The organism is Niastella caeni (assembly GCF_004834005.1).
GTDB lineage: Bacteria > Bacteroidota > Bacteroidia > Chitinophagales > Chitinophagaceae > Niastella > Niastella caeni.
The window spans coordinates 115,343-230,685 of record NZ_STFF01000005.1; the positions used below are offsets into that span (position 1 = coordinate 115,343).

At 43.3% G+C, this 115,343-nt stretch carries 100 protein-coding genes and 2 tRNA genes (1 of these 102 cut by a window edge); 74 read left to right on the forward strand and 28 right to left on the reverse strand.

What is annotated here, in order from left to right:
* Positions 1-117: the 5' end (the start) of an XRE family transcriptional regulator gene (locus FAM09_RS18205; protein ID WP_136578572.1), read on the reverse strand. It extends 783 nt beyond the left edge of the window; 117 of the gene's 900 nt are visible here — the first part of the coding sequence; its start codon is at positions 115-117; the stop codon falls past the left edge of the window.
* Between the two features lie 40 nt (positions 118-157).
* On the opposite strand from FAM09_RS18205, the gene FAM09_RS18210 reads away from it, so the two are divergent.
* The 8 genes from FAM09_RS18210 (at position 158) to FAM09_RS18245 (ending at position 6,275) form a co-directional block, all read left to right on the forward strand.
* Positions 158-439 carry a hypothetical protein gene (locus tag FAM09_RS18210; protein ID WP_136578573.1) on the forward strand — a complete coding sequence of 94 codons (282 nt, stop codon included), beginning with the start codon at positions 158-160 and terminating at the stop codon, positions 437-439.
* 113 nt (positions 440-552) lie between these two features.
* On the forward strand, positions 553-2,592 hold the full coding sequence (locus tag FAM09_RS18215; protein WP_136578574.1) for a Mu transposase C-terminal domain-containing protein: 2,040 nt from the start codon (positions 553-555) through the stop codon (positions 2,590-2,592).
* 44 nt (positions 2,593-2,636) lie between these two features.
* Positions 2,637-3,320, forward strand: a complete 684-nt coding sequence (locus FAM09_RS18220) for an ATP-binding protein (protein ID WP_136578575.1) — start codon at positions 2,637-2,639, stop codon at positions 3,318-3,320.
* A 2-nt stretch (positions 3,321-3,322) separates the two neighbouring features.
* On the forward strand, positions 3,323-3,817 hold the full coding sequence (locus FAM09_RS18225) for a hypothetical protein (RefSeq protein ID WP_136578576.1): 495 nt from the start codon (positions 3,323-3,325) through the stop codon (positions 3,815-3,817).
* A 229-nt stretch (positions 3,818-4,046) separates the two neighbouring features.
* Positions 4,047-4,241 carry a hypothetical protein gene (locus FAM09_RS18230; RefSeq protein ID WP_136578577.1) on the forward strand — a complete coding sequence of 65 codons (195 nt, stop codon included), beginning with the start codon at positions 4,047-4,049 and terminating at the stop codon, positions 4,239-4,241.
* A 39-nt stretch (positions 4,242-4,280) separates the two neighbouring features.
* A complete protein-coding gene (locus tag FAM09_RS18235; RefSeq protein ID WP_136578578.1) occupies positions 4,281-4,799 on the forward strand; it encodes a host-nuclease inhibitor Gam family protein in 519 nt (172 codons plus the stop codon).
* A 318-nt stretch (positions 4,800-5,117) separates the two neighbouring features.
* A complete protein-coding gene (locus tag FAM09_RS18240) occupies positions 5,118-5,837 on the forward strand; it encodes a hypothetical protein (protein ID WP_136578579.1) in 720 nt (239 codons plus the stop codon).
* Positions 5,838-5,954: 117 nt separating this feature from the next.
* Positions 5,955-6,275: a hypothetical protein gene (locus FAM09_RS18245; protein ID WP_136578580.1), complete on the forward strand. Its 321-nt coding sequence runs from the start codon at positions 5,955-5,957 to the stop codon at positions 6,273-6,275.
* A gap of 9 nt (positions 6,276-6,284) precedes the next feature.
* Here the strand turns inward: FAM09_RS18245 and FAM09_RS18250 are convergent, their stop codons facing one another.
* Complete coding sequence (locus tag FAM09_RS18250) at positions 6,285-6,794, reverse strand: hypothetical protein (RefSeq protein ID WP_136578581.1); 510 nt, start codon at positions 6,792-6,794, stop codon at positions 6,285-6,287.
* A gap of 365 nt (positions 6,795-7,159) precedes the next feature.
* Between FAM09_RS18250 and FAM09_RS18255 the strand changes: the two genes are divergently transcribed.
* The 25 genes from FAM09_RS18255 to FAM09_RS18370 all read left to right on the forward strand — a co-directional run bounded on the left by FAM09_RS18255 (position 7,160) and on the right by FAM09_RS18370 (position 22,527).
* Positions 7,160-7,465 (forward strand): hypothetical protein, encoded by a 306-nt coding sequence (locus FAM09_RS18255; RefSeq protein ID WP_136578582.1) that lies wholly within the window; start codon positions 7,160-7,162, stop codon positions 7,463-7,465.
* Positions 7,452-7,964, forward strand: a complete 513-nt coding sequence (locus FAM09_RS18260; protein ID WP_136578583.1) for a hypothetical protein — start codon at positions 7,452-7,454, stop codon at positions 7,962-7,964. The genes FAM09_RS18255 and FAM09_RS18260 overlap by 14 nt, the downstream gene beginning before the upstream one ends.
* Entirely contained in the window at positions 7,961-8,437 is a 477-nt protein-coding gene (locus FAM09_RS18265; protein WP_136578584.1) for a CHAP domain-containing protein, read from the forward strand. Before FAM09_RS18260 ends, FAM09_RS18265 begins: the two co-directional genes overlap by 4 nt.
* Positions 8,438-8,446: 9 nt before the next feature.
* Positions 8,447-8,806: a hypothetical protein gene (locus FAM09_RS18270; protein ID WP_136578585.1), complete on the forward strand. Its 360-nt coding sequence runs from the start codon at positions 8,447-8,449 to the stop codon at positions 8,804-8,806.
* 18 nt (positions 8,807-8,824) lie between these two features.
* Positions 8,825-9,970 carry a DUF2586 family protein gene (locus tag FAM09_RS18275; protein WP_136578586.1) on the forward strand — a complete coding sequence of 382 codons (1,146 nt, stop codon included), beginning with the start codon at positions 8,825-8,827 and terminating at the stop codon, positions 9,968-9,970.
* Between the two features lie 10 nt (positions 9,971-9,980).
* The gene (locus FAM09_RS18280; RefSeq protein WP_136578587.1) at positions 9,981-10,415 is read left to right on the forward strand and encodes a hypothetical protein; all 435 of its coding nucleotides are present in this window, start codon (positions 9,981-9,983) and stop codon (positions 10,413-10,415) included.
* Positions 10,416-10,443: 28 nt separating this feature from the next.
* On the forward strand, positions 10,444-10,866 hold the full coding sequence (locus FAM09_RS18285; protein ID WP_136578588.1) for a hypothetical protein: 423 nt from the start codon (positions 10,444-10,446) through the stop codon (positions 10,864-10,866).
* Between the two features lie 53 nt (positions 10,867-10,919).
* The gene (locus FAM09_RS31435) at positions 10,920-11,051 is read left to right on the forward strand and encodes a hypothetical protein (RefSeq protein ID WP_262711665.1); all 132 of its coding nucleotides are present in this window, start codon (positions 10,920-10,922) and stop codon (positions 11,049-11,051) included.
* A gap of 76 nt (positions 11,052-11,127) precedes the next feature.
* Entirely contained in the window at positions 11,128-12,489 is a 1,362-nt protein-coding gene (locus FAM09_RS18290) for a hypothetical protein (RefSeq protein WP_136578589.1), read from the forward strand.
* Entirely contained in the window at positions 12,486-13,079 is a 594-nt protein-coding gene (locus tag FAM09_RS18295; protein WP_136578590.1) for a DUF6046 domain-containing protein, read from the forward strand. Before FAM09_RS18290 ends, FAM09_RS18295 begins: the two co-directional genes overlap by 4 nt.
* A gap of 3 nt (positions 13,080-13,082) precedes the next feature.
* On the forward strand, positions 13,083-14,072 hold the full coding sequence (locus FAM09_RS18300) for a hypothetical protein (RefSeq protein WP_136578591.1): 990 nt from the start codon (positions 13,083-13,085) through the stop codon (positions 14,070-14,072).
* A 1-nt stretch (position 14,073) separates the two neighbouring features.
* Complete coding sequence (locus FAM09_RS18305) at positions 14,074-14,556, forward strand: hypothetical protein (protein ID WP_136578592.1); 483 nt, start codon at positions 14,074-14,076, stop codon at positions 14,554-14,556.
* A complete protein-coding gene (locus tag FAM09_RS18310) occupies positions 14,556-14,792 on the forward strand; it encodes a hypothetical protein (protein WP_136578593.1) in 237 nt (78 codons plus the stop codon). Before FAM09_RS18305 ends, FAM09_RS18310 begins: the two co-directional genes overlap by 1 nt.
* Positions 14,789-15,082: an oxidase gene (locus FAM09_RS18315; RefSeq protein ID WP_136578594.1), complete on the forward strand. Its 294-nt coding sequence runs from the start codon at positions 14,789-14,791 to the stop codon at positions 15,080-15,082. The genes FAM09_RS18310 and FAM09_RS18315 overlap by 4 nt, the downstream gene beginning before the upstream one ends.
* Positions 15,075-15,380, forward strand: a complete 306-nt coding sequence (locus FAM09_RS18320; RefSeq protein WP_136578595.1) for a hypothetical protein — start codon at positions 15,075-15,077, stop codon at positions 15,378-15,380. The genes FAM09_RS18315 and FAM09_RS18320 overlap by 8 nt, the downstream gene beginning before the upstream one ends.
* A gap of 10 nt (positions 15,381-15,390) precedes the next feature.
* Positions 15,391-15,621 (forward strand): hypothetical protein, encoded by a 231-nt coding sequence (locus tag FAM09_RS18325; RefSeq protein WP_136578596.1) that lies wholly within the window; start codon positions 15,391-15,393, stop codon positions 15,619-15,621.
* A gap of 5 nt (positions 15,622-15,626) precedes the next feature.
* Positions 15,627-15,899 (forward strand): hypothetical protein, encoded by a 273-nt coding sequence (locus FAM09_RS18330; RefSeq protein ID WP_136578597.1) that lies wholly within the window; start codon positions 15,627-15,629, stop codon positions 15,897-15,899.
* Position 15,900: 1 nt separating this feature from the next.
* Positions 15,901-16,257, forward strand: a complete 357-nt coding sequence (locus tag FAM09_RS18335) for a hypothetical protein (RefSeq protein ID WP_136578598.1) — start codon at positions 15,901-15,903, stop codon at positions 16,255-16,257.
* Positions 16,257-17,120 (forward strand): nucleotidyltransferase, encoded by an 864-nt coding sequence (locus tag FAM09_RS18340; protein WP_136578599.1) that lies wholly within the window; start codon positions 16,257-16,259, stop codon positions 17,118-17,120. Before FAM09_RS18335 ends, FAM09_RS18340 begins: the two co-directional genes overlap by 1 nt.
* 47 nt (positions 17,121-17,167) lie before the next feature.
* Positions 17,168-17,662: a hypothetical protein gene (locus FAM09_RS18345; RefSeq protein WP_136578600.1), complete on the forward strand. Its 495-nt coding sequence runs from the start codon at positions 17,168-17,170 to the stop codon at positions 17,660-17,662.
* A gap of 2 nt (positions 17,663-17,664) precedes the next feature.
* On the forward strand, positions 17,665-18,462 hold the full coding sequence (locus tag FAM09_RS18350; protein WP_136578601.1) for a hypothetical protein: 798 nt from the start codon (positions 17,665-17,667) through the stop codon (positions 18,460-18,462).
* A 1-nt stretch (position 18,463) separates the two neighbouring features.
* A complete protein-coding gene (locus FAM09_RS18355) occupies positions 18,464-18,925 on the forward strand; it encodes a hypothetical protein (RefSeq protein ID WP_136578602.1) in 462 nt (153 codons plus the stop codon).
* A 9-nt stretch (positions 18,926-18,934) separates the two neighbouring features.
* Positions 18,935-20,110 (forward strand): hypothetical protein, encoded by a 1,176-nt coding sequence (locus tag FAM09_RS18360; RefSeq protein ID WP_136578603.1) that lies wholly within the window; start codon positions 18,935-18,937, stop codon positions 20,108-20,110.
* 23 nt (positions 20,111-20,133) lie between these two features.
* Positions 20,134-21,318, forward strand: coding sequence for a hypothetical protein (locus FAM09_RS18365; protein WP_136578604.1), 1,185 nt, complete (start codon positions 20,134-20,136; stop codon positions 21,316-21,318).
* 24 nt (positions 21,319-21,342) lie between these two features.
* Positions 21,343-22,527: a hypothetical protein gene (locus FAM09_RS18370; RefSeq protein WP_136578605.1), complete on the forward strand. Its 1,185-nt coding sequence runs from the start codon at positions 21,343-21,345 to the stop codon at positions 22,525-22,527.
* A 186-nt stretch (positions 22,528-22,713) separates the two neighbouring features.
* On the opposite strand, the gene FAM09_RS18375 is transcribed toward FAM09_RS18370, so the two are convergent.
* The 3 genes from FAM09_RS18375 to FAM09_RS18385 all read right to left on the reverse strand — a co-directional run bounded on the left by FAM09_RS18375 (position 22,714) and on the right by FAM09_RS18385 (position 26,683).
* Positions 22,714-23,766 carry a class 1 isoprenoid biosynthesis enzyme gene (locus FAM09_RS18375; protein ID WP_136578606.1) on the reverse strand — a complete coding sequence of 351 codons (1,053 nt, stop codon included), beginning with the start codon at positions 23,764-23,766 and terminating at the stop codon, positions 22,714-22,716.
* Between the two features lie 49 nt (positions 23,767-23,815).
* A complete protein-coding gene (locus FAM09_RS18380; protein ID WP_136578607.1) occupies positions 23,816-24,655 on the reverse strand; it encodes an NAD(P)-dependent oxidoreductase in 840 nt (279 codons plus the stop codon).
* A 351-nt stretch (positions 24,656-25,006) separates the two neighbouring features.
* On the reverse strand, positions 25,007-26,683 hold the full coding sequence (locus tag FAM09_RS18385) for a glycoside hydrolase family 28 protein (RefSeq protein WP_136578608.1): 1,677 nt from the start codon (positions 26,681-26,683) through the stop codon (positions 25,007-25,009).
* 373 nt (positions 26,684-27,056) lie between these two features.
* On the opposite strand from FAM09_RS18385, the gene FAM09_RS18390 reads away from it, so the two are divergent.
* Positions 27,057-29,507 carry a TonB-dependent receptor gene (locus FAM09_RS18390; RefSeq protein WP_243751712.1) on the forward strand — a complete coding sequence of 817 codons (2,451 nt, stop codon included), beginning with the start codon at positions 27,057-27,059 and terminating at the stop codon, positions 29,505-29,507.
* Positions 29,508-29,640: 133 nt separating this feature from the next.
* On the opposite strand, the gene FAM09_RS18395 is transcribed toward FAM09_RS18390, so the two are convergent.
* From FAM09_RS18395 to FAM09_RS18405, 3 genes are all read right to left on the reverse strand, one after another.
* Positions 29,641-31,689: a polysaccharide lyase 6 family protein gene (locus tag FAM09_RS18395; RefSeq protein WP_136578610.1), complete on the reverse strand. Its 2,049-nt coding sequence runs from the start codon at positions 31,687-31,689 to the stop codon at positions 29,641-29,643.
* Positions 31,690-32,027: 338 nt separating this feature from the next.
* The gene (locus FAM09_RS18400) at positions 32,028-33,164 is read right to left on the reverse strand and encodes a TlpA disulfide reductase family protein (protein WP_136578611.1); all 1,137 of its coding nucleotides are present in this window, start codon (positions 33,162-33,164) and stop codon (positions 32,028-32,030) included.
* A gap of 197 nt (positions 33,165-33,361) precedes the next feature.
* Positions 33,362-34,162, reverse strand: a complete 801-nt coding sequence (locus tag FAM09_RS18405) for a GNAT family N-acetyltransferase (RefSeq protein WP_136578612.1) — start codon at positions 34,160-34,162, stop codon at positions 33,362-33,364.
* Positions 34,163-34,386: 224 nt separating this feature from the next.
* On the opposite strand from FAM09_RS18405, the gene FAM09_RS18410 reads away from it, so the two are divergent.
* Positions 34,387-34,785 carry a hypothetical protein gene (locus FAM09_RS18410; protein ID WP_136578613.1) on the forward strand — a complete coding sequence of 133 codons (399 nt, stop codon included), beginning with the start codon at positions 34,387-34,389 and terminating at the stop codon, positions 34,783-34,785.
* A 159-nt stretch (positions 34,786-34,944) separates the two neighbouring features.
* Here the strand turns inward: FAM09_RS18410 and FAM09_RS18415 are convergent, their stop codons facing one another.
* The 6 genes from FAM09_RS18415 to FAM09_RS18440 form a co-directional block, all read right to left on the reverse strand.
* A complete protein-coding gene (locus tag FAM09_RS18415; RefSeq protein ID WP_136578614.1) occupies positions 34,945-35,451 on the reverse strand; it encodes a hypothetical protein in 507 nt (168 codons plus the stop codon).
* Between the two features lie 152 nt (positions 35,452-35,603).
* A tRNA-Asn gene (locus tag FAM09_RS18420) sits at positions 35,604-35,677 on the reverse strand.
* Positions 35,678-35,899: 222 nt separating this feature from the next.
* Entirely contained in the window at positions 35,900-36,256 is a 357-nt protein-coding gene (locus FAM09_RS18425; protein ID WP_136578615.1) for a Rieske (2Fe-2S) protein, read from the reverse strand.
* 81 nt (positions 36,257-36,337) lie between these two features.
* Positions 36,338-37,522 carry a GTPase HflX gene (hflX, locus tag FAM09_RS18430; RefSeq protein ID WP_136578616.1) on the reverse strand — a complete coding sequence of 395 codons (1,185 nt, stop codon included), beginning with the start codon at positions 37,520-37,522 and terminating at the stop codon, positions 36,338-36,340.
* Between the two features lie 200 nt (positions 37,523-37,722).
* Positions 37,723-38,475 carry an outer membrane beta-barrel protein gene (locus tag FAM09_RS18435; RefSeq protein ID WP_136578617.1) on the reverse strand — a complete coding sequence of 251 codons (753 nt, stop codon included), beginning with the start codon at positions 38,473-38,475 and terminating at the stop codon, positions 37,723-37,725.
* Between the two features lie 280 nt (positions 38,476-38,755).
* Positions 38,756-38,829: transfer RNA gene (locus FAM09_RS18440), tRNA-Ile, on the reverse strand.
* A gap of 272 nt (positions 38,830-39,101) precedes the next feature.
* Between FAM09_RS18440 and FAM09_RS18445 the strand changes: the two genes are divergently transcribed.
* From FAM09_RS18445 to FAM09_RS18480, 8 genes are all read left to right on the forward strand, one after another.
* Positions 39,102-39,671 carry an RNA polymerase sigma-70 factor gene (locus tag FAM09_RS18445; RefSeq protein WP_136578618.1) on the forward strand — a complete coding sequence of 190 codons (570 nt, stop codon included), beginning with the start codon at positions 39,102-39,104 and terminating at the stop codon, positions 39,669-39,671.
* A gap of 108 nt (positions 39,672-39,779) precedes the next feature.
* Positions 39,780-40,892 (forward strand): FecR family protein, encoded by a 1,113-nt coding sequence (locus FAM09_RS18450; protein ID WP_136578619.1) that lies wholly within the window; start codon positions 39,780-39,782, stop codon positions 40,890-40,892.
* A 234-nt stretch (positions 40,893-41,126) separates the two neighbouring features.
* On the forward strand, positions 41,127-44,459 hold the full coding sequence (locus FAM09_RS18455; protein ID WP_166437198.1) for a TonB-dependent receptor: 3,333 nt from the start codon (positions 41,127-41,129) through the stop codon (positions 44,457-44,459).
* Positions 44,460-44,476: 17 nt separating this feature from the next.
* Positions 44,477-45,994 carry a RagB/SusD family nutrient uptake outer membrane protein gene (locus tag FAM09_RS18460; protein ID WP_136578621.1) on the forward strand — a complete coding sequence of 506 codons (1,518 nt, stop codon included), beginning with the start codon at positions 44,477-44,479 and terminating at the stop codon, positions 45,992-45,994.
* Between the two features lie 38 nt (positions 45,995-46,032).
* Positions 46,033-47,391, forward strand: coding sequence for a glucoamylase family protein (locus FAM09_RS18465; RefSeq protein ID WP_136578622.1), 1,359 nt, complete (start codon positions 46,033-46,035; stop codon positions 47,389-47,391).
* A gap of 116 nt (positions 47,392-47,507) precedes the next feature.
* On the forward strand, positions 47,508-49,301 hold the full coding sequence (locus FAM09_RS18470; RefSeq protein ID WP_136578623.1) for a family 43 glycosylhydrolase: 1,794 nt from the start codon (positions 47,508-47,510) through the stop codon (positions 49,299-49,301).
* 17 nt (positions 49,302-49,318) lie between these two features.
* The gene (gene bglX, locus FAM09_RS18475) at positions 49,319-51,595 is read left to right on the forward strand and encodes a beta-glucosidase BglX (RefSeq protein WP_136578624.1); all 2,277 of its coding nucleotides are present in this window, start codon (positions 49,319-49,321) and stop codon (positions 51,593-51,595) included.
* 44 nt (positions 51,596-51,639) lie between these two features.
* Complete coding sequence (locus FAM09_RS18480) at positions 51,640-52,242, forward strand: HAD family hydrolase (protein ID WP_166437199.1); 603 nt, start codon at positions 51,640-51,642, stop codon at positions 52,240-52,242.
* An 83-nt stretch (positions 52,243-52,325) separates the two neighbouring features.
* On the opposite strand, the gene FAM09_RS18485 is transcribed toward FAM09_RS18480, so the two are convergent.
* Complete coding sequence (locus FAM09_RS18485; protein ID WP_136578626.1) at positions 52,326-52,583, reverse strand: DUF4834 family protein; 258 nt, start codon at positions 52,581-52,583, stop codon at positions 52,326-52,328.
* A 280-nt stretch (positions 52,584-52,863) separates the two neighbouring features.
* On the opposite strand from FAM09_RS18485, the gene FAM09_RS18490 reads away from it, so the two are divergent.
* The 9 genes from FAM09_RS18490 (at position 52,864) to FAM09_RS18530 (ending at position 68,553) form a co-directional block, all read left to right on the forward strand.
* Complete coding sequence (locus tag FAM09_RS18490; protein WP_243751713.1) at positions 52,864-53,379, forward strand: LSm family protein; 516 nt, start codon at positions 52,864-52,866, stop codon at positions 53,377-53,379.
* 45 nt (positions 53,380-53,424) lie between these two features.
* The gene (nusA, locus tag FAM09_RS18495) at positions 53,425-54,672 is read left to right on the forward strand and encodes a transcription termination factor NusA (protein WP_136578627.1); all 1,248 of its coding nucleotides are present in this window, start codon (positions 53,425-53,427) and stop codon (positions 54,670-54,672) included.
* A gap of 198 nt (positions 54,673-54,870) precedes the next feature.
* Positions 54,871-58,050 (forward strand): translation initiation factor IF-2, encoded by a 3,180-nt coding sequence (gene infB, locus FAM09_RS18500; protein ID WP_166437200.1) that lies wholly within the window; start codon positions 54,871-54,873, stop codon positions 58,048-58,050.
* A gap of 278 nt (positions 58,051-58,328) precedes the next feature.
* Entirely contained in the window at positions 58,329-59,702 is a 1,374-nt protein-coding gene (locus FAM09_RS18505; RefSeq protein WP_136578628.1) for a peptidylprolyl isomerase, read from the forward strand.
* Positions 59,703-60,001: 299 nt separating this feature from the next.
* Positions 60,002-63,973, forward strand: coding sequence for a PAS domain S-box protein (locus FAM09_RS18510; protein ID WP_136578629.1), 3,972 nt, complete (start codon positions 60,002-60,004; stop codon positions 63,971-63,973).
* A gap of 15 nt (positions 63,974-63,988) precedes the next feature.
* The gene (locus tag FAM09_RS18515; RefSeq protein WP_136578630.1) at positions 63,989-64,630 is read left to right on the forward strand and encodes a response regulator; all 642 of its coding nucleotides are present in this window, start codon (positions 63,989-63,991) and stop codon (positions 64,628-64,630) included.
* 484 nt (positions 64,631-65,114) lie between these two features.
* A complete protein-coding gene (locus tag FAM09_RS18520) occupies positions 65,115-66,962 on the forward strand; it encodes an amidophosphoribosyltransferase (protein ID WP_136578631.1) in 1,848 nt (615 codons plus the stop codon).
* Positions 66,963-67,212: 250 nt separating this feature from the next.
* Positions 67,213-67,848: a response regulator gene (locus tag FAM09_RS18525; protein ID WP_136578632.1), complete on the forward strand. Its 636-nt coding sequence runs from the start codon at positions 67,213-67,215 to the stop codon at positions 67,846-67,848.
* Positions 67,849-68,055: 207 nt separating this feature from the next.
* The gene (locus tag FAM09_RS18530; RefSeq protein WP_136578633.1) at positions 68,056-68,553 is read left to right on the forward strand and encodes a SixA phosphatase family protein; all 498 of its coding nucleotides are present in this window, start codon (positions 68,056-68,058) and stop codon (positions 68,551-68,553) included.
* A 36-nt stretch (positions 68,554-68,589) separates the two neighbouring features.
* Here FAM09_RS18530 and FAM09_RS18535 read toward each other — a convergent pair whose 3' ends face one another.
* Entirely contained in the window at positions 68,590-69,720 is a 1,131-nt protein-coding gene (locus tag FAM09_RS18535) for a glycosyltransferase (RefSeq protein WP_136578634.1), read from the reverse strand.
* A gap of 47 nt (positions 69,721-69,767) precedes the next feature.
* Here FAM09_RS18535 and FAM09_RS30745 point away from each other — a divergent pair, with 47 nt between their 5' ends.
* Positions 69,768-69,911, forward strand: a complete 144-nt coding sequence (locus FAM09_RS30745; protein WP_153825463.1) for a hypothetical protein — start codon at positions 69,768-69,770, stop codon at positions 69,909-69,911.
* 15 nt (positions 69,912-69,926) lie between these two features.
* Positions 69,927-70,175 (forward strand): hypothetical protein, encoded by a 249-nt coding sequence (locus FAM09_RS18540; protein WP_136578635.1) that lies wholly within the window; start codon positions 69,927-69,929, stop codon positions 70,173-70,175.
* A gap of 72 nt (positions 70,176-70,247) precedes the next feature.
* Here the strand turns inward: FAM09_RS18540 and FAM09_RS18545 are convergent, their stop codons facing one another.
* Positions 70,248-71,504, reverse strand: a complete 1,257-nt coding sequence (locus FAM09_RS18545; protein WP_136578636.1) for a pyridoxal phosphate-dependent aminotransferase — start codon at positions 71,502-71,504, stop codon at positions 70,248-70,250.
* A gap of 164 nt (positions 71,505-71,668) precedes the next feature.
* On the opposite strand from FAM09_RS18545, the gene FAM09_RS18550 reads away from it, so the two are divergent.
* From FAM09_RS18550 to FAM09_RS18560, 3 genes are all read left to right on the forward strand, one after another.
* Positions 71,669-73,108, forward strand: coding sequence for a DUF5106 domain-containing protein (locus FAM09_RS18550; protein WP_136578637.1), 1,440 nt, complete (start codon positions 71,669-71,671; stop codon positions 73,106-73,108).
* A 4-nt stretch (positions 73,109-73,112) separates the two neighbouring features.
* The gene (locus tag FAM09_RS18555) at positions 73,113-75,059 is read left to right on the forward strand and encodes a peptidylprolyl isomerase (RefSeq protein WP_136578638.1); all 1,947 of its coding nucleotides are present in this window, start codon (positions 73,113-73,115) and stop codon (positions 75,057-75,059) included.
* A gap of 70 nt (positions 75,060-75,129) precedes the next feature.
* Positions 75,130-75,828, forward strand: coding sequence for a porin family protein (locus tag FAM09_RS18560; RefSeq protein WP_136578639.1), 699 nt, complete (start codon positions 75,130-75,132; stop codon positions 75,826-75,828).
* Between the two features lie 69 nt (positions 75,829-75,897).
* Here FAM09_RS18560 and FAM09_RS18565 read toward each other — a convergent pair whose 3' ends face one another.
* Together FAM09_RS18565 and FAM09_RS18570 are read right to left on the reverse strand one after the other, a co-directional pair.
* On the reverse strand, positions 75,898-77,445 hold the full coding sequence (locus FAM09_RS18565) for a hypothetical protein (protein ID WP_136578640.1): 1,548 nt from the start codon (positions 77,443-77,445) through the stop codon (positions 75,898-75,900).
* 84 nt (positions 77,446-77,529) lie between these two features.
* Positions 77,530-78,483 (reverse strand): methylenetetrahydrofolate reductase, encoded by a 954-nt coding sequence (locus tag FAM09_RS18570; RefSeq protein WP_136578641.1) that lies wholly within the window; start codon positions 78,481-78,483, stop codon positions 77,530-77,532.
* Positions 78,484-78,761: 278 nt separating this feature from the next.
* Here FAM09_RS18570 and lptB point away from each other — a divergent pair, with 278 nt between their 5' ends.
* The 4 genes from lptB (at position 78,762) to nhaD (ending at position 83,512) form a co-directional block, all read left to right on the forward strand.
* On the forward strand, positions 78,762-79,550 hold the full coding sequence (gene lptB / locus FAM09_RS18575; protein ID WP_208025602.1) for an LPS export ABC transporter ATP-binding protein: 789 nt from the start codon (positions 78,762-78,764) through the stop codon (positions 79,548-79,550).
* A gap of 167 nt (positions 79,551-79,717) precedes the next feature.
* Entirely contained in the window at positions 79,718-81,220 is a 1,503-nt protein-coding gene (locus FAM09_RS18580; RefSeq protein ID WP_136578642.1) for a GH3 auxin-responsive promoter family protein, read from the forward strand.
* A gap of 159 nt (positions 81,221-81,379) precedes the next feature.
* Positions 81,380-82,135, forward strand: a complete 756-nt coding sequence (fabG, locus tag FAM09_RS18585) for a 3-oxoacyl-[acyl-carrier-protein] reductase (protein WP_136578643.1) — start codon at positions 81,380-81,382, stop codon at positions 82,133-82,135.
* A 99-nt stretch (positions 82,136-82,234) separates the two neighbouring features.
* Positions 82,235-83,512: a sodium:proton antiporter NhaD gene (gene nhaD, locus FAM09_RS18590; RefSeq protein ID WP_136578644.1), complete on the forward strand. Its 1,278-nt coding sequence runs from the start codon at positions 82,235-82,237 to the stop codon at positions 83,510-83,512.
* A gap of 91 nt (positions 83,513-83,603) precedes the next feature.
* Here the strand turns inward: nhaD and FAM09_RS18595 are convergent, their stop codons facing one another.
* The 3 genes from FAM09_RS18595 to FAM09_RS18605 form a co-directional block, all read right to left on the reverse strand.
* Positions 83,604-84,371, reverse strand: a complete 768-nt coding sequence (locus tag FAM09_RS18595) for an enoyl-CoA hydratase/isomerase family protein (RefSeq protein WP_136578645.1) — start codon at positions 84,369-84,371, stop codon at positions 83,604-83,606.
* Between the two features lie 123 nt (positions 84,372-84,494).
* Positions 84,495-86,540, reverse strand: coding sequence for a phenylacetic acid degradation bifunctional protein PaaZ (gene paaZ, locus FAM09_RS18600; protein ID WP_136578646.1), 2,046 nt, complete (start codon positions 86,538-86,540; stop codon positions 84,495-84,497).
* Positions 86,541-86,718: 178 nt separating this feature from the next.
* Complete coding sequence (locus FAM09_RS18605) at positions 86,719-87,240, reverse strand: hypothetical protein (protein ID WP_136578647.1); 522 nt, start codon at positions 87,238-87,240, stop codon at positions 86,719-86,721.
* 124 nt (positions 87,241-87,364) lie between these two features.
* Between FAM09_RS18605 and FAM09_RS18610 the strand changes: the two genes are divergently transcribed.
* A complete protein-coding gene (locus FAM09_RS18610) occupies positions 87,365-87,850 on the forward strand; it encodes a hypothetical protein (protein ID WP_136578648.1) in 486 nt (161 codons plus the stop codon).
* 237 nt (positions 87,851-88,087) lie between these two features.
* Positions 88,088-89,080, forward strand: coding sequence for a S1C family serine protease (locus FAM09_RS18615; protein ID WP_136578649.1), 993 nt, complete (start codon positions 88,088-88,090; stop codon positions 89,078-89,080).
* Positions 89,081-89,251: 171 nt separating this feature from the next.
* On the opposite strand, the gene FAM09_RS18620 is transcribed toward FAM09_RS18615, so the two are convergent.
* Positions 89,252-89,833 (reverse strand): adenylate kinase, encoded by a 582-nt coding sequence (locus FAM09_RS18620; protein WP_136578650.1) that lies wholly within the window; start codon positions 89,831-89,833, stop codon positions 89,252-89,254.
* 293 nt (positions 89,834-90,126) lie between these two features.
* On the opposite strand from FAM09_RS18620, the gene msrB reads away from it, so the two are divergent.
* The 6 genes from msrB to cysS all read left to right on the forward strand — a co-directional run bounded on the left by msrB (position 90,127) and on the right by cysS (position 97,530).
* Entirely contained in the window at positions 90,127-90,720 is a 594-nt protein-coding gene (gene msrB, locus FAM09_RS18625) for a peptide-methionine (R)-S-oxide reductase MsrB (protein ID WP_136578651.1), read from the forward strand.
* 554 nt (positions 90,721-91,274) lie between these two features.
* On the forward strand, positions 91,275-92,717 hold the full coding sequence (rlmD, locus tag FAM09_RS18630; RefSeq protein ID WP_136578652.1) for a 23S rRNA (uracil(1939)-C(5))-methyltransferase RlmD: 1,443 nt from the start codon (positions 91,275-91,277) through the stop codon (positions 92,715-92,717).
* 115 nt (positions 92,718-92,832) lie between these two features.
* Positions 92,833-93,525 (forward strand): rhomboid family intramembrane serine protease, encoded by a 693-nt coding sequence (locus FAM09_RS18635; protein ID WP_243751714.1) that lies wholly within the window; start codon positions 92,833-92,835, stop codon positions 93,523-93,525.
* Between the two features lie 104 nt (positions 93,526-93,629).
* The gene (locus FAM09_RS18640; RefSeq protein ID WP_136578653.1) at positions 93,630-94,556 is read left to right on the forward strand and encodes a rhomboid family intramembrane serine protease; all 927 of its coding nucleotides are present in this window, start codon (positions 93,630-93,632) and stop codon (positions 94,554-94,556) included.
* An 8-nt stretch (positions 94,557-94,564) separates the two neighbouring features.
* Positions 94,565-95,701, forward strand: coding sequence for an endonuclease/exonuclease/phosphatase family protein (locus FAM09_RS18645; RefSeq protein ID WP_136578654.1), 1,137 nt, complete (start codon positions 94,565-94,567; stop codon positions 95,699-95,701).
* 332 nt (positions 95,702-96,033) lie between these two features.
* Positions 96,034-97,530, forward strand: a complete 1,497-nt coding sequence (gene cysS / locus FAM09_RS18650) for a cysteine--tRNA ligase (protein ID WP_136578655.1) — start codon at positions 96,034-96,036, stop codon at positions 97,528-97,530.
* A gap of 169 nt (positions 97,531-97,699) precedes the next feature.
* Here cysS and mnmD read toward each other — a convergent pair whose 3' ends face one another.
* A complete protein-coding gene (mnmD, locus tag FAM09_RS18655) occupies positions 97,700-98,392 on the reverse strand; it encodes a tRNA (5-methylaminomethyl-2-thiouridine)(34)-methyltransferase MnmD (RefSeq protein WP_136578656.1) in 693 nt (230 codons plus the stop codon).
* 73 nt (positions 98,393-98,465) lie between these two features.
* On the opposite strand from mnmD, the gene FAM09_RS18660 reads away from it, so the two are divergent.
* Entirely contained in the window at positions 98,466-99,077 is a 612-nt protein-coding gene (locus FAM09_RS18660) for a DNA-3-methyladenine glycosylase family protein (protein WP_243751715.1), read from the forward strand.
* Between the two features lie 68 nt (positions 99,078-99,145).
* Here the strand turns inward: FAM09_RS18660 and FAM09_RS18665 are convergent, their stop codons facing one another.
* From FAM09_RS18665 to FAM09_RS18675, 3 genes are all read right to left on the reverse strand, one after another.
* Positions 99,146-102,553 (reverse strand): ATP-binding protein, encoded by a 3,408-nt coding sequence (locus FAM09_RS18665; protein ID WP_136578657.1) that lies wholly within the window; start codon positions 102,551-102,553, stop codon positions 99,146-99,148.
* Positions 102,554-102,615: 62 nt separating this feature from the next.
* Entirely contained in the window at positions 102,616-103,239 is a 624-nt protein-coding gene (locus FAM09_RS18670) for a DUF4194 domain-containing protein (RefSeq protein WP_136578658.1), read from the reverse strand.
* A gap of 5 nt (positions 103,240-103,244) precedes the next feature.
* Positions 103,245-104,708, reverse strand: coding sequence for a DUF3375 domain-containing protein (locus FAM09_RS18675; protein ID WP_136579024.1), 1,464 nt, complete (start codon positions 104,706-104,708; stop codon positions 103,245-103,247).
* Positions 104,709-105,007: 299 nt separating this feature from the next.
* Here FAM09_RS18675 and FAM09_RS18680 point away from each other — a divergent pair, with 299 nt between their 5' ends.
* The 3 genes from FAM09_RS18680 (at position 105,008) to FAM09_RS18690 (ending at position 111,951) form a co-directional block, all read left to right on the forward strand.
* Complete coding sequence (locus tag FAM09_RS18680) at positions 105,008-108,322, forward strand: hypothetical protein (protein ID WP_136578659.1); 3,315 nt, start codon at positions 105,008-105,010, stop codon at positions 108,320-108,322.
* A 95-nt stretch (positions 108,323-108,417) separates the two neighbouring features.
* The gene (locus FAM09_RS18685; RefSeq protein ID WP_136578660.1) at positions 108,418-110,079 is read left to right on the forward strand and encodes an SWIM zinc finger family protein; all 1,662 of its coding nucleotides are present in this window, start codon (positions 108,418-108,420) and stop codon (positions 110,077-110,079) included.
* A 366-nt stretch (positions 110,080-110,445) separates the two neighbouring features.
* The gene (locus tag FAM09_RS18690; RefSeq protein WP_136578661.1) at positions 110,446-111,951 is read left to right on the forward strand and encodes a reverse transcriptase family protein; all 1,506 of its coding nucleotides are present in this window, start codon (positions 110,446-110,448) and stop codon (positions 111,949-111,951) included.
* Positions 111,952-112,034: 83 nt separating this feature from the next.
* Here FAM09_RS18690 and FAM09_RS18695 read toward each other — a convergent pair whose 3' ends face one another.
* Positions 112,035-114,692 (reverse strand): family 10 glycosylhydrolase, encoded by a 2,658-nt coding sequence (locus FAM09_RS18695; RefSeq protein WP_136578662.1) that lies wholly within the window; start codon positions 114,690-114,692, stop codon positions 112,035-112,037.
* Positions 114,693-114,909: 217 nt separating this feature from the next.
* On the opposite strand from FAM09_RS18695, the gene FAM09_RS18700 reads away from it, so the two are divergent.
* A complete protein-coding gene (locus FAM09_RS18700) occupies positions 114,910-115,335 on the forward strand; it encodes a hypothetical protein (RefSeq protein WP_136578663.1) in 426 nt (141 codons plus the stop codon).
* Positions 115,336-115,343 lie beyond the last annotated feature (8 nt).

Sequence of the window (115,343 nt, forward strand, 5' to 3'; positions counted from 1 at the left end):
GGTTTCGTAGTTTGAAAAGGTGTTACGCTTCAAACCCAATGCTGTGGCCACTTCTATCTGTGTCATCCCCTTCTTTTTCCTTAGAAAGGAAAGGTTGGGTGCAAAAAAAGTTGACATAAAGTAAATTTTTTGCCTCAAAAATTGGATTTGTCAAAAAATGAGGCATATATTTGCTGTATCGAAAAGCGATACAAATATGCAGGGGGCTAAAAGTATGCAAAAAAACAAAGAAACAGTACTACGGAGGCGGGATGTGGCTGCCCTGGTGGCAGATATCCATGGGGTTACTGCCGACCATGTTAGAAAGGTAATCCGCGGCGACCGGGATAACGAAGAAATACTGGCTACCTATATGCACATTATTGAAAGTGACAACCAGTTGTTGAAAGCCGTAAAAAATGTAACTCCATTTAATTCAAACCCAAATCCTAAAACATGAAACAGCTAACCTGCCTGAATTCCTTCCTTACAGGCAATCAAGTTACAGCTTCCTGAGCTAACGAAATCCTTCCTTAAGAATTACATTTTTTGACCCTACTAAAACTGTTCACCTTGAAATTTTTAGATAACATATTATATCTCGGTTTTGCCGAAATGGTGCAGGCTATTGTGAATGCAACGGGTAAGGAAAAAGAAAAGGTGGAAGTATATCTGCGCAAAGCTAAAAGTACCGGCACAAAATGTTGGGCCTTCATGAACGACCCCGATGACCGTCGAAAGGTTTTGATCAAATATGAAAACCTGAAAGATGAATATAAAGAAATGGTGAAGGAGTTGTTCGGCAATCCATACGATTATATGGCTAAAGAACCCATTAAACGAATGGTTCAGCCCGATCAGAAAGCCGAAGCATTCTTTCTTTCATACGCCTATAACGACAATAAGTTCTTGCCAACAGAGCACATAACAAAATATGTAAAAGCTGCAAGCTGGTTGAATATGCTCAATGACATTAATCAGAATAAGAAGCTTATTAAAAAACAGTTGAACCTGAATCTTGATCAGTTCTGGTTTCATGTGTGCGATATTATTAAATCGGAAGGCATTGATCTGCCTGCCAGTTATCAACGCCTGCGTAATAAAATGAACGAATACCAGCAGAAAGGGTACGCTTGTTTAATTGACTGGCGATTTGGTAACTCGCTTGCCAAAAAAATTGACGATGATGTTTTGAAGAAGTTGTTAGAGCATCCCAATCAATACGATGATGTGATGTTGTGCTATTTGTATAACAGTTGGGCAAAACAAAATGGCAAAGAGGCTATTGGCGCGCGCATTGTTGGGTTGCGTAGAAAAGAATGGGAGCATGAAATTATTGCCGGTCGCGAAGGCTGGAATGCCTTTAACGAAAAATATGTACGCCAGGTAAAAGGATTGCCGGCCCGTACCATGCATCCGCTGGCATTGGTTGAAAGCGACGATTATAATTTCAACTATTATTTCACTGATCCTGATATGCAGGGCGGCAGCAAAGACCTGCAACGATATGTTGGTTATATAGTGGCAGATAGCAGTATTGGATTGGTATTAGGAGCAAGTTACCGCCATGCCAAAGCGCCTGTTTTTGATATGGTTCGAATTGCGTGGATCGATGCGATGTATTATATAAGGAGTATTACCGGTGGCGACCAATGGTACCTGCCTTTTGAAGTGAAAGCCGATCACTGGAACAGAAAGAATTCCTTTCCCTTCTTCAACAGCATTGCCCGGTTTGTAAAACCAGCCGTAGGCAATAAACACCGGGGATACATTGAACAGTTATTTGGAAGCGATCATGCAAAGCGCGCCGAAAAACTGGCAGCGCACAATGAGCTTAATTATAACGGCAACAACTTAACAGCCCGGCGTACGGGCGTGAATGTAGAAGCGCTGAAAGCAAATGCAAAAAGGCGTCCGTTAACAGGCGATCATGCGAGCGGGCAGATCAATAAGTTCCTTTATTATATGCGCAACATTCCATCCATTACTAAAAGTGATCTGGAAGCGCCCAGTCGCGAGGCAATGTTTAAGCATCGCTGGAACGGGTTAAATGAGGCACAAAAGCGTTCGATCACTGACCTGCAATTTCTGCACCTGTTTGGTTTTGCTCATTCACCGCAGGGAAGATCGGTAACCATTACGAACAGAGGAATTGAGCCCGTTATTAATGGCACAAAGTATAGCTATGATTTACCTGACTATGTAAGCATGCAGCATTTGATCGGCAGTAAGGTAACTGTAGTGTATGATCCGTACGATATGAGCCGTGTATTGATCACCGACCATGATAATATTCGCTTTGTTGCGAAAGAAGCTAACCTTCAGCCGCGGGCATTGGTATATCAATACGATGGCAGCAGACAAGCGCTGGACATGATCTTAAATGAAAAGAAAGCGCAGGTAAATAAAGTGGCGGCACTTTCTGCGGCACGTACCCATGAGATAGATTCAAAAGCGATTTTATTAGCTGGGTTGGCACCTAAAGAATTATTGGCAGCATCGGAACAGGCATATCGTGAAGAAAGCATACAAGCAGGAAATACGCATTTGCCTGAAATGACTGAGGTAGAGGAAGATGCCTTTAATGTTTATAAGAACATCTTTAACCGTTGATACATCACTATTCTCTAACCTTTAGTAATTAAAAAATATACATAATGAATAAAGAAACAAAGAAGAAAATAAGTGCCTGGGCCATTGCGCCCACCAGCGTATACAATAAGCTTGTTGCTTATTTCGGCGATGCGCAGCGACATCCCAAAGGTATACATGCACTGGTCATTAATGCCAGCATGGGAAAAAGCATCACCGTAAAAGCATTTGCTGAACAAAATAATTCGGTTTACTACGTCTGTTGCCACCGCCACATGCCAATTCGCCTTTTGCTGCGCGACATGCTGAGGTGCATGGGTAAAGATAGCAGCGGCACTATTGCAGAAATGCTCGATAACCTGGTGCGTAATCTTGAAAAAGACAACGATCCGCTGTTCATTATCGATGAAGTGGATAAGCTGAAAGACGAGGTGTTGGAAATGTTTGTTGACCTGGAAAACAAACTGCACAACAAATGCGGACTGGTATTTATTGCAACACCATATTTAAAAAAGCGCATTGAATTAGGCGTAAGCCGTAACAAAAGAGGTTTTGCCGAATTGTATAGCCGGATGAAAAAAATATTCTGGGACCTGACGCCGGCTAAACAGGAATTTAAAAAAGACGTATCGCTCATTTGCAAAGCCAATGGCGTAAGCAATGAGCAGGTAATAACAGAAATGTATAACAAATGCGAATTTGATTTGCGCGTACTAACCGATTTAATTAATGCTTTTAAAGCCGCCTGATCATGACACAGACACTATTGCAAAAAAAAGAAAAGACATACTATAAAAACGGAAGTATTATGAACGTGTTTACAAGAAAGGAAATATCTATAGTGAGCCACGTTATATCACGTGCACAAAATGAGATTCAACAACAGGCAGGTATTGAGGTAACATTGATCCCCCGCTATTCGAATAAAATGGTTGAGAATGATTTGAAAAAATTGTTTGAAGCAATGTGTGACTGCTGGAATGTACAGCTTGCCTGGGTAAGCGATAAAAGCAGGGCGAACGACAGGCCCAGCATGCGCAAGTTATTATGGATGGTAGGCAAGAAAAAATTTCCACACGTGCCCTATTGTTTATTAGCCAGTTTAACCGGAACAACTGATCATGCCGGGGTAATTAAAGGTATTCGAAGCGGGTATAACTGGCTGAATGTGCAGGATGAAAAGTTCCTGAAGTATTATGAACCAGTAAAAAGTTATTTCGATGAATATCAGGAAGAGCAAGTATAAGTTCGCGCCACCATTATTTTTACTCCTGCACAGGCTTTCGCATTGCGCATTCTGTACACCGACTATATCAACAACCCAACCAGTTACCTCGGCAATAAATTGCATGTGTTGGCGGTAGAAGTACATAAAGAGTTTCATTAAGATCCACTGAGTAAGATTTTCTATAAACGATCAGGTTTTTGAAAGGGCCTGTATAGGATACTTATTGTCTGGAATAAAAAAATTAAGTATGGCGAATCATTGTATAGAAGTAGGATGTGCGCATTGCGGAGCCTGGTATTGTATAAGAGGGTGTGAAAGCCAGCCGGTGCCAGGTAAGAACAGCACGCTGCTGATCAAAGAGAAAATCAAAACTGAAAATGCAGTACGATATGAAAATGCGACTTGCATTCATTGTAAAACCAATAACCTGTATTGGCTCTAAAACAGCTGCAATATTTTTTAACTAATAAATTTTAACAACATGTTACGCGAAAAAAAGAAAGTCATCAACAATGTAAATTATGAACAGGCACAGGAAGCTTCTGCCAAATATGCTGAACTGACTACCCGGCTTGGATCAATTGAAGCGCAAATGAACGAACGCATCAACAGCATTAAAGAAGAGTTCCAGGATGAGATCATCTACCTGAACATGGAAAAGGAAAAATTATTTGAAGTGCTGGAAGTGTATGCCAAAGAGCAGAAAGACAGTTGGGGTAAACGGAAGAGCGTTGAGTTGTTGCACAGTGTGATCGGTTTCCGTACGGGAACGCCTAAAGTTACCAAAGACAGGAAGTTTACCTGGGAGGATGTGCTGGAAATGGTTCAGGAAAAATTTCCTTCGCTGGTACGGGTTAAATGCGAGCTCGATAAAGAAGCGATTATCGCCATGCGTGAAGAGAAAGAGTTTCACGATCTGCAAAAAACATGTTTTGTAGATGTGGTACAGGATGAAACGTTTTTTGTAGAAGCCAAATTGCAACTATTACAACGCGCCTAGCGCTGATATAATTTTCAAGGCACTGATCAAAGATCTTGTTTCATAGCTAGTGAGTAAGTAAGCCGTTCTGTTTCTACAGAATGGCATTTTAACCGGACAAGGAGATGGTGATTTCAGACATGCTGTATTACCTGGCAGGTTCGATTCCTGCACCGGTTGCCGAGAATTACTGAACAACTTGAACTGTTAAATACCTGAAGTAAGCCGGTTTTTTCCGTTTTTGATGAGTAAAAAACATGCAACTGCTTGTAATACAGATTTGTAGCGAAAAATAGCCCCCGTAAAATCTAAGTATAAAAAGCAAAATATTAATCCACCATGGAATCGGTTGTAAAAGCGGAAAAGCTCCCTAAGAAGAAGAAAATCAAAGTATTGCGACCTTCTCAGATCGTTTCAAAAGAAAGGAATATTTACCCCCTTGAAGGCATCTTTCACGATTCGTTCGGTCGTCCTGAACGACACGCAAAATGGTTCATAACCGGGCCATCGTTTGCCGGTAAAAGCTCTTTAATTTTTACGCTGTGCAATTACCTAACGCACTTTGGGATTGTAGATTATAACAATCATGAAGAAGCGGGTGGCGACAGCGAAACCGTTGCGCATAAGATCATTCAATCGGGCATGCAGGATAAAGATGGAAAAGTGAGATTGTATAAAGCGCCTATTGAAAGCGATTATTATGAAACGTTTGGCGAACGATTGATGAAAAAGAAATCAGCCGATTTTGCCGTGCTGGATAGCATACAGCATGCGGAGTTGTCGAAGAAACAATATCTGCAGCTAACAGATTCACTGTGCCAGCCGAGAAAAGGAAAGTCGCTGATCTTTATCAGTCATTGGGTAAAGAATGATTTTACAAAATTCGTTAAGCACGACTGCGATATTAAAATAGAGGTAATGGGTTTCGTTGCTTATGTTGAAAGCCGTTATGGCGGTAGTAAACCATTTTTGATCTGGGAAGAAGGAGCAAAGAAATACTGGCGCAAAAAATACAAGGATGTATTGGAAGGCAAATATTGGCCAGGAAAGAAAAAATAATAGTTTAACAAATAGTAATGCCCCGCTAAGCCGTTGGTGTAGCGGGGCTTTTGTTTTTCGTGACAAAGTTGGCTTGTAAATATGCTATGCAAATACGATTATTGTATTGCAATACGTATGCGGGGAGTCAACACACTTTTTACTGATATTTTCGACCAATCAAAAGAGTCCACACCCAAAGCCGGCAAAGGCCGCAACAGCCAGTTGCATGAAGCCCGCAACGAAGCACTGGTAAGCCGCTATTTTTACTACGGAAATTTCTTCGATCGCAAATTCAGCTACGAATTCATTATCAAAAAAGTCGCCTCAGAATTTTATTTAAGTCCGGTCACTGTTCCCGAGATCATTGAAGCAAACTACAACCTCCTTGTTAAACTCAAGAAAGAACAGCCTGCCATAAAATACTTCAAGGAAAAATGGCCGCACCTGATATGGTAGCTTCCCAACCTATTCGTAATAGGTAGGGTCAAAATCAGGTGATTCAATTGTATATACCGGCGATGCGCTCGCATCCTCAAAGCCAGTTGTAAATAGTAATGTTCTCACTCTGATATCATCTTCCCGGCCCTGCTCGGTTGTAACCTGCAATCGCGTCAGTTCCTGGCCAATGGAATTGCCATCCTGGTCTTCAGGTTGCCATCCCTGTAATGCTTTATAAAGCTTTGCCTCTATTTCATAACACGCCAACGCCTGACCGCCAACGGTATCCGGAGCTGTAACCGGCGGAAAGGCAAGGCGAAGCTGAATGGTAACATTTCCCCACTGCACAAGCTCACTTTCACTACCAAAATCAGACGTTATAAAATCGATCAATACACACGGCCACGAAACGGCAGGTTGTGTATCATAATTCTCCAATTGACTCCAATCCTGTTCTACCAATAAAATTTCGGGAACAGATTGTTGGATGCGTGCTTTCAGCGCCAACAAAAGCAAAGAGTAATACGATTGAAACATAGTGTATGTGCTGTTTTATCAATTTGTTTTTATAGCCAGCAGAAGGCTTCTTTCATTTATATCGCAATTCTATTGGTGAATTGCCTGCCGGCATACCTCAAAATTCGCCTATTTAAGCGGCAGTTTAAAAACGCAAAAAGTATGATACCGCAGTTACTGCGGTATGTAACCGCAAATAATGATGAAGCCTGAATCCCTCATTTTGTAAGCCCTTTTAATCGTTGCAGTTTTGTGATGTCAACGGCACGGAAACCGATAGATGAAAGGTTAACAAGTGATCGAAACGTACCAGCAGCTACAACAGTGAAAAGCAAATAACCGGTCAGCCCCGTAAGGCTGTTCCCGGTTATTCTGAAAAGAAAACTATGCAGAGCAATGAAATGATCCTTAATGCGCTTACCGGTATAACAACAGCAACAATAACATGGTACGCAGCCCGAAGAAAGAACAAAGCAGAAACTTATATCAGTGAACTGGATGCAGTAGAAAGAGCCGTAAAAGTATGGCGTGAACTGGGAGAAGGAATGCAGAAGAAATATGAAGCACTGCATGATGAAGTAGAGATCCTTCGTAGCGAAGTAAAAGTATTGCGTGAAGATAACAGGCAGTTAAAAAAAGAGAACCAGCGATTAGTACAACAAATAAAAACACTTTCCGGTGAAAAAGGCTAATGCACTATTTATAACCATTGTAATCGTATACGCGCTATCAATGATCGCGTTGTTGTTTGGTTGTAAAACACCTAAGCCGGTAATAGCACAGGTAAATGACAGTACGGTTGTAAAATACTTTTACCGGGACTCTATTATAGCCTTACCTGGCGACACCGTGCAAATAAGAACAACCGTGCCCTGCCCTGAAGCTAAATGGCAGGGGCAGGCTAAAAGTGGAAGATCGTCGCTGGTAGCCAGTTTGAAAAATGGCGAGTTAAGCATTGATTGCAAACAGGACAGTCTTTTGTTACGCATTTCCCTGCTGGAAAAAGAACTCGAAAGGAAAACCAACACCATTGTGCATGTGCCGGTACCGCGGGAAGTGATCCGGTACCGCACTCCCTGGTGGGCAAAAATAACATTGGGTATAAGTATCTTTTTTATAACCCGCTTTTGTATTAAAAATTGGCGATTACTGATTGCAGGCGCAAAAGCAATTATACAATTCTTTATATGACGAATTCAGCAAAAGCCCTTGAAATAGCAATCAGTCAGTTGGGCGTTCGCGAAAAGGGTTCAAGTAATTCGGGTGTGGAGGTAGATCAATATTTGAAAAGCGTTGGGCTCAATCCCGGTTATCCCTGGTGTATGGCGTTTGTATACTGGTGTTATCAACAGGCTGCAAAGAGCACAGGCGTTTCAAATTTTCTTATCAGAACAGGTGGTGTTTTACATCAATGGAACGAGCAGCAACCAAAAAGAAAAATAGTGCTCGACAAAGTACTTAAAAATCCTGCCATTATTCAGCCTGGCGCCGTGTTCATTATGGATTACGGAAAAGGCACCGGTCATACCGGGTTGGTTGAACGAATACAGGGCGGATTGGTAGAAACGATCGAAGGCAATACCAACGATGAAGGAAGCCGGGAAGGTTATGAAGTTTGCCGCCGCACCCGAAAACTGGCATCCATCAAAGGATTCATTCAATAACATACCATTATGGATCACGTAAAAAATTACTTCAACGCTTATCCGGTAAGCAACCAGTGTTTTGAAACCAGCGACAGACTGCTGTTCCATAACATACAGGATGCCCTGGAACATGCCGAAGTGTTAAACGACAAAAAAGTAATTCCTTATAAACGGGTAACGCCGGTTAAAAAAGGAATTGAAAAGCAAAAAAGCACAAAACGGAAAGCCGGCAGTTTGATCATAAAAATGGAAGCAGCAAAAACGGAAGACGAATTAAAAAGTTTGCTGCCCAAAAACGAAAAACGCAAATCGGTCCTGGCTACCTATAATAAAAGACTTCAGTCGTTACAAGCGGCTGAACAATCAGTAGAGACTATAAAAATTTAAAATTCTCAAATTAAAATTATGTCATTACCCAAAGTAAGTGTACTCTACAGCAATGGCAACCTGTTACAGGACGTAGATGCTGTGGATGGGATAGCAGCACTCTGCGGCACCGGCTCAACAGCCGGTCTGCTGGGAGTGCCCACAACGGTGTTCAGCCTTGAAGATGCCGAAGGCAAGGGCTATACCGAAGCTGCTGAACCAACGATGTACCGTCACCTGAAAGAGTTTTACAGTGAAGTGGCCGGTAACCAGGAATTGCATATTATGATCGTTCCTGATACTATGACCATGCCACAGATGCTCGACAACACCAATGCAAGCGGCGCAAAGAAGCTGATTACAGCAGCACTGGGAAAAGTAAGATTGCTGGGTGTATTTCATAAACCGGCCGCCGGCTATAACGGAGGCACAGAGTTTATCGACAGCCAGGTGAGCGCTGCCGTTATCAATGCAAAGGTTTTTGCCGAAGCACGCCTGGCTGAACTGGTGCCTTTGCGTATCCTGATCGAAGGCCGGGTTCAAAACGAGGCATCATCCACAGTATTTCAGCCTAAGAACAGCAGCAACGGATATGCAGGTGTTGTGTTGGGTGGTTCTGATGATGATGGATCCGCTTCAGTAGGTCTGGCATTGGGCAGAGCTGTTAAGTTCGGCGCTCACATTAAAGTGGGTAAAGTAGCAAATGGCCCCCTCAGCATTAGTACAGCATATATCGGAACAAAGCAACTGAAAGATATTGCCGGATTGGCTGCCCTGCACAACGCTGGTTATATCAGCTTAATGCAGCATCCTCAAAAGGCAGGTTTCTATTTTGGCATCGATCGTATGAGCAGCACTGATGATTATCGGCTGTTGGCTTATGGTCGTGTAGTTGATAAAGCTGCTGTTATTGCTGCCGCTGTTTATGTAGAGGACCTCGAAGGCGAAGTAGCAGTTGGTGCAGACGGCAAGATCGCTACCAGTGTTCTTACACACCTGAAGGCAAAGATCATTCAACAGATCAATGTGGCCATGGCAGACCAGATCAGCGGAATTGATGTATACATTAACCCTTCTCAGAATGTTATCAACACCGGCAAATTAACCGTACAACTTCGTGTTCGTCCGTTCGGATATACTTCATTCATTGATGTTGACCTGGGTCTTGTTGCCCCGGCAATTTAAAAAATAAATTATGCCAACATTTAGCACAAAAGAATGCGCATGGGCGCATGTATCTATAACCGTATTAGGCCGCACCATCGTAGGCCTGCGCGGTTTTGAATTCAAAAAAACGATCGAAAAAGAGCACCTCTATGCAGCCGGCGATAAGCCGATCGATATTCAAAGCGGTAACCAAAAATTTGAAGGCAACCTGAAGCTGTTGAAGTTTGAGGTAGATATGTTGAACGATGCAGCGGTGAATTCCAACTATGCCGATATTCTGGAAGTACCACACGACCTGATCGTAATTACCTGCGACTATAAGAAAAAGGACAACGATCCTACCCGCACCATTACAGTTTCAGGCGTTGCCTTCACCGAATTGACCATGACGATGGAGCAAAATGCAAAAATGACCGAAGTAACGCTCCCTCTCCTGGCCATGAATATTGAATATAAAAACTAACAAAGTAAAAATTGCTTAATCCCATCACATGATACAAACAGACAATAACAACAAAGGAACAATTAAGGACATTAAAGAGCGCGAACGCAAGGAAGAGGAAATCAAACTGCGCGAACAATGCCAGGAACTGGCGTATGAGCGTTACGGCGAAGACCAGGTGATAAAATGGAGCAATCAACACAAAGGATTGTGGTATTTACCGGTAATGGACGAAAGCGGTGAAACCATTGAAGCAATTGCTTTGATGAAACCGATCAACCGGCATATCCTTTCTTACGCTTCTACCAAGATCTCCGACGAAGGTTTATATGCTTTCCTTGAGCAATGTATGCGCGAGTGTTTCATTGCAGGAGACGATTTTATTATCGAGGATGATGAATATTTCATACCTGCTGCCATGAAATTCAACGCCATTCTGGAAGGTAAAAAAGCGGCTCTTTTAAAAAGATAGGCGATGCATCGGAGAAAGCCGAACACGACGTATTCGGCTTTCTTGAAACAATAGTGGAATACTATACGGGGCGTGATGCATCGCTGCTTTCTGATGACGCCCTGGTTATGAAACTGGCACACATTAACCGCATTCGCAAAATGGAAGCGGAAAATGGATATGGTAAAACTTTAAACGGATTATAGCGTGGCGAATACAATAGCTGAACTTTTAGTACAATGGAAAAACTTCAAGGCGGATACCTTGCAAATAACCAAGGATATGGCGAAGGCAAGCCGGGATACTTTGAGAGAAGTATCGCTTGCCCCTTTAAAGAAGTTTGCCAAAGACATTAAGGACCAGAACGCTATTTTAAATGAAAGCTATTCCAAACTCGCCGGTAGGATCACAACACTCCAGAAAAGGATCAGCAAAAGTACCAACGCAGATGATATAGAGAGGTATGCCAAGAACCTTGAGTTAATGAAGAAAGCGGCCGCGAAGCATCCGGGTAATCCGGCAAATTTTGAAAAAGGAAAAAGCGGCGGCGGCGGTGGTAAGGACGGCAAAAGTGGTGGCGGTTTATTGGGCTCCGTAGCCGGATTGTTCAAAGCTGATGGTTTGCTTGGTAAAGAATCCGTTGGCTCATTTCTTAAAACCGGTGTAAAGCTACAAGAGGATTTAGTAAAGATACCGGTCAAAGACAGAACGGCTGCAGATAAGGCCAACCTGGAAAGGTCAGGCCTTAGTGCCACTGCAACAGAAACCGACACGGTTGGTAAGAAGTTTGAAAAGTTCAAAGAGAAACTTCAAATGGGCATAGGCGATGTGGCGCTTTCATTTATGCCGTTGCTCGACAAGCTACTCGGTTTTGGCAATACCTTAATAGATACGTTGCTGCCGCAGATCATGCAGTTTGCGCAACCGATCATGGATATTCTGAATTCATTACCCCTGGAAGACATTCTGGGTAATATAATGAAGGTTATAACTGCAATACTGGCGGCTGTAGGCCCGATCATAGAGGAACTGAAACCATTATTCGATGCGTTGTTCGAATCGTTCAATCCCCTGCTTCAAAGTGTAGGTGGCCTTATAATAGCGCTGGTAGAAGGGCTGGGGCCAATACTAAGCCTGATAGTACATATTGCCGTGGCCATACTCGGTCCTGTAGTAAAAGGATTGGCGAAAGCGTTTAGCTGGCTTGTAGACATAGTTACCGCAATTGTAAAATTTGTTTCTCCCATTATAGAGTTTATTACCCGTGCCATTAGTATGATAGTTGACGGGGTTATGAAGATGTTTGGTCTTGGTAATAAAAAGAACGGGACGACAGGATTTTACAGGGATGAGAAGAAGGATGTGAAGAGCAGCGTTACGGTAACGGAAGCAGTTGAACAAAAAAATAGCGGACTGTTAAAAGTTGCTAAATCCGAGTCCAAAACTGAAGTTAACACGCAGGCAAATAAAACAGCCGGATCTATTGCAAGCGGAGGCCCCCGGGTTATCAATATCAATGGCGTAAAGTTCGCCGACAAAATTGAAATGCATGTATTGAGTGCAAAAGAAGGTTTTCGCGACCTGGAAGTGCATATGCAGGAAATGTTTTTGCGAATCTTAAATAGCGGAGCAGCAATAAAATGAGTACTATATCATTCGACCTGGAAACACTATACGAACAAATATTTGGTGGTAAACTCTATCAAATACCTCCGAATAGTGCTAAAGATCCAAAAGAGGAACCAAAGATCATCCAAAGGACGGCATCCAAGCAATATGTATTGTTGGAGAAATATTTGAATCGTGAGATATGGCTGCCTACCCGCCTGGCTGAACTCAATATTGAAGATTACAAGCGAAGCGAATTTTATCTGCCTTATTGTGCAGTTAAGATCTCCGGCAAAAAAACCATTGTAAAAACGCCGTTGGCCGAGCGGCAGGGTACAGTAAAGGAATTATATAGCATAGATGACTACTCGATCAACCTGAAAGGATTTTTTATCGATCATAAGAACAGGTTGTTTCCTGAAGAGGATCTGGACGTGTTGAGGCAGGTGTTCGAAGTAAGAGGCTCCTTTGCTATTGATAATGCTTTGATCAATATTATGTTTGGCAAAGAGGTGAAAGTGGTTATGGAGAGCTTTGAACTTCCTGAAGTGGAAGGTGGCCGAAAACATGTACGGCCTTATAATATTCAACTTGAAACCGACAGCATATTTACATTGGAGGTATAGCACATGTTTACATTGACATCTGAAATAAAGATCGAGGGCATTAAAAATATAATTAAACCCACCGCTATCAAATGGAAGCGAAGTGTGACTGATTATTGTGATACGGCCACGATCACATTGCCTGCTATCGCCATGCTTATATCGAATGGGGAGGAAAATTACAAGCGGGTTGAAACCGGATTGCAATTCAGGGAAGGCATGAAAGTGCTTATCAAATGCGGATATGATAAAGACAATTCAGTCCGTTTCCAGGGATTCATCCGACGGATAAATCCAAAGGTGCCCCTGGAGCTTGAATGCGAAGGGTATACCTACCAGCTTCGTAAAAAACAGAATATTAATAAAAGTTACAAGGCCGGGAAAAAACTAAGGGCCATTCTTGAAGACCTTGTAGAAGGTACCGATATAACGCTAAGCAGGCTGATTCCCGATGTTACCATTGAGTCGTCCTTAACCTTTGAGAAAAAAAAGGCAACAGAGGTACTCGACTGGTTGAAAGAAAAATTGCTGCTAACTGTGTACTTCAATCTGAATGAACTGTATGTAGGTTTGAGGGAAGCGGAACTTAAAAAGAATATTACCCTTCGGCTTGGCTGGAATGTGGCTGAAAGCAATGAACTAAAGTTCAATAACAACCGCGAACTGGCGCAAGTAAGAATTTCCCTGGCGCAAAAGGCAAAGAATGGAAAAACAGAAACAGCGACACCAGTAGATCCTAAAGACAAAAATGTTAAACAAATAAGGTTGCCTGTTAGGATCGATAAAGCAAGCCTGAAGAAGATCGAGGAAGAGCAACGGAAAAAAATGCTGAACCGGGGTTATGAAGGCGCTGTTACGGCATTTCTTATTCCTTATGCCGAACCAGGTATGGCAGTTATCATAGAGGATAATAAATATCCTCAGCGAACAGGGAAGTATTTTATTGAATCGGTAGAAGGCGAGTATGGCTCCGGCGGAGGAAGGCAAAAAATTAATATATCATCCACTTTGTAATATGGGCAGAGAAGAACAAATACGGGAATTGCTCGACGAACGTGCAGCCAGGGTTGGGCCACATCCAACGATGCTGGCAACGGTTGAAAGCGTTGATCCGGGAGAAGCTACCTGCGTGTTGTACGACGAAGAAACCAACCTGGTGTACTACGACGTACGGCTTCGACCGGTGATCGATGGCAATGAAGGGCTTACTGTTTTTCCTAAAAAAGATAGCTGGTGCCTGGCTGCACGAATTGAAGGCACCGAAGAATGGATGGTAATAGCCTGTAGCCAGGTTGATAAATGGCGCCTTAAAATTGGTGATACATTGATTGAACAGGACGCAGCCGGCTTACAGATCAAAAAACAGAACGACACCTTGCTGCAGGCGCTTGAATTAATTATTCAGGCCGTGATGAAGGTAGTGGTTGTACAGGGGCAAAATCCTGATTATGCAAAGCTGCAGCAGGCATTAACTAAGATCCAAAACATACTCAGGTAATGGCTTTAAGTAAAGATATTTTAGGCACTGCATTGTATAACAGGGCGCAAGGCTTCAATGATCAGGATATTGAAAATATTGATCAGGCGCGCCGCGACTTCTGGAAAGCAGTGGCGGAAGAAATTATCAATCACATTAAAAGCAACGCAACGCTAACAGTTCCCGGAACCGGGTTGGCTGCCCCTCCGGGAGGCGGTCCTGTAACAGGCGTTAGCACAACAGGAACTATTTTATGATTGACTTATTATTAGATACTACCAGTAACGATCTGTTGATCGATGCATCAGGCAATTGCAAAATTGGCAACAGCGATCAGCAACACCAGGCGTTGCTGCTGTTAATTGATAAAGGAGGACTGAAAGAAAATCCCGATGCTGGTGTAGGTGCATTTAAATACCTGGAATCGGAGAACACAGATGCCTTCCTGCGCGAAGTACGCATTCAATATGCCGATGACGGAATGCAGATCAGGAAAATAGCTTTTGAAAACAATAAACTGTCGATAAACGCTCCATACAATGACTAAGGTAACAGTATCATATGGTCAAACCTGGCTCGACATTGCCATGCAGGAACTGGGCGATATTGAACGGGCAATTGAACTGGCCCGGCTTAACGGCCGGTCAGTTACCGATGCGCTGGAAGCAGGTGAAATATTAAATGTTCCCGACTTTGACACTTCCAAAAGAAGCATTGTTCAATTGTTTCGCAACAGTGCTAATAAGCCGGCCAGTGGCGAAGTATTAATTGCTGCGGATGGCGATACGGGCGGCAACGAAGGCATCGAATTCTGGGCGCTTGAAAATGACTTTGTAGTTTCTTAATTAAAAAAGTATGCTGAAAAATTATTTTAAACCAACACCGAAAAAATTATTAAAGATCTCTCTTGCCTTACGAGGCATGATAGCAACCATTAGTGGAGCAGCTTACTTTCAAAACGATCTCAAAGCAGCATTCTGGTTCCTGGTAGCAGGCGCGGGCATCGACTTTATTATTCAATGCCTCGATCCGGATACCGGCAAAAAAACCAGGTCAACGACTGAAGACATTACAAAACTCAATTAAAATCTATGGAGAATATTTCGTTTGCAACAGCATGGGCTTACTGCTTCCACACCACATCATATGTATTGTGGCTGATAGGGGCTGCCCTGGCATCGGTTGGCATCATTTACGCGCTGGTTCGAAATTATAAACGTAACCAGAACTGGAGTAACGGTAACAGCCTTTTGCTATTCATTGCCATTTGCATTTTTGTTGCTGCGCTATTGGCAAGGCCAGGTGAAATAGCAGCGAATACAACAAAGGAACAATTCAGTAAAGGCATTATAATAGGTTATTAATATGTGGATCCTGTTTGTGGCAATGGCTGCCATTTGTAATAGCATGATGGACACAGTAGAGAATGAAAATATCTATAACAGTATTTTTTCTCATAAAGATCCATTCTTCTGGTACAAGCGCGTAAGCTGGAAATATGGCCGTAAGATTTTTAGTTACAAACTGGATGCATGGCACCTGTTAAAATCGGCAATGATCATTCTCCTTTGCGCAGCAGCGATCACTTACCATTACTTTCCCTTGTTTCGATCTGAGATCATCTGGAAAAGTAAATGGGCCTGGACGGCAGACGCAATAATCTTTGGCATTGCCTGGAATTTACCATTCAATCTTTTTTACAATAAAATATTACGCAAATAATGGCACGCACTATAACTGAAATACATGCCGATATAACCAATATCCTGGTAACTGAATTCGCTGCTATTGATATTACGATCAATCCGGCTGGCTGGAGTAAGACCAACCTGTTAAGGCTGTTCACTTATATCATAGCAGTGTGTCAATGGACCATTGAGCAATTACAGGACGCTCATAAAGCAGAAGTAAATGAAATAATAGCAACAAAGAAACCACACTCATTACGCTGGTATGCCGAAAAAGCAAAAGCATTTCAGTTTGGTGACAACCTGGTGCCCGAGGAGGATTTTTATGATAATACCGGTGTTGCCGAAAGTGTTGTAGAAGCATCCAGGGTAGTAAAATATGCAGCGGTAGTTCGGCAAAAACGGGCTAACGGGCGTGTATTTCTTCGAATTAAAGCTGCAACAACAAGCGGTGCTGATCTTACCCGGCTCGAAGATGATCAACTGGATGCGCTACGGGAGTACTTTAGCCGAATAGCTGATGCAGGTGTAGATGTTGAAGTGGATAGTCAGAATGCAGATCGTCTACAGTTAAAACTGAAGATCTTTTATAATCCGCTTATTCTTGGCGCCAATGGCAGCAGGCTCGATGGAACAGACAGCGCTCCGGTTCCTAACGCGATCAGGGCTTATTTGAAAAACCTCCCTTTTAACGGCCTCTTTGTGTTAGCGCATCTTGTAGACGCATTACAGGTAGTGGAAGGTGTAGAGATCCCGCATTTGATCGAATGTCAAACCAGCTATGCTCAGTTCCCTCCCGCCAGTGTTGATGTTGAGTATGTGCCTGATAGTGGTTACTTACGCATAGACGATGCCGATTTAAATATAGAATACATACCCCATAGCCAGATAAAATAAGTTGAACGAATAAGTTTTGAACATAGCCATCAAAATTATACTTCTTCATGAACCAACGAATTTTCGATATAAGTTATAAAAAGCTCATTACCTGGCTGGTGCCTGCAGTATTGCGCAAATCCAAAACAATGGCATTGTTAAATGCCCTGGTAAGCCCTGTGGTGTATATATACAATCTGTTTTTGATCAACAGGCGCAATAATTTGTACAAGTTGAGGATCACACCCCAGGTATGTTATGTTGAAATGGCCCTTAACGACAAGTACGATAGCAGTAACCGGCAGATAAAAATAGTACAGCCCAAAAGATATGAGCCTTTGTATTTGTTTCGCCCGGTCGAAAACCAACCGGCTTTCTTTTTTAAAAAAATAGAAGCGGCAAAACCTAAGACATGGCTTTATCAGAAAGGGGAAGCCAGTGCTTTTCAATACGACTTTATTGTACAGGTTCCCGCTACGGTTGTCTTTGATATTAATGAAATGACGGCAGTAATAGACAGTTACATTCTGCCCGACAAAGTGTATAAAATTTCAATTGTGTAAACATGTATAAACGAATTGACTTTACAAAACTAGAAGGACTTGCGACTTACCAGGACACGCTTGACTTTCTGCAAACATCTTATCGCGAAGCAATAAGTGCCGTAGCAAAGGCATTTGGAAGCAAGGTGATTGTAACCGGTATAACCGACCAGGGCGCTACTTACAGCGACGGATGGGTAGTAATTGACGGTGAGCTGATGCCTTTTGCCGGCGGTTTAAAATCTGACCGGATTGTTGTAGAAGAATTGACCGATACCGAGGTATTCAGTGATGGTTCAATACAAACCGTTTATTATACCAAAAGAGCAAAATTGGGTATAACAGGTGGTTTTGCTTTGGCTGATTTTATAAGAGTAGACACCATGTCTGCAATCAGCGTAAGCTTAAAGAACCTGATCACCGCGCATAACAATTTACAGGCGGCATTTGGTTCGCACACGCATTCATGGAATCAGATTACCGATAAACCAGCCACTTTCACGCCTTCCTGGCATCAACATGACTGGAATGACGTTATCAACAAACCTTCTTTGCTTACCGTACTTTATAAAGGCTCATGGCATATAGGAGACTTTGGTGGTGGCAGCGATGGTAACTGGCTTATTCCGATTCCCAATGTAAATACCAATAATTACCTCGTAGCCGGCAGCTTATTGAGTATTGGCAGCAACTGGGATAATGATAACGATGTTATGTGGATGGTGCGTAATAAACAAAGCACTTTCTTCGAGCTGCTGTTGCGGCAAGTGAGTGGTAACCTGCAGAACCTTCGATTCGAATACGTTTTAATTCCTTTATAGCATGGCCATACAAAATATAAATACACTAAAAAACTGGTTTAAACGCGGATTTAAACCTTTACAGCAACAGTTTCACGACTGGATGGATAGTTACTGGCATAAAGATGAGCAATTGCCTATATCATCGGTGAACGGTTTGGAAAGCATTCTGAATACATTGCCTTCACAAACGGCAATAAATACTATACTGGCATTAGTGCTTCCTGAAGTGATTAACGCTACAGCCGATCATGTATATACGTTAAAAGCAGGCAACCGGTTACAGTCCGTCATTATCACCCCTTCGGCCGATTCTACTATTCGTATTGGTACTTCAAATGGTGGGGAGGAAGTGATGATAGAATCGTTCATCCAGGCAAGCGAAGCATTCATCCTGGATAGTGCCGTGTATGCAGTTGCCGACATGCCGGTTTATATAAACGGCATTACAAGTCCTACGCAGATTTTGATTTATAAAAGGTAATCACAAAACATGAAACGAATTCTTCTATTTGTTTTTATGCTGTCATGTATTAATGGGTTTGGTCAGGTTACCAGCCAGATACAGGCAAAGAGAGGTGTATTTATGGATCGCCTTTTTTTGAAAGACAGATGGATCGATCGCATTTCGACCAATCTGAATTCCGACGACAGTACAAATAACAATGTGCTGGCAACAGGTAACGCATTGAAATTGGCTACCGATAATTTAATACAAAACCAGTTCTCGGCTGCGCAATCGGCAAACTTCATGATACAGGGATCTGCGGTTTTCGGTTCGCACAACAGTTTTAAAAATACATTGGCCTCCGGTTATCCGGCGCAGGTATCTGTTACACATGGAGCTTCGCAATACGGGCTTAGTGTTCAGCGGTCATCTAATGACCTGGGCCCGGCAGACGTTGAGCTGTTCAAGAACAGGGCATCGGATTTCAATACATTGGGCCCCCTGCAATTTGGTGACCCTATTGGATCAATCAACTTCTCAGGCATTGCAGGTGATAATAGCACTGTGGCCAATACCATGAGCATATATGGCTTTGTTGAAAAAACGGCGCCTGCCTATTTGAGTAGTGGTTTTATTTTCAATACAACAGATTCTATTGGCGTAAATGCCAGGCGAATGGGTTTGAATGCGCTGGGCAATCTGATGATCGGCAATGCAACTACAAATCCTTATAAGCTTAACGTAGTTAGCGGTGATGTACGATTCAACAGTCTTGCCGGAGAAGGGTATGTACTAACAGGGTGCGATAACAATGGGGTGTTCAACAAAGTATATGTGGGAGAGAACCTATACATTGAAGAAGGCACGTTGAACGCTGTCTCGGCAAATCAGGATAAACCTTATGGAGAATACATTGCCATATTATCGCAGTCAGGGACAAATGATCCCGTTGTACGTGTGCTGGAAAACTCGGATCCTAACGATATTGTATGGACCCGGGATTCAACCGGTAGTTATACAGGCTATCGTGAATACGGATTCTCCGGCGGGTATAACTGGTTTCATTCCAATCCTTCTGATCCTACGGGCAATGTAGCTGCTACCCGTCTCTACAAGACCAGTGCACATACTGTAAGACTGGTCGTAAAAGACGGCACGCTTACAAATAAGGATGGTTGGTCGCATATCACAGTTGAAATACGGTATTACCCTGCCTTTTAAGTTAAAAGAAATAAAGTTTTACAATGAAACCAATATTGTTAGTATTACTCGTCTTTATTTCAATATACGCACATAGCCAGCAAATACCTTATCAGGTGCAGGCGAAGCGAGGTGTATTTACAGAACGTCTTTTTTTGAAAGACAGATGGATCGATCGGGTATCAACCGATCTGAACTCTTCTGACAGCGCAAGTGACAATGTGCTTGCTACAGGTAAAGCTATTGCCGATTTTATCAGATCTAAAAGTGGCAACTTTATACAAAATCAATTTTCTGTAGCGCAACCTGCCAGCTTATGGCTGCAGGGAACTGCTGTAATGGGTTCGTATAACAGTTTTATGAACACGCTTTCGTCCGGATTTCCGGCCCGGGTATATGTTACCCAGGGCAGCGCACAGCATGGCTATTCGGTTCAACGATCCTCTAATGATGAGGGGGCCGCAGGTCTTGTGTTTTTTAAAAATAATGCAGCCGGCTTCAATACATTAAATGCATTGCAACCCGGCGACGCTATCGGTAGTTTTGTTTTTTCCGGTATAACCGGTGACAACAATACGGTTGCGAATGTGATGAGTATGCATGGATCGGTTGAAAAAACAGCCTCTACCTACTTAAGCAGCGGCTTTATATTTAAAACTACCGATACGAGTGGGGTTTATGACCGGCGGATGTGGTTAAATGCTGAAGGCAATTTGTTGATTGGTAATGCAACCACTAACCCATACAAGCTGAATGTTGCCAGTGGCAATGTCAGATTTAATAGTCTTGCCGGAGCCGGCGATGCAATAGTGGTAAGTGATAATGATGGCGTATTGAATAAAATAAATTTGGGGCAAAACCTTTATATAGAAAACGGCACTTTGCATGCTGCAGTGGGATCATCTGGTCCTTCCTTAACATATCTGGCAAGGTTAAATCAATCTGGAACGAGTGCACCATCGGCGTTTGTATTTGAGAATACAATTGGAACAATCGTATGGACGCGTACATCAACAGGAGTGTATACCGGAACCGTTACGAATGGTGGTTTGGGTGAATTCAATGTGTTGCATGCAGAAGCATCTGATGAGGCCGGAAATGTATTGAGTGCACGCCTTTTACCTGGCAGCGGAAATACGGTTACGTTGATAATTAAAAACGATCTGCTAAATAATATGGATAACTGGACAGGTATTACCATTGAAATTCGTGGATATAATGCCGACTAAACCAATTGCAAAAAATTATTGAATATGAAACTGTTTGTTTTTATATTGTTTTTTCTCACGTCGATTTACGCATCGGGTCAGCAATTGACCAGTGAAATTCAGGCAAGAAACGGTGTATTCACCGAACGCCTGTATCTGAACGGCAAATGGATCGATCGCATTTCAACCAATCTCAATTCTTCTGACAGCGCAAATAATAATGTGCTGGCAACAGGTAAAGCCATAGCTGATTTTATGCGGCTTAGGCTGGGTGATCCAATAAAGAATCAATTTTCAGTAGCGCAACCTGCTAATTTATGGATCCAGGGATCATCGGTAATAGGTTCGCATAACAATTTTCAAAACACTTTATCATCGGAATTGCCGGCGCAACAGAATATAACCCAAAGTGGTTTGCAACATGGGCTTTCGGTTCAAAGGTCTTCAGTTGACCAGGGAGCAGCAAATCTTGTATTGTTTAAAAATGCTTCATCAGGTTTCAATACTTTACAAGCGTTGCAACCAGGCGACTCCATCGGAAACATTGAATTTTCAGGTGTTGCAGGTAATAACAGCACAATAGCCAGGGCAATGAGCATGCATGGTAAGGTAGAAAAAACAGGCAGCACTTATTTAAACAGTGGATTTGTTTTCAATACCACAGATAGCAATGGTATATATCAGCAACGGATGTGGTTGAATGGCCAGGGTAATTTGTTACTGGGCAATGCAACCGAAAATCCCTATAGTTTAAACGTAGCGAGCGGAAATGTAAGAATTAATAGTCTTTCAGGATCCGGTGATATTCTGGTTGGTTGTGATAACAATGGCGTATTGACCAAACTAGCGTTAGGCGATAATATTTATCTGGAAGAAGGCTCGTTGAATGTGGTTTCCCCACCTCAGGGGGGCGCCACCTGGGAGTATGTTGCAATAGCATCACAAACAGGACAAAATAGCCCAAGTATGCATACACTTGAAAACAATATGGGCAATATAGTATGGACTCGCAATTCAACCGGTAATTATACCGGAACACTTGTCGGTGGGTTCGGATATCAAATTTGGTTTAAAAGTGAAGCCTCAGATGAAAATGGAAACGCAGTATTCACCCGTTTGTTTCGAAGTAGTGGTAGTACCGTTACATTGATCGTAAAAGATGGTACGTTGGCGAATACTGATAACTGGCAAAACATTTCAATTGAGATCAAGCAGTGGATTGATTTTTAAAAAGAACAAATCGAAAATATTTATACAGGTTCATGGATTTATAAAGGTTAGCATCATAGTCAGTTGGTTTTGGTTTAGCCCTTCCTTGTTGGAAGGGTTTTTTATTTTCAAAACAACCCTGAAATCGAAAAGCCGTAAAATTTATACGTTTCGTTTTTCTTTTTTATGCGCGCCGTTTTGCCCTTCTTAACCATAATAATTAGTAAAGCGGCGGATATGTTGTAGCCATTTTATTTTTTGTGAAAGGCTGTCCATGTCGCAAACCAATGTTTTTCGACTCAATGAGCTCAAAGCTTTAAAGGTTGAAATACCCCCAGTGGCTTGTTTCAGTTGTTCTAACGCCAACCAGCCCATGGCAGGCAGGGAGTGAATGGTAATGGCATAAGCTTGCCGGGCTTTCACCGGGTATGGCAATTGAGAGATGATCTGGTTGATCTTAGCTGTTTCGGCCATAAACTGTTGTTGTAACTGTTCAAGGTTCAGGTACAGGTTAGGAAGTGTATAAACACCGTTCATTATATCTTTGAATACGTCGAAAGCGTCGTTGGTAAGCTGCATCAGGCCGGCCATCGGGTACAGCATTTCCAGTATTTTCTGGTTGGGATAATGGTCCAGCACAGCACAATATAACAATACTGCATAGTAGCTCTTGTTGTATGTGATCTTGTATAGTTCTTCTTCAGTAATATTTTCGTTTAACTGTTTTAACGATTCATTTTGCCAGTGGGCAACATCCTGCAAATGCCCGATAAACTGTTGGGGCCGGGGAGTTAACCGTAATAATTCGAGGTAAAGTTTTACAACAAGAAGATCGGTTTTGTTAACAGCAACATATTTTTCAGGGTTGGAAACCAGTGATGCGATCTGTTCATTGGTCAATAGTTGGTCATCGAACAGGTCGTCGAAAAGGGGTCCGAAAACGCTTAGCAGAATTATTCTTTTATACTCGTCGGCATGTAATTTTTTTCCGGTTAAATTATACAGGCTTTCACAGATTACGTTTAGTGCGAGTTGCCAGTATTTGGTTATTCTTTTTATGTGCGGGGGAGAAAATGTTTGGTGATGATCGGGCACCACATCAGCCAGCAATTTTGGAAGATGGCTTTGAATGTATCTTTCCTGTTTTTGAACCTGCCGGTATAAAGTGAACATCCTGCTAAGGATAGTTAAACTGTTGACAGGTTGATTGCGATGATGCAAGCTGTTTTTATCAATGGCGCCGGATCCGGGTGCTGACATGAATTATACCTGTTTATAAAAGTTAAAGGTCACCTTTTTTTTGACGGTATCATTTTCCGATCACCGTCCAGTCGTGGTTGCCAAATCCCTTGTTGATCCACTCGTCCATAAGGGCGGCAATGGCAGGCATTAATACCAGTTGGTTACTGGTTTGTTGTGTTGCATCAAGAAATAATTGTGTGTCTTTTCGAGCCATATTCAGTTCCCAGGAAGGTTGCGTATGATCGGCGGCGGTCATGCGTTGCAAACGGGCTTGAACATGGGCGCCGGGGTTCCACGAATTGAACAGCGTAAGCAGGTCTTCCACAGTAACATTAAGCGCTTTTGATAGCGTAAGCGTATCTTTTAGTCCGGCAGTTAAGCAAACCAGAAAAGCATTGCCAGCGAGTTTCAGGGCGGCGGCCTTACCAACTTCGTTACCGAAATAAAGCAGCTTGCCGGTCATTTTTGAGAGCGAGGGCGTCAGTGCATTGATAATAGTTTCATCACCCGATAACAGCATAAAACCGGTACCATCCAGCGCGTTGGTGGGGCCCATAAACACGGGTGCGTGTTGATAGGTGAATCCTTTTTCTTTCCAGGCCTGGGTTCTATTAATAGCGCCTTCTTTTGAAGTGGTAGTGTGGTCAATGATAATGGCGCCGGGAGTAAGGCCGGGTTCGGCGGCTTTCAGCACTTCATCAACAGAGGCGTCGTCTTTAAGGGTAAGATGAATTTCAGTAGCGCCCCGTACGGCGTCCTGCACTTGCGCAAACGCTTTGGCGCCCACTGTTTCCAGTTCCCGGGCTTTTGATGGGGTACGGTTCCAAACCTGAACAGCTTCTCCTCTTTTTATCATCGCCCGCACAAAATTCGACCCCAATAGACCCATTCCTAAAAATGCTTTCATGCTGAAGTTTTTGCAAAGATTAAGCCTTTCTTTCGGAAGATCAATTTCTGAAGTTAATACCCTGACAGAGTTTAGTGAATGGATCCGTTTCAGTTAATTCGGTGTAGTTTCTAACTGAAAGCAGGGTGGAAATAATTATTCTTGTATCGTTTTTACGTAAAAACATGCTGAAAATAATTGGGAACGCTCCACTTTTACGTAAAATCGGTATGTTTTTAATTATTTTGATACCATTTTTACGTAAAAACGTAGTGAAAATAATTATTTATGTATCGTTTTTACGTAAAAACATACTGAAAATAATTGGCGACGCATCACCTGATTCTGTTCAACAAACTGTGAACCAATCGCTTACTTTACCACAGCAGCCGTTGCTGTTGCGCCATCTGTAAAGTTCAATGCTTTTTTTGCTTTTCGTAAATCACCGCCATCTACAATGATACCTTCACTTGCAGCTCCTTCTATCTGTAGAAAAATGGCGGCTGGCGTTAACACCCTTGCAGCAGTAAGCAAAACATCCTTGGTATTGATAAACCTTAGCAGTTCCGTTCCTTCACTGCCTTTTGCACTAAGGCCATTGATGGATGCATCCTGTACGTTATCAAAAATTACAGCGGGTCTTGCATCTGCCTGGTCATATTCAAAGCGCACGTTGTGCAGTGTTAACCCTTTTACATTACGGGCGTACATACCATAAGCGGGCGGACCACCCGGTGCAGGATCCCATACGCCAAAATATTCTGCGGCTACTTCGGGAATAGTGCGTTTAGCAGCTTGCGCGGCAGTGCCGCCGCCTGCATACTGTACATGCACATCAGTAAAACTTATATTCTCCAGGTAATACGCGCCCATGGCATTCAAAGTAATACATGAGTTGGTTTCCCCCGGCCTTACACTTACACCAAAATGAATATCCGGGTGATCTACCGGTTTCGCCACCACGGTAGCGCGAATGGCATTGAATACAATATTCCTGATATACGGTTTTTGTGCATCCTGGTTATTGTTCTCAGAAGTTCCACTGAACCCAATTCCAATAGGGCCAGTAACGTTGCGCATTATGATGTTAGAGAAAGTGAAGTTTTCAATGCTTGCCCTTCCGGCGCTTACTTTAATGGGGCATCCGTAGGTGTCGTATATAAGACAATTGGTTACAGCTATGTTTTGCGACTGGCCACCACCAAAACGGAACACCGACCAGCGGGTACTGAACGTGCAATTGTTTATGGTCACGAATTTATTACTGCCGAAAAGCGCACAGGCATCGTCCTGGCATTGCACATCACTGTTTACCAGGTGAACATATTCGCTGTTGTTAAAGTGGAAACCGTCATTGTTCCGGTTTACCCTGTTATAGATCCTTACGCCATCGATATGTACCTGTTTGCAACCAAGGATCCGAAAGCAATGATAAGCGCTGGCAGTACAGTAAACATCTGACATGTTTAACCTCGTGCATTGATAAAAAATGCCCAGGTGCGGCCGGTCGAAGTTGCCGCCAATGCCGTGTTGACCGGGACCGGTATTGTCTCCTTTGCCATTATAAAATGCAAGCCCATTCCCGTCTATTGTTCCGTTCCCTTCAATAGAAATATTATTTGCTTTAACGGCATACAAAAAAACAATATTGCCGTTGCCCGACGGAACGCCTTTACCTGCCGTGTAATCTTCTCGTTTGGGACTGCCCAATAATTTTGCTGCGGCCGACAGGTGTAACGTAACATTTGATTTTAATTCAATTGTGCCGCAGAGAAAATCGCCTGCAGGGATCAACACCGTTCCGCCACTATCGCTGAAACATTTATCGATGGCAGATTGAATGGCTTTTGTATTCAATGTCTTCCCATCACCCTTTGCTCCATAATCACGAATATTATAAATGCGGGCGCCTGCAAGATTATCTTCTTTTCCTTTATCGCGCGGTGATCCTTTTGCTTCCAATCCAACCATAGTGCTGGCGCCGGCAAGTGCCGGTACAGCCATGCTGACCAACCATTGACGACGCGACAGCGGATTTGTTGCTGACATAGTAGTAAGATTTTATTCGTATCAGAAATCGGTTATTTGACCTCCAGACAAAGAAAACATGTTATAGCAAAACAGGTCACCCGCAGGTTGCCTGTTTATTCAATCATATTGGCAGCTAAAGGCATTTGCAGGCCGTTAGTTGTTACCCTCGTTAAGCCGCCGCCTGTATTCACAAGGCATGATAAAATATATTTAGCGGGTCCCATTGGTAATACAATTATTGAAGTGATAAGTGTGGCCCTTTAAAAGGGTGCATAAGAGATGGCAACATTTTTGCTTTTGGGGATAAGTTATTCCTTATTCCTATAACAGAAATGAACAACCAATGAAAGCCACGTCCCGGTTCCTTACATTAATTTTCTTACTAACATGTATGCACGTATTACTATATGCCCAGGAAGATGTAATCATACAAGGAAAGGTAACTACGGCAGATGGTAAACCTGCTGAAGGGATCACCGTAGAGTTGTTTAGTAAAAATAAGGCTGACACTACCAATCAATTAGGCGAATACAAAATTTCAGGAGTTAAACCGGGCAATTATATCGTTCGGGTATTTTATGCCGGGTTACAGCCGGTTGAAAAAGTAATTACCATCTATGAAGGCGAGATCATTGTATCCGATTTTACGCTTCCGGTTAGTGAAGAGATCCTGAATGAAGCGAAGAAAGTAAAAGTGGCAAAGGAAGTAAATGAGGCTAAAGAGGAAAGGGCAGTAAAAGAAGTAAAGGAGGAGAAAGCGCCGGATGAAAAAAAAGTAAAACCTGTTATAAAAGAAAATGGCCCGGGAGCCAAAATGCCACTGAACAACCTGGAGAACCCACAGGTATATACAATCATACCGAAAGATTTAATAAAAGAACAGGTAATTACCGATTTTAGTAATGCGCTTAGTAATACGCCGGGTCTGTACAAGATACAGGTAAACCGGGGTATTAATTCCGGGGGCGCTTCTATTTATACAATAAGAGGGTTTAGAACAGAAGCTTCGGCGATAGATGGCGTACCAGGAAAAACAAATGGCGAACTGGACCCAGCCAATGTAGAAAGAATTGAAGTGTTGAAGGGCCCGTCTGCTACTTTATTTGGTAGCCCTTTAACATCTTATGGAGGCATGATCAACATTGTTACAAAAAAGCCCATTGATTCTCTTCACGGAGAAATAAGCTATACCACAGGCAGCTTTAATTTACATCGTATTACAGCCGACGTATATGGCCCTGCCAATAAAGATAAAAGCGTACTGTTCAGGCTAAATGCTGCTTATCAAAATCAGCAAAGTTTCCTGGATGCCGGTTTCAGAAAATCACTGCTGATTGCTCCTGCTGTTGAATTTCGCGCCAGCGAAAGGTTCAGGATTAACCTGAATGCAGAATTTTACAGTGCAGAAGCTACCAATAATGCTGTTATTTTCCTGAACAATAGCAGGCAGTTGAAAGCCCGCATTCCAGATTCACTGAAGTTTGACTGGAAGCGTTCTTATACCAACAATGACCTGACCATGAAAACGCCAACGGTAAATGTTAGAGCAGTGGTTAACTATCAACTGTCAGATAACTGGACGTTACAGACCATTATTTCCAATAATATCCGCAAGTCAAATGGTTATTATCAATACCAGTCCATGAGCAAGCCTACCGAAGACTCACTCACACGCAATGTGGCCCTGTACAATACCACTAACAGTGCGCTGGATATACAACAGAATATTAACGGCTATTTTACCACCGGCGCCCTCAGGCACAGGGTATTGATTGGTGTGGACTATTTACTGGTAAAAGAAAACAACAACAATTCGCCTGCAATAGTTTTTGATTATATAAACGGGCAAATGAGTAACGACAAAAATTACCCAAAAATATCACGTTATTTAGTTGATCAGAAGCTGGTAGCCAGCACAGCATCTGCTATCAGAAACAACACGCAGGCCAGTGTATACAGCGCTTATGTTGCGGATGTATTGAATGTAACCGATAACCTGCTCGCTCTGCTGAGTGTACGGGTCGATCGCTTCAGCAGTAAAGGCACTATGAATCGTATCACCAATACAAAAGTGGCCAATAGTGAATATAACCAAACTGCCTTTTCGCCAAAATTCGGTCTGGTGTACCAGGTAATTAAAAGCAAAGTGTCTTTATTTACCAATTATTTAAATGGCTTTGCAAATGTGGCGCCTGTTACGCAACCGTTGCCAGATTACTCAGGCGCATTGAAACCGCAGCAGGCCAAACAATTGGAAGGAGGCGTTAAGCTGAGTCTTGTTGATAACAGGCTTCATATAACAGCCAGCTATTACAATAGTAAGGTGGAAAATATGAACAGGACAGAGGTTGTTGTACGCGACAGTGTTAACCATAATGTAATTGTTCAGGATGGTACCCAAACCAGTAAGGGATTTGAAGCAGAACTGGTTGCCAACTTAACCAACGGGTTACATATCACAGCCGGTTTTGGCCATAACAACAGCAAACTAACCAAGTCAGCAAAATCAATAGAAGGAAGACGACCTGTTTCAGCCGGTCCGGCTAACCTGGCGAACGTCTGGGTCAGCTATGCCTTGTCGAAAGGAAAATTAAAAGGACTGGGTTTGGGACTGGGTATGAATTATGCCGATGAGAACCTTACTGCCAATTCAACAACCACAGGAGTATTTACCCTTCCTTCCTATACATTATTGCATGCTACTTTGTTTTATGATGCCCGATGGTTTGGGCTGGGCATTAAAATCGACAATATAACCGACGAACAATATTTTATTGGCCAGGGTGTACTCAGCGCCCAAATGCCCAGGAGCTTTATGGCTAATGTTACTATAAAGTTGTAGATGATTGAATAGTATTTAAGGTAGTGAGCCTTGGTAATCATATGAAAAATCTGTTCCCACGGCACATCCGGGCACGAAAATTTAACCCGTAGATTGTGGGGCTATGGCAACAGAGATGCCATTTGTTTTCAGGTTACTCTTTTGGGGGCATCCTTGTTGGTTTTTTCAGGGATGTTTCCACTAAAAGAGGTTGTGTTTTGCGCTGATAAATTTCCCACTCTGCCAACTGGGTGCCGGTAGCGCCATTATTAGCTGTAATGTTAAGCCTGTAATACAGGTAGGGCGTTGTATTCTCAAAAGTAAAAGTTTTGATCAGGAACCTGGTTTCAAAAGTTTCATTAGTGCGCGAATCAAGGGAAACCCAGGTAACGCTGTCGTTGGAAGCCTGTAACGTCCAGTTTCTGGGATCGCGTGCAGGAACATCATTGGCGGAAGTGAGGGTATATTTGATTACTGTGGCAGCAACCGTGGATTGATATTGTATCCACAATGCTGTTTTGCCTGATATAAAATATTTGGTAGCGGTACTGTTATCAATAACAGCCGGATAGTTTTCGGCCGAATTCCCAGTGTTTGCGTATTGTGCGGTTATAATACCGCCGTTATCGGTAATGTCAAGGGACGTTTCACCTTCAATTACCTCATCGATCCATTGCGGGCCTACATCCTGAGGGGTAAGCGGTTTGCGCGTGATCGTAGTATTTGAATATTCATCGGCTCCTATGTCGGGGTTGCCATCGCGAATTTGTCCATCCATATCCGCTGCGACATAAGCGCCGGATGCGGCATTAATCAAAGGACTTCCATTTGAAGGCCTGTACACCCCATTTGTTAAAGAGATCAATGGGTTTTGGGTGATGATTCCGGAAGCGGGAGCAGGATTCATACTAAGTGTGGCGCCATAAATGACATTGCCTTCGTATATATTAGGTTGAAAATTAAAAATATTAAGCGGAGCATTTACATCCTGTACCGGGCTTTTAATAGCCGTTCCACCGTTTTTGACAATCACATTATTGGCGATCGTGTTATTTTCAGGGAGTAGCACCCGTTGCGCTGTTGGCCAGCTTGCTTTATAGGCTGCGCCTATTTCCATACCATCGCCGCCAGGGTTTACAATTGTATTGTGCGCAATGATCGTATGCTTTACTTGTCCATATGCGGGTACACGTCCAAGTGGGGTGCCTGCTCTGAGAATAGGTTGCCAGTTAGGCGTTAGAAAAGTATCGATATACTCGCCTGCATACACAACGATACCATCTTCTTTTACATTTTCGATATAGTTGTTGATGATTGAATGATACTGGCCGGTAAGGCGGATCCCTCTTGAACCCACTTTGTTGTTACCAAAAATGAAGTTTCCTTCAATTGTATTGAAATTGCCGCTTCTTAAGGTTATTTCACCTTTAGTATTCTTTATCGTGTTGTAGCGGACAATATTTCGGTTAGATTTCAGAGATATCATTTCCAGGCCTTCCCCATCCGCGGCATCAAATAAGTTGTATTCTATTGTAAAGAATGCGCCATCGGTTCCCAATTCTTCATTCCCTCCATATCCCCAGATACGGAATATCTCAGAGCCATTCCCCGATCCACCCATGTCCCTAAAGTAACAATGATCTGCTTTATTGTACCTGGAACCGGAAGCATCGTTTCCGATGGCTGGTTGATGGTGATTTTTGCCTTTAAAATAACAGTTGTCTATGCGATTATAAGACCCATCAAAATACACCCAGTAATAGCTGGTAGACGCCAAAGGCGGATTATAATTTACGATTGCAGTGTTGGTGAGCCTGCAGTTGGTTGAATTGAACCTGACAATAGAACCCGTTGTTAAAACCCCTCCTCTGAAATACAGGCCATTCACGATTAAGTAAGGTGCGGAAAATATAAGACCGGAGCTGCCATTCAAAATCACCTGGCCAGGCGTTTGCGCCCGAAGTACAACAGGTTGGGTGGCAGTTGCATTTGCATTAAAGTTAATGGTAACATTGGTCCATGTTCCATTGCTCATAATGATGGTATCACCGGGATTGGAAGCAGCTATAGCTGCATTTAGCTGTGTGGGGCTTGCTGCCGTACGCACTGTCTGGCCATCGGCCGTGTACAAATACAAAAGAACGAAAGCTGCCGCCAGCAGTTTTCGCCAGGATCTTCCTGATAGAGTTGAAAATTGTCTCATATGTCAAGCTGTTTTTAGAAGGGAATAAAATCCTTGTTGGGTAGAATGATCGCTTTCCAGGGAAAGATTTATAAACTCTAACGTGTAAACGAACTAACTGATTTTTTTAATAAAAGGGGTAAAGGACATTTACATGGTATTAACTCATTTTTGCAGAAAGATAAAAGGATTGAGGTGGGCGGGTTTCGGAGATCGTTTGAATATTCGCTAAAAAGGACAAAGCCATCCTTGGAGGTGGCTTTGTAAGTGTTTTTAGTGCTCTTTCTGCTGACTATTATTGAACGAATTAGCTGAAAGCTTACAATCTTTTACAAAATATGGAATGACATTTTAGATCTCTACTTTAGCACTTCTTCCAGCTTCTTTGCCAGTGCTTCCCCTCTCAAATCCTTCGCAATAATCACTCCATTAGGATCCAGCAAAAAATTCTGCGGAACAGCATTGATGCCATACAATACCGCCACGTCATTTTTCCAACCCTTCAGATCGCTTACATGCACCCAGGGTAATCCATCTTTTTTAATAGCATCCAGCCAGGCTTGCTTTTCTCCATCTAACGACACGCCAACGATCTCAAAATTTTTGTCTTTAAACAAATTGTATGCTTTTACCACATGAGGGTTCTCTGTACGACAGGGTCCGCACCAACTGGCCCAGAAATCTAACAATACATATTTACCTTTCAGAGATGATAAAGAGAATGGTTTTTCTTCGGTGGTTTGCTGGGTAAATTCTATAGCAGGCTTTCCTACGTTTATTTTTTTAGCGATGTCAAGTCTTTCCTGTACCTTTTTCCCTGTGGTGGAATTCTTCCTATCGGCCGACAAGGTATTGAACAGCGGTTCGAAGTTCTCCAATTCAATGATGTACGATCTTCCATGCAACAAGTCGAGCGACACGCATGAATTGCCGTGGTTGCGAATAAAATCGTCTTCGGCTTTTGTCTTGTCTTTTCTGATGGCCGTTAGTTGAAGGCGTAATGAATCAGCGCCTTTCTCATCTTTTTGTTTTACCAACTGCATGAGTTGTTTATTCAATGTAGCCATTGTATCTATAAAAGGTTTCAACGCTGCCTCTAATGACAGGAAGTCGGCTTGTGTTTTGCCACCCTTAATAGTTGCAGTTTTAACAGCGGTGTCGCCTTTTACAGTAATAACAGTATTATCCAGGAAAAACTCTTTAGTATCCCGGGCTGCAAATTTTTCATACGTCATTGGAGTGTTGTCGGGCTGCAATGATTTTACCTGTAAAGTGGCTCGGGTAGGCTCGGTAACGCTTCCCGAAAATGTGAATACGCCTTTTTGAACGATGGCAGAATCCTGCTTATAGGACCCATTATCGCTATAAGAGAGCATCACTTTGATATCTCCTTTGGGCTTAGCGAGGGTGCCTTTGATCGTAAATTTCTGTTGTGCAAATGCAGAACCGAAAGTAAGGAGCAACAGCATACCAATGATGAGTTTATTTTTCATCATAAATAATATTTTTATTATGTATTAATTGTTTTCCTTACGCGTGATCCCTGGTATATGCAATTTAAGCTTTAGAAGGCGAGAAATAGAATCAAGTTGAAAAGTTGGGGAAGGAAGTTATTATTTAACATTTTTGAAAAATGGATTGAAAGCTTTTTGCAACTATGGGTGCATGTAATATAGGAGCCGGGCAGAAAAACTTAACCTAGGTTCCCTCCGATTCGATTATAGATATTGTCAAATTTAACAGGCCTTATTTTTCCCAATCTCATTCGTTTTGCTGTTGATACTTTTTTATTTCCATTTTCAGACAAATAGTCTGTGGCAACTAAGTTTTCTTTAGGAAAAAAAGCCCTGTTTTGTGAAGCTAAATGAAGCTTTAACAATGCAAGACCCGCAGCCGGATCACCGGCAATGATCAACCCGTCGCCAAAAGAAGGTAAGTAAAAGCCTTTTAATGAGCCATTATCACTATAAACAAATCCTGTTTGAAGATGTTCTTCTAGATGAAATAGCCTCTCTTCACCTGAAGTAGATTTATCCAGTGCCGCAATTTGCTTTTTGTACTTTACCTCGTAAGGAGTAATAGGATCTGGCAGCGTTGGCTTTTCCTTCACCGTTATATCTTTAAATAACAAATACTCCGTTTCTGTTTCAAACCCTACTTTTTCATAAACCGGCGCACCCAGGTCGGTTGCCAGCAGATAAACGGTGGTACAATTTGTGGATTTCAAACTATTCACCAATGACTCAGTGATCAGTTTGCCAATACCCTGTTTTCGGTATTCTTTATGAACAATAATATGCGCCAGCCAGGCCACATCCTGGTGAATAATGGTGGTTCCCGTACCAATCATTTTATCATCATTCACTATTTTTATGGGAAAGCAAAAAGAGGATCGGGTATAATAGGTAAAATATGGCCTGATATCCGGCCATCCCTCGGGTTGTATATAGGGAAGTGAGTCAATATCTGCGGGTGTAAATGGGGTGGCTTTCATTTTTCAAATATAATCGTATGAAGCGGGATTGTCGTGAATAGGTCATCATGGGAAATTTCTCAAATGACCGAAATATCGGTCATTTGAGGCGTTTTTGACTGAAATATCGGTCATAACGACAAAAATTAAGGTTAAAAATTTGTCTAAAAATAACTCAACTGAATGTTGAAAATTGGTATTGCAAATGCAAGAATTATTAAGTTCGCTAATGTTAACGAAAGGCAATGCAAAATCAAAATTGTTATATAGTATTCGAAATTGAGAACGATAAAAACTTTATTGACTTAAATTATACATTTGAATTAGTTAAAGAAGCTAAGAATAACGGAAGACCTCAATCTGACGATTTTTGGGTAAATAATTTTCCTGATTATTCCTTAAAGCAATTTTATTATTTAGATGGTGATATGAAGCCCAATATTCCAACTACCCCGAATGGAGAATTTACGTTGCACTTTTATTCATTGACTTCTTTATTGCAGACTGATTATGATATTGAATATATAAGCTGTTATAAACTGTCTGAAGAGCGTGGGCGACTTGAATATAATCCTTATGGTAATCCTTACGGTGGAAAATTGATTGTTCGGATCAGACCAAGGAGTATATCGTTGAGTGGCTAGATAAACAAAGAGAAGGAAACGTGGAATTCTATTATGGTTGTTGGGGGGAAACGTTATTCCTTTATAAAGGAAGTATTGTTGATGACATAAACAATCCAGCAAAATTCGGATGTATGAAAACAAAGGAGAAATTAGCAAAATGGAAAATGTTACTAACCATTAATTTGTCTGTTCTAATAAAAACATTCTTACGTCTTGCATCATAGGATGTTCACCAATTTTCCTTTTTAAATATTTCTGACATCCTGACGAATGTCCCTTATTTACCGCATCATTGTTGTCCTTCTCAGTTGATTGTTCGTCCGAGGTACGCTTTGCTTTGAGTACACCGAGGATATTTAGTTGATCAGGTTCATAAAAAATCAAATAACTACCATTATTGTCCGTGTCCAACCAGGTTATACCTAATTCATTTGATTTGCTTTCTTGTAAATTCGAGACAGTTATTTCGTAGTCGTTAATGTAATCATCGTCAAATTTGCCGTGATCTTTAGCTATATTAAGTCTAAGCTTGTATAAGCTGGCTATGTGATCTTGCGGCATAACAATACCAGGTTGAAAATAGCAATCGGAATTTGTTATTATCTCAAAAAGTTCCTGGATATATTTCTTATCTAAATTGAGTTGACATAATTCATTAAAGGCTTTGAAGGAGAGTTTATCCATAGCGATAGATGCTTTTAGTGATAGGGTTGCTAAATGTATTTCAACAATAAAATAGTAATTTCTTTTATAACCACTTTACCGATTTGCTGGCAAATTACTGGCAAAAATGCAAAAAGGCCGCCTAAGCGACCTTTTAAGTGATTGATTTTCTGCTCCCCCTGCTGGACTTGAACCAGCGACCCTCTGATTAACAGTCAGATGCTCTAACCAACTGAGCTAAGGAGGAATCTATTTCCATTTCAATCTTCGGTGGGTACCTTCCGGTTTTCCACCCCTTCCCGAAATGGGCAGCAAAAATAAGGATTTTCCTTTTTTAAAAAACACGTACTCAAAGAAAAATCAAGGAATTAATTTGAAAAAATTGCCAAAATCAGATGCGAAATTCCTCAATGCCGACTTTTTAATTCCGCTGAACTCAATTCCTCAAAATTTTTCTGTAAAAATGCGCCTACAACCACCCCAATAGCCCGCCTTCCGGCATGCCCACATAAATCGCCTCCTCCCGCACCTCAACAGGATAGGTTTTTAAATAATATCCCTCCCCACTCGTATTGCGGCCGTTTTTCAAACTGAACTTATACCGGTGCACCGGGCAAACCACATTCCCAAGCGCGTCAACATACCCTTCTGACATAATCCCGCTCGCGTGCGGACATTTATACGCGAATGCAAACCATTCATCCCCATGCCGCGTAATACAGATCTTTTTTCCTTTCACCTCCACCACAGCAATGCCCTGCTGGTTGAAAGCAAGTACACCCGGATGCTCCGCTATTTGATGGAATGTGTATTTTTTTTCAGACATGTGTGGCGTTTGTGGAGGCAAATTCCGCGCGAAGTTGAAAGAAAGCCATGTTTCTAAACCGAAACATGGCCTAAATAATTTCTAAAAGCCCGTTTTATATGGGTACCGTATGGTATATAATTCCTTTACCTTATTTAATATGGTGCTTCGCAATTCCTCGATATTCTTTTTTTCTGTAGCCGAAATAAATACACAATTGCCCTGCAACTGGTTTTCCCACCGCTCTTTCAGGTCCTGCAGAATTTCTCCCCGGATCTCTTCTTCCAGCCACGGATCAAATGTATTTTTCTCGTATTGGTCCATTTTGTTGAAAATAGTGATCGTTGGCTTATCTATCACATTCAACTCCTGCAGGGTTTTATTTACTACCCCAATCTGATCTTCATACTGCGGATGTCCGGTATCTGCCACATGCAGCAATATATCTGCCTCGCGCACTTCATCCAGCGTGCTTTTAAAGCTCTCCACCAGGTGGTGCGGCAATTTGCGAATGAACCCAACCGTATCACTTAATAAAAACGGCGTGGTTTCAAAAACTACTTTTCGGGTAGTGGTGTCAAGCGTAGCGAATAATTTGTTCTCGGCAAACACCTCGCTCTTCGACAACAGGTTCATGATGGTGCTTTTGCCCACATTGGTATATCCAACCAGGGCTACCCGAATAAATTCGCCACGATCTTTCCGCTGGGTGGCCGACTGCTTATCAATTTCGCCCAACCGCTTACGCAACAACGCTATTTTTTCACGCACGATCCGGCGGTCAGTTTCAATTTCCGTTTCACCCGGCCCCCTGGTGCCAATACCACCTCCTAAACGTTCCAGGTGCTTCCACATACCCCGCAGGCGCGGCATCAGATATTGATACTGGGCCAGCTCAACCTGGGTTTTGGCCTGGGCCGTCTTGGCCCGGCGGGCAAAAATATCCAGGATCAGGTCGCTTCGGTCGATGGTCTTTACATCCAGTATCTTTTCAATATTGGTGATCTGCGACCCGCTGAGCTCATCATCGAAAATGATAATTTTAATATCGCGTCCGTCGATGTAGTTCTTTATTTCTTCCAGCTTGCCCTTGCCTACAAAAGTGCGGCTATCGGGATGCGGCAGTTTTTGAACGAATCGCTTCACAGCCTTGGCGCCGGCAGTTTCTGCCAGAAAAGCCAGCTCATCCAGGTATTCCGTTACCTGCATTTCGGTCTGCAATTTGTGTACTAGTCCTACCAGTACAGCCTTCTCTTCGTTTTGAATGATATTCTTCTTGTCTAACAAGTCCTTCGATTTTCGGTGCAAAAGTAAGTTGAAAAGTCGGAATGTCTGGCAGTACGGCCAGTTACTTGCCTTTTGTCCGGACCTTTATGTTACCAACTTTTATACAATAATTGGCTGTTCAAAAAGAAAAAGTCCGGAAGAAAACCCGCTTATGCGAAATCTCCTTCCGGACTATATGCTGAATAAGAGCGAATCTACAACTACAAACCGCTGATCGAGATACCTATCTGGAACGGTCGTATGTCGGGTAAGCCCGGAGCCGCTCCGTCTTTAATAAAGTTGTTGATCTGGTAGGTTCCATAAATACCAAAGATGCCTTTACTGATGCGACCGGTTACCGCCAGGCGCGTACTATTAAAGAACTTTTTCGATTTTATTTTTTCCGTATACGAGTTGATGGTCTGACCATTCCGGTTCTGCAGGTTTTTACCTTTTGTCATGGCGCTTAACATGGTCCCAACCTTTCCGCCAACAGCCACCTTCCAGCTTTTGTTGGTGTTTTCAGGATCAGCCGCAAACCGCAATTCAACGGGTAATTCCAGGTACGTGGTGGCGATTTTATATTTTTTGAAATAGTTAGCGCTGGTATCGCTTCTGAAAGTAAGGGTACCGTTATTTTGCCCGGCAATATCAACCGTTGTTTTATCGAGGTAGAAATTGTCGGTTCCCAAACCCACACCCACACCTACACTAAAACGTGGACTGGTTTTGAAGGGGAAATCGAACATAAAATACATATTAAAACTACGGGGAATGCCTTTCGTATTAATAGTATCTGGTATAGATGCCCATCCATTATACCCTACTTGCAACATAAAATGGTCGTTAGGACGGTTAGAGAGGTTAATCTTGCTCCAATCCTTTTTCTTAGGTTTTGCTGCTATGGTAGAATCCTGTGCAAATAAGGGAAGTACAAATGCCAATGCGAAGGAAAGCGTAATCAATTTTTTCATACTGTTCTCAAATGATTGTCAAAAGTATCTTTCACAGGGTTAATGAAAGGTTAAGGTTACAAAAAAGCCCATAGCACTGCCATGGGCATAATGAGGTGATGGTTGACTTTGTTGCGGATCGCCCCTTCCGATAGTTATCGGGACGATGCGTGAAACAAGGAAATAGCACTATAGAAACCCTGTTTTGATCGACCAATGAACTGGCGACTTGTGTAAGGGCTACTCTAACCCTCCCGATAATTTTTGGAGAGAAAGCCAACGATGAAATAAGAACTGTGTGTGGACCCTGCTGGGATCGAACCAGCGACCCTCTGATTATGAGTCAGATGCTCTAACCGTCTGAGCTAAGGGTCCCTCCGACCTTAGTCGGTAATATTTTTTTAAAAAGAACTTCTATTATAATCCAACAAACTGATTTGTTGTGATCGAACTTCGACCCTCCCGACTTTAGTCGGATTGCTCTAACCGTCTGAGCTAAGGGTCCTTTTCGTTTCAAAGAGCAGCAAAATTAGAAAAATTCATTCAGTACCCCGCCAAAATCTCATTTAATTTTTTAAATTACCTTGTGCAGCAGCTTTCGGGTAACCAGTTTGGTCTTTCTTCCTGACGATTAGCGGTTTTTTACTATGCCTGACAGTCTTCATATCCAGGAACTGCAACTGCGTATTGCGCTTTATGACGATCAGCCCGCCTACAAGGAGTTGTTTGCCCTGTTCTATAAATCCCTACAGCAATTTGCGGTTTCTTTTGTGCGTTCGCCCGAAGTTGCCGAAGAAGTGGTTTCCGACGTATTTATTAAGGTGTGGAAAAAAAGAGCCGGCCTCAACCGCATTCATAACCTTAAATTATACCTGTTCATCAGCACCAAGAACGGCGCCCTCAATTATCTCCGCTCCCAAAAGAAGGTTTTCCTGCAACACGAACAATACCTGGTACAACTGCAAAGCATCTATTTCAATCCTGAAAAATTGATGCTCACCGCCGAAATGATGAGCCGGGTTCAAAAAGCCATCAACGACCTGCCGCCCCGCTGCCAGCTTATTTTTAAACTGATCAAAGAAGATGGGTTGAAATACCGGGAAGTGGCGGAATTACTGCAAGTATCTATTAAAACCGTTGAAAATCAAATGGCTATTGCCATAAAAAAGATCGGGCAGGCCATTCATTTCGATATTCGTACCACGTTGTCTTCGTAAATAGTTCCAGACAGCAACCTGGGGATGCCGATAAAAAAATCTTTCACGCGCTTGGGGGTATGCTTTTTACAGTAGTGTCCTTATGAGTATATACTATCTGATATACTCATGAGTAAGGACAGAATCTGGTTTTTAGTTGGTAAAAAACTAGCTGGTGAGGCAAGTGCCGAAGAATTGAATGAATTGGAAGGACTGTTGCGTAGCGACCCTGATATGCATTATGCCCTTCAAAATATAACTGACTTATGGAATTTACCTACGCCTGCAACCGATGATGCGGAGGATGCATTTAACCGGCATGTAAACAAATTAAAAGACGCAGGCGTTAAATGGGAACAAACACCTGCTCCCGAAAACCAACCCAACTTTCCAATCACTCAAAAACGTTCCCGCAAAACTTTAATGGTCATCAGTATTGCTTCAGCCGTATTGATGATAACCTGCATATATTGGTATAATTCCATAACAAAAAAGGCTGCTTCATCCCGGCCTTTTGCAAAAAATGAAGTGAGTACCCGCAATGGTTCTAAAACAAAAATTACCCTGCCCGATGGTTCTAAGGTTTGGCTCAATGCCGGTAGCGTATTGACTTATAACAAAGATTTTGGCGGTGAAATACGCGAGGTAGAACTGAGCGGAGAAGCTTTCTTTGAAGTGGTTCCTCACATTTCACCAAAGTCGGCACAAAAGGTTCCCTTTATCATCCATACCCATCATCTCGATGTTCGTGTACTGGGCACTGCTTTTAATGTGAAATCATATCCCGGCGATAAGCAAACCGAAACCAGCCTGGTTCATGGTAAAGTAGAAGTGCTGATCCATAATCGCCCCGATGAAAAGATCATGTTGCGCCCCAATGAAAAACTGGTTGTAAAGAATGAAGAAACGAACCAACCGGTTAGCAATAAGCCAGGCGCATCGAATAAAGAACCCTTTGTTTCGCTAAGCAAGTTAACCTATACCGCTGCCGATAGCATCTTGGTAGAAACTGCCTGGGTAGAGAACAAACTGGTTTTTGATAATGAATCTTTCCTGGATGTAGCTGCAAAAATGGAACGGTGGTATAATGTAAAGATCGAATTCAGGGATGAAAAGAAACAGGCGTTGCGGTTTACCGGCGTTTTTGAAAATGAAACCATACAACAGGCCTTGGATTACCTGAGCATAACAGCGCCTTTTCATTATAGCATACAGGGTAATACAATAATTATAGGACGATAAAATTTTTAATCAAAACGATTGCCAAATGAATAATAACAGTTCATAAACTGCAAACGAAAGCGGAACCTCATTGCAGTGAGATTCCGCCAGGTAAAATACAGGCTGAAATGCGATTTCCGGTTTAAGGCACCGGAAACACCTATTATTTAACCTTCCAATTAACAAAGTATGAAAAAAAACGGAATTCTGCTGAGTTTCGGCAGGGACCCGCTTTTCTTAAAGTTAGTCCGGATTATGAAGCTTGCGTTTGCTATAATACTGCTTGGTTGTCTTCATGTTTCTGCCGGTGGCTTTTCCCAGAACAGGATCAGCGTTGACTTTCAATCCACGCAACTAAAAAGAGCTTTGTCGTTTATTGAAAAGAAAAGCAATTTTCGCTTTCTGTATAACGAACACCTGGTAACCAATGCACCGCGCATTACTCTTACCATGGTGAATGCCGAAGTAACGGAGGTGCTGAAACGCCTTCTTAATAACACCGGGTTGTCGTATCAATTAATGGCCAATAACCTGGTTATATTGAAAACAGGTATGGCCGCCATTCAGGATGTGAAGGTATCGGGGAGGGTTACCAGCACTACCGGCGAACCCGTTGCAGGCGTTTCGGTCCTTGTAAAAAATACCAGCATCGGCACCACTACCGATGGTGCGGGAAATTATGCATTAACGGTGCCCGACAGCGCTGTGCTGGTGTTCTCTTCACTGGGTTTTGAAACACAGGAAATTCCTGTTGATGGCCGTACTACCATCGATGTGAATCTTAAAGCTGCCGACGCATCTTCTCTGCAGCAGGTGGTAGTAATTGGATATGGTACCAGTTCGCGCAAGGATCTAACCGCTCCTATCGGCGTAGTGAATCCTGAAGACCTGAACAAAAGAATGACGGCCAGCCCCATGCAGGCATTGCAGGGCAATGCGCCGGGTGTGCAGGTTGTTACCAACGGTATCCCGGGTGGTTCGCCTACCGTACGTATAAGGGGCGTAGGTTCATTCAATAATAATAACCCTTTGTATGTGGTAGATGGGATGTTTGTTGATAATATCGATTTCCTAAACACCAATGATATTGGTGAAATGTCGATCCTGAAAGATGCATCTGCTGCGGCTATTTACGGTGTACGCGCTGCCAATGGCGTTGTGATCATTACTACCAAAAAAGGAAAATACAATATGAAAACCCGGGTAACTTATAATGGTTACTTCGGTGTGCAAAAACCAACGGGCAAATTTAAACTCGCCAACGGCGCGCAATATTCAGCCATGCAGTTGGCAAAACAAACTGCTTCCGATACGGCCCGGGTGGCTTTATCAGTATCAAAATTTGGCGGTTCGGGCGTGAACCCTTCCACCAGCACCGACTGGTACGATGAGATCATGAAGAGCTCAGCCCTCATGCACAATCACAGCATTGATTTAGCCGGCGGGGCCAGTAAAGTAAATTATACCCTTGGTTTAAATTACCTGTACCAGGATGGCATAATGGAAACGGAAAACAATTACAAGCGGTATAACATCCGTTTTCAATTGGAGGCAAAGCCATACGACTTTTTAAAGCTGGGCATCACTACCCATTTAAGCAACTTTATACAACGTAATCCCAATACAGGCGCTTTTGCCCTGGCGTACATGGCATCTCCTTTATACCCGGTTTTCGATGAAACCAATACGTTGGCCTATCCAAATAAATACACTTCTTCTTCAACGCTTGGCTTTGCCAATGGGGTATTTAATAACCCGGTGGCGGCAGCCAACTACTGGTACGATAAAACAAAAGGCTTTCAATTGCTGCCAACTGTTTATGCCGAGGCAGACATTGTGAAGAATAAATTGTCTTTCAGGTCGCAACTCAGCCAACGATATGGTTCTGCCCTGAACCAGAACTACCTGCCGGAATATTATGTTGACAATATTCAACGCCAGCGGGTATCTACATTAACTACTACTGAAGCCAGAACGGAAAATTATATCCTGGATAATTTGATAACGTATAAAGATAAAATAGGAAGTCACCACTGGACCTTGCTGTTAGGCCAGTCGGTGCGTGATGAAAGGTTCAGGTCTACCCAGGTAATTACAGACAGCGTTACAACGCAACAAACATTCTGGTATGCCGATCAGGGTATTCGCCGCACCAATGGTTACAATGAAACGGGTTTCAGAAATACGTCGGCATCCTGGTTCGGGCGGTTGAGCTATGATTATGCCGGTAAGTATTTGTTAACCGTTACATATCGCGCAGATGGTACTTCAAAATACCAGGACAAATGGGGCTACTTTCCCTCAGTTGGTGTAGGGTGGGTTATTTCGGATGAAGAGTTTATGAGTGGTCAAAAATTGTTCGACGAGTTGAAGATCCGCGGATCATGGGGTAAACTAGGCAATGATAATGTTAATCCCAGTACAGGATATGCGGTAGTATACACAGGGAATGATTACTCCGGCGTATTCGGCAGTACTGCGGTATCGAATGGTAATTTGCAAACAGGTTATCGCATCGATCCCATTTTTGGTACCGTTAACTGGGAAGTAGTGACCGAATGGGATGGCGGTATAGATTTCTCCATGATGCACAAGCGGCTGAAAGGATCGGTGGATTATTATCACCGCCAAACCGATAAGCTGGCATTTGAAAGAAATATTCCGTTCATTGGTTTACGCCAATACGGTAACTGGGGTAAGGTAAACAACAGTGGTATTGAAGTTGATTTGAGCTGGAGTGACAAGATCGGAAACCTTGGATACCAGATAGGCGGCAACCTGAGCACATTAAAAAATGAAGTGGTTGATTTGCAGGGTTTGAAAAATCTTCCCGGGGGCGTAGCAGAATTTCCCACCCTTTCCCAGGTAGGCGATCCATTCAATTTCTTTTATGGCTACCAGGTAACAGGGATCTATCAAAACCAGGCCGAAGTAAATGCTGATCCCATTGCTGTTGCAAACAATGTAAAGCCCGGGTATTTTAAATATAAAGATCAGAACGGTGACAAAGTGTTAGATGCGCAGGACAGGGTGAACCTGGGAAGTTACCTGCCTAAAGTTACCTATGGGTTTAATCTCGATCTGAATTATAAAGATTTTGACTTCAGCATTTTCTTCCAGGGGGTAAGCGGTAATTCTATTCTGAATTTTAACCGCGCAACCCGGCAGAAATTCCCAGACATGAACGGTGATGAAGACTTTGTAACGGGCTTGTGGACGGGTGAAGGTTCTACCAATAAATATCCTTCTGCCATTGCAACCACCCAATCGTGGAATAATAACGCCAGTTCTTTTTATGTAGAGAACGGATCGTACCTGCGCCTGCAGAACATACAGCTTGGTTATAATTTTAAGATCGGTAAAAATAACAGCACTTCGTTCCGTGTATATGCAACTGCCGACCGGCCGGTTATTTTTACCCGGTACAGCGGCGTAACTCCTGAAGTAACGGCGCCTTCTCAACTGCCCAAGGACAGGGCGTCGGGACCGGCTAATACGCCAGCTACTTTTATTTCAGGAACAGGATACGATAACAATGTATATCCAACCACGGCTGTATATACCATTGGCGTAAGAATTTCTTATTAATTTATAATACTCGCATCATGAATACCATAAAAAATATATTACTTCTTTTTCTGGTGATGGAGGCAACAGGGTGTAAGAAGTTCCTTGACCGCGATGTAGAAGATCAAACAAGGGGTACTACAATTGATTATACTAATTTAAATTCGATGTATTCACCGGTTTCGGGTGTTTACAGAACTGCAGCAGGCGATAATCCCGGCCTTGTTCACTGGATGGATGTGGGCGTGCGTACTGTGCGCGGCGATGATGTGGCCAAAGGATCGGCGCCAAATGACCAGGGTACGCTTACTGACATTAAGAACTTTCAAAACAGTAACCCCGGTGTGGTTTCTTTCTGGGGTAATAATAACTATTGGAACGACCATTTCGGAACAGTACTATATTGCAATGAAGCAATAAACGACCTTGATAGGTATGCTGTCAATATAACTAACGGCGATAACCCAAATAGAGCGCTGTATAACCAGTACAAATCTGAGATCAGGGTAATTCGCGCCTGGGCGCATATGCTGGCTTCGCGCGTATTTGGCGATGTACCTATTGTTACGAATAACACCGCGCTCACCACCGTGGCAAAAAGTTCTGTGGTTGAAGTACGGCAGTGGATCATCAGTGAAATGGATACGGCCATCGGGTTTTTGGAAGATGCCCGGCCAAACCAGTCGGTTCATAAAGGAGCGGTAACAAAATATACGGCCCTGTTATTAAAGGCTAAAGCCGCTGCAGATGCGGCCGGCAATGATAATGGAAGCCCTTATTGGGACATCGTTTTATCGGCTACCAATGAAATTATCAACAGCAATAAGTTCAGCTTGTTCCCTGATTTCTATCAACTATGGAAGATACCGGGCAAACTCAGTGATGAAGCGTTGTTTGAATTGCAGTATACCGATTTTGGTACCAGCACAGGTACAAATGTTTCACCTGGCGCCTTCTTCGATTTTCAGGGGCCCAATGGTAACCAGCAGGGCAGCCCCGTAGCCGGTTGGGGTTTTATGTCGCCCACCCAGGCCATTGTAGATTTCTTTGATAGCCGCAATGATTCAGTTCGCCGTAAAACGAGTATACTTTTTGCTGGTAATTCAGAATCTACCTTTGTTACCACACCCAGTGGCGATAATGTCTATGGGAATTCAAATGGTCAAACGCGGTTTATGGGTAAGGCCTACCTGCCCAAAAGCCAAATGACTCCTGGAAGAACGAACTATGGTTCCAATAATAATGTGCGGGTGCTTCGATATGCCGATGTATTGTTGTTGAACGCCGAAGCAAAAGTGCGCAAGGGGCAAAATGGCGATGCACCATTTAACCTGGTTCGTCAACGGGCAAAGTTGAATCCTATTACCGGCGTTACCTTACAAAATGTATTAGATGAACGTAGAGCAGAATTTGCCGCCGAATGGTGGGGTGAACGGTATAACGACCTGATACGTACAGGCCAGGCAGCAACGGTGTTGGCTCCTGTTGGTTTCGCCGCTGGAAAAGAATACCTGCCGGTTCCAACCGCGCAAAGAGATTTGAATCCGAATCTGTAGTCCTACCCGCACGAGTACCGAAACCAAACGCAAGCCGCATGATACGTTCCAGGGTAACCGTAATAACGATTGTGTTTTCTTTTTTATTGATCCGGTGTTCGAATACACAAAAATCAATAAACCCCGAAGCCAAGTTCAGTCCTAATGACGAGCGCTTGTTTACGGAGGTTCAGCAACATACGTTTCAATACTTCTGGGAAGGGGCAGAACCCACCAGCGGTATGGCAAGAGAACGGATTCATGTTGACAATGTATATCCCGAAAAGGATCAAAACATCGTTACCAGCGGCGGAAGTGGTTTTGGGGTAATGGCTTTACTGGTAGGCATTCACCGGGGTTTTATTACCCGAGACGAAGGACGGGAGCGGCTTGAAAAAATAGTTGAGTTCCTGAAAAAAGCCGATCGCTTTCATGGCGCCTGGCCGCATTGGTTGAATGGCGAAACCGGCAAGGTAAAACCCTTCAGTCGTAAAGATGATGGCGGCGACCTGGTTGAAACTTCTTTCATGATCCAGGGTTTGCTTTGTGCCCGGCAGTACTTTATAAAGGGCGATTCAACCGAAAAAGCGCTGGCTGCCCGCATTGATACTTTGTGGCGCGAGGTAGAGTTCGACTGGTACCGGAATGGTCAGAATGTGTTGTACTGGCATTGGAGCCCAAAATACAATTGGGAAATGAATTTCCCAGTTCGTGGATATAATGAGTGTTTGATCGTGTATGTGTTGGCCGCCGCTTCGCCTACGCATGGCGTTCCGCCGGAAGTATACCACGAAGGCTGGGCGCAGAGCGGACGAATTGTGGCACCCTGGCCCGTGTTTGATTATTCGTTGCAATTGTATCACCAGGGCGATTCCCCATATGGCGGCCCATTGTTCTGGGCGCATTACTCCTTCCTGGGGCTCGATCCGCATGGATTAAAAGACCGGTACGCCGATTATTGGGCTGAAAATAAAAACCAGACGTTGATCAACTATACCTGGTGTGTAAAGAATCCAAAGTACTTTAAAGGGTATGGTCCCGATAACTGGGGACTAACGGCCAGCTATTCTGTGCAGGGATATGCCGGCCATGCACCGGGTAAAAACAGCGATCTGGGAGTTATATCGCCTACAGCCGCTTTATCCTCATTTCCCTACACCCCGAACCTATCTATGCAGACCATGCGACATTGGTACAACGATATGCGCGATAAACTATGGGGTCCTTATGGTTTTTATGACGCATTTAGTCAAACCGCCAACTGGTATCCCGAACGCTACCTGGCAATTGACCAGGGCCCGATTGTTGTAATGATGGAAAACTATCGTAGCGGGTTACTATGGAGGTTGTTTATGAGCTGTCCGGAAATAAAGACAGGATTAAAAAAATTAGGATTTACGAGTCCGTATTTTAAGTAGAACGCGGAACGCAGAAGGCAAAACGCGCAGAAAGCGAAAGGCGACGGAAGAATGCAGAACGCGAGCAGGCGTTCGGCCTTAAGCGTTCGGCGTTTAGCCTTACTTAACAGCTTACCATGGGCATAAAATTTTGTTATATAGCTTTTTTAATAGCGGCTATAGTTCCGCAGGTATTCCCTCAAAGCAAAGATGACCAGGGTGGGTCTCTTTCCAAAAAGAGGCTCACCCTTAATCAAACCATTAATTCGGGTACCTATTGCAATCCCCTGAATATTGATTATGGCTACACGCCTATACCCAATTTTGCAGAATGGGGTAAACACCGCGCAACCGCCGATCCGGTTATTGTAACATATAAAGATGATTATTATTTATTCAGCACCAACCAATGGGGTTACTGGTGGAGCAATGACCTGTGTAACTGGAATTTTATTTCCCGCTCATTTCTGAAACCCTGGCACAAGGTATACGATGATCTTTGCGCCCCGGCGGTTTGGGTGCAAGGCGATACCCTGCTGGTGTTTGGTTCAACCTATTCGGGCAATTTCCCAATCTGGATGAGTACCAATCCCAAAGCCAACGAATGGAAAGAAGCAATAGATTCTTTTGAGATCGGTGGCTGGGACCCTGATTTTTTTCTGGATGATGATGGCCGCCTGTATATGTACAACGGCAGCAGCAACCGGTACCCGTTATACGGAATTGAAATAAACCGGAAAACTTTTGATCCTGTTGGCACGCGAAAGGAAATGTATTTGCTGGAACCCTGGCGCTATGGATGGCAGCGGTTTGGCGAATACCTTGACAATACTTTTTTAGATCCGTTTATTGAAGGGGCCTGGATGACGAAGCATAACGGCAAATATTACCTGCAATACGGCGCGCCGGGTACCGAGTTCAGCGGGTATGCCGATGGCGTGGTGGTAGGCGATCATCCGTTGGGCCCGTTTACGCCTCAATCACTCCCGTTTAGTTATAAGCCCGGCGGTTTTGCCCGTGGTGCCGGTCACGGGGCTACCTTCAGGGATACAAAAAACAATTGGTGGCATGTATCTACCATTGCTATTTCGGTGAAAAATAATTTTGAACGTCGCATTGGTTTATGGCCCGCTGGTTTTGATAAAGACGATGTGTTGTATATGGATGCCGCCTTTGGCGATTACCCGCATTATTTGGCCCGCGGAGAGGCCGCCCCCTTCACCGGTTGGATGCTGCTCAACTATAACAAACCTGTAACCGTTTCATCTACCCTTGCCAGTTATTATGCTAATTTCGCTGTAGACGAAAACATAAAAACCTACTGGAGCGCAGCCAGCGGCAATAAAGGCGAGTGGATCCAAACCGATCTCGGCAACATCAGTACCGTCCGCGCCATTCAGATCAATTATGCCGACCAGGATGTGAATTTCCTGGGCAAGTCAACAGAGGCTTACCATCAATATAAACTCTACCATAGTACCGACGGTAAAAAATGGAAGTTGCTAGTTGATAAAAGCAGCAACAAAACCGATGTGCCGCACGACTATATTGAGTTGAAAGATCCGGTTCAAACCCGGTTTATAAGATTAGAGAACCTGCATATGCCCGGCGGAAAATTTGCCATCAGCGGGCTGCGTGTATTCGGCAATGGAAATGGCAATAAACCCGATACGGTAAAACAGTTTATTGTATTAAGAACGGAAAAAGACAAACGCAATGCCTGGCTAAAATGGTCGCCGGTTGATAATGCGTATGCCTATAATATTTACATGGGCGTTGCGCCTGACAAATTATATAACTGTGTGATGGTGTATAGCAGCAATGAGTATTACTGCAAAGCGATGGACAAAGAAAAGCCCTATTATTTTTCCATTGAAGCCATAAATGAAAACGGGGTATCGGCCAGAAGTAAATTAATAAAAGTAGAATAGACTTAAAAAACATTCATATGCGCAGGACATTTTTAACGATCGTTGTCTTATCCTTCCTCATGCAGGTAGCTGCACAAACGCCCGATGCCAAAATGAATACGTTTGTGGCCAATCTTATGAGTAAAATGACCCTCGAAGAAAAGATCGGTCAGTTGAATCTCGTAACGCCCGGCTGGGGCGTACCTACCGGTTCGGTAGTTAGTAAAGGCGTGGAAGATAATATCCGCAAAGGACATGTAGGTGGGCTGTTTGGCATTTTTGGTCCGGATAAAGTGCGCCTGGCGCAAGCCCTGGCCATGAATGAAAGCCGGTTGAAGATCCCTTTGCTGTTTGGGTTGGATGTAATACACGGACATAAAACTATTTTTCCCATTCCGCTGGGCCTTTCCTGTTCGTGGGATACGGCATTGGTTGAACGCAGTGCCCGCATTGCGGCTATCGAAGCTTCTGCCGATGGTCTCTGCTGGGTTTTCTCCCCCATGGTTGACATAGCCCGTGACCCGCGCTGGGGGCGCATTGCGGAAGGCGCCGGTGAAGATCCTTTCCTGGGTTCAGAAATGGCAAGGGCTATGGTAAAAGGTTACCAGGGAACCGATTTGTCGAAAGATAATACCGTAATGGCCTGCGTAAAACATTTTGCATTGTATGGCGCAGCTGAAGGCGGCCGCGATTACAACACCACCGATATGAGCCGCATCAGGATGTACAATGAATACCTGCCTCCCTATAAAGCGGCTGTAGATGCAGGTGTGGGCAGTGTAATGAGCTCTTTCAATGAAATTGATGGCATTCCGGCTACAGGCAACCGGTGGCTGCTTACCTCTTTATTACGCAACCAGTGGGGGTTTAAAGGATTTGTAGTATCTGATTATACATCCGTTAATGAAATGATAGCGCACGGCGTGGGCGATCTCCAAACCGCTTCTGCGATGGCGTTACATGCCGGTTTGGATATGGACATGGTGGGCGAAGGCTTTTTAACCACTCTGCAAAAATCCCTGAAAGCAGGAAAGGTAACCATAAAGCAAATTGATGACGCCTGTAAACGGATCCTGGAAGCAAAATATAAGCTCGGCCTGTTCCAGGACCCGTACCGTTATGTGAATAGTGGCCGGCCTGAGAAAGAAATCCTGACTGCACAAAACCGGCAGGCTGCGCGGGAAACAGCGGTGCGTTCCATGGTGCTGTTAAAGAATGAAGGCAGGATCTTGCCGTTGAAAAAATCCGGTACCATTGCCCTGATCGGTCCGCTGGCCAATAACCATTCAGAAATGTTAGGCACCTGGGCCGTATCGGGCGATAATACAAAAAGCGTAACCATACAACAGGGCATGCAAAATGTGGCCGGCAATAGTGTGCAGATCCTGTTTGCCAGGGGCGCCAACATAACAGATGATACATCTTTCGCCAAAAGAATAAGCCCGTTTGGAAAACCAACGGAAATAGATGCCCGATCGCCCGATACACTGATCCAGGAAGCGGTTGCTGCAGCCGGCAAGGCCGACGTAGTAGTGGTAGTTGTAGGTGAAGCAGCAGAAATGTCGGGGGAGTCGGCCAGTCGCACTGACCTTGACCTTCCCGGGAGTCAGCGAAAACTGGTAGAAGCGTTGGTTAAAACGGGAAAACCGCTGGTAGTGGTATTGATGAATGGCCGCCCGCTCGCCATTCCGTGGCTGAACGAACAGGCGCCCGCCATCCTGGAAGCCTGGTTCCCTGGTACAGAAGCCGGAAACGCAGTAGCCGATGTGTTGTTCGGGAATTACAATCCCTCCGGCAAACTCACGACCTCCTTTCCACGCAATGTAGGCCAGATCCCTGTTTACTATAATCACAAAAATACCGGCCGGCCTTTTGAGGGCGGTGCGCCCAAATTCAAATCCAATTATTTAGATGTTCAGAATGAACCCCTATATCCATTTGGCTATGGGCTTAGCTATACCAATTTTACCTACGATAGTATAAAACTCAGCCGGAATACTTTCAGTGCCGGACAATCGATAACAGCCTCTGTAATGGTTACCAATGCCGGAGATGTTGCCGGCGAGGAAACTGTGCAATTGTACATCAGGGATGTGGAAGCATCGGTTACCCGCCCTGTAAAAGAATTAAAGGGGTTCCAAAAAGTTGTCCTCAAAGCCCATGAATCGGCAAAAGTGGAATTTACCATCACGGAGAATGATCTGAAGTTTTATAACAGTGAATTGAAATATGTGGCTGAGCCGGGTGAATTCAAAGTATTCATAGGTACCAACAGCCGCGATGTAAAGGAAACCGGTTTCAGGTTGGTAAAATAATTTTGAGCCGTAAATTGCGCCCAAACAAACAATCAATGGCACCTGTGAAAAACATAATTTTCGACCTGGGCGGCGTTCTATTGAACCTGGGTGTAGCGAAAACACGCGATGCGTTTATTAAACTGGGGCTTACCCAAATAGATGACCTGTTTCGCATTGGGCATGCGCATGGTTTCTTCAGAGACTATGAAATAGGTACTATTTCCGACGAGGAGTTTGTTGAAAAGGCGCGGCAGTTGTGCCATCCCGGTACCAGCGACAGCCAGGTTATAGACGCCTGGAATATTATGCTGCTCGACTTTCCGGCTGAGCGCGTACAGTTACTGAAGCAGCTAAAAACTAAATACCAGCTTTTTTTATTCAGCAATACCAACGCCATTCACCTGCAGGCGTTTAGTAAAAGTTACCGGCAGGTTTACGGCGCTGCCCTCGACGATCTTTTTGAAAAAGCTTATTATTCGCACGTCATCAACCAGCGCAAACCCGATGTGCCGGCTTTTGAATATGTAATAAAAGACAGCAACATAGATGCGGCGGAAACCCTTTTTATTGACGATGCGTTGGTAAATGTGGAAGGCGCGCGGCAGGCTGGTTTACAGGCCGTTCACCTTACCGATGGAAAAACGATCCTTGATTTAGGCCTTTGAAAATATTGAATGTAGAATTTTGAATGTCGAAATTAAAGGGAAACCTGCTGTCTTCACTTCAACATTCAACATTCATCTGTTTCCTATTGCTTAACTTCTTCAAAATCAATATATTCGCCGGCTTTTGGCTGTTTGGCGGTGGCGTTATTCGACGTGCTTTGCTTAGCCTCAGTAGTTTGCTGTTGCAATGGGTCCTGTTGCTGTTGATGCTGCCGTTGAAATTCTTTTATCTGACGGCGCATCCGCCACGACATCTGGATTACAGGCACAAGGAATCTAAATACAAATTTGTATAAGAAATAGGCCAGCAGTATATATAATAAAATGCGCGTTAAACTCATATTATAAAAACTAAAGGTACAAATACAGCGCTTAACAACCTGTTAAGGCGCTCAAACAAAAAATTCCTTCCACTACACATCAGGCTGCCAAAAATGGGAAACTTGGCAAAACTATATGAAATCAACAAGTGTCGTATTCTGAAAGTTCGGGAAGGCTATTTTTTAAGATTTCTTTCAAAAGATGACCGGCATTACCCCACTCATTTTTCGTTTATTCAAAATTAACACTGGGTATTTTGGAATTATTTATCCTTTTACCTTACCTTTGCCAAGGCAAAAGATGATTAGAAAGGGAACGGAAATCGTTCCCTTCTTTATTTCCCGTAAGAGCATGGAAACACCAGTACAGGCAATTGAAAAAATGTTACAGGATATGCTGGCCAATGATCCGGCTTATTTCCTGGTTGAGATTAGAGTTAAACCCACCAATAACGTCAAACTATTTTTGGATGGCGACCAGGGAGTGACCATTGAGAAGTGTATCTCCTGGAATCGGGCTTTATACAAAAAGATAGAAGAGGAAAATCTATTCCCTAATGGAGACTTTTCACTTGAAGTATCCTCTCCCGGCGTTGATGAACCCCTTAAGTTGCTCAGGCAATACAAAAAAAATTTGGGCCGCTCGGTAGAAGTGATCCTTAAAGACGGTATTAAAGTTACCGGTAAAATGATCGAAGTAAGCGATGATGCCATTACGGTAGAAGAAACAAAAGGAAAGAATAAAAAGAAAGAGGTGATACAACACCACTTTCAATTTGATCAAATAAAATCAACAACAATTCAAACAGTATTTTAATAAGATCTTCCGACACACAATGCCGGGAGGAAAAAATTGTAGTCTATGGCAAGCATTAACTTGATAGAGGCCTTCGCAGACTTTAAGGACGCGGAAAATATAGATCGTCCAACCATGATGAAAGTGGTGGAAGACGTTTTCAAAACCCTGCTGCGTAAAAAATATGGCAGTGACGAGAATTTTGACGTAATTGTGAATGCAGAGAAAGGTGACCTGGAAATTATGCGCCGCCGAACTATTGTGGAGGACGGAGCTGTGATGGACCCCCTGGCAGAAATTGCCTACAGCGATGCCGTAAAAATTGAGCCCGACTTTGAAGTGGGCGAAGAAATATATGAGGAAATTAATATCCTCGATTTCGGCCGCCGGGCCATTCTGGCAGCCAAACAAACCCTGGCCAGCCGTATCAGTGATCTGAAAAAGAACGTGTTGGTAAAAAAATACGGCGACCGCATAGGCGAAATTATCAGCGCCGAAGTATACCAGGTTTGGAAAAAAGAAATTTTATTGCTCGATGAAGAAGGGAATGAGTTAATATTGCCTAAGTCTGAGCAAATACCGCAGGACTATTTCAAGAAAGGTGAAAATATCCGCGCCGTTGTTAAAAAAGTAGAATTAAAAAACAATTCTCCGGTCATTATTTTATCCCGTACCTCTCCCTCTTTCCTGGCAAAACTGCTTGAAATTGAGGTGCCTGAAATATTTGATGGTTTAATTGTTATTAAAAAGATAGTTCGTGAACCTGGTGAAAGAGCCAAGGTAGCCGTAGAATCGTACGACGACCGTATTGATCCCGTAGGCGCCTGCGTAGGTATGAAAGGTAGTCGTATCCATGGAATTGTACGGGAATTGAAGAACGAGAACATCGATGTTATCAACTGGACCAATAATATTCAATTGCTGATCCAACGCTCGCTTACACCGGCCAAGATCACTACACAGGACCTTGACAACGACAAAAAACAGGCGAATGTGTACCTCAAACCTGACCAGGTGTCGCTTGCGATCGGTAAAAAAGGCGTGAATATTAAGCTGGCACAGGAATTAACGGGATATAGCATTGACGTATACCGTGATACAGAAGGCGAACCCCAGGAATTTGATATCGACCTGGAAGAATTCAGCGATGAAATTGAAACCTGGATACTGGATGAGCTTAAACGCGTAGGTTGCGATACAGCCCGCAGTGTGCTGGATCTGACCGCTGAAGAACTGGAAAGAAGAACTGACCTGGAAAGAGAGACCATCAATGAAGTACGCCGGATCTTGAATGAAGAATTTGAAAAAGGATAAGCAGGGAAGTTAATTTGGTTATAAGCTGCAAAGGAGTAGCAAGTTAAAGCCATTAAATATGTAAAAAGGGCCATGCAAAGGTGCATGGACCGGCTTACAACGTATGACTTTAAACACAAATATGACTAAAATGACTTTTTACAAGTAATTTGCTTATCCAAACAGCGAACAAAACAAAAAATTGTCTTACAATAACGAATGGCAGAAACAACAACACTAAGATTAATGGCCGCAGCCAAAGAGTTTAACATCGGCAAGGAAACGCTGGTAGACTTTTTGGTAGGAAAGGGATTTAGCAAAGACGATCTTAAACCTACGTCAAAACTGACGGAGGATATGTATCGTGCTTTGCAACAGGAATTCCAGAGTGATAAAGTGGCTAAATTAAAAAGCGACCAGATTGATCTGCCGAAGGGAAGTTTGGAAGCAAAGAAGAAGAAAGAAGACGATGCTGCAGCCGTGAAAAAGGAAGTGGTAAAGAAACAGGAGCCAACTCCGGTTGTAGAAGAGAAAAAAGAAGAAAAGGTAGAAAAAGTAGAAGAAGTTGCTCCGGTAGTTGCTGAACAACCACCTGCAGTAGTTGAAACAGTGGTAACCCCAACTGTTGAAGAAAAGAAAGAGGTTGTGGAAGAGCAGCCAAAAGCAGAAGAGAAACAACCTGAAATTACCAAGGTTGAAACGCCTGAAATAGAAGGGCCTAAAGTATTAGACAAGATCGACCTTTCTGCTATAGATTCTTCAACTAGGCCGAAGAAAACGCCTGCAGTTGAAAAGAAAAAAGAACAGGAGCCCCCGGTAAAAGCAAAAGAAGAAACGCCGGTGGTAGAGGAAGAAAAGCCGAAAAAGGCAAAAGAAAAAGAAGTAGAGGAACCAAAAGAAGAAGTAGCTCCTGTTGTAGAACCTGTGGCGGAAGAGAAGCCGAAAAAGCCCAAAGAGGAAGTGGCAACACCTCAACAACAACAGCCTGCAAAGCGTGTAGTTGTTGAAAAGAAAAAGGAACAGGAGCCGGTAAAGGAAGTGCAAAAAGAAAAAGAAGAAGAGAAGGAAGAAGCACTACCCCCGGTTATTGAAAATATTAAAGCAGATAAACTTACGGGACCGAAAATTCTGGGCAAAATAGAATTACCGGTTGGCGACGAAGCCCGCACCAAACCGAAGCCCAACGAGGAAAAAAGGAAGCGCAAGCGCATTCCCATTGAAAAGAAGGATCAACAGCAAACGCCGCAACAACGGGCTCAACATCTTTTCAAGAAAAGAGAAGTCGGCGATCAACGTGGAGGCCAGGGTGCACATGGTCAGGGCCAGGGTGGCGGTCAGCAAGGCGGCCATCAGCAGGGTCAGGGCGGTCATGGTCGACAAGGACATCAGCAAGGCGGCGGAAACTTCAGAGGCGGAAACAATCGTCCTAATAACAACCGGCAAGGTGGTGGTAATCGCCACGTGTCGCGCGAGCCGAAAGAGATCAACGAAAAAGAGATCCAGGATAAAATACGCGAAACCCAGGCTAAACTGTCTGGCCAGGGCGGACGTGGTAAGAGTGTGAAGGCCAAGCGCCGTCATGAAAAGCGCCAGGGAATGGCCGAACGGCAAGGTGTTGATGGAGAGGACAACAAGCTGCAGGTGACTGAGTTTATCAGCGTAAGCGAATTGGCTAACCTGATGGATGTAAGCTTTGCCGAAGTGATCAGCAAGTGTATGAGCCTGGGCCTCATGGTGTCTATCAATCAGCGTTTGGATGCCGAGGTAATTGAACTGGTAGCCGGTGAATTTGGATTTGAAGCCGAATTCATTGATATGGAAAAGCAGATGGAAATGGAGGAAGAAGTGGAAGAGGATAATGAAGAAGATCTGCAACACCGGGCGCCAATCGTTACCATCATGGGTCACGTTGACCATGGTAAAACCTCATTGCTCGACTATATTCGCAGCGCCAACGTGGTAGCCGGTGAAGCGGGTGGTATCACCCAGCACATTGGAGCCTACGAAGTAACACTGCCCAATGATAAGAAAATAACTTTCCTCGATACACCTGGTCACGAAGCGTTTACAGCCATGCGTGCCCGTGGTGCCAAGGTAACCGATATTGCGGTAATTGTAGTGGCAGCAGATGATGCCGTGATGCCGCAAACCAAGGAAGCCATCAGCCATGCTCAGGCTGCCGGCGTACCTATGATCTTTGCCGTTAACAAGATAGATAAAGAAGGAGCCAACCCGCAAAAAATATACGAACAACTGGCCGGTATGAACCTGCTGGTTGAAGAATGGGGTGGTAAATTCCAAAGCCAGGAATTGAGCGCCAAGAAAGGATTGAATGTAGACAAACTCCTGGAAAAAATATTGCTTGAAGCGGAATTGCTGGAACTGAAAGCCAACCCCGACCGCGAAGCATCCGGTACTATCATTGAAGCTACCCTCGATAAAGGTCGCGGTTATGTAGCTACTGTGCTGGTTCAAACCGGAACCTTGAAGCATGGCGATCTGGTGGTATCAGGCCAGTTCTATGGTCGCGTGAAAGCTATGTTCAACGAACGTAACAAACGTGTTGACGAAGCCCCTCCTTCTACCCCGGTTCTAATATTAGGATTGAACGGTGCGCCACAAGCCGGTGAGAAATTCAGAGTGTACGAAGATGAGGCAGAAGCCAAAGAAGTGGCAAACCGCCGGGCTCAGATCTTACGCGAACAGGGTATACGCACCAAGAAACATATCACGCTCGATGAAATTGGACGTCGTTTGGCATTGGGTAATTTCAAACAATTGAACCTGATCCTCAAAGGCGATGTGGATGGTTCGGTAGAGGCCCTGAGCGATTCATTACAAAAATTATCAACCGAAGAGATTGTTGTATCGGTTGTACATAAAGCAGTAGGTGCCATCAGTGAAAGTGACGTAATGCTGGCTACAGCATCCGATGCCATCGTAGTTGGTTTCAACGTACGGCCTTCAACCCAGGCAAACCGACTGGCCGAAACAGAAGGGGTGGAAATCAAGCTGTACTCCATCATTTACAACGCCATCGAAGAAGTGAAGAGCGCGATGGAAGGTATGTTGGAGCCCAAGATCACCGAGAAGATCGTTGCCAACGTGGAAGTACGGAACGTATTCAAGTTCGATAAAGCTACAGTGGCAGGGTGCTTCGTGCTCGATGGAAAAATTCAGCGTAATTCGAAGATCCGCGTAATTCGCGACGGTATCGTTGAATATCCTAAAGGTGAAGGACAAAGCGCTGAGCTGCAATCACTGAAACGCTTTAAAGACGATGTTAAGGAAGTACCTTCAGGAATGGAGTGCGGCTTAACCGTTAAAAACTTTAGTGATATTAAAGTAGGCGATATCATTGAAGCGTTTGAACTGGAAGAAGTAAAAAGAACATTATAAAGGCATATAGGCAACGAGGCAGCGAGGCATAAAAGATGGCCTCAATGCCTCGTTGCCTTTCTATATTGTTTGTGCCTCGCCTTTATGCCTATTCTTTTGTTAAATAACCTTTGCGGCTCTATAATTGATAGGCTAACTACTAAATTTGGCCCTATCCCTTTCAAAAATAATGGAGATGACACGTCCAGGATAAAATTTTCATTATTGTCATTATTTTACATGTAAATTTTATTCTGGTAAGTTCCATCTGGCCTTGATAAAAAATTATAAATATTCAGATGAAACCTGTTTTTACATTTATAACCGCCCTGTTTTTATGTATCATCGCGGTGGCCCAAACCCCACGTAAAGTAATTGCCGACAAAATAGTAGGTATTGTGGGCGATAAAATTATTTTGAAATCTGATGTATACAACGATATCATCGACCGGCAGCGCCGGGGAGAACCTGTTCCTGAAAATGCCGACTGCTCGATCATGGAACAAATTCTTACTCTGAAAGCATTGGTGCTGCAGGCGGAAAAAGACTCTATAGCGGTTGGGGATGATGAAATTGATGCCTTGCTCGATAACCAGATCCGCGGGTTTATAAATATGTACGGTTCAAAAGAAGCCCTGGAAGAAATTGCCGGCCGTACCATTTACCAGATAAAGGAAGATTTTCGCCAAACCTTTAAAGAAAGAAAGCTGGCGGAACGCATGCGTGATAAGATCGTAGAGAACATCAAGATCACGCCGCAGGAAGTAAATCTGCATTTTTCAAAGAAAGATCAAAACAACCTGCCATTTTACGAATCGGAAGTAGTGATTGGTGAAATTGTTGTGAACCCGAAAGCAAGCCGCGACCTGGAAAAGCTCACCATTGATGAATTGAATGATTTTAAAAAGCAGGTAGAGTCGGGCGCGCAGAAATTTGAAACCCTTGCCCGATTATATACAGATGACCCGGGCAGTAAGGAAAACGGCGGACAATATTCCGTTAACCGTACAGAAAAGAACTGGGACCCCGCTTTCCTCAACAATGCTTTCCGGCTTAAAGATGGGCAAATATCCCCGGTGTTTAAATCAAAATTCGGTTATCACATTATACAAATGGTAAGCCGCGCGGGTGATGATGCCATCGTGCGCCATATCCTGCGTATTCCCAAAATTACCGATGATGAGATCAATGAAGCCATCAACAAACTGGATTCAGTACGCGCCAAGCTTATTGCCGGTACTATTACGTTTGGGGAAGCAGTTGCCAAATACAGTGATGATGAAAACTCCAAATTCACTGGTGGTTATAAACAAGGACAAAACGGAGGGACCTCTTTGGAATTAGGCCAACTCGATAAAGAACTGGTAGAACTGTTGGCCAAAACCAATCTTAAACCTGGTGAGTATTCGAAACCTACGCCATACACCGATGAAAGAGGAAAAAAAGGTGTTCGTATCGTTTACCTGAAAACGCGCACCACACCGCATCGGGAAAACGTAAAAGACGATTACGACCGGTTAGCCAAGGAAGCGATTGAAATAAAAAAGCAGAAGGCGCTCGAAAGCTGGTTTGCTTCAAAAATCCCTTCTTATTACATAATGATAGACGAAGATTTTAAAAACTGCGGCACTTTGAAAAACTGGATGCAGTACGCGGCTGCAGGAAGTAAATAAAGAATTTTATAAGTTGAATAGCCTATAAAAAAAGCATCCCGATAACATCGGGATGCTTTTTTTATAGGGGTGTTTGGGTAGATATGATGTTTTTTTCTTAGATTCGTTATCGTTATATGCTTTTACTATAATGTATTATTCATGGCAATTAATAGTCATTTAACGATAAGTGAAAACCCCTAAATAGGGTAGAAACGTATCCATGACTGTTGGCGTAAACCAGCTTTTAAGTATTTTGTATAAGTATTTACATGTAAATAATGCCTTAAAATTTATCATGTAATGCAGTAAAATGCTGTATGTTAAAACAGTCAAAGAAGTCCTTTCCTGAAGTAAGTCCTGATTATACCGCCCTTAGCTTGAAAACAGATACGGCGGGTATCATCTTAGCAGCTTCAGCTGACCTGCTTTCTTTTACTGGTAAGCATCATGAAGAGCTTATAGGTACCTCTTTCAAAAAGATCATACATTCCAGCGATAAGCCAAAGCTTCAGGCCATACTCAACACCGGTATCGATGCCGGAATAGTAATACAACTTGCAATAAAAGGAAGATCGGGTGTGCATCACATTGGGTTCACCGCTAAATACCAACAAGGCAGTGGCCATACAGGTGATGTAATAACATGGAATGCAGTTCCAGGGCCCGAATCAACCAGGAGGGAAAATATAACTCACCAACAGCTTGAAGAAAATAATATCGCATTAAAAGAAGTTCGCGAGGAACTGGAAGCAGTTCGCCAGGAACTGAAAGAAGTTACAGAAAGATATAAAGCATTTGTACAGCAAAGCTCTGAGATCATTTGGCGTTGCGAATTACAAGTTCCTATAAACATCAATGATCCCGAAGAAACACAGATAAAGCAATTGTTTGAGGGATACCTTGCCGAATGTAACGACCACATGGCGCATTTTTACGGATATAAAGATGCAGCCGGTATAATCGGTAAAAAAATATCTGTCTTTTTTGACCCTAACGAGCCCGTTACATTTCAGGTTGTAAGAGAATTTATTCAGCAGGGATATAAAATACATCGCCGGTTGTCGATGCATATCGATCACCAGGGTAATAACAGGTATTTCCTGAATGTGATGGTTGGTGTGGTGGAGGATGGAAAATTATTACGTGTTTGGACTACCCAAAATGAAATTACCCAGTTGCGAGCCGAACGAAAGCAGGCTGAACAAACGATCCGGGAAGGTGAAGAACGGTTTCGGCAATTTGCCGATGCAGCGCCTGTTATCATTTGGGTTGCCGATGAAGTGGATGACACGATCTATGTAAATAAATGTTTTGAGCAGTTTACCGGGTTAACGTTACAGGAAGTGCAAGGCAGTGGCTGGGAAAAAATTGTTTACCCCGCAGATCTGCCTGTTGCTATAGAAAAGTATAAACGATATTTCAATACTCGCGAATCGGTGGTTTTGGAATACCGGTTAAAAAATAAAGAGAATGAGTACCGGTGGGTACTTGATCATGGTGTTCCCCGCTTTCTGGAAGACGGCACGTTTGTGGGATACATCGGTTCAATAGTTGATATACACGATCGCAAGCTGGCCGAAGAAAAGATCCGCTTCCAGGTGCAGGTGATGCAGGATGTATCGGAAGGAATTATTTCAACCGATCTTGATTTTAATATAATATCATTCAATAAAGCGGCTGAAAATATTTACGGTATTCCCGGCCATGAAATAATAGGCAAACGACTGAATGATTTTGTTAACCTCTCTTATATTTCAAATACCTGGGAAGAAGCGTTGCAGGAATTGTATGAAAAAGGTAGTTGGGAAGGGCAGGCTTATTATAATCGCCATGATGGCAAACGCATTTACCTGAACTGTGCATTGTCGTTTGTAAAAAATGAACGCGGTACCCGCATTGGCTTTGCTGGTATTTACCGCGACATTACAGAAACCCGTCAGTCGCAGGAAGACCTGCGGATCAATGAAGAAAGATACCGATCGGTAGTACATGCACTGGGTGAAGGTATTTTGATGCATGATAAAAACGGAGAGATCATTACCTGCAATCGCAGTGCTGAGATCATCCTGAATGTGCCCAGTCAGCAATTGATTGGAAGAATTACTTCAGGAACCGAGGGCCTATGCATCTATGAAGATGGTTCGCCATTTCCTTCCGAACAACACCCGGCATTGATCACGCTGCGAACCGGCCGGTCACTGCAAAATGTGATCATGGGCATTCAGCGATCAGATGGATCATTGGTTTGGATCTCAATCAACACCGAACCAATTTACCATACACAACAACGGGTACACCCCGATGCAGTGGTAACTTCATTTGTAGATATTACCCAGAAGAAAGCCGCCGAAATAGAATTAAAACGCAGCCAGCAACAATTGAGGGAGTATTCTGAACGCATTACCAATATATTGGCCAGCATAACCGATGGCTTTATTGCGGTAGATAAAAGTCTGAATATATTTTTATGGAACCATGCCGTAGAACATATTACAGGTTTGAATGCAAAACATGTAATTGGTTCCGGAGTTGAAAAAATATTTCCGAACTTTGCCGGAACTACTGAGTATCGTCAGTATATAGAAGCGATCAATAAAGGCACTTCTTCGAATTTTGAACATTTTCTGCCTGCATTTAATCGCTGGCTCGAAACAAGTGTATATCCTTTTTCACAGGGCGCATTTATATATTTCAGGGATATCACAGACCGCAAAAAACAGGAGCGATTATTGGAGCTGGAAAAGGAAGTGTTGGAAATAAATGCCCAACCTGCTGCCTCACTAAAAACAACCGTCGATTATTTCCTGGATGGATTGGAAAAGACATTCCCCCACATGATCTGCTCGGTTATTATGCCAAGCGATGATAAACAATCTATCCTGCATTTGTCAGGACCCAGCCTCCCCGCAGAGTTTCCCCAGGCCATAAATGGCGCAAAAATAGGCCCAACAGTGGCTTCCTGTGGCACAGCTATTTATAGAAAAGAAAAAGTAATTACAGTTGATGTGAAGACGGATCCATTGTGGGAAAATTACCAGCCACTGGCCGAAAGATTCGGTATAAGATCATGTTGGTCGTTCCCCATTTTAAATGCCGGTAACGAAGTGTTGGCAACCATCGCCGTGTATCACCGGAATCCCGCAACACCAACAGAAAACGAACTGAATTTATTTGAGCGGGTCAGCAGCCTGCTGCGAATAATAATTGAAAATAAAAACGCTGAATTAAAGATCAGGCTGAGTAATGAACGGTATCTGCTGGTGACCAAGGCTACCAACGATGCCATTTGGGATTGGGATGTAAATACCAATACCCTTTATTGGGGCGAAGGTATTTATACCCTGTTTGGTTTTAAACCCGGGTATGTTGATAATTCGACGAAATTCTGGGAAAGCTGTATTCACCCTGAAGACCGCGACCGCGTAGTGAATGGATTAAATAAGTTTATTAAAGATGGTACGTCTAAAATATGGGAAGATGAATATCGTTTCATAAAACCCGATGGCGAATATGCATTGGTGTTTGACCGGGGATTTTTGATCTTCGATCACTCAGGCAAAATTGCCCGCATGGTAGGTTCCATGCAGGATATTACCGATAAGAAAGAACTGGAAAAGAGATTATTGAAGCAGGAGCTCGATAAACAAAAGTTGATTGCCCAGGCCGTGGTAAATGCCCAGGAAAAAGAACGTGCGGAGATTGGCAAGGAATTGCATGATAATGTGAACCAGATCTTGTCAACGGCTAAATTATATCTTGAATTGGCCCAAACCGATGACAATAGCCGGCTCGAACTTATTAATCGCAGCACCAATAATATTTCTGATGCCATTAATGAAATCCGAACCATTTCCCGGTCACTGGTACCTCCGAGCATCGGCGATCTGGGGTTGATTGATTCTGTACAGGACCTGGTGGAAAATATTAAAGCAACCAGGAAATTACACGTAGAATTCTATTATTCAGGTACGATTGATAACATACTGGATGAGAAAAGAAAGTTGATGTTGTTTCGCATCATCCAGGAACAGGTGAATAATGTATTGAAACATGCTTCAGCCAAAAACCTGGTCATTGAATTGATTGTGGATAGTGAGGGCCAGGCAATAGACCTTACGATCAGCGACGATGGTAAAGGTTTTGAGCTGGATAAAGTGCGGTTGAAAAAAGGCGTGGGTTTGTCGAATATTTCCAGCCGCGCCCAATTATTTAATGGAAGTGTAAATATTGTTACTGCTATAGATGAAGGGTGTAAACTAAAAATAAATGTCCCTATTTCAAATATCTAAACCCCCTTATTGATTATGGAAAAAATTAGTGTATTAATTGCAGATGACCACAAGTTGATACGGGAGACCTGGAGCTTTATCCTGAATAATGATCCCCGGTTCACAGTGGTAGCCGAATGCGGCGACTCTGAGCAGGCTGTTGAAATGGCCAAGAACAAAAAACCTCAAATTGTGCTCATGGACATAAACATGTTGCCTATTTCGGGGTTTGAAGCCACCGAGAAGATCAGGAAAGTATCGCCCGCATCCCGCATCATAGGCATTTCCATGCACTCACAGCCGGCGTATGCCAAAAAAATGCTGCAGATAGGCGCCCGCGGTTACGTTACCAAAAATTCTTCCAAGGAAGAAATGATAACAGCCATTATGGAGGTGCACGGCGGCAACAAATACATCTGTGATGAGATCAAGAATAACATCTCGGAACTCGTGCTGGAGGAAAATAAAGATGTACCAAATGTGAATGCCCTCACAGAACGGGAAATTCAGATCATCAACCTGATCAAGGAAGGGCAATCATCAAAAGAAATTGCCACGAGCCTGAACATTTCGTTAAAAACAGTGGAGGTTCACCGGCATAATATTCTGAAAAAGCTGAAACTGAAGAATTCGGCTTCGCTCGTAAATTTCATTAATAATGTTGCTACCAGCATGTAGGTAAGCCGTGGGGGATTATTTTACCTGCAATAAATAATATACAGGATTCCACTAATATTTATTATTCAGAATGTAAGGGATATTCAAAAGTCAATTTGGGGGGACAAATATGACTCACCTAGGGGTAAACCTTTATATTCCGCTGAAAAAATTCATTAAGTGTAAAAAAGACATTGAATGATTTAGGATTTCTTTCGGAAAAATTAGCAATTTAGCGCTACCAATATCTCTTGAAAACGAACGAAAAATCCAACGTCCGTAATCCAGATCCTAACGAAAGCCGAACCGTCCAATGCCCGTTTAATTAAAAAACAAACCGGCGCAGATATTTATCCAATGTCCTGATGAGGAACAACCCCCATACCTATGAAGACTGGGGGTTTTTTTCATTTTCCATTCTTAACACTTCCCGTTGTTACTCTTTTCTTTTTATTCCTGAATTACCTGTAACTTTGCGCTTTCTTTTTATAATCGGGAGTTATTCATGAGTGATGAAATAAAACATGAATGCGGATTAGCATTCATCCGTTTAAGAAAGCCGTTCTCCTACTATTTGCAGCAACACGGTACAGTAATGTGGGGTCTTAATAAGCTGTACCTGCTCATGGAAAAACAACATAACCGCGGTCAGGATGGAGCTGGTGTAGCAGCCGTGAAGCTGAACGTTGAGCCCGGTTACCCGTTTCTGCAACGCATCCGAAGCAGTGCGCCTCAACCAATTGCCGATATTTTCAGACAAATAAGCGGGGAAGTGAAAGAGCTGGAAAAATACCAGCCCGATGTAATGAAGCATCCCGGTTTAATGAAAGGGCATATATCCTATTTGGGCGAATTGCTGTTAGGGCATTTGCGCTATGGCACCCAGGGAAAGAATAATGCAGAGTTCTGCCACCCATTTATAAAACGCCACACCATTCCCGCCCGTAATATGGCGTTGGCGGGCAACTTTAACCTGGTTAATACCGACGAACTTTTCGATCTTATTAATATAGAACCCGGCGAATTTCAAAAGCAAAGCGATCTGGCGGCTATGATGGAAGTGATCCATCATTTTCTGGTGAAAGACGACGAACATTCACCTGTTGACGTAGATGTGCTGAGTGTGTTACGGAAAGCAGTGCCTTTGTTCGACGGTGGTTTTACCGTGGGTGGTTTGCTGGGTAATGGCGACTCATTTGTCTTCCGGGATGCACATGGCATTCGTCCGGCTTATTATTATATCGATGAAGATGTAATTGTAGCTGCTTCAGAAAGGTCAGCCATACGTACGGTATTCAATGTTGGTGAAAATGAAGTGAAGGAATTGATGCCGGGCATGGGATTGATTGTAAAAGCCGATGGCGAGATCTCCATCGACAAAATAACAGAGCCCAAAGAACGCAGGGCCTGTAGCTTTGAACGTATTTATTTTTCAAGGGGCAGTGATGAAAAGATCTATCGCGAACGGAATGCCCTCGGCTATAATTTGAGTCCGCAGATCTTGCAGGCTGTTGACTACGATCTTAAGCATACCATTTTTTCTTTCATACCCAATACGGCCGAAGTGGCTTTTTACGGGTTATGGAAAGGCCTTGACGATTACCTGAAAAAGGTAAAAATTCAGCGTATTCTATCCTGGGGCAACGACATTTCCGAAGAGAAGTTATCGGAAATGATCAATCGGAAGATACGGATTGAAAAGATTGCTATTAAAGACGTTAAAATGCGCACGTTTATTACGGAAGATGTAAGCCGTAATGAGATGGTGCAACACGTTTACGATATAACGTACGGAACGGTAGAGAAGGACCTGGATACCCTGGTGGTCATTGATGATTCTATTGTACGGGGTACTACTCTTAAAGAAAGCATTGTGCGAATGCTGGCCAGGCTGGAACCGAAAAAGATCATCATTGTATCATCGGCGCCTCAGATCCGCTACCCCGATTGCTATGGTATTGATATGAGCAAGCTGGGTGATTTTATTGCTTTCAGAGCGGCCACGGAATTGATGAAAGAGCATGGCAAGGAAGATTGTTTAAAGGAGTTGTACGAAAAGTGTAAAGAATTGCAACGTTTGGGCCAGCTACATACGGAAAACGTGGTTAAGAACGTTTATAAACCATTCACAACCGAACAGATCTCAAATAAAATTGCTGAACTGATTACCCCGAAAGGGCTTAACTTGCCAGTACAGGTAATTTTTCAGACAATAGAGTCCCTTCACCAAGCATGCCCAACCAATACAGGCGACTGGTATTTTACCGGTAACTACCCGACACCCGGAGGCAACCGGGTGGTAAATAAAGCGTTTATTAACTATATGGAGGGTAAAAACGTAAGAGGGTATTAGAGATATCAGCTATCAGATTGAAAATTATACGATTATTAATGCATTTTTAAAATGAAGTTTGCACATGTCAGAAAAAATGCTTAATATCAGGTACGGGATTATATGTAACTCCTTCTATACCCCAGAGAAAACAACGGTATAAGACTCATCCATTAGTAGTTGTACAAAAGGTCTAAGACAGCCTGTTGCTGTTTTTCGTGCCGTTGTGCATATAACAAGCTCATTCACACACTACTGAAAAAAAAATCGTATGAGTAAAATTACCATCATGATTGTAGATGATCATACTTTGATCCGCGAAACCTGGTCGTATTTATTAGGACGGAATGAAGAATTGGAAGTAATTGCTGAATTGGGCGACGGTCAGCGAGCCATTGAAATAGCACGGGATAAACGACCTAACATTGTACTACTTGATATTAATATGTCGCCATTGAATGGGTTCGACATATTAAAGATGATCCGCAAACTATCACCAGGATCAAAAGTTATTGCTGTGTCTATGCACTCGCAGCCGGCGTATGCCAAAAAAATGCTGCGGCTGGGCGCTCGCGGGTATGTAACAAAAAATTCTCCCCGTAAAGAAATGCTCGATGCTATTCACCAGGTGTGTGCCGGCAATGTTTATATATGCCAGGAAGTGAAGAATATTTTGTCGGAACAGATGATGAATGAAGAAGAGGGAGGCGATGGCTTGAATCAGCTTTCTGAACGCGAAATAGAAGTAATAAATCTTATCCGCAATGGATTGTCGTCAAAAGAAATAGCCGATAAGTTAGCCATATCAATAAAAACAGTGGAAGTGCACCGTCATAATATTTTAAAGAAATTAAAGGTAAAAAATACAGCATCACTGATCAATTACATTAATTCAAGTGGACTGTAATTCCCCCTTTTGCAGTTCATAAATACACATTATAAATCGTATTTTCCCCAATGGGTAAGTGCATTTGGCAAAGTATTTGCGACAAATGCACTGCCGACCGTTTAGCTTCCTATGGGGAACCAATTTTAATAACAGGCCTGTTAAATTTCTGATTCCTTTGATCGAACTCATTATTTTTAGGGGGATTTATCCCCCTATTATTTTTATATGAAGTCAGTAATAATCATAAGGCACGCAAAAAGCAGTTGGGATCACATCGGTGTAGATGACTTTGATCGTCCATTGAATGAACGGGGTAAGGAAGATGCACCCAGGATGGCCAAAAGATTGTTGGAGCGCAATGTTACAATCGATGCATTTATTTCAAGTTCAGCTAAAAGGGCGCGAAAAACAGCTGCCATTTTCATAAAAGAATTCGGTGGCGGAAAAGACGATGTACTATTGTTGCCTGAATTATACCTGGCTGGTCCCGATGCATTTTATAATGCAATAGCACAGGCGCCATCATCTGCCAATACCATTGCCCTCTTTGCTCATAATCCCGGTATCACCGATTTTGCCAACGAACTAACCGATGTGCGGATAGACGATATGCCTACCTGCGCCATATTTGCGGTGAAAGCTGATATTCAGAATTGGTCGCAATTCAGGGATGCGGAGAAGCAATACTGGTTTTTTGATTATCCCAAAGCGAAACTGGGATGACGGGGATTGCTGGGATGGTGGATTGATCATCTTTTATTAATGTTCTGCCTTCTTTATCTGCTCAATCATTTCTCCGATCACTATTTTATACGCCGACATGTCAAATACAGGTTGCTGATACGGGAACGTCTTAACTTCAGCCAATACTTTTTTTAATGAGAAATGAGATTGGGAAACTGCATAAGCCAGATGTTCTTTGTGCAGATAACCCGCTATATATTCCTGCTCTGCCTGTCCGGGCGTTGGCACCAGGATGCTTTTCTTACCAAGCTTCAACAGGTCCATAACAGTCGTATACCCCGAACGGCTGATCACATATTCCGAATTACATATTAGTTTATTCAACATGCCGGCTGGTGCATGATTGTGTATGATGCAATTTCCTGCCGACTGAACGGGACTACTGCTACCTGGTAATCCTCTTACCAGCACAATATTTCCTGGTTGTTGTTTGAATGCCTGTAATAAAAGGTTTTCAAAAATAGTGCGTTGCGGTTCCGGCCCGGAAAGAATGACCAATAGGTTTATAGAAGTTGTTTTTCCCTGGCAGGCATTTAGCCTGCTAAGACCACCAATGTAGCGTAAAGGAATGGCTGGCAATTTACCGGGGTGTGATAATTCGCCCGCCAGCGTTTTTCCTGCTTCATAATCGGGTACCCAACAGGTTGAGAATTGCTTAATGCGAAAATAATTTAAATATTGAACCAGCCGGTCGGTGAGTTTGCCCAGCCCTGTTTTAATATATAATTGATGGGTAATGAAAACAGAATGAACACCACGGGCATGTAAACCAAACCGGTTATCGGAAATGATAATATCAACAGGTTTCGTTTTCAGGAAAATATTTAACCAGGTGTTTTCGTTATTGATTTTGATCAATATTTTTGGCGTCTGGAGAATGATCCTTACGATTGTACCCCACCTCTTTTTTCCGTATTTCAAATTATACCCTGGTAAATGCACGTAAGTAAGCTGTGGAAACTCCCCGATCAATAAAGCTTTTTGCGTTGAATTACAGGCTATAATAACCTGGCAACCCAAATGAAGTAATTCGTGGATAATGGGAATACAACGGGTGGTGTGCCCTAGCCCCCAATCCAACGGCGATAGCAATACGATGGGTTTTTGTGCCTTGGTGTTAAAATTGTTGCTTTCGGGCAATATCAAATACTAATTTGTTCGTAAAATAGTTTAATTTAGTAAGAACCGAGTATATGAAGAAAGTAAGTTATACTGTGATCGTTTTGTTAATTATTAGCCTGGTTATGGCCAGTTGCAGTTCAGGTAATCGCATCAGTGGTGGCGGTTCATCCAAAAAATGCGGCTGTGGTTTAAACAGGGGATTTGTAGGTTATTAAAAGCCGATACAGACAATGAAAAACTCTAATCGCGATCTGCTTGTCCTGGTAAAGGATGCCTATACCAATAAAGAAGCTATGCAATACGAGCTTCAGCAATTGAACCTGTTGTTGGTGAATTTTGAAACACTCGACAGCTTTTGCATAGCGCATGAAGTATTTGATATTCAAAAGTATCGCATACTTACAAAGAAATCGCAATTACAGAAGATCGTTGAACAGGAAACATTAAAGCCTTTCGTGTTTATCTGCAATAAGAATTAACCGGTATTTATTAGCATAAAATAACTAAGCGTGGCACGGTTTCAAACCGTGCCACGCTTTTTATATAGCTGTTTAGCTTAATTTTTTCAGCGCATTCCTCAATTGATCTATCATTTCACCGATCTCTTCTTTTTTACAGGTGCCAACGCTTAACCGGTACCAGGGCGATGACCTGTCGGCCCCGAATGCATAAAAAGGCACTACCGCCAGTTTGGCTTCATTCAACAGGTAAGCGGTAACATCACTTTGTTGTGTCAACTGTTTGCCGGCCGCTGTTTTCTTACCAGCCAGGTCAATTTTTATGGTAAGGTAAATAGCCGCCTGCGGAGCAATGGCGTCCACTGAAAAACCTTCTGCCTTCAGTTGTTGTAATCCATTATAAATATCCCGTAAACGCACTTCTACTTCCGCCTTGAAATGCTTCAGGTAATTATCAATCGCTTCTTTATTGTACAGGAAACGGGCAACGGCCTTCTGTTCAGCCATAGGCGCCCAGGCCCCTACATGGCTCAGGATAGCCTTCATTTTATCGAGAATAACCTGGGGGCCAAATGCCCAACCCACCCGAACGCCGGTAGCGGCAAACACTTTGCTTATGGCATCAATAAAAATGGTATAAGGCTGCATGGCCGGCCGCAACGATACGGGATTGTAATGCTTAATATCGCCAAACGTCAATTGCCAGTACATTTGATCATACATCACGTATAACTTCTTTTCACCGTCACCACGGCTACTGTTTTCTTCCAGCACCATATCGCAGATGGCCTCCAGGTCGTGTTTGGTGAATGTAGTGCCGGTGGGGTTTTGGGGAGAACACAAAGCCAGTAACGTAGCGCCTTTCAAATGCGGGCGAATGTCTTTGGCAATGGGCATAAAGTTGTTTTCAGCCCGGGCTTCCACCACTACGTGTTCAGCACCCACAAAATGCGTATAATGGTTATTGTTCCAGGAAGGAACGGCATAAATCACCTTGTCTTCCTTATCGCAAATGGCGCGGTATAATGAATAAATTAATGGCCGGCCTCCCGATGCTACCAGTATTTCAGGCGCCGAATAGGTCAATTGCTCCCGTTCCTTTAGAAAATGGGCAATGGCTTCCCGCAGGTCAAGGTTGCCCTCTGCGGCCGGGTAATTGGTAAAATGTTGCCGGTAAGCCGTAATTATTTCTTCTTCCAGTTCCTTTGGAATAGGGAAAATGGCAGGATCAAAATCGCCAACAGTAAAATTATAGATCTTTTCTCCTCCACGGATCTTATCGCGTATTTCGCCGCCCAGTTTTACAATTTCCGATCCTATCAAAGTTTCTGCGAGATGGCTAAGTTTCATTGTTAATATTGTAGCGCAAAAATAAGATGTTGTAGCCTTATACCCTTTTTACATGTAACTTTTCAACTATGTTAATCTTTATATCTGGTTAACTTAGCAAGGAATTAACAACTTAAGCGTTTTTATTTTCAATAATTCAGGGATTTTTCTGTTATTGCAACACTATGAAACGAATTTTATCGCTGGCTATACTGTTGATAAGCTGTACGTTAGGGATGGCGCAATCCGGTTATGATATTCCTATTACGCTAAAACCTTATAAGAAGGCTTACGTGTACCTAGGTTATTATTATGGAAGGTTAAAAGCCCTGGCCGATTCGGCGTTGCTGGATGATAATGGCAAAGGCGTATTTAAGGGGAAAGAACCACTCCCCGGTGGTATTTACTTTGTAGTTTCCCCACGCAAGGAAATTTTGTTTGAAATACTCATCGATAAGCAACAACAGTTCTCAATAGTTGCCGATTCGGCAACCTTGCCCAATAATGTAATTTTCATGGGCTCGCAGGACAATGCCCTGTTCCATTTGTATACCCGGTTTACCAATCAGATAGGCGGTGATATTAATAAGACAAATGCTGATTTCAAATTGGCAAAGAATGCTAAAGATTCCGCAAAGCTGAAAACCCGCTTAAAACTGCTCACCGATAGAATGCAGGTGTATCGCGATAGTATGATCGCTAAAAATCCCAACACGTTTTTAACAGCTTTATTCCAGGCGATGAAAGAACCGGTAGTGCCTCCGGGCGCTAAACATCCCGGCAGCAAGTATGACTCTATGTATGCCTACCGGTATTATAAATCGCATTATTGGGATGGCGTTAATTTCAACGACGGCAGGCTGGTAAGAACACCTTTCTTTGAAGCAAAGCTGGAAAAATATTATAAAGAACTGGTAGTGCCGCAACCAGATTCAATAAAGAAGGAAGTGGACCACATGTTGTTGTATTCAAGAAGCAATCCTGAAATGTTTAAATACCTGCTGGTGCATTTTGTGCAGAAGTATGTAAATCCTGAATACATGGGCCAGGATGCCGTATTTGTTCACTTGTTTGAAAAATATATAAATACCGGGCAGGCTGAATTTTTTACCCAGCAGTATAAAGACTTTGTGTACAAGCGGGCGTATAGCCTTATGGCTAACCTCATAGGGCAACCGGCTGCCAACCTCGACATGGTAGATACGCTCGACCGGCCAATGCCTTTATACAATGTTAAAAGCGAGTTCACCGTAATTTGTTTCTGGGACCCCAACTGTAGCCATTGTAAAGAAGTAGTACCGAAAGTAGATTCTATTTATAAAGCCAAATGGAAGAATGAAGGTGTTGCTGTATACGGAGTAATGGTAGATGGCGGCAAGGATAACTGGAAGAAGTTTATCAATGATAACAAGCTCGGTGGTTGGACGCATGTGTACCAGTTGCCTGCGCAACAGAAGGAAGAAGAAGCGGCGGGTAAACCAAACTTTCGTCAATTGTACGATGTATATCAAACACCCATTTTGTATTTGTTAGATAAGGATAAACACATCATAGCAAAAAAACTCAGCTATCTGCAATTGAATGAAGTGATTGATCTTAAACTTAAAAATAAAAAATCTAACTAGCATTATGACTGTTATCAGTAAAGCGGCGGTTGCTACATTATTGATCTTCATGGCTGCCACTGGAAACGCCCAGGTTTTGTTCACCTATGGTGGCAAGCCGGTTACAAAAGCAGAGTTCTTAAAAGCATACGGGAAAAATAATTCGGAAACCACGCCTACAGAGAAATCGTATAACGATTACCTGGAGCTGTACGTTCGATTTAAATTAAAGGTGCAGGCGGCCCGGGATAAGAAACTGGATACTTTGACCAATCAGCAAGCCGAATTAAACAGTTTTCGCAACCAGATCATAGACGGTTACGTGCGGGATGATGCCAGCATTAATGAATTGGTTACCGAAGCTATTATCCGAAGCAAAAAGGATATTCATCTCGCCCATATTTTCGTGGCAGCAGGAAAAGAAGCAACTGAAGAAGAAGTAAAGAAAGCGCAGGCGAAAATTAATGCGGCCTTCAGTCAGCTACAAAAAGGTCAGGATTTTGGGAAGGTCGCTGCTGAATATTCAGAAGACCCCTCTGTTGCAGAAAATAAAGGCGATGTAGGATATATTACGGCGCTGGTGCTTCCCTATGAATTGGAGAATGTTGTGTATGCTACCCCGGCTGGTAAATTCTCTGCACCCGTTCGCAGTAAAGCCGGGTTCCATATTTTTAAAACCCTGGGCGAAAGAGAAGGATTGGGAAGAATGAAAGCTGCTCAGATCTTACTTTCGTTCCTCCCCAGCGATACCGATGAACAAAAAGGAGAAATTAAAAAAAGAGCTGACTCAATATATAAAGTGCTAACCAATGGCAGTGATTTCAAGATCCTGGCAGGCCAGTTCAGCAATGATAACCTTACCTGGCAGGCGGGCGGCGAAATGATGGAGTTTGGGGTTGGACAATACGATCTGCCATTTGAAAATGCTGCGTTTGCACTTAAGAAAGATGGCGATATCAGCCAGCCTGTGCTCACCAATTATGGATACCACATTATAAAACGTTTGCAACATAAGCCTGCCATTGACGATACGGCCAATATTCAATTGAGAGATGATTATAAGCAGCGGATAATGCAAAGTGACAGGATGCAGGTATCGCAGAAAATGTTGCTGAAAAAAGTATTCAAGCTCACTGGCTTCAAAAGGAATACAGTAAACGAGCAGCACTTATTCATAATAGCTGACAGTATATTAGAGAATAAGCGTTTGCCTGTTTTTGCTGATATCAATGCCAAAACACCGCTGTTTTCATTTGCCAAAAAGACAGTTACCGTTAAAGATTTTCAAACCAGCCTGGAAACCATGCGGGGTTATGAAAACATGAGAGCCGGCAAAACCAACCAACAACTGTTTGAAGAATTTATAGAAGTAAGCGCATTTGATTATTACCGCCAGCACCTTGAAGAATATAATAAAGAGTTTGCCTTTCAGTTAAACGAATTCAAAGAAGGCAACCTGTTGTTTGAGATCATGCAACGTAAGATATGGGACCCTGCTTCAACCGATACAGGTGGATTGAAAACGTATTATACAGCGCACAAAGATAAATACTGGTGGGAAAGCAGCGCAGATGCGATCATTTTAACAGCAACCAATGAAAAAGCATCAGAAGAGTACAGGGCCAAAATGAAAGAAAATTACAAAAGCTGGCAAAAATATATTGATATCAGTGGCGGGCAATTACAGGGCGATTCTGGCCGATTTGAATTAGGCCAGATACCCGTAGTAGACAGAACAAACTTCACAGAGGGTTTGGTCACTGCCAACGTACGAAATGAAACCGATAATTCCGTTGCATTTGCATACATAGTTAAATTATATCCCAATCGCGAAGTGCGTGGTTTTGCAGACGCCCGTGGTTTTGTGATCAACGATTACCAGGTATATCTTGAAGAAAAATGGATCGCTGAATTGAAAAAGAAATACCCGGTAAAAATAAATGATGCCGTGCTTAAAAGCCTGACTAAGTGATTTTAAACCTGGCGCACCTATTTCAGTCAAAGCAGGGCTAATTCCTAATCACCCTGTAAAACAACTTTGTATGATCACCAAACGATTAGTTTATTTGTTCATTATCAGTAGTATAAGTGTAACTTCCTTTGCTCAGAGCGGAGCTGCCTGGTTAAAAGGCGGTGTAAATCTTGCCAATGTTTCTTTTAATAAGGACGGCGAAGTAGACGACGCCAACCTGTTAACTTCCTTTCATGTTGGATTTATAGGTGACATTACCATCGCAAAAGTCCTGGCTATTCAACCGGGTATCTTATTTACCGGCAAAGGCGCTAAACTTCAAAGCGGTAATCCCAACGATATCAATTATTATAAGGCTACTACAAATCCATTGTATATTGAGTTACCCGTAAATGCAGTAATTAAACTGCCTTTAGCAGCGCCCGAATCAAATTTCTTTTTTGGTGCTGGCCCCTATATAGCAATGGGTGTTGGCGGCAAACGTAAAATTGAAGGAAAAACAGTGGGCGTAGCATTCAGCAGTAAAGAAAACATTGAATACAGCAATGATGATCCCACTACCTTTAATAATGAAGAAGGAACCGGCCTGGGCGTTATGAGACGATTTGATTACGGGATTAATGCTACCGCCGGGTTTCAATTGAATCATGGCATGATAGCGCTTAATTATGGCTATGGTCTTGCCAAGCTGCAATCGGGTTCAAACAGCTCAGATGACAATAAAAACAAGCACCGGGTATTAAGTATTTCGGTTGGCTTTAAGTTATAATAACATTTTTTCAAATCCGGGAGTTTTAGGTCCCTGCCATTGTGCGGGTTCTTATACTCCCGGGTTTTTTTATTGTATTTCGTATATGTAAAGGGGTTCTTTTTCGAGCAACAGCTTTTCTTTTACCTGAAGAAAAGAAAAAGAGGTCAGGTCCTTTTGAGATACCAGATAGCGGATGTTGTATTGTTTGAGGGAATTGTATTGATCATCGGCCCAGGTACTGTAATACCGGCATTTCAAATGATAACAAAGCTGCGTTGCCTGAACCATAGACCACCTGTCGGATGCAATGGGTTGGTCTTTCAGGAAAGAAAGCTGAGGCAAATGCTGATAAAAGCTTTTATAATACCGGTACTCACTTGAACTACGAATTAATTTACGCTGACCGGATAATACAAAAGGCACAACACTTACAACTAATAAGAGCGCTATAACAGGCACATAGATCTTCCTGTTAATAAAGCGCCATGCCAATTGTGCAATGACGAAAAGGAGGAGGTGAAAAAGAATGATACAGGTTAAAATATACCGGTCAAGAATGAATAACGGCAGGTACAAAAGCGGGTAGCATACAAAGAACCATGCTATTTGATAAATGCTGCGGTCATAAGTCGGCATAATTTTTTTCCTGTTTATAAACAAGATCAACCCGGCGGTGAATAATATTAACCATTTGGCGCCGGTGGCATCCAGGTTAAAGATTAATTCCCTGATGGAATTCTTTATCAGCGAAACCTGGTGCAGAAAACTACCTGTGTCACTAAATGGCGACCAGCCATAATCATCTAACATATGACCCGGATCGGTGTGAGCGCTGTATGCTTTTTCATAAGGGGGGGCATAAAGACCGACATTGGTAGGATATCCCCGCTTATAATGGGGGCTCACAAAATTATGATTGAACTGGCCTGCCGTGGTAATGACCAGCTTATTTTCATGTACGCTTAAAATAGTGGTCCAAATAGCCGCAAAAAGTATAAAAACGCCGTATGTTCTTAAGATTGGTTTTATTTGTTTTGATCTGGAAGATTTGTTTTTGAAGAACGCCCATAAAAGCAGCCCTGCCAAAAATAAATTTACCGGTACGAAATTATACAGCTTCGAAAAGTAGGCGCAGGCCGCCGCTATGCCGGCCAGGATAGGTATTTGTTTATTAAATGCGAAACGTTGATCGGTTACCAGCAACAGGAACCATACGCAAAAAACCGCCGACATCAGATCGGGGGTCAGCGATGACATGGCATAGAATAACATCAACAACAAAGCATAAAGGCTAAAAAAAAGATAGAACAGCGGTTGTGTAAGGTAGCGTCGCGCTAAACTGCATAAGATATATAACCCCAGGCCGGCTACTATAAAGTTTATTACATAACAACTTTGCAATAACGGCAAACCCGCCAGTTTGCAAAGGCATAATATCCAGCAGTACATGGGCGACCAGAATCCATTGATGGCGTGTTGCCAGTCGCCTTCGGCATATCGCTCAGCAATATTAATGTATGACAGCGTATCATTATTCAGGAACTTGTGATAGGCAAACTGGAAGTACAGGCCAACAAGGGCGCCGATCACAAACAGGCCTCCGGTCAATTTATTAAAGCCTGTCTTGTCGGTCATGCTGAGGAGTTTTAGGATGTAAACAGCAAGGGTTTAGCGAAGCATTACACCTGGCTAAACCCTTTCTTTATAAAAAGCTATTATTTACAGGAGTTGCTTCACTGCATTATAAATTACTTTCGGTTTTCCGAGTGTATAGTAATGCAGTACCGGTACACCTGCTTTCTTTAATTCTTTAGATTGCAGTAACAGCCACTCCGTTCCAACTTTTTCAACATCCGCATCTGTTTTGCAGTTTATGATCTCGTTGCTGAGGTCATCGGGAATATCAACATGGAACGTACGGGGTATAACCGACAATTGCTTTTTGCTGGTTATGGGTTTTAAACCAGGAATAATTGGTATGGTAATACCGTTCTCGCGACAGCGCTTTACAAAGTCAAAATATTTCTGGTTGTCAAAAAACATTTGGGTTACCACATAATCGGCTCCTGCTGCTACTTTGGCTTTTAAAAAGGCCAGATCGGTTTGCAGGTTGGGCGCTTCAAAATGTTTTTCGGGATAACCGGCTACGCCAATACAAAAATTGGTACGAAAACCATCCCGGATATCTTCTTCCAGGTAAACACCGTTGTTCAGGTTCACCACCTGTTTCATCAGGTCGAGGGCATATGAGTTACCTCCTGGTTCCGGTTCAAAAACAGTTTCATTTTTGGCTGCATCACCGCGTAATACAAGAACGTTGTCGACCCCGATAAAATGCAGGTCGATCAGGGCATCTTCAGTTTCCCGCTTATTAAAGCCGCCGCAGATCAGGTGTGGAACGGCATCAACCCGGTAGTGGTTCATTAAAGCAGCGCAAATACCAACTGTTCCGGGGCGCTTACGCACCTCTACTTTTTCAAAAGTGCCATCGGCCTTCTTTTTGAAAACATGTTCACTGCGGTGATAAGTAACATTAATAAACGCAGGCTTGAATTCCATCAAAGGATCAAGGTGTTCGTAGATAGAGTTAATGGTTTTACCCTTTAATGGCGGTAATATTTCAAACGAAATAAGCGAATCTTTTGCCTGGCGGATGTGATCGATAACTTTCATGTAAATAAAAACTGTTTTTCAAAGGCCTCACCATAATTTAAGTCCTGTAATAGAACGGCGGTGTCGCCTTGCAAGTATTCTATATTGGTTAAGTGAAATAAAACATTTCCTGTTCCATTGAAAATAAGCGCATTAGCAAAAATGGCCATTTTACACCATAAAACCGGCCTGCAAACATAACGCAGGAAATCCGGATGGCAAATACCTGTTAAATTACCGTATCCGGGGCTATGTATTTGAATTAGTTCTGGTATTTTTGCCGGAAACCTTAATTACAATTGATCAGCGAGATTAATACAAAGGAACTGGTAAAAATTTACCGTAACCGTACCGTGGTAAATCATGTTTCGGTAAGCGTAAAGCAAGGTGAAATTGTAGGGTTGCTGGGTCCCAACGGAGCCGGTAAAACCACTACGTTCTACATGGTAGTGGGCTTAATAAAGCCAGATGAAGGCAAGGTGTTTCTCGACCAGGAAGAAATTACCAAATTGCCGATGTATAAACGAGCCCAGCTGGGCATAGGCTACCTTCCCCAGGAAGCCTCCGTATTTCGTAAATTAAGCGTGGAAGATAATATAAAGGCGGTGTTGGAAATGACCAGGCTTACCAAAGCCCAACAGCGCCAGAAGCTGGAAGCCCTGCTCGATGAATTCAGGCTGCACCACGTTCGCAAGAACAATGGCGACTCCCTGAGCGGCGGCGAACGGCGAAGAACTGAAATAGCCAGGGCATTGGCGGTTGACCCTAAGTTCATATTATTGGATGAACCCTTTGCCGGGGTAGACCCCATTGCAGTTGAAGATATTCAAGCCGTGGTAGCCCGCCTGAAATATAAGAACATTGGTATTTTGATCACCGACCATAACGTAAACGAAACGCTCTCCATTTGCGACCGGGCATATTTGCTTATTGATGGAAAAATATTTCAGCATGGAACGGCTGAAGAACTGGCTGAGAATGAGCAGGTGCGCCGGTTATACCTGGGTCGCAATTTCGAGTTGAAGCGAAAGGATTATTTACATGAAGAAGCGCTTAAAGGCATTATAGACGTTTCAGCCAACAAATAATTGCTATAAATCAGAGTGGTTGATGATGGTCTCAAAATTGCGTATAATCAACCATTAGTAAATAAAGTCATATCATGGTCAGTTTATAGATATAAGTGAACTGAGCATTGCATACCTGATTTTTATTCCTCCAAATTCTTTATTTTGCCGAGAGGGAAATTCGTATTGTGAAATTATTATCGCCTGCCATATCATCATTGGCCCGCATGCGCTTGTGGCGCATAGAGGGATGGAAAAATAATCCCGCAGATGCCCAACGGGAAGTTTTGCAGGACCTGGTAACGTCTGCCCAATACACGGAGTTTGGCAGAAAGTACAATTTTTCCGGCCTGTTCAACGTAAAGACCTTCAAACAAACGGTGCCTATTCATGAGTATGAAGACCTGCAGCCCTATATTCAACGCATCATGCAGGGCGAGCAGAACCTCTTGTGGAATACGCCTGTGTACTGGTTTGCCAAAAGCAGCGGCACCACCAGCGATAAAAGCAAATTCATTCCCGTAACCGACGAATGCCTTGAAGACTGCCATTACAAAGCAGCCAAGGATGTATTGACGTTATATTATCAATTCAATCCCGATTCGGACCTGTTGACCGGTAAGGGATTGGTTATTGGTGGTAGTCATAATATAAACCCACTGAATGCGGAAGCTCAGTACGGCGATCTGAGTGCCGTTTTGTTACAGAATTCTCCCTTCTGGGGACACTGGCTGCGCGTACCCGATTTGAGCATTGCCCTGATGGATGAGTGGGAAAGCAAAATTGAAAAGCTCGCATACAGCACCATAAAAGAAAATGTTACGTCCATTTCAGGTGTGCCCACCTGGACGCTCGTATTATTCAGGCGTATATTGGAATTAACCGGTAAAAGCACCATGGCCGAAGTGTGGCCGCACCTGGAGTTATATATGCATGGTGGAGTATCGTTTACCCCTTATAAAGAACAGTTTCAGAAATTAATAGGTAAGCCTATCCATTACCTGGAGATGTACAATGCCAGTGAAGGCTTTTTTGCCGCGCAGGATATCCCGGGTGAAGATGGCATGTTGTTGTTCACCGACCATGGTATTTTTATGGAGTTTATGCCGGTTGAAGAATATGGAAAGCCTCACCCTGAAACCATTGGGTTACAGGAAGTGGAGCTGGGTAAAAATTATGCTATGGTGGTTAGCACCAATGGCGGTTTATGGCGGTATTTATTAGGCGATACCGTTCAGTTCACCTCTTTAAACCCATTTAAAATAAAGGTGAGCGGACGGGTTAAACATTTTATAAATGCTTTTGGTGAAGAAGTGATCGTTGATAATTCTGACAGAGCTATAGCCGTAGCCAGCGAAAAAACTGGCGCCATTGTAAATGACTATACCGCTGCACCGGTATACTTTAGTGAAAGCGGTAATGGCGGCCACGAGTGGCTGATAGAATTTGAAAAAGAACCCGCCGATCTAAACCATTTTGCCGTTGAGCTGGATAGCGCCCTGAAAAGCGTGAACAGCGATTACGAAGCCAAACGCCATAAAGATATTGCCCTTCGCATACCATTGGTAAGGTCCCTGTCGAAAGGAGTATTTACTACCTGGTTAAAGAGCAAAGGAAAACTGGGCGGTCAGCACAAGGTGCCCCGGTTAAGCAATGACAGAAAATATATAGAAGAAATACTTTCTCTGTAAGACTGATTTCTGAGGTCTGATGTCTGAAGATCTCATTTGTTCAATCTTCAAAACTATTTGATACCCCATAATTCGGAATCCTCCTAATACCGATCTCCGACTTCTGACCTCCGACATCTGACTTCATTTCTGTACTTTTGCTCACCCAAATACGATACTATGAAATTATTAGAAGGAAAAATTGCTATTGTAACCGGTGCAGCCCGTGGCATTGGTGAAGCTATCGCGTATAAACTGGCTGAACATGGCGCCCACGTAGCATTTACCTATGTTAGCGACAGCAGTGCCGAAAAGGCCGCTCAGTTGGAACAAAAAATTAAAGCACTGGGCGTTAAATCCAAAGCCTATAAAAGCAACGCCGGTAATTTTGCCGAATGTGAATCGTTCGTAAATGATGTGATAAAAGAATTCGGTACGGTAGATGTTTGCGTAAACAATGCAGGTATTTCAAAGGATAATTTACTGCTCCGCCTTTCACCCGAACAATGGGACGATGTAATGAATGTAAATCTGAAAAGCATTTACAACATGACCAAACAGATCATTCGCCCCATGATGAAAGCAAAAAAAGGGTCTATCATAAACATGAGTTCGATTGTTGGGGTACGTGGTAATGCCGGACAAAGCAGTTATGCTGCCAGTAAAGCCGGTATCATCGGGTTTACCAAATCGGTAGCGCTTGAACTGGGTAGCCGTAACATTCGTTGCAATGCTATTGCACCTGGTTTTGTTGAAACCGATATGACCCATTATCTGAAAGATGGTGATGGAGCTAAGGCCTTCCTGGAAAAAATTCCTTTAGGCCGCTTTGGCAGCGCAGAAGAAATTGCCAACACAACTTTGTTCCTGGCTTCTGACATGAGCTCTTACATTACCGGCCAGGTAATAAGCGCCTGTGGTGGATTAAATATTTAATATGGTTTTCATCATTGTGTGTAAAGACAGTGTTGAAAAAATGTATCTTTAAGATTGTGCCTTCTGTACGGAAGGCATTTTTTTACCAATTTACTATTGATGGTTGCTGTTATACTTACCGTTTTTATGCTTGGCTATGCAGCCATTGCTATGGAGCATGTTATCCGGTTGAATAAGGCGGCTTCCGCCCTTATCACCGGCGTATTGTGCTGGACAATTTACATCCTGTATGCCCCGGATAAACATGCAGTAAATGAACAGCTCACCGAACACCTGGGCGACATTGCCGGTATTCTTTTTTTTCTGCTGGGGGCCATGACCATTGTAGAACTGATTGATTCGCACGATGGCTTTGAAGTAATTACCAGCCGCATTAAAACAACTAAGAAATCGCGCCTGTTATGGTTGATCGGTGCGCTGTCGTTCTTTCTTTCTGCCGTATTAGATAACCTCACTGCGACTATTGTAATGGTATCCCTGATCAGAAAGCTGATCAGGAACAAACAGGCCCGGTTATTCTTTTGCGGTATGGTGGTTATTGCTGCCAACGCCGGTGGTGCATGGTCGCCTATAGGTGATGTTACCACTACCATGCTATGGATTGGCGGCCAAATTACTACGGCTCAAATCATGTTAAACGTTTTTTTACCAAGTATTGCCTGTGCTGCTGTACCCATGTTAGTAATGACTTTTCGTATGCGGGGAGCGCTGGAGGTAGGCGGAACCGAAGAAGCTAAAACAACCAAATCAGAAACGCCGGTACGTGATAGGAACATTGTATTTGTATCTGGCATTTTGATCCTGTTGCTGGTGCCGGTTTTTAAAACGGTTACCCATTTGCCGCCTTTTATGGGTATGTTGATGGGGTTAGGCATTATGTGGGTGATTACAGAGATCATTCATCACGAAAAAGATACGCAGGACAAGCATTTCCTGTCGGTACTTTATGCCTTGCGTAAGATCGATACGCCGAGTATTCTATTCTTCCTGGGCATTTTAATCAGCGTAGCCTCTTTACAATCTATTGGCGCGTTGCTGGATGTAGCGCAGAGCCTTAATAAACAGATAGGCAACCCCACGATTATTGTGGTTATAATTGGCGTGTTATCCTCTATAGTAGATAATGTTCCGCTGGTAGCAGCCTCTATGGGTATGTATAGTCTTGAGCAATATCCCGCTGATCATTTTTTCTGGCATTTCCTGGCTTATTGTGCCGGTACCGGTGGCAGCCTGTTGATCATTGGTTCGGCAGCAGGTGTTGCGGCGATGGGTATTGAAAAGATCGAGTTTTTCTGGTATTTGAGAAAGATTGCCTGGCTGGCGTTGGTGGGGTATGTAGCGGGGATTGCAGTTTTTTTGTTACAGCAGATGTTCTAGGCAAATGTTACAAGCTACAGGTTTCAGGTTACAAGGAGAAAGCATATTATATCCCCCCTGTAACCTGTAACTTGCAACCTGTAACCTGCTTTTATTTTGTTTTCGCTTTAAATTTCTCAATGGCCATGCGGGTAAAAGCGCCTAATACAAGCCTGCCGCTGATCGCAGCTCTCTGCAACAACAGTTGGTCCCAGTTCTCCGTACCCTTCCAGAACATTTTTTTCATTTCTTCCATGGCCAGCGGGTTGCTATGCGCGAGCGTGTAAGATAAACGTTGAACAGATTCATCCATGTCATCTATAGAAGCATGAAGCTCGGAATACAATCCTTTTCTTTTTGCCCATTCCGCATTGCGCCACATGGTAGCATCGATAGCCAGGTTGTTAAAAGCTGCCAGACCTACTTTTCGTTCTACTGCCGGACCAACTACAAATGGTCCGATACCCACAGCCAGCTCGCTTAACTTAATATCGGCGCCTTCTGCTGCAATGGCATAATCGGCTGCGGCAGCAATACCTACGCCGCCACCTACGCATTTGCCCTGAATGCGGGCAATAATGAATTGCGGGCATTTGCGCATGGCGTTAATTACATGGGCAAAGCCGCTGAAGAATTCTAATCCTTCCTCGTGGGTTTTAATGGCCACCAGTTCATCGAAAGAAGCGCCGGCACAAAATACTTTTTCACCGGCGGAGCGTAGCACAATTACTTTGGTATCGTCATCATTACCGGCGCCATGAATGGTTTGTGCCAGGTCTTCGAGCAGTTTACCTGGCAATGAATTGCTTTGCGGATGAAAGAATTCGATGGTGTTAACACCATTATGATCTATATGTGATGTTACATATCCTAAGGACATAAAATTAATTTTAACAAGCGAGTAATAGAAGGGTTGGTTGTCTGCGGAGGGTTTCTTTCTATAAAGTTATTAAATACTTTAAAACAACGACCCCAACCTGGGGGCGGGGTCGTTATTTTCTTGTTATTGTATTTTTTTAGCCACCATGGTGAGTATGGTAGCCACTGCTACGGGTTCGCCGGTTTCATCAGTAACCTGCACCAGCCATTTTACAATGCCCTTGGCAATGTCATTGTCGTCTTTCTTTTCCTGTTCAATTTTTTCTTTACAGGTAAGCTGAACGCCAATGGTAGCTCCGGCATATACCGGTTTCATGAACCGGCATTCTTCCAAACCGTAATTCAACATTACGGGTCCCTTTTTGGCATCAACAAACAAACCGGCTGCGGCGCTTAAAATAAAGTAGCCATGCGCAACAGGTTTTTCAAAGATGGTGCCTTGCAGCGAGGTATGATCGGTATGCGCATAAAAATGGTCCCAGCTTACATTGGCAAAATTCACAATGTCAGCTTCGGTAACGGTTCGTTTATGCGTAATAACGGTATCGCCAATTTGCAGTTCTTCGAAGTATTTTCTGAAAGGATGCTTTTCTTCTTCGCGGGTTTGAGCGCCCGGTTGATACACGTTGGTAATAGCAGTGATGGCAGTAGGCGATCCCTGCAGGGCGATGCGCTGCATATAATGATGAACGCCGCGAATGCCACCCATTTCTTCCCCACCACCCGCGCGACCAGGTCCGCCATGCACCAGCATAGGTAACGGCGATCCATGGCCGGTACTTTCTTTGGCACATTCATTATTTAATACGAGTATCCGTCCGTGATGAGTAGCTGAGCCTAAAACAAATTCTTTTGCAATGGCGTTGCTGGCAGTAACAATAGAGCAAACCAGGGAGCCTTTTCCCTTTTTGGCCAGTGCAATGGATTCGTCTATGGTATTGTAAGGCATAATGGTGCTTACGGGGCCAAACGCTTCAACGTTATGCACGGCTTCGTTGTCGAAAGGGTTTTCGTTCTTTAATAACAATGGGCTCATGAAGGCGCCTTTTTGAGCATCGGCATCTACTACCTGTACACTGTCGAGCGATCCGTAAACGATTTGGGAAGAAGCCAGTAATTTTTGCACCTGTGCTTTTACTTCTTCACGTTGGCTTTGTCCGGCCAGCGAGCCCATGCGCACTTTTTCATTTTCGGGGTTACCGATGGTTGTTTGACTGAGCGCTTTTCCCAACGCCAGCCATACGTCTTCCATTTTATTTTGCGGAACAAAGATGCGCCGGATGGCCGTACATTTTTGTCCGGCTTTGGTCGTCATTTCTTTGCGAACTTCTTTAATGAAAATATCCCACTCAGGCATGGAAGGCGTTACGTCTTCGCCCAGCACAATACAATTGAGTGAATCGGCTTCCATGGTAAAGGGCACATTTTCCGCCAGTATACGGGCATTCGATTTCAATTGTAAACCGGTAGAGGCTGAGCCGGTAAAAGTGATTATATCCTGCGCAGTAACATGATCGAGCAGGTCGCCGGCTGAACCGCACAAAAGCTGTAATGAGCCTTCGGGTAGAATGCCGGAAGCAATGATTTCCTGTACCACAGCTTCGGTAAGGTATGACGTTATGGTAGCCGGTTTTACAATAGCCGGTACGCCGGCCAGCAGGTTCACTGCAATTTTTTCCAGCATACCCCAAACCGGAAAATTAAATGCATTGATGTGAACGGCTACTCCTTCTTTTGGTACCAGTATATGCTGTCCCATAAACGTGCCGCCCTTACCGAGTGGTATCGCTTCGCCATCAATACAATACGTTTCGTTGGGGAATTTGCGTCGAAGAGATGCATAGGAAAATAAATTACCGATACCGCCTTCTATATCAACCCAACTATCGGCCTTGGTAGCGCCGGTTTTATAGCTTATGGAATAAAATGTAGAGAGATGATTACGCAGGTGTAATGCCAGGGCGCGTAGCATAAGGCCGCGTTGGTGAAAGGTGAGTTTACGCAAAGCCGGGTTGCCTGTTTTTCTTCCGTATTCAAGAATGGCTTTGAAGTCGAGCCCGCGGGTAGAAGCATAGCCAATCGTTTCGCCGTTTACCGCATTGTACAATGTTTGTCCGTCTCCGTCGCCAGTGATCCACCGGCCGGTTACATAATTGCCCAGTTTTTTCATGAAAAATGTAGTTTTTGTTTTTTTCAAATGGCAGCGACTCAACGTGAAACGGCAGATGGCAAACTGAAAGGTCTCTGATAATCGAAACTTCATTTCTGTTCGCAGCACCTTGCATCACTCAACTCCTGGGCCGACGTTAGCCAGCCAGAGCCTGTTATGCCCGTTTCTAGTTTTTCGCTTATTTGATAATGATCGCAACTGCTAATGTAGCATATCCCCGGCTAATACCATCATACTGGAAACCGGTATAAGCCACCTGTACATTTAAGCGGTTGGTTTTTTGAGGCAGGTTAATACCGCCCGCCAGGCCGTATCCTAACCGTACCCGGGGCGATGACATATCATTTAACAGAAAGTATACAGCGCCGGTACGGAGTGAAGCATACACATTTGAGAGGGGGTATGCTTTTATGCCTGCTAAAAGGGGAATGGCGTATGATTTATTTTTAGAATCAACATATATGGCTTTGTCGCCCGTAAAGTAGTTATAAGAAGCTTCGGTTTCGGCAGCAAAGTATTTGGTGATCATTTTTTCGGCGCCAACAAGGCCACCGATACCAACGGTGTTGGAAGTAAGGTGTGATAATCCAAACGAAACAGTAGCGCCCAGTCTGAAAATAGGTCCCGGTTTAATTTGCGCAGTCCCGGTTTTTGCAAACAGGAGCAATGCTAAAAAGGTAAGCCGGTAACAATTTGCCATTGTTCTGCAGGATTAATGGTGCGAAATTAGTTTAAACCAATTATAAAACGGATTTAAAGCAACGTAGCGTATAAAAGAAGTTAACTTTGACCGGATTTTTTAAATAGTAAAAACAAGCATATTTATGTCGCGGTTAATTATAGCACTTATAAGCATTGGCCTGGTTGCCCTTGCGTGCAATAACGATGCTTCCCAGGGTGAAACTACCGATCGTAAAGATGGTTTTACCCCGGTTTTGAAAACCCAGGAAGACTCTTTGTACCACGATGTAATGCTGGGTCACGATGCCGGAATGGCCAAAGTGGGTAAACTGCGTAAAAATTTAAATGAAACCCAGCGCCTGCTCGACAGCCTCAATAAATTACCTGCGAAAAAAATAAATACAACGTATAAGCAATCCCTGACCGATCTGCACTCAGCGCTGACCAATGCAAATAAAGAAATGAATACCTGGATGGACGCATTTAAAGTAGATTCAGCCACCAACAATCCCGAATTGCGTATAAAGTACCTGCAAGGGGAAAAGGAAAAAGTAACGGTAGTGAAAGAGCTTATCTTTTCTGCATTACAACAGGCAGATTCGGTTTTGAAAACACCCCCAGCTCCCTAAAAAGGGAGCTACCAATAAACAACAGGCAGTTGGTTCTTTAGTTGTTGCCGGTTACCAGGTACCGGTTACCGGGAAATACAAAAGCCAATGGGCAATGGGCAATTATTTTCGGCGGCGCAAGGTTGCAAATTAGTTTCAACATTCGCGGGCTATTCACCACTCACCACTCACCATTCACCGTCTTCCGTCATCCTGTCACAATTTGCTTCTGGTAAATAATTTGCCGGGTGTAAAATTATGGAAACGATTCAACCACCCGTTCAATTTATACAGCATACCGATCATGAACTGTTGGATGCTTATTCTAAAACCATTACCGGCGTTGTAGGCAGCATAGCTGAAGCCGTGGTACATATTGAGGTTTCTAAAAAAATAATGGACCGGCGTACGCGTCAGGAGCGAGTTAACCAGGGCAGCGGTTCTGGCTTTATTATTTCTTCTGATGGATTTATTGTTACCAATCACCACGTTATAGAAAATGCAGGGTCAATAAAAGTGTCCCTGGCCGACGGGCGAAAAGTGAATGCCGAATTAAAAGGCAGCGACCGCAGCACTGATATTGCCGTTCTTAAAATATATGAGAATAGCCTGAAAGCCCTGTCTTTTGCCAATAGCGACCAGTTGCAGGTTGGGCAAATTGCCATTGCCATTGGCAATCCGTTAGGTTTACAACATACGGTTACGGCTGGCGTGGTAAGCGCCTTGGGCAGAACCCTGCGCGCTTCTGATGGCCGGCTTATCGACGATGTCATTCAAACAGATGCTTCGCTGAATCCCGGTAATTCTGGCGGACCGCTGGTGAATTCATTGGGTCAGGTTATTGGCGTTAACACCGCCATGATACCAACAGCCCATGGCATTTGTTTCGCGGTATCTTCTAACCTGGCCGCCTATGTTAGTGGCAAACTCATTATGCAGGGAAGAGTAAAACGGGGTTATCTCGGTTTGGCCGGGCAATTGGTAAACCTTACCGAACGCATGATCGCAGCCAACCGGTTGCAACGGAATACAGGGGTATATATTTCAGAAATAGAGGCCGATATACCGGTATATAACAGTGAGCTGCGCTCCGGGGATATTATTGTTGGGTTTAATGATCATCCTGTGGCTACCATCGATGACCTGCATAAACAGTTAAACGAAAAAACAATAGGGCAGAAAATACAGGTGCAGGTGCTTCGGGCCGGACATAAAACAACCATAACCGTTATACCGGGGGAAATGCGGTAATCACTCATAAAAGTGATCGAAAACCCGGCAGCTCTAAAAGGTTGGCGCCATAAAAGACAAAAGCGTGCTGCGGATTTCCTTCGCGACTTAGCTCAGGACCGTGGCACGCCTTGTAAATATTTATAAACTGTTAACAGCTATCGCTGCCAGTGTATTATTTTTTTCGCTTTCTTAGGCTGGCTGTTTAGCTTCAATTTGAGCGCTCAGCGATCTGAAAATCTCGTCAATGCTGCCTTCTCCTTTTACTTTAGCTACTTTACCGAATTTGGCGTAGTAGTCGGCCACAATAGCCGTTTTAGTCTCATATTCTACCAAACGCTTGCGGATCACGTTTTCATCGCGGTCGTCGCTGCGGGCAGAAGTTTTACCTCTGTTCAACAGGCGCGCAACCAGTTCTTCCTGACCCACCTCCAGTGCCAGCACCAACGTTATTTCACTGCCTTTTTCGGTCAGTAAAGCATCCAGGGCTTCGGCCTGGGCTACTGTTCTTGGAAAACCATCGAACAAAAAGCCTTTGGCAGCAGGGTTGGCATCCAGGGCTGAACCTATCATACCAATAACTACTTCATCAGGCACCAGTTGGCCTTTATCCATAAATGATTTTGCCTCAAGCCCTAACTGGGTAGCGTTCGCAATTTCCTTACGCAACAAATCACCGGTCGAAAGGTGGATCCATCCAAACTTTTCTATCAGCTTTTCCGATTGAGTTCCCTTGCCGCTACCGGGAGGTCCGAATAATATAAGATTAAACATGTTTTTAGTCTGTCCCTTTTGGAGTGGGCAAATATAAACCAACAGCAGAAATAATCTCTTTAGAATATGGGCTTTCTGATTAAAAATTATTTAATGGGATTAGTATTTTTTTGCTATGGATGCCGCGAATGGCAAGGGTTGGCCTGGTTTTCATCAATAAGTAAGTAAGGGTGGCCAGAACGGAAGCGATAGAACTATCCAATCAACAAAATGTTAAGCTCTTGGAGGTGTCGGTTAACTGACATCCAAACCGGTAACAGGCTACGTACATTTGATAAATACAATCAATTTTTATGAAGCGCATTTTACAAAGCCTGCTAATGATAATGCTGGCCGTTATTTTTCAGCAATGCACTTATTCTCAATCAAATACAACGAAAAAGGAAAATATGGATACTTCAAAAAAGAACCCGGTTTATTCCCGCAGCGATTCGTCGAAGGTGAATATCAGCGATGAAGAATGGAGAAAGATCCTGCCGGCCGATGTGTACGCCATTGCCCGGCAAAAGGGAACAGAAAGACCCTGGACAAGCAAATTTGAAAATTCTAAGGAAGTGGGGACTTTTTACTGCGCAGCCTGCGGTAATCCGCTGTTTAAGAGCGATACCAAATTTGAAAGTGGCTGCGGCTGGCCCAGCTTTTATCAGCCCATCAGCAAGAGTAGCATTATTTATGCGCCCGATAATACGCATGGAATGAGCCGCACGGAAGTAATGTGCGGCCGTTGTAAGGCGCATTTAGGCCATGTTTTTGAAGATGGGCCCCCTCCAACCGGCCTGAGGTACTGCATAAATGGAGTGGTGCTTGATTTTGAGAAGGCCCAGGCCGCTGAGAAAAAGTACAACGAAGGCGATCAGCAAAATAAGGAAGTTAAAAAAGGCGAGTAGTAGCCGGTTCGCTATTGAAGATTGGTTCTTGCAAACTGCCTTAATCTCAACGGTCTCATGGGAAGGGTGAGTCAGCCACAACCTCTTGTAAGTCAGGTGCATCCAGGCGCATGACTGGGAATGGCAGAAAGGATGTAAAGCGGAGCCTGCAGGGGAATGAGGGGAACAGTCTTCTCAGTGTAAAATAATTAGCAAAAATCAAAATAACAGCAACCTTATATAGTGGGATATTGTTATTGAATTAACGACTGTGGTTATTTAACCACTGGTCTATTTTTGCTTGTAATAATAGCGTGAAGGTGGCAGCCCTGTTTGACAGGGCTGCCTTTTTTTCGCAGTGTAATTGAAGGCCCGTCCCGGTTCTATATTTAAAATCAGGTGTACGGTTTTTGACTTCCGGACTAAAATTTTGAACCCTTAAGAACCAGAGAAATGTATATTTTTTTTATTTCCTACTTCTTACCGCCTGCTTCCGCGCTCTGGCCCCCAATGAATATTCCTCCAAACTTTCTTTCGAATACCTTCAACTTACCACTTCGAACTATCTTTGCGGCATGAATAAAAAGAAGACGGTGTTACAACAGGTTACTGTTGAAGATTATGCAGCAGAGGGCAAGGCGCTTAGCAAAAAAGACGGCAAGGTTATCTTTATTGAAGGCGCCGTTCCGGGCGATGTAGTGGATGTACAGTTATCAAAGAGTAAAAAAGAATGGGCAGAAGGAAAAGCCATTCATTTTCATTCCTGGAGCGCCGACCGGGTTACACCGTTTTGCGACCACTTTGGCGTTTGCGGCGGATGCAAATGGCAAATGCTTCCTTATGAAAAACAATTACAATATAAACAGAACGAAGTAGTTCAAAACCTGCGGCGAATCGGGAAAGTGCAATTACCGCCCATTCAGCCTATAATAGGTTGTACGGAAACAGCCCGGTACCGGAATAAACTGGAATTTACTTTCAGCAACCGCCGGTATTTACTGCCTGATGAAATTGCCGCTGCAAAAGATGCCGTTATTGAACAGGAGAATGCGTTGGGTTTTCACGTGCCCCGCTTGTTTGATAAAGTGATAGACATTACCACCTGCCATTTAATGGCCGAGCCGGTAAATGCCATTAAGAACACCATTCGCGATTACGCACAGCAACACAACCTCAGTTTTTACGACATCCGTTTTCACCAGGGTTGGCTGCGCACCCTCATTGTTCGGGTGGCCACCACCGGCGAAGTAATGGTAAACGTGTGTTTTGGTTATGACGATGAAAAAGAAAGGACCCGGTTGTTCGACCATTTATTAAAACAGGTTCCGGGTATTACAACATTACTGTACACCATCAACCCAAAAAAGAACGACACTATTTACGACCTGGATCCGCAGGCATATTATGGAAAAGGATATATAATTGAAACGCTGCATACAGGGCCGGGAGGAAAGAAATTGCAATTTAAGATCGGTCCAAAATCCTTTTTTCAAACCAATACCCGCCAGGCCGAGCGGTTGTACCAGGTTACCAGCGAGCTGGCTGAATTAACCGGTAAAGAAACAGTGTACGACCTGTATTGCGGAACAGGAAGTATTGGTTTATTTGTAAGCGACAAAGCCAAAAAAATAATAGGGGTTGAAACAGTGCAGGAGGCGATAAAAGATGCGTGGGAAAATGCAGCGCTCAACCACATTGAACATGCGAAGTTTTTTTCAGGTGATGTAATTGACGTTTGTAGCAGTGAGTTTTTTCAGCAACATGGGCAGCCTGATGTGGTAATTACCGATCCGCCCCGGGCCGGTATGCATGAAAAGCTGGTGCGTAAAATATTGGAAACAGCTGCGCCACTGGTGGTGTATGTTAGTTGCAATCCGGCTACCCAGGCAAGAGATCTTAATTTACTCGATGAAAAATATGAAGTGACCCGGGTACAACCGGTAGATATGTTCCCGCACACACATCACATTGAAAATGTAGTTCAATTAAGGTTGCGTAGTGGCCTGAAAGAGGTATAGCGGAAATAAAAAGCTGAAGCGGGAAATAAAATAGTTCCGCGAAGCCCAAAAATAACAATTCACGTATCCTATATTCAAAGAAACATCCCGAAATTCACGTTATAAAATTAGTAGAATGGCAGATCTCCGAATGCGAGGGTTTGGTGCAATTCCACCAGTAATAAAAAACCTGGTTATTATTAATGTATTGGTTTGGCTGGCAGAGCTGACTTTTGGTGACCAATTAATTAATCTTTTTGCGCTTCAATATTATAAATCCCCTGATTTTAGAGTATGGCAATTGATAACCCATATGTTTTTGCATGGGTCCTGGGGACATATTATTATGAACATGTTTGTGCTATGGATGTTTGGGACAACGCTCGAAGAAGTCTGGGGCAGTAAACGGTTCCTTGTTTTTTACATGATATGCGGGCTTGGGGCTGCTATAATACAGTTGGGTGCGTTGGCTGTAGAAATGAACATTTTAATGGATAAGTTTTCTGCCGGACAAATGGCAGAAGCGGAGTTCGCAGCGCGTGCCAGGTCTATTTATGGTTGGGGTGCAGTAGGCGCTTCGGGAGCAATTAATGGCGTTATGGTGGGCTTTGCTTATCTTTTTCCTAATGCCCCGCTGTTCATATTCCCTTTGCCAGTACCGGTAAAAGCAAAATATGTTGTTATAGGATATTTCCTGCTCGACCTGTTTGGTGGTATTAACCCCCGGTACGGCGATAATGTTGCCCATTTCGCTCACGTAGGCGGCGCCATTGTAGGTTTAATTTTAGTAATGACAATGAATAAAACAAACCGGCGTACCTTTTATTAACGTATTCAACTTTGTGTACCTTTTAACTGTTAAAATAGCGGAGAGGGTCACCTATTGACTATGGGTTATGCAAGCTGTTTTGTAAATTCACTAAAATATATTCCGTGCTAAGAGAAGATAGGTATAGGAAAAGAATTGGTTTGGGCCAGGACGGCAATTCCCTGGTCATGCTGGTTGGTGTTTTAGCCATAATCTTCTGCGTATTTAAATTTATATGGCTTGTATATAATATAGCCGATAAAGACCTGGCTGCCTATGACCAGAATGTTTTCAACTGGTTGGTAATACCCGGTGATTTTGAAAAAATGATGACTCGTCCCTGGACGCTGCTTTCCTTCATGTTCATGCATAGCGCTATCTGGAGTTTTGTAGGAAATTTATTATGGCTATGGGCATTCGGCTATATATTCCAGGATTTAACGGGAAATAAAAAACTGGTTCCGCTATTCGTATATGGCAGTGTGGGCGCCGGATTATTTTTTGTGTTATGCTACAATCTAATTCCCAAACTGGTGCCTGCTGCTTCTGGCGTTACCCTGGTAGGCGCATCGGCCGGAATAATGGCCATTGCTGTGGCTGCTACTACGCTGTCGCCTGATTATCGCATTTTCCCAATGATCAATGGTGGTATTCCATTGTGGATATTGACGGTACTTTATTTAATTATCGATATTTCGCTCATGGCTACTGAAAAGAGCGAACCGGGGCACTTTGCCCATCTGGCAGGCGCGGGTGTAGGATTTTTGTTTATTTATCAAATGCGTCGTGGGCGTGACTGGAGCAACTGGATGAATAATTTCTTTGACTGGTTAGGCAATCTGTTCAACCCCGACAGGCAAAGCTGGAAGAAAACTGCAAAAACCGACCTGCATTACAATGCAAGAGGAACCCAACCTTATAAAAAGATCCCTAACATTACGCAGAAAAGGATTGATGAAATATTAGATAAAATCAATCAACAAGGCTATCGTTTTCTCACCGATGAAGAAAAAGACATTCTGAAACGGGCCGCAGAAGATGAAGAATTGTAATTTTAAATATGGCCCGGTTTGTTAGAACATTTACAAAGCGGTTATGCATTATATTGAATGCGGTTATCGCCGGTCTTTTCCTGGTAGCCTGCGTTAATGCCTGGCTGCATCCTTCTAAATGGTGGTTTTTTTCATTACTGGGGCTCGGCTTTCCGGTGCTGTTGATCATGTTAGTATGCTTCCTGGTATTCTGGCTAATGCTCCGTTCAAAGTGGGCCGTTCTTTCTGCATTGGTGCTGCTACTTGGGTTGGCAAACATCCGCGTGTTTTTAGGGCTTCATTTTGCTACTTCCTTCAAACCTGAAAAGCCCAAAGGCGCCTTGCGCGTTTTAACATGGAACGTGCATTGGTTCGACGAGCATAACAAAAAGAACAAGCTGCGTAAAGACTACCGCAAAAACATGATCGCTTTTATTAAAGAACAGAACGCAGATATCTTATGTTTTCAGGAGTTTTTGGAATTGGGAAAATCCTTCGCATACAGCAATACCAACGCTATTGTACAGCTTAATTATCCATATTATTACCGGGTTATCGATTATGGTCAGGCCAGCGGCGGCCGCTTTCAGGCGGGCGTAGCTATTTTTTCCCGTTTTCCCATCGTTGACACCCAGCGTGTTTTGTATCCCAGTACCGAAAATGTGCGGGCAGCCGAAAGCCTCATTGGGGTAGATGTGCAGGTAAACGGAAAAAGGATCAGGGTATATACCACTCATTTGCAATCGGTTTTGTTTCAGAAAAACGATTACCGGAACCTGGAGATCATCAAATCGGCCGATGACAGCATGGTTACCGCCTCCCGGTCAATTATAAAAAAGTTAAAGAAGGGTTATGCGGCCAGGGGTTTTCAGGCCGACGTGGTCCGTAATAAATTAGACAGTTGTCCATACCCCGAAGTGGTTTGCGGCGATTTTAACGATGTGCCTAATTCTTATACTTATTTCCGCATAAAAGGCAACCGCCAGGATGTTTTTGTAAGAAAAGGCAGCGGCATCGGGCGAAGTTTTACCGCTGTGTCGCCTACCCTGCGCATTGATTATATTTTGGCCGATAAAGCCTTTGACGTGCTTCAATACAACCGCTTTTTGGTTCCCTGGTCAGATCACTATCCGGTAGTAGCGGATCTTAAACTGGCTGAGGAATAGATGTAAGGTAGATGGATGAATAAACTGGTTGCAATTCGGTGCTGGGGAATGAGGTCGAAAGTCAGACGTCGGAAAAACGAAGTAAGAAATAGGGAGTATGAAGTTTGCGATAACCAGTTGTTTTGAGGTATGAACCACAGAAATCTTCTGACATCATACATCCGGCTTCCGACTTCAGTTCCATAAATTACCCAAAATAACTATATTTGTCACATGTCATCCTTCAATTTCCATTCTTGTTGTATCAATTGCGCCGTTCTGGCGGGATAAATTTACTTTTGCATTTACCGGTTTTATTTTAACTATCATCAGATTTGATTTAATGATTTTTTATGAGTGAACTGAAAGTCCTGAATTCATATACGAGGCAGAAAGAAGTATTTACGTCTATTACACCCGGCCATGTGGGGTTGTATGTGTGCGGACCTACCGTAAGCGGCGAAAGCCACCTCGGGCATGCACGACCGTATGTTACGTTCGATGTAATTTACCGGTACCTGATGCATTTGGGTTATAAAGTGCGGTATGTGCGCAATATTACCGATGCCGGTCACTTTGAAGAAGAAGGGCGGGAAGCAGAAGATAAAATTGCCAAAAAAGCCGTGCTGGAAAAACTGGAACCCATGGAGCTGGTGCAAAAATATACCAACCTGTTTCACTGGGGTATGAAGCAGCTCAATAACCTTGATCCCAGTATTGAGCCTACCGCAACCGGGCATATAGTAGAGCAGATAGAAATGATAAAAAAGATCATAGAGGAAGGATATGCCTATGAGATGAATGGTTCTGTTTATTTTGATGTGAAAAAGTATGCGGAAAATTATCCATATGGTAAGCTCAGCGGACGCGTAATGGATGATCTGTTAGAGACTACCCGCGAACTGGAAGGACAGGAAGAAAAAAGAAATAAGCAGGATTTCGCATTGTGGAAGGCCGCGCCCGACGAGCATATTATGCGTTGGGTTAGCCCCTGGGGCGAAGGCTTCCCCGGCTGGCATATTGAGTGCTCGGCTATGAGCAACAAATACCTGGGTAGCGAATTTGATATCCATGGCGGTGGTATGGACCTGCAGTTTCCGCATCATGAAAGTGAAATTGCCCAAAGCACCATCTGCAATAAACATGTGCCTGCCCGTTACTGGCTGCACAATAACATGATCACTATTAATGGCCGCAAAATGGGTAAGAGCTATAATAATGTGATCAAGTTAACAGAACTGTTCAGTGGCGACCATCCGTTGCTTGAAAAGGCTTATACAGGGCAAACCATTCGATTTTTTATTTTACAAACTCATTATCGCAGCACGCTCGATTTCAGCAACGAGGCATTGCAGGCATCTGAAAAAGGATTAAAGCGGTTGTGGGAAGCGTATGAAGTGTTGCAGAAGCTGGAAGTAAGTGGGTTGAAGTCAGCACCCGGTAACCCGGAACTGGATGAGAAGATAAAAAAGCTGCTGCTGGAGCTGGATGATTTCATGAATGATGATTTCAATACAGCCAAAGTGCTGGCCAATATGTTTGAATTAGTTCCTGTGATCAATTCAATAAAGGACAAACACATTGCATCAGATGCGCTCAGCGCCGGCACTATGAAATTGTTCCAGGATTATTTCAAACAATATGTGGAGGGCATACTCGGGCTGAAAGGCGATGTAGAAAAGGAAGATGGAAAACTGGAAGGTGTTATTGGATTGTTGATTGAAATAAGAAAAGAGGCCAAGGCAAGAAAAGATTACGCAACATCAGATAAGATCCGCCAGCAATTACAACAACTGGGTATTTTGTTGAAGGATGAAAAAGATGGGGGAATAAGTTATTCGTTTGCTTAGAATACGCTTCAAGCCTCAAGCTGCAAGCTTCAAGCAAAACTACTTGAGGTTTGCAGCTTTTATTTTTATAGGGAAGAGTAAAGAAGCTGTAATGCATTCAGGTTTATGGTTGCTGCCATATTTTGTATTGCTTGTAGCTTGCGCCGTGTAGCTTGTAGCTGTTGTGCTTTTAGCTTTCGGCTTTCAGCTTTCGGCTTGCTCTTAGCATTTCTCTCTTCCACCGTGGTCCAGGTATTTTCTCCACGCTGAACCCGGCAGCGAGCATGGCGCGGCGTACATCTCCCTTACTGCAATACGTTACCAGGATGCCATCGGGCGACAGCATGTTCAGTAATTGCTCAAATACTTCCTGCGTCCATAGTTCAGGTTGCGCAGCCGGGGCAAAGGCATCGTAATAAATAATGTCTATTGGTTCACCCGGTGAATAGTTGGCCAGCAACGATTTCACCTTCTTAAATGAGAAGAAATTGGAAATGGCCTGGGTATTGTTCCATTCACCGGAATGTAATGATTCAAATATTGGTTGCCAGAAGGGTTGTTGCAGTGCTTCGCAATAATTCAATTGTTCGGTGATGGAATGTTCCAGCGGGAATGCTTCCACCGTTTCATACATTACTTTCCGTTGCAACCGTTTTGCTTCCAATATCGTAAGTAAAGCATTAAGCCCTGTTCCAAAGCCCATTTCAAATACCACACACCGGCTGGCAGCGGTATGCTGGCCAAACCAGTAACGCAAACCGGCTTCAATAAATACATGCATCGATTCCTGTATAGCGCCATGCACCGAGTGATAAGATACTTCCCACTCCGGTATGGCAACCGAATGCGAACCATCTTTCGTAACGATCAAATTTCGTTGCATGGGTACAAAATTAACGGCTATATTGCAAAGTAGCCCAAGTAGGTGACAACTTTCATACAAACTAATAATACCTATGGCCATGTATACCTTACACCTTTCCAAAGACAAAAAAATAAAAAAGCTTATTGAGCAGAATGGCGAGTTCACCTTAACCAAACAGAAGAATGTGTGCACCTGGCTCTGTGCCTCTATTTTAAGCCAGCAGCTTTCTACCAAAGTGGCCAAAGTAATTCATCAGCGATTTTTGAATTTGTATGAAGGCAAGGAACCAACACCTGAACAGATTATAGCTACCGCGCCGGAAACCTTACGTGCTATTGGTTTATCAAACGCCAAAACAAGCTATGTGCAGAACGTGGCGCGGTTTACCCTGGAGCAGGGCATGGACCACCGTAAACTGCATAAAATGAGCGATGAAGAAGTGATTGAATACCTGACCCAGATAAAAGGTGTAGGACGCTGGACGGTAGAAATGCTGTTAATGTTTGCGTTAGGCCGCGAAGACGTGTTTGCCATCGATGACCTTGGCATTCAGAATGCCATGATCGCTTTATACAAACTCGACCGCACCGATAAAAAGCAATTCCGCGAAGAAATGCTGCGCATTTCAAAAAAATGGAGCCCTTACCGCACCTATGCCTGCATGTATCTATGGCGCTGGAAAGATAATATACCAGTGAAGTAAATATCAAATCATAAGAGCTCAAACGCAAATTATAAATCCCCAAATCTCGAAATCCCCAAATCCCAAATCTACTGCAACACGGCATTTACTTCCTCAACCCTTTCTTTTAATTGCTTAATGGTCATATTGTATAACACGCTATGGCGGTTGTTTACCCGCTGCACCAGGTGCACGTGGGCAATAAAATTCTGCACGATCGCTATTTTATCACTGGGGGTTACTACAAGCAGTTGCAGGTGAAGCTGCTTACACAACTCCATCAGGTAAGTTGCTTTTTCTTCGTCCTGGTTACTGAAGCTTTCATCCACCGCAATAAAGCGCAGGCTCCTGCTGTTCTTTCCTTCGCGCGTAATACCAAACTGGTAGGCGATGGCGCTACATAAAATTGTATACGTTAACTGCGCTTTTTCTCCGCCCGACAATTGTCCCATTTGCCGGTATGTTTTCTTAAGCTCATCGGTGTTGCGGAATTTTTCATCGGCCCAGAATTCAAACCAGTTGCGCACGTCCATTACCTTGTTGCGGTAATTTTCATTTTTATCCAACTCATCGATCAACGGTTGTACTTTCTGGGTAAAATGGCGCGATTTCTCTTCAAAGCTGCTCTGTTGCCAATTGGCTGCCTGTGGAAGCGCATCCAGCAAACGGCCTCTGAATTCTTTGATATCCGTTCCTGAAGGCACGGGTCTTTTTCCTAATTGAATATAAGTATCGGGCAGGCGGTTAAAATTGATACCGCTCAATGATTGATTTAACCGGTGCACGCTGTTATTGATATCGCGTTCCCATTTTTCCATTTCTTCATTCAGGCCACCGATCTTATAAGTAATTGTATCGTTGATGTAACTCTCAAAATCGCGTTTGTATTTTGGCAGGTTCTCATGCACAAGTTTCCCCAACCAATCAATGTATTCATTGGCGTAGGCGGCATCTTCGGGCAGGTGTTGCACATCGCCGTCCCACTCGGGGGAGAACTTGCTTTTTAATTCGGAAGATGGGTTTTTGATGCGGTTGATGCATTTGTTCAACTGCGTTTCCTCTCTATGCAATTCATCTTTCTGCTTTTCATGTAAACGCATTTTCCCCAGCTTCAGTTCTTCGTATACTTCTTCAATGTTCTCAAGAGTTATATTCGATAGCAGCGTGGCTTGTTGTTGCTGGAATTGTAACAGCCCGTCTTTATCAGTTTCATTAATATGTTGCAACAGTGGTTGCAATGCTTCCTGTTGCTGTTCGTGGTGCTGAATACGGTCTTTGAGCCGGGTTTCATCAATCAATAGCTGACCGCGTTGGTTTTCCGCCTCGTCTTTTTTCTGTTGTATATCTATTAATTGCGCTTTTAAATTATCCAGCTCTTTATTAGCCTTTCGCAATCCGTTTATCTGTTCCTGAATTTTATGAATGGAACGTTGAATGCCGGCTATATCCAAAGCGGCATATCCTTTATGTTCCTGGATGCGGGTCACCGCATAGAACTGTTTTTGCAGCCTGTCGGTTTTGTTTTTACATTTCTCCAGCGTTTCATTAGCTTTCACTGCCTGGTCGGCCAACTGGTTTCTTTTCTTTATCAGGAATTCTTTTTTCTTCTCATTGTTCCAGCCCATTACATATTTGCCGGGGTCGTTCTTGCCGGTTCGGTCGTCTTTTTCGTGGCGTGACTTGTTTTTGATCAGTCCGTTTATGGTAATGGCTTTGTCGTACCGGTCAATGGTCTTTTCATCATTGATACAAACGTGATCAAAAAACGCGATAACCTGCTGTTCTACCCACTTGCTTAATTTGTTTTCTGGATGAAACTCCAGCTTTTCGTACACGGTATCCCTTTCCGGATTTTGTATGAGAGGATTATCTGTTACGTGTTCATACACCAACCGCATGCCCAGGTTGTTGTTGTTTACATACTTGTTTACTTTTTTGTAGTGTTTATCAGGCACCAGCAATCGAAGCGAGAAAGCGCGCAGCAGTTTCTCGAGGGCCGGCTGCCATTCGATAGATTCAGTTCGTACCTGCATTAATTCACCACAATAAGGAAGGTCATTTTGATCGAGGTTCAATGCGTCGCACAACTGTTTGCGCACACTGATGAGGTTGGCGGGTATGTTATTTTTACTTTGTAATAAATTATTCAGTTCGCCTTCCACCTTTTTCTTCTCAGCATCCCATTTCTCTTTGTTGCGTTTGGCCCCATATTCATCCTCTTCATTAAGCCGTTGTTTGGTATCCAACTCCAGCTTTTTTCTATTTACATCCTTTATGATCCGATGGTAGCCTGATTCATCTGCAGGCTGCTTTTCATCTATATGCAATTCCTCGCACCAACTGGAAAATAGCGCCAGATTCTCTGTTGCTTCGTGTTTTTTGAGTTCCAGGTCCTGTGCATCCTTTTCAAGCTGTTGCATGCGCTGGCCAGCCTTATTCTGATCGATCTGGTTTTTGATTACCCGTTCTTCCTCCTGCAACTGATCGTAGGTTAATTTTACAACCTGCTGCTTTTGTTGAATGTCTTTAATGGTTGCATGGCTTTCTTCAATAGCCTGGTGTAATAATTCATTGCGCGTAAAGCTGTTCCAGATCCTGGCCGTTTGCAACAATTGTTCTGTTACCTCAATGTCGTTCTTTAATGTATTATAGGCTTTGAAATGTTGCTCTACAGGGGTAAGTAATTTTATCTGCTCTTCTGCTTTTTCAATATTTCGTTGGGCATCGAGCAAGGTGGCCAGGTGTTTTTTCAGGTCCTGGAACGACTCCTCCATATTCCGTGGTTCCAGCATGTGCGTGCGGATAAACTCATCGAGGTTGCCAAGTACTTTAATACCAACGGTTTGGTTAAACAACTGCAAGGCCTGTACGCTTTGCATGCCCAATACATGCACCAGTTGTTGGGCATATTTGCTGGCAGCATCAAACCATTCTATTTGTTTACGGCTGCCTTTATTATAACGTTGGTCGAGCGACTTCTTCCATTGACCATTCAGGTCGAATGGCTTGAAATCTTCATCAATACGCAAGGGTTTATGGGCAATGCCGAAAAGCCTTTTCATATCACCGTTAGAAAAATACCGCACCTGGAAAAGTGTGACCGTTTGTTCGGCTTCATTGGCGAAGTGAGCGAGTAGAATGCTGTAGGCCTCGTCCTTATTTTCGCGCAGGTACAAGGTCTTTAATGAACCGGTGCTTTCGCTGTTCATGGAACCATAACCACCCATTACATAAGTTTCTTCTGTACGATCGCCTTTCTTTTCACTACCGCTACTTTGGTTGTAGAAGCGGTATCTTTTTTCCGGAACGATGAGGGTAAGCAGCGCATCAACAAAGGTGGTTTTACCACTGCCGTTGGCGCCGGTCAATAAACTGGTTTCACCCATTGGCCTGATGCTATGCACCACATCATCAAAGGTACCCCAGTTAAATATCTCCATGTATTGTAACCGAAATCCGCTCTTTTGACTATCAGTACTAAAAACGCTTAACTGCATAATGTTTTGTTGAAGGTTTAAGGTTTAAAGTATAAGGTTGCCCGAATATTGAGGTATTCGCTTTATACTTTCTGTTCTTCCGGCTGCACACTTTCATTCAATTCCTTTGTTTCCCTGATTCGTTGCAACTGCTGATAGAAGTGGTCCAGTTCTTCACTGCCCACTTTGGCTTTAATGATCTTCTTTATGCGAAACTTTTGCTCATCGGCCAGATCATGATTTTCCGTTTTATCGAGGAAACCATTTTCCTCAGCCTTATCAATAAGCCTGTCTATATCTTTAAGGAATTTAACGCGACTGGCATTTTCTTTAAAGAACAGTTCGGCATATTCCTTTATTTCACGGCGTTTTTTTATCAGTTCGCGGTTGGTTGCTTCTCCTACTTCAAATTCAGCCATCATTTCACGTAACAGCACCAGCATAACGCTTTCTTCATAAGTAAGCGACCGTCTTTGTATCCAGGTTACCGGATTATCTTCTTCCTCTGTTTGCAGATGTTTTACATAAGCATAGCCATCCTGTTCATCGAGCACCAGGGTTAAGCCCAGTTGTTGTAGAAAAGTGGTAAGCTCCACTTTATATTGAATCAGCTTTTCCCAGGTGCTTTTTTCAACATATTCAACAGGGCCTTTCAGCAATTTTATAAATACAGTTGTATATGGTAATATTTTTTGCTGGGTGTTCATGTTAGTTATTTACTGAATAATAGATAAGGAACTTCTACAAATTTTGTAGCAGCTTCATTTAACGGAATATGTTCGCTGGTATTATGGATCACTTGTACGCGGCTTGCTTTATCGCGTAAAAACCCAAAATAGCTTACTATTTCAGCAATGCCATTCTCGAGCGGTTGTTTTTCCAGCACTTCTTTCAGGGTGGCCGTTTGTTTTTCTTTTAATGTGTCTTCTACTTTCTGCCATAATCTTTTTTTATCGATATGAGTGGTGTTAACCATTCGGCTGAATCTTTCCGGATCAGCAATTTTTTCACTGGCAGCTACGGGTTGTTTTACCGATACGGTTGCTTTCTTTTGTTCGAACAGCAACTTGCGCTCCATCTGCATTTTTATTTCCACGCCTTCATCCAAAGTAATGCCACCCTTTACCTCGTCTTCCATAAGGTCAAAGATCAATTCCTTGATGTTGCCTATCTGTTGACGTAACCGCTTGTGCCGGGCAATTTCTTTTTCAGAAATAATACGGCTGAGCTTTTCGGCCATTTTATCATTGGCATCGTATACCGTTTTACCTTGCTCTAACAACAAAGATTTGATGTTCTGCAGAAAATTGTCATCGGCTTCTATACCGCGGTCTTTTAATAGATAAAGTAGTTGTTCCGTTAATTCTTTCCAGTCTTGCTGACCGGCACGGGAGATCAAAAAATCCCAGAAGGCATAAAAGCTTTTTCCCTGGTTACTATTGCGCAATGCATCATAGGCGGCAAACGCAAAACCAACAATGGCGCCTTTGTTCTGTTCAGCCTTTGTATGCTGCTCAACAATGGCGCGGTGTATTTGCTTGAAGTTGTCTTCTACTTCCCTGAAATCGCTGATCAGTTCATAACACAGCCGGGTAAACAATTCCAACCGCTCCTGAACCTGTGCGTTACTGTAGTTATCGGGCGCCACACCAAGCTCTATTGCTTTGATCTCTTTATCAATTTCTGCACGACGGTCCTTTAGCATTTGTAACCGCTTGGGCCGGTCATCTTCTGTTTTTTCAACAATATCCTGAAGTGAGTTGAACAATAATTTAAACCGGCTTTCCGTTCCTACGTGATTGCGTGCCTGTAGTGTAAGCAGCCATTGAAATACTTTTTCGGTATGCGCGCTTAACTGGTATTGTACATTGCCTTCAGCATCCTGCAGGTCTTGCAAAATTCTTTTTTGCACCCAGCTTAAAATGTATTTACGGCTGCGGGTTTCTTCATCTTCCCCGAAAATGATTTTGGCTTCTTCAAAATCTTCTGTCCCATCTTCCTGGTGCGACAAGGTTTCTGTTAATAATTGTATTAACGTGTCTTCGTGAATAACAAACCTGTTCTCTTCCTTATATACATGATATAAAAAGGGTAAATACCAGCGGGCGCTGCGTGAGCGAAGCATTTGTACGGCAGGACTGGCAGTCAATAAAAACAATAAGTCTTCCTGTTTCATGTTCACAATCGCTGTACTGGTTTTCAGGTAATACAGAAGGTCTAAAATAGGCCAATTATCCAAATTCCCTCATGCAATATCTCCCCGTATTGTGCATAAATTCTTCCGTTATACCATGGTTATTTGTGTATTCGTTTTACCCATTTACATGAGCCATTGTGAAATCGTGACATTCTTCCTCCTGGAAATAAAATTTTCATTGCTATATTCACTTGCCATTTAACACATTAAAAATAATCGGGGTTGGTTTTATCAAATGTTTTTTTCTATCTTACCTGCCTCTAATTTGTAGCTTATCCATGCGCCTTATTAAACAAAGTATTCTATATTTTAAAGAGGGGAATTCCGATAAAGTATATGAGATCGACCTTTGCGATGTAGGTAATGATAAATATGTGGTGAACTTCCGGTATGGTCGAAGATATTCCAAATTAAAAGAGGGCAGTAAAACGCCGGTGCCGGTTTCGCTGGCCGAAGCCGAAAAGACCTACAATGCGCTTGAGGAAGAGAAATTATTAAAGGGGTATACCACTTCAGAAAGCGGCGTTTCAACAATACCCAAAACCACTTCATTCAGCCTTACTACAGAAACTACCATTGGCGCCAACTGGATGTCGATGCCGGCCGGGCGTGCAAAAGGTATTTTGCAACGCTTATATAATGCAACGCAGGGAAATACCACTTCGTATCGTACCCAGTGGAAGCTTTCCCGCATAATTTGGAAAGCCGGCGAGTACAGGATACAGGAGGCCGCGCCATACATAATTAAGTTATTTAACAACGGCGATATTCTTCATCAATACTGTTGTACATGGGCTTTGGCCCGGTGCGGTAACGAAACTGTTGCATCTTCCTTACAACAAATTTTCAGCGAACATACATCGCCGGTAATTAAAAAAATAGCGGGTGCTGGTCTGCTGTCTGTTTTAAGCGGACAGGCAAAGCAAGAGCACCTGAAGCACTTTCTTAATTCCTTGCCCGACGCTATAAAAACGGCTGTTGAAACTGAGCAGGGACAGGAACTGGACGCTGTATTGCAGGAAAGAATAGTGCAACAACAACCGCAATACAACTGGTTGGAAAGCCTTTATCTTGTTTCGGTTGAAAAGAAATGGGTCCGTCCATTTGTGAAAAAGATACTATTGCAGATTCAGTTAAAGCCAGCTTACTTCAAACATATCAGGGCGGTATTCAAGCAGGCCGAACTGTTAGATGATTATGAAATATCGGGTTTGTTGGCTTGCCGGTTCGAACGTGAAACGGAGTCATTCAAACACCAAATACCGATCAACAACCTGCAACAAAAGACTTACATTCAGGACGCTGGCGGCTATGTGAATCCGCATTCTGAGTTGAAAAAGGCAAACAGCCGGATTGCCTATTCTCAAAGAACGCGAAGGTATTTGCGCCAGCGGGTAAACCGTCGTTTACAAATGTATGGCAACGCCAATAGCCTTGATTATGTAAAACTGGCTACCGGCATTTTGCTCGCCTATAATAAAGAGCTCGATTTTAAAGCAGCTTACGCTACGTCTGTTTATAAATGGAACGGTCGCAATTATGCCACGGTAAAAACCCATTATCCGCAGAATGCACAAGCCGTATTCATGCATAAGGTATTAAGTGGCGATCATCCTGAGCTTTTATTGGTCGGTAACAAGGTATGGCGAATTAAATCGGAGCAGGAATTGCTGGCCACAAGGTCTATTCCCAAGAGCTCTGATGCCAATAAAAAGGATGATGCCGGTTTATTAAAGAAGATCGCCGGTATTTTTGGCAAGAAGAAAGATGCAGAGCAACCTGTTTCTGGCAATAATGAAGCGTCGCAAACTGCACCGGTAAATGAAAATGGTACACCGTACCTGCATTTATGGAACCAATTGCCGCAGTCGTATATCCAGTTGCTCATGGAGGCGCAGTTGGATGAGATCCACGAATTTGCGCAGGGCGGTTTAACTACGCATCCTTCCTGGAGCCAGATAAAAGAAAAACTGGACAAGCATGCATGCAAAAAGTTATTGCTTTCTGCATTCGACATACCTGCTGCCTTTGGTTTAACCATAACAGTGGAGAAATTCGCGGGCAGGCAACCAGATGCTGATCTGGTTATGGCCCTGTTGAATTCGCGCAATACCAATGCCCGCAGCAAGGGTAAAGAATGGGCTGGCACTTACCAACAAGAATACCTGCAGCAGGGCGATTTTATTAAAGACCTGCTCTTTGCTGCTGATGAAGAGATCTCTACCTGGGCAAAAGGACTGCTTAAAAATAGTAACCTGAGCGGTGATGTAAAAAAGGTGGTGGTAGGTAAATCCATTGCTGAGTTAATGGCTTTCTCCGCCATGACCAGCGAGAACGAACAAATTATCAAACGCGCTACCGATACTTTATTTGAACTCTTTGGCGCTGAGTTGCAGCAGGTACCATTTAATATTATAGCCGACCTGTTGCAGCATTCGGTACCGCCTGTGTTGTTGTTCGGATTACAATTGTTAAAAGCAAAACAACCTGTTAACCTGCAGGATTTAAACAAATCTCTGCTTTTTGGCTTGTTGCAACATAGTTATGTGCCGGTACGCGATCTGGGACTTGCCTTGTTTGGTGAATTGCCTGACGAAGCATTATTAAAATTCGGGAATGATATTATCGTTTGCTGTACATCGCCGTTTCAGAATGTCAGGCGTGGGCTGGGCCCGGTTATAGCCCGCATGGCTCAAAAGGACAGGGCCTTTGGAGAAAGAGCAGCAGAAACCCTGATGCCGTATTTGTTGAGAAAAGAAGCCAGCGAAGGGTTACATGACGATGTAAGCAGCATTTTATGCAATGAATTGAGCGATTACTTACAAGGCGCCAATAAAGAAATTGCATTAAACTTATTATATGGTAATTACACCGCGGCACAAAACGTAGGCATTGTCATTCTTCAAAAGTATACAGATCCTTCGCAGTTAACCATTGCCCAGGTTATTGCCTTAGGTGCCCATGAAAACCTGAATGTGCGCACGTGGTGCTGGAAGTTTTATAATGAACAGGTGGCGCGGATCAAATACGAAAAAGATGTTGCAGTAAAATTACTCGACAGCAAATGGAAGGATACCCGTCAGTTCGCTATGCAGTTTTTCAGGGAACAGTTCACCGCAGATGACTGGTCGCCCGAAGCCCTGATTGCCCTGGCTGATTCTGTTAAACCCGATATTGAAGCATATGGCCGGGAATTGATCACTAAATTCTTCACCAGCGAACATGGCTTAACCTATTTGTTGAATTTGAGCCAGCACCCCAGTGAAAATATGCAGTTGTTCGCGACCAATTACCTGGAACGTTTCGCTGCCGATGATGTTGAAAAGATAAGATCGCTGGAGTTCTACTTCCGTTCAGTATTAACGCGGGTGAACAAAAGCCGCATCGCCAAAAACAGGATCTATCATTTTCTGCTAACCGAAGGCCGTAAATCAGAAACCGCCGCCAAAGTGATCGGTGCAATGTTATCGGATGTTTCTGCCATCGCAGCTATCGGCGACAAGGCAAAGTGTATAGATGTATTGCTGCAACTGAAGTCGTTGTATGAAGTACAAACGCCGTTGATAGTAAAAGAGATAGAGGTGAGAAGTTGATAAAGTTGATGATGTTGATAGTTGCCAGGCCCCGGTAACCGGCACCTGGTAACCGGTAACTAATACAAATCTGATCCTTTTATAAACAGACATTCATGTTATTTAACTATAAGTTCGCAGGAAACAGCACAGTCACCAGCACAATGCATAAGACGGGATTGTCGTTTGCGCCCGACACCTTGCGTGAAAGCGCCTGGTTTGTAGGCAAGCTGCATAAAAAGCTGGCTTTTCGTGAAGCTATCTCCGCCCTGCACGATGTTGTAATAAGCGATCTGCGTTTTAAACCAAAAGATAAAACAGCTTACAAAGAATGGGTTGCGCAAAACGAAGCCTTGTTCCTGGCTGAATATATGGCCGGGTATGATGGAAAAGCTGCCGATAACCGCATGGAACAGATAAAAGCTGAGTTGACAGATGTGCGGGCCCAAAAAGAAAAATTACTGGCTCCTTTCTTCAAAGCCCGCCAGAAATATTTCAATTATCTATACGAAAAGAACCGTGAAGCTTGGATCGTGCTGGACCCTGTAATTACCATTCACCCCGATGAATTGTTCTTTGAATGTTTCAGCCAGGATGAATCCACCTATGGTAAACTGGGTTGCAATTACAATGTGTTCAAACAGCTTGACGATTATAAATGCGGTACCACGAATGTTGATTATTCTTCTGCCCTGTATGAAGAATTTCAGAAAATACGAGATTATAAGGAAACAGAATTAAAGGTTGATCCCAGTGGGTTTACTGTTGAAACAACCAACGAGGAGCAATACAAAGAAGTAAAGATTGATCTGCCTGATAGTTGGGTACGCGGTTTCTTACAGGTGAGCAGCGCCATGACGCTGCCCACTATTCAATTCGACCTACACCCTATGGATATTTACAATATTTGTTTGTTGCTGCGCCGTTTCAAAGAAAAAAGAGGTCCGCGCTCATTGCGGTATATCCTGGAACCAGGTCATCCTGTGAAAGTGATTCTGGAACCCTGGGGTAAAGAAATTATTTGCGCCCGCAGTATCTATACAGGCCCTGCCAAACAGGAAGTAAGGACCTGGGGAAGGCGGCGGTTGTTGATCCTGGAAAGACTGATCCCTGTTGCTAAAAAATTCACAGTTCACTTGTTAGGTACTGGTTTGCCTGCTTTTTATATAGCCGACCTTTGTGATATGAATTTCACTTTAGGATTAAGCGGCTGGACGACCAACGACTGGAGCCATGCAGGAAATTTTGATCTGTTGGCGCCCAGGCTGGCTGTAGATGATGCAATCAAGCATCAGGTATTTGTGGCTATGCAAAAAGACTGGTTTGGCACGTCGCAGCAACTGGCCAACAAGTTGAATATAGAATCGGCCCAGGTTTCGGGGGCGTTAAGCGCTTATACCCAGGCCGGCCGTGTGATCTATGACTTAAATAAAAACGTTTACCGGTTGCGGGAATTAAGCCGCGAGCCGTTGCCTTTTGAGAAACTTCGTTTTGATAACCCGCGTGAAGAAATGGCTGCCGGCATATTAAAAGCTCAGGAAATAAAGTTTACCTCGCAGCAATTGGCTGATGGCAGCATGCAGTTAACGGGCACGGTAAAAGGTGCACGCAAAACATTCAATTCGCAATTGCTGATCGATGCAGATGAAAAAATAAAATCTGCTGGTTGTGATTGTAGTTTTTATATTGAAAATAAGTTATACAAAGGGCCTTGTGAGCATATGCTGGCCGTTCGCCAGTCGTTTAACAAAACAAGAATAGCCGAAGGATTTAAGTAATGGGAAAACGTGAATAAGAAATAAAAAAAGAGTTCCTGATTTATTTAAAAATTAAGAAATAGGAAATTATATTTGTTAACCGCATTTCGTGTTCTTTGACAGAGGGGAAATAAATTACATGCACCTTGCTTCCGAAAGGAAAGAGCGATGTTTCGTCGTTCATGCAACATGATTATATCATGCATCACCAAATGTAATCTTTACTATGGCATATAGGTACCAGTGTACTATTTTCAGTACCGGCACTATGTGCCTAAATAGTACACTGGTACCCATATGCCTTGCGTTGATTAATCTGGTCACCGGTGTGCACGAAGGCCGCATGCTTCCCCCCTGTCAAAACATGATCTTTTTTCTTCACCCAACATGGCAGATAACAGAAACATCCGTCAGGAGTTATACGACCGAATCCGCGAAAGTTCAAAAGATGATGTGGTACTGGAAGAAATGAAGCGCATGGGCTTTTGGGCTAAAAATGAAAATGGTCCTACCGTTCCTGAACTTTTAATCAAGAAAGAAGCTGAGCTTAACAAAGAACTCAATAAGCTGTATGATGAGAAGCGGAAATATCAGAACAGGGAAGCTGTATTAAAAGAAATGCGGCTGAAGCGGATGGCTGAATCCAGGTTGAAACGGGAAGAAAATAAAAAGAAAAAAGAACAACGCCGTTTTGAAAAAGCAGAAGCCTGGAAAAAGCAAAAAGAAACGGAAATTATTTACCTGGGTGAAGGCGTTTCTGTTGGGTTGAATAATATTGATAACAACATTGCGGCCTTACAAAAACATAACCTTCCTGTTTTTAATAATGAGAATGAACTTGCGTTAGCCATTGGCATTCCCCTGAAAGAACTTCGCTTTTTATCTTTTAACAGGAAAGTATCTACCGTATCGCACTATCGAAAATTCTTTCTTCCCAAAAAATCGGGTGGTAAAAGATTGATCTCGGCGCCCATGCCTCGTTTAAAACAGGTACAGTACTGGCTGCTGGAGAATATCTTTAACAAGGTAGCTGTTCATCCTGCCGCACACGGCTTTACATTACAACGTTCCATCATCAGCAATGCACAGCCGCATATTGGCAAGGAAGTAGTAGTGAATATAGATGTAAAAGATTTCTTCCCTTCTATTCATTATAAAAGAGTAAAAGGCCTGTTACAACAGTTGGGGTATTCTGAAAAAATAGCTGTTATCCTTGCTTTATTGTGTACAGAAGCGGTTACCGAAGAAGTGACTATTGATGGCAAAAATTATTTTGTGCAAAAGGGTAACCGGGTGCTGCCACAGGGAGCTCCAACCAGTCCGGCAATAACTAATATTTTATGTTACAAACTGGATATAAGATTGCAAGGCCTGGCTGCTAAAAACCAATGCAGTTATACCCGCTATGCCGATGATGTAACCTTTTCGTTCGATAAACCAAATGCCAATGCACAACAATTGGTTTGGCGCATAAAAAAGGTATTGGCCGACGAAGGGTTTACAGTGCATCCTGATAAGATCCGCATTATGCGTAAGGGAACCTGCCAGGAAGTAACTGGTGTTGTGGTAAATGAAAAATTAGGCATCAGCCGTAAAAAGTTGCGCCAGTTCAGGGCAGCATTGCATCAGTTGAAAACAAAAGAGGCAGCCGAAATAAAGTGGGGTAACGGCAATCTGGCCAGTGCAGTAACCGGTTATGCCAATTTTGTAAAAATGATAAAACCGGTTCAGGGCATCAAATTACAAAATCAAATTACGGCCCTGCTGCAATCAAACCGGTTACAATACCCGGTAACGGAAGTAACTCCCAAAAAAGATGTAACACCGCCTGCACAAAGCAATACAACTGATACCAACAAAGATGATGATAAACCGTGGTGGAATGTTGTGTAAGATCATTTATACAAAACATACATAAACAAAAAGAGATTGCCCGTTTCAGAGCAATCTCTTTTTTATACTGTTGAATTCCGTAATTATCGCTTCAGTTTGATCAGCTTGAGCGTTTCTTTATTATTTCCCTGTTTTACTTCGAGGTAATAAATGCCTGGCAGGTAATTGCCACCCAGGAAAAATAAACCGGTGGATGGTAATCCATGCCTGGCTTCAACCAGCTTTCCTGCATTATCGGTTACAGCAAGGCGGAGCGATTTGGGTGATGTGCTCAGCGTCATTATGATGAACTGGTTGGGCGAAGGGTTCGGGAAGGCCTTCACGGTTAACAAACCATTTTCTTCATTGGGAAAGCAAGGCACAGTAATCGTTGTTGATTGACTGCTGGTGTTGCCTGCACTGTCGGTGGCAGTGAGTGCAATGGTGTAAATTCTATCCTTATTAAAACGCAAACGTTCAGCGCGTAGTTTAACATGATGCTCATCTACGATTATCCAGTCAGGCTCATGATTACCTGTTACCGGTTCATTGCTGGTAACGGCTAATGAACTGGTAACCGCACCGCAATTATCGGTAGCTGTATAGTTGATGGTAACCTCGCGCAGCTTGTGATTGGGCGGCCATAATTGTGTTGGAGTTACAGAAACATTGGTTATCAACGGACTTTCTGTATCATTTACAACAACTGTATAGCTGTAGCTTGCCGTATTGCCGGCATGATCTGAAACCGTCCAGGATACTATTGTTGAACCCTTCGGGAAAATTATGCCTGATAATGTGTTGGAAGTTACAGGGCCCGATATAATGCCGTTGAAAGTAAGCGTATAAGCGTACAGCAAACTATCATCGCAATTGTCTGTAGCGGTAATATCCAATTGGTTGCCTGCTGTAAATGAACAAGTGGCTGAATCGGTTGACAAGATGATACTGCCACCATTTGCCACTGTGAGAACTGGCGTATTGATAACCGGTGCTGCATGATCAACTGTTTTCACCAGGAAGCTGCAGGTATCGGCATTGCCGCCTGCATCGGTTGCAGTCAAGGTGATCAGTGTTTCCTGTTGACCGTTGATAATACTGCCCGCTGCTGGGAATTGCGTTATGGTGACCGGTGAAGAAGCCTGCATCACAATTGCCTGGCTGAAGTCAGGTATTACAACAGTGCATGATGTATTCAACACCAACAAGGTGTCATGCGGGCATTCGATAACCGGTGGCAGATTGGAAACTGTATTAGAAGCAGTACTTTCATTGTGAAAACGATCGGTTGTCGTTACTGCGTAGTAATAGTTAGTATTAGCAGTAAGCGATTTGTCGGTATAGCCTGTGGTGTCGTTGGCAGTAATGTAAAGGATGTTTTCTGCAAGGCTGGTATCAATGTCAGGATTGGTTGAACGATAGATCACAAATTGCCAGGCTTTATTTAATTCATCGGAGGTAACAGCTTTATTCCACTTTAATACCACTGAATCATTCCCGTATTTAACTGCTGTAAGACCGGAAGGCTTATCGGGAGCAATACTATCGCGCCAGGGCATATTCGGCAACAAAGCCGGTTTGTTATAAAAATATAAGCGAAGTGAATCACGGAAACCCAGCTTGGAGTTGCTGCGTAAACTATTGGTATTATAAACAGATTCGCCGTAAATATTGCTGAGCGACCGGTTCAAACGTACTTCATTTGGTATCATGGAAGGGTTAGCCCAGTTGGTACCTTGAGCGGGATCATTTACTTTGTAACCTGCGAGACCTATATATATGTGACGACCGTAAGCATTATTATTCCACCAGGGAACTATCACGCTGTAATTGGCGCCAGGCTGCCCGATGTACCAATATACCTGCGGACATAAATAATCCAGCCATCCCTGTTGTATCCATTTGCGGGTATCGGCATACAACGATGTATAATGCTCCAGACCACTTGTTGCAGAACCGATGGCCGGGTTGGTGCTGTTGCGATAGATGCCTGAAGGCGATACGCCAAATTTTACCCAGGGCTTTATGGTTTTAATGCTATCGTATATTCTTGCGATCAACAAATTCACATTGTCTCTTCGCCAGTCGGCCCGTACGGTAAAACCACGGGGATCATCGGCAAATGAAGCGCTATCATTAAAAGGACTTACGCCAGCACCGGGCGGAGAGGGATAGAAATAGTCGTCGAAGTGAATGCCGTCTACATCATAACGGTGTACAATATCTGTGATAATGCTGGTAACATAATCCCGAACGGCTGCTTTACCCGGATCAAGGATACGTAAGGTGCCCTGACTTAATAACCATTCCGGATGCGTTTTGGTAACGTGGGTAGCAGCAAAAGATGGAATGCTGTTTGAGTTGCCGGCAGCGCGATAAGGATTCAACCACGCGTGAAATTCAATACCGCGTTTATGGCATTCTTCAATCGCGAACTGCATCGGGTCCCAATATGGGTCGGGTACCTTGCCCTGTGTACCTGTGAGGTCTGCCGACCAGGGTTCTATGGCACTGGCATACATGGCATCGCATTGGCTGCGTACCTGTATGAACAATGCCGTTAGTCCGGTAGCTTTGTGATGATCGAGGATGGTGAGCAAAGCGGCGCGTTGTTGTGTCGGCGTTTGCGTGCGATTGGGCCAGTCGATATTTGAATACGTGGCAATCCAGGCGCCCCTGAATTCGCGTTTCGGCGCAGGCTGAGCCAGGGCCGAAACACATAGCATGCAAATCAGGTAAACAGTTAGTAGATTTTTTAGCATAGTAGGTTTTATTTGCAGGTATTGCCGAATTTACAGTGTATGTTGCAAAATCTTGCAATATTTCAGGACTTTATAGCCGCAAAAAACCGCAAATGGAGGCATTTAGTAATTTAATCATAGAGCTGTTTAAATTTGCGTGTAGAGCAATCGATTGCGTAGAGGTGCTTAAAGAACACGGCTACCATCAGGTGAAAATTGAATAAGGAAACAGATTAATATGTATCGAAAAAAAATTGACGTAGATGTTATTAAGGATGTACTTGATGCGTTGTTGGAAGCGCAACCACATTCTACGTTTGTGCAAAGTTTGAATCAACAATACCAGGAGCGTGGCGGATTAAGTAAGAAGCAATTGGAAGGATTATATAATAAGGCATTGAAGGTTAAAACAATTCCTGTCAATAAACTCGCAACGCTGGAGGCAGTGATCTTAAAGCGGCCTACCCGTTATAAATCAGCGCCACCGCCACCCAAACCGATGTATGAAAAAGATGAACGGATCGGGCAAATGATGGATGCTATCCTGGCGAAATATCCGCAGCACAAACGGGTTCTTTTCTTAAAAGCGAAATATGATAATAATGAAACGCTTACGCCGGCTGAAATACTGGAGGTTGAGCGGTTCACGAAAGTATTAAAATAGTTTATGGT

Bases quoted from the DNA above. Each gene is read 5' to 3' on its own strand.
- FAM09_RS18515 (WP_136578630.1), top strand. From the start codon at position 63,989: ATGGAAAAAATTAGTGTATTAATTGCAGATGACCACAAGTTGATACGG.
- FAM09_RS18435 (WP_136578617.1), bottom strand. From the start codon at position 38,475: ATGAAAAAATTGATTACGCTTTCCTTCGCATTGGCATTTGTACTTCCC.
- FAM09_RS18305 (WP_136578592.1), top strand. From the start codon at position 14,074: ATGGGCAGAGAAGAACAAATACGGGAATTGCTCGACGAACGTGCAGCC.
- rlmD (WP_136578652.1), top strand. From the start codon at position 91,275: ATGAATAAAAAGAAGACGGTGTTACAACAGGTTACTGTTGAAGATTAT.
- FAM09_RS18390 (WP_243751712.1), top strand. From the start codon at position 27,057: ATGCACGTATTACTATATGCCCAGGAAGATGTAATCATACAAGGAAAG.
- FAM09_RS18505 (WP_136578628.1), top strand. From the start codon at position 58,329: ATGAAACCTGTTTTTACATTTATAACCGCCCTGTTTTTATGTATCATC.
- FAM09_RS18665 (WP_136578657.1), bottom strand. From the start codon at position 102,553: ATGCAGTTAAGCGTTTTTAGTACTGATAGTCAAAAGAGCGGATTTCGG.
- FAM09_RS18285 (WP_136578588.1), top strand. From the start codon at position 10,444: ATGATACAAACAGACAATAACAACAAAGGAACAATTAAGGACATTAAA.
- FAM09_RS30745 (WP_153825463.1), top strand. From the start codon at position 69,768: ATGAAGAAAGTAAGTTATACTGTGATCGTTTTGTTAATTATTAGCCTG.
- FAM09_RS18300 (WP_136578591.1), top strand. From the start codon at position 13,083: ATGTTTACATTGACATCTGAAATAAAGATCGAGGGCATTAAAAATATA.
- infB (WP_166437200.1), top strand. From the start codon at position 54,871: ATGGCAGAAACAACAACACTAAGATTAATGGCCGCAGCCAAAGAGTTT.
- FAM09_RS18455 (WP_166437198.1), top strand. From the start codon at position 41,127: ATGAAGCTTGCGTTTGCTATAATACTGCTTGGTTGTCTTCATGTTTCT.
- FAM09_RS18335 (WP_136578598.1), top strand. From the start codon at position 15,901: ATGTGGATCCTGTTTGTGGCAATGGCTGCCATTTGTAATAGCATGATG.
- bglX (WP_136578624.1), top strand. From the start codon at position 49,319: ATGCGCAGGACATTTTTAACGATCGTTGTCTTATCCTTCCTCATGCAG.
- FAM09_RS18595 (WP_136578645.1), bottom strand. From the start codon at position 84,371: ATGTCCTTAGGATATGTAACATCACATATAGATCATAATGGTGTTAAC.
- FAM09_RS18405 (WP_136578612.1), bottom strand. From the start codon at position 34,162: ATGAAAGCCACCCCATTTACACCCGCAGATATTGACTCACTTCCCTAT.
- FAM09_RS18270 (WP_136578585.1), top strand. From the start codon at position 8,447: ATGGATCACGTAAAAAATTACTTCAACGCTTATCCGGTAAGCAACCAG.
- FAM09_RS18410 (WP_136578613.1), top strand. From the start codon at position 34,387: ATGCAAAATCAAAATTGTTATATAGTATTCGAAATTGAGAACGATAAA.
- nhaD (WP_136578644.1), top strand. From the start codon at position 82,235: ATGGTTGCTGTTATACTTACCGTTTTTATGCTTGGCTATGCAGCCATT.
- FAM09_RS18675 (WP_136579024.1), bottom strand. From the start codon at position 104,708: ATGAAACAGGAAGACTTATTGTTTTTATTGACTGCCAGTCCTGCCGTA.
- FAM09_RS18560 (WP_136578639.1), top strand. From the start codon at position 75,130: ATGATCACCAAACGATTAGTTTATTTGTTCATTATCAGTAGTATAAGT.
- FAM09_RS18315 (WP_136578594.1), top strand. From the start codon at position 14,789: ATGATTGACTTATTATTAGATACTACCAGTAACGATCTGTTGATCGAT.
- FAM09_RS18370 (WP_136578605.1), top strand. From the start codon at position 21,343: ATGAAACTGTTTGTTTTTATATTGTTTTTTCTCACGTCGATTTACGCA.
- FAM09_RS18220 (WP_136578575.1), top strand. From the start codon at position 2,637: ATGAATAAAGAAACAAAGAAGAAAATAAGTGCCTGGGCCATTGCGCCC.
- FAM09_RS18460 (WP_136578621.1), top strand. From the start codon at position 44,477: ATGAATACCATAAAAAATATATTACTTCTTTTTCTGGTGATGGAGGCA.
- FAM09_RS18550 (WP_136578637.1), top strand. From the start codon at position 71,669: ATGAAACGAATTTTATCGCTGGCTATACTGTTGATAAGCTGTACGTTA.
- mnmD (WP_136578656.1), bottom strand. From the start codon at position 98,392: ATGCAACGAAATTTGATCGTTACGAAAGATGGTTCGCATTCGGTTGCC.
- FAM09_RS18605 (WP_136578647.1), bottom strand. From the start codon at position 87,240: ATGGCAAATTGTTACCGGCTTACCTTTTTAGCATTGCTCCTGTTTGCA.
- FAM09_RS18290 (WP_136578589.1), top strand. From the start codon at position 11,128: ATGGCGAAGGCAAGCCGGGATACTTTGAGAGAAGTATCGCTTGCCCCT.
- FAM09_RS18540 (WP_136578635.1), top strand. From the start codon at position 69,927: ATGAAAAACTCTAATCGCGATCTGCTTGTCCTGGTAAAGGATGCCTAT.
- FAM09_RS18380 (WP_136578607.1), bottom strand. From the start codon at position 24,655: ATGAAAGCATTTTTAGGAATGGGTCTATTGGGGTCGAATTTTGTGCGG.
- FAM09_RS18250 (WP_136578581.1), bottom strand. From the start codon at position 6,794: ATGTTTCAATCGTATTACTCTTTGCTTTTGTTGGCGCTGAAAGCACGC.
- FAM09_RS18310 (WP_136578593.1), top strand. From the start codon at position 14,556: ATGGCTTTAAGTAAAGATATTTTAGGCACTGCATTGTATAACAGGGCG.
- cysS (WP_136578655.1), top strand. From the start codon at position 96,034: ATGAGTGAACTGAAAGTCCTGAATTCATATACGAGGCAGAAAGAAGTA.
- FAM09_RS18325 (WP_136578596.1), top strand. From the start codon at position 15,391: ATGCTGAAAAATTATTTTAAACCAACACCGAAAAAATTATTAAAGATC.
- FAM09_RS18690 (WP_136578661.1), top strand. From the start codon at position 110,446: ATGGCAGATAACAGAAACATCCGTCAGGAGTTATACGACCGAATCCGC.
- FAM09_RS18695 (WP_136578662.1), bottom strand. From the start codon at position 114,692: ATGCTAAAAAATCTACTAACTGTTTACCTGATTTGCATGCTATGTGTT.
- FAM09_RS18700 (WP_136578663.1), top strand. From the start codon at position 114,910: ATGTATCGAAAAAAAATTGACGTAGATGTTATTAAGGATGTACTTGAT.
- FAM09_RS18660 (WP_243751715.1), top strand. From the start codon at position 98,466: ATGGCCATGTATACCTTACACCTTTCCAAAGACAAAAAAATAAAAAAG.
- FAM09_RS18645 (WP_136578654.1), top strand. From the start codon at position 94,565: ATGGCCCGGTTTGTTAGAACATTTACAAAGCGGTTATGCATTATATTG.
- FAM09_RS18680 (WP_136578659.1), top strand. From the start codon at position 105,008: ATGCGCCTTATTAAACAAAGTATTCTATATTTTAAAGAGGGGAATTCC.
- FAM09_RS18450 (WP_136578619.1), top strand. From the start codon at position 39,780: ATGAGTAAGGACAGAATCTGGTTTTTAGTTGGTAAAAAACTAGCTGGT.
- FAM09_RS18445 (WP_136578618.1), top strand. From the start codon at position 39,102: ATGCCTGACAGTCTTCATATCCAGGAACTGCAACTGCGTATTGCGCTT.
- FAM09_RS18470 (WP_136578623.1), top strand. From the start codon at position 47,508: ATGGGCATAAAATTTTGTTATATAGCTTTTTTAATAGCGGCTATAGTT.
- FAM09_RS18615 (WP_136578649.1), top strand. From the start codon at position 88,088: ATGGAAACGATTCAACCACCCGTTCAATTTATACAGCATACCGATCAT.
- FAM09_RS18255 (WP_136578582.1), top strand. From the start codon at position 7,160: ATGCAGAGCAATGAAATGATCCTTAATGCGCTTACCGGTATAACAACA.
- FAM09_RS18340 (WP_136578599.1), top strand. From the start codon at position 16,257: ATGGCACGCACTATAACTGAAATACATGCCGATATAACCAATATCCTG.
- FAM09_RS18295 (WP_136578590.1), top strand. From the start codon at position 12,486: ATGAGTACTATATCATTCGACCTGGAAACACTATACGAACAAATATTT.
- paaZ (WP_136578646.1), bottom strand. From the start codon at position 86,540: ATGAAAAAACTGGGCAATTATGTAACCGGCCGGTGGATCACTGGCGAC.
- FAM09_RS18330 (WP_136578597.1), top strand. From the start codon at position 15,627: ATGGAGAATATTTCGTTTGCAACAGCATGGGCTTACTGCTTCCACACC.
- FAM09_RS18685 (WP_136578660.1), top strand. From the start codon at position 108,418: ATGTTATTTAACTATAAGTTCGCAGGAAACAGCACAGTCACCAGCACA.
- FAM09_RS18530 (WP_136578633.1), top strand. From the start codon at position 68,056: ATGAAGTCAGTAATAATCATAAGGCACGCAAAAAGCAGTTGGGATCAC.
- FAM09_RS18385 (WP_136578608.1), bottom strand. From the start codon at position 26,683: ATGTCAGCAACAAATCCGCTGTCGCGTCGTCAATGGTTGGTCAGCATG.
- FAM09_RS18345 (WP_136578600.1), top strand. From the start codon at position 17,168: ATGAACCAACGAATTTTCGATATAAGTTATAAAAAGCTCATTACCTGG.
- FAM09_RS18375 (WP_136578606.1), bottom strand. From the start codon at position 23,766: ATGTCAGCACCCGGATCCGGCGCCATTGATAAAAACAGCTTGCATCAT.
- FAM09_RS18235 (WP_136578578.1), top strand. From the start codon at position 4,281: ATGTTACGCGAAAAAAAGAAAGTCATCAACAATGTAAATTATGAACAG.
- FAM09_RS18395 (WP_136578610.1), bottom strand. From the start codon at position 31,689: ATGAGACAATTTTCAACTCTATCAGGAAGATCCTGGCGAAAACTGCTG.
- FAM09_RS18230 (WP_136578577.1), top strand. From the start codon at position 4,047: ATGGCGAATCATTGTATAGAAGTAGGATGTGCGCATTGCGGAGCCTGG.
- FAM09_RS18565 (WP_136578640.1), bottom strand. From the start codon at position 77,445: ATGACCGACAAGACAGGCTTTAATAAATTGACCGGAGGCCTGTTTGTG.
- FAM09_RS18425 (WP_136578615.1), bottom strand. From the start codon at position 36,256: ATGTCTGAAAAAAAATACACATTCCATCAAATAGCGGAGCATCCGGGT.
- FAM09_RS18635 (WP_243751714.1), top strand. From the start codon at position 92,833: ATGGCAGATCTCCGAATGCGAGGGTTTGGTGCAATTCCACCAGTAATA.
- nusA (WP_136578627.1), top strand. From the start codon at position 53,425: ATGGCAAGCATTAACTTGATAGAGGCCTTCGCAGACTTTAAGGACGCG.
- FAM09_RS18555 (WP_136578638.1), top strand. From the start codon at position 73,113: ATGACTGTTATCAGTAAAGCGGCGGTTGCTACATTATTGATCTTCATG.
- FAM09_RS18350 (WP_136578601.1), top strand. From the start codon at position 17,665: ATGTATAAACGAATTGACTTTACAAAACTAGAAGGACTTGCGACTTAC.
- FAM09_RS18525 (WP_136578632.1), top strand. From the start codon at position 67,213: ATGAGTAAAATTACCATCATGATTGTAGATGATCATACTTTGATCCGC.
- FAM09_RS18415 (WP_136578614.1), bottom strand. From the start codon at position 35,451: ATGGATAAACTCTCCTTCAAAGCCTTTAATGAATTATGTCAACTCAAT.
- FAM09_RS18490 (WP_243751713.1), top strand. From the start codon at position 52,864: ATGATTAGAAAGGGAACGGAAATCGTTCCCTTCTTTATTTCCCGTAAG.
- fabG (WP_136578643.1), top strand. From the start codon at position 81,380: ATGAAATTATTAGAAGGAAAAATTGCTATTGTAACCGGTGCAGCCCGT.
- FAM09_RS18465 (WP_136578622.1), top strand. From the start codon at position 46,033: ATGATACGTTCCAGGGTAACCGTAATAACGATTGTGTTTTCTTTTTTA.
- FAM09_RS18400 (WP_136578611.1), bottom strand. From the start codon at position 33,164: ATGATGAAAAATAAACTCATCATTGGTATGCTGTTGCTCCTTACTTTC.
- FAM09_RS18620 (WP_136578650.1), bottom strand. From the start codon at position 89,833: ATGTTTAATCTTATATTATTCGGACCTCCCGGTAGCGGCAAGGGAACT.
- FAM09_RS18610 (WP_136578648.1), top strand. From the start codon at position 87,365: ATGTCGCGGTTAATTATAGCACTTATAAGCATTGGCCTGGTTGCCCTT.
- FAM09_RS18520 (WP_136578631.1), top strand. From the start codon at position 65,115: ATGAGTGATGAAATAAAACATGAATGCGGATTAGCATTCATCCGTTTA.
- FAM09_RS18265 (WP_136578584.1), top strand. From the start codon at position 7,961: ATGACGAATTCAGCAAAAGCCCTTGAAATAGCAATCAGTCAGTTGGGC.
- FAM09_RS18545 (WP_136578636.1), bottom strand. From the start codon at position 71,504: ATGAAACTTAGCCATCTCGCAGAAACTTTGATAGGATCGGAAATTGTA.
- FAM09_RS18360 (WP_136578603.1), top strand. From the start codon at position 18,935: ATGAAACGAATTCTTCTATTTGTTTTTATGCTGTCATGTATTAATGGG.
- FAM09_RS18570 (WP_136578641.1), bottom strand. From the start codon at position 78,483: ATGAAAGTTATCGATCACATCCGCCAGGCAAAAGATTCGCTTATTTCG.
- FAM09_RS18245 (WP_136578580.1), top strand. From the start codon at position 5,955: ATGCGGGGAGTCAACACACTTTTTACTGATATTTTCGACCAATCAAAA.
- FAM09_RS18225 (WP_136578576.1), top strand. From the start codon at position 3,323: ATGACACAGACACTATTGCAAAAAAAAGAAAAGACATACTATAAAAAC.
- FAM09_RS18320 (WP_136578595.1), top strand. From the start codon at position 15,075: ATGACTAAGGTAACAGTATCATATGGTCAAACCTGGCTCGACATTGCC.
- FAM09_RS18240 (WP_136578579.1), top strand. From the start codon at position 5,118: ATGGAATCGGTTGTAAAAGCGGAAAAGCTCCCTAAGAAGAAGAAAATC.
- FAM09_RS18355 (WP_136578602.1), top strand. From the start codon at position 18,464: ATGGCCATACAAAATATAAATACACTAAAAAACTGGTTTAAACGCGGA.
- FAM09_RS18510 (WP_136578629.1), top strand. From the start codon at position 60,002: ATGTTAAAACAGTCAAAGAAGTCCTTTCCTGAAGTAAGTCCTGATTAT.
- FAM09_RS18485 (WP_136578626.1), bottom strand. From the start codon at position 52,583: ATGAGTTTAACGCGCATTTTATTATATATACTGCTGGCCTATTTCTTA.
- FAM09_RS18670 (WP_136578658.1), bottom strand. From the start codon at position 103,239: ATGAACACCCAGCAAAAAATATTACCATATACAACTGTATTTATAAAA.
- msrB (WP_136578651.1), top strand. From the start codon at position 90,127: ATGAAGCGCATTTTACAAAGCCTGCTAATGATAATGCTGGCCGTTATT.
- FAM09_RS18280 (WP_136578587.1), top strand. From the start codon at position 9,981: ATGCCAACATTTAGCACAAAAGAATGCGCATGGGCGCATGTATCTATA.
- FAM09_RS18365 (WP_136578604.1), top strand. From the start codon at position 20,134: ATGAAACCAATATTGTTAGTATTACTCGTCTTTATTTCAATATACGCA.
- FAM09_RS18210 (WP_136578573.1), top strand. From the start codon at position 158: ATGAGGCATATATTTGCTGTATCGAAAAGCGATACAAATATGCAGGGG.
- FAM09_RS18275 (WP_136578586.1), top strand. From the start codon at position 8,825: ATGTCATTACCCAAAGTAAGTGTACTCTACAGCAATGGCAACCTGTTA.